This window comes from Streptomyces sp. NPDC107581 (assembly GCF_055657175.1).
On record NZ_JBVKBH010000001.1, the window covers coordinates 736,398 to 849,135 of the forward strand.

A 112,738-nucleotide genomic window follows, 5' to 3' on the forward strand; every position below is an offset into this window, starting at 1 on the left:
CGGGGTGTCCGAGACCTCGACGGCCCCGCCGGGACCGTCCAGCGGTTCGGGGCCCTCGGCCGCGTTGGCGTCCGGTGCTCCTATGGCGTACGAGCGTCCGGCACCCTCGGTGGCCGGTACCAGCCGGGACTGTCCCGCGAGCGAGGGCTGCGCGGGCGGCTGTTCGGCCGGCGGATGCGGACGGCCCGACTGCTCCGGCTGTGGCTCCGGGCGCGCGGCCGGCTCGGGAGGCGTGCCCAGCTTGCGGCGGCGACCGGAGCCGCCCGGCGCGTGCGGAGGCGGGGTCGCCGTCGGCTGCTGCACCTGCGCGGCCTGGCGCGAGAACGGCACGCCCTGCCCGAGCGTGCGCACGCTGATGGCCCGCCCCTGAGTGGAGTTCGGGTCGGCCGCGGCGGCCGCGGACTCGGCGGGCAGGGGCTGGGCCGCCCGCGGCGGCCGGCCACCCGCGTGCTCCGGGGGGAGCGGGGTGCCGGGGGCGGGAGTGCCGGGACCGGCCTGCGGTGCGTGCGGGACGGGGGGTGCCTGCGGGGTGGGGACGCCGGCGCCGGAGGTGTCGTCGGTGCCGGGCCACTGCTGCGGGATCGTTGCCGCGGGGGTGCCGGCGGCCGGGACCGCGGCGGCCTGCTCCGCCGGTACCTGGCCGGGGGCCGCCTCCGCCGGAAGCGGCTGGGCGGGCGCGGCGGTCGGGGTACCGGCGTCGGGGGTGGGCTGCGCCCCTGCGGCGGGCACCGGCTGCCCGGGTGCCGGCCGGCCGGGAACGGGCTGGTCGACCGCCGGTTGCGCGGCCACCGGCCGGCCGGGAGCGGCCTGCGCCGGAACCGCCTGCCCGGGCGGCACCGGTACGCCCTGACCGGCGGTGCCCTGCGCGGGCAAGGCGGTGCCGGGCACGGACGCGGGGGGCACGGCCGCCTGCCGACCGGGCGCGGCCTGGGCCGCGACGCCGGGCTGAGCGATGGCACCGGGCTGAGCGATGGTGCCGGGCTGGGCCGCGACGGGGGCTTGAGCCGTGGTGCCGGGCTGGGCCGCGGCGCCGGGCCGGGCGACGGCACCCGCCGCAGCAGCGACGCCGGGCCCGCCTGCCGGACCCGCCGGTACGGCCGTCCGGCCGGGACCCTGAGCGGGTGCCGGTGCCGACGCGGGGGCAGCCGGGGCGGGGATGCCCTGTCCGGCCGTGCCCTGCGCCGGAAGGGGAGTGGCCGGTGCCGGAGTCGTCTGCGCCGGCTGGGCCACGGCCCGCCGACGGCGACCGGTCGGTGCGGTCGTGGGGTGCGGCTGGGGCGGGGTGTGGTCCTCGGCCTGGTCGAGCGGTACGGCGTCATGCCGCCCGTCGTCGCCCGGAACCCCCTCGACGGGCACGGGCAGCGGACCGGGCAGGGCCACCTGACCAGGGAGCTGCGCGCCGGGAGCCGTAGCACCAGGAGCCGTAGCACCAGGAGTCATCGCGCCCGGAGTCATCGCGTCAGGGGCCGCACCGCGCATGGCCGGACCTGCCGGAGCCGGACCCGTCGGAGGACCTGCCGGAGCCGGACCGACACCCGGCCCCATGGCCGTTCCGGTGCCTGCACCCGTCCCTGTGCCTGCACCCGTCCCTGTGCCTGCACCCGTCCCTGCGCCTGTACCCGTACCTGTGCCCGTGTCCCGACCCGCGTCCACGCCCATGCCCGTTGCCGAGTCCGTGGATTCGGGGGAGCGGTCGGCCTCGGCCGGTGGCAGGGCGAAGACCGTACGGGCCCCCGCCTCCTGCGCCGCGGCACGCTCCGCCGCGGCGGCCAGCGCACGCCGGCGCCGTCCGGTCGGCTGCGCACCCTCGTCGGCAGCAGGCCGTGCCGGCTCGGCACCGGCCGCCGGCAGCGCGGGCGGCAGGGCTGCCTGCGGCTCGCCGGAACCGCGCCGGGCGCGGCGTCCGGCGGCAGGCGCGGGTACGCCCTGCGGCGGTACGGCGGCGCCGAGCCCGTTGCCGGCCGCGGCGGTTCCCGCGGCATGCTCGGCCGCGGTCATCACGGCGCCCTCGGCCACGCCTTCACCGTCACCTGTGTCGGCGCCGCCGCTGTCGGCGGGACGTCCGCGTCGCCGCCCGGTGCCGCCGGACGCCGTGTCCGCGCCCTCGCCCGGGACCGGGACCGGGACCGGTGCCGCCGCCTCGACGGCGGCCGCCCCTCGCCTGCGGCGCCGGCCGGTCGGCACGGGCGCATCCGTCTCGCCGCCACCGGGCTCACCGGACTCGCCGGCGTCACCGGCGACATCGCTCTCCAGGAAGGCGTCCGTGGAGGACCGCCGGGCGCGCCGCCGCCCGCCGCCGGAGCCCTGCTCGGCGGGACCGGCACCTGTGGCACCTTCGGCGGAGGAGTCCTCGGCGTCCGGCACCCGCTCGGCAACCGCGCCGGCTCCGCCGCCCAGCGGCACCTCGAGCACATACGCGCTGCCGCTCATGCCCGGCACCTCGTGCGTCTGCAGCACACCGCCGTGCGCCCGTACGATCCCGCGCACGATCGGCTCGTGCACCGGGTCTCCCCCGGCGTAGGGCCCGCGCACCTCGATCCGTGCGACCTCACCGCGCTGCGCGGCCGCGACCACGACGGTGTTGTCCAGGTAGCCGCCCGCGGAGACGGGCGCGTTGCCGGTGGCGTCCACGCCCGCCACGTCCGCCACGAGATGGGCGAGCGCGGTCGCGAGCCGCTGCGGGTCGACCTCGGCCTCGATGGGCGGCGCGTGCACGGCGAACTGGACGCGGCCCGGCCCGATCAGCTCGACGGCGCCGTCCACACCGGCGGCGACGACGGCGTCGAGCATCACCTTCGTACGGGTGATGTCCTCGCTGCCGGCGTCCAGGCTCTGATAGCCGAGGACGTTGTCGATGAGCGTGGTGATCCGGGCGTAGCCGGCCGACAGGTGGTGAAGGACCTGGTTGGCCTCGGGCCACAGCTGTCCGGCGTCGTCCGAGGCCAGGGCGGCCAGCTCGCGCCGCAGCTCGTCCAGCGGCCCGCGCAACGACCCCGCGAGCAGCGTGAGCAGCTGCTCGTGCCGCCCGGTCAGGGCCTCGTGCCGGTCCTTCTCCCGCTCGGCGAGTGCGGCGTACCGCTCCTCGCCGGCCGTCAGCTCCTCCTGGTGCTGCTCGTGCAGTTCCTCGAGTTCGCCGACGTGCTGCTGGCGCAGCGCGGTCAGGTCGGAGGCGTGCTTCTCGGTGAGCCGCTCCAGCTCGTCGGTGTGCGTCTGCTGCAGCGCGGCCTTCTCCTCGGCGAGGGCGTCGTAGGGCCGCCGGTCGGTGAAGGTCATGACGGCGCCGACGAGCTGGTCGCCGTCGCGCACGGGCGCGGTGGTCAGATCGACCGCCACCTTCTTCTCGCCCTTGGACCACAGCACCTGCCCGCGCACCCGGTGCTTGCGCCCGGAGCGCAGGGTGTCGGCGAGCGGGGACTCCTCGTACGGGAAGGGGGAGCCGTCGGCGCGGGAGTGCAGCACGAGGGTGTGCAGCTCCTTGCCGCCCAGCTCACCGGCCCGGTATCCCAGTATCTGGGCGGCGGCCGGGTTGACGAGCACGATCCGTCCGTCGGTGTCGGTCCCCACGACACCTTCCGCCGCCGCGCGCAGGATCATCTCGGTCTGCCGCTGCGAACGGGCCAGCTCGGCCTCGGTGTCCACGGTCCCGGACAGGTCACGGACGACGAGCATCAGCAGCTCGTCGCCGGTGTAGCCGTAACCGTCGTACGCCTGCTGCCCGTTCTCCAGGTTCGCGCTCGTGACCTCGACCGGGAACTCGGTCCCGTCCGTCCGGCGCGCGATCATCCGCGTCGGCTTGGTCCTGCCGCCCGGGTCCATGTGGTCGGGTCGCCGCATGGAGCCGGGGATGAGCCGGGAGTCGAACTGCGGCAGCAGATCGAGCAGCCCGCGCCCGACGAGCGCGGTCCCCGGTGCCTCGAAGGCCTCCAGGGCGATGGTGTTGGCGTTGACGACGGTTCCATTGGCGTTGACCAGGACCAACGCGTCAGGCAGCGCGTCGAGTATGGCTGCGAGGCGAGCAGCGCCTCGGGATGGCCTGCTGCTCACGAGACGCTTCCTCCCTGTTACCGCACCTTGCCGACCGCTCGGGCCATCTTGCCAAGCGGCCCGCAGCGTGTCACGCGAGGGAGTCTAAGGGCTCGGGTTGCGCTCGCGACGCCGGATGAGAGGGAGGTCGCACGACGAAGTGACGGCGAACATGTGACCGCATACGTCTGTTCCGCGGTCGACGGCGCTCCGGCACCGCGAGACCTTCGCCGGACCTTCGCGGGACCTGTACGAGACCGGCGATTCCGTCAGGAAACGTCCACGACCGGAAAACGCCCACGGCAGGGCGGTGTCTCCGGCCGGTCGGCGCCTCGGACCGGGCGGGATCTCCACCTGGGCGGAGTCTGCGACCGGGCGAAGATCTCGCCCGGAGGAGCCTGTGACCGAACCGGGTTTCCGGCCGGTGGAGTCCGCGACCGGGCCGGCTCTACGCCGGCGAACCGAGCTTCGGCAGGTACGGCACCATCCGGTCCCACCGCCCGATCTCGCATCCGTTGCTGCGGTCGTACGAGGCGTCGACCGGCCGGCCGGCCCAGGTGCCCGTGACATGGGCGGTGGCCGGGCCGCCGTAGAGCATGGTGCAGACGCTGTCGGGGGCCACCGGCGCGAAGGTGTCCTGCCCCCACCGCGTGTTCTCGTCGAGCACTCGGCAGGCACCCGCCACGTCCGGGTGATTCCCGGCCGCGGGGTGACAGGACACCTCGTACGTCCCGTCCAGCCCGGAGCCGGCGTGCCGCACGACGACGGTGAGGTGATCACCGGCCCGGTCCTCGGGCCGCACGGGCGGCGGTACGGCGGGCGCGGCCACGGCGGGCGCGGCGGCCAGGGCGGCCAGGGCGGCCAGGGACGAGACCGAGACGGCGGCGAGGGAGGGCACCAGGACGCCGCGCGCGACGGCCGACATGACAGAGACCATGACCTGCCCAACGTCCACGGGCCCCGGACGTTGCGCCCCTCCCGCCGTCCGCCGCCTCGCCGGGCGGAGCCCTTTGCCCTGCGGGCCTCGCTCCTAGTACCGTGGGGGGCGATTGGTGACACCGCGCTCGACTGTGTCATCATCTGCACGCACCATTCGCGCGCTCGCGGGAGTGGTTGTGCTGGAGGCGTCGCCTAGTCCGGTCTATGGCGCCGCACTGCTAATGCGGTTTGGGCCTTACAGCCCATCGAGGGTTCAAATCCCTCCGCCTCCGCACTTGATCCCGAAGCCCCGGTCCCCAGGACCGGGGCTTCGGCGTTGTCCCGGCACTCGGATCCAGCGGCGCCGACGCCGCCCCATCGCCGCTCCATCCGCGTTTTCGCAGGTCACAAGGGGTATGCGAATCGGATTTCACATGACGGCGGCAGTCATGTAATGTTCTTCCTGTCGCCGCGAGCGGGCCGGAAGGGCCGGGAGCGGAAAGACAAAAACAAAAGAACAAGCACTCGTAGCTTAACGGATAGAGCATCTGACTACGGATCAGAAGGTTGCAGGTTCGAATCCTGCCGAGTGCACATCGGACCAGAGGCCCTGTGGAGAAATCCACAGGGCCTCTGGCTTTTGCCTCGACGGGGGTGTGCGACGGCGACCGCCCGGCCGCGCACCGGCTATGGCACCGACGGCGTCACCCGTGCTCGACGGCCGGTCTGCCGGTCGGCGCGACGGGCGTAGCGGTAGCGGGCCGCCGTCTTCTTGCGCGAGGCGTACCCGGGACTCGGCGAGATCTTGAAGGGGCGAGCGGCCGAGGGCCGCGCAGTCCGTACCGCACTCGGCGACGCGGACAGTCCAAACGTCCAGCAGCGTGGCGAGGAAGAGGAGTTCGGCCACGGGATCCAGTCCCGTTGCCGCCTCGCGCTGATGCGCCACCGCCCTCTTGCCGGGGTCCTTACCGCCTGCCGTCCGTCGGTGGAGGCTGCGTCCCGGGCTGCTCCGTCCCCGGCCGCGTCCACTCTGCTCCGGTTCGCAGGCGGAACGCGGCGACGGCGGCCTCCACGGTCGGAAAGAAGTGGCCCGGGTCGATGGTGCGGGTCAGCCCATAACGCTCGATCTTGCGTCGCACGGGATCCTTTAGCTCGGCGAAGACCAGATGGACCTGTTCGGCGTTGAGGGCCTCGTCCAACTCCTCCAGCATGTCGGCGGCGGTGGTGTCCACGTCGGTCATCGGCTCGGCGGCGATGACGATCCACTCGGGGCGCGGCTCGGTGGCGGCCAGCCGCCGCACCTCGTCGCGGAAGGTCCTGGCGTTGGCGAAGAACAGCGGCGCGTCGAACCGGTGGATCACGAGCCCGGGCAGCCGCCGGGCCTGCGGGTAGGACCGTACGTCGTGGTACCCCTCCAGCCCGTCGACTTTTCCGAGCGCGGTGTTGTACGGCCACCAGGCCCGCCGGAAAACGTTGAGCACGGACAGGGCGACGGCGATGGCGATGCCCTGAAGGACGCCGAGCAGGGCCACCCCGAGGAAGGCGGCGGCCGACAGCAGGAACTCGGTCCGGCGCTGCCGCCACAGCCGTGCGCTTCCCGCTATGTCGGCCAGGGACAGCGAGGCGGTGATGACGATGGCGGCGAGGGCGGGTTGGGGGAGATTGCGGAACATCCCCGGGGCGAGCAGGAGCATGAGGACGATCAGCGTCGCTCCGACGACACCGGTCAGCTGGCTCCTGGCCCCGGCACGCTCCGCCACGGCCGTCCGGGAGCCGCTGGTGCTGACGGGGAAGCCCTGAAAGAGACCGGCGGCCAGATTCGCGGCCCCGACCCCGGCCATCTCCTGGTTACCGCGCACCTCCTGCCCGGTGCGGGCGGCGAAGGCCGACGCGTTGGAGATCGTGTCCGCCAGCGACACGAGGGCGATGCCCAAAGCGCCGCCGAACAGCGGGACCAGGTCGGACGCACGGACGTGGGGGACCGTGAACGGCGGGAAGCCCCGGGGAAGCTCACCGACCAGGCTGACGCCGTGCTCGCCCAGGCCGAACACGGCGACCGAGGCGATCGCCAGGACCACCATCACCAGCACCGCGGGGATCTTCGGCACCATGCGCTGCAGCACCAGAATCAGAGCGATGCCGCCGACTCCGATCGCTGCCGAGGCCGGTACCACCGCCCCGTCGCCGATTTTCCGCACCAGCCCGACGCACTCGCCGGCCAGGTTGTCGGCCTCGACCTTGAACCCGAGCAGTTTGGGCAACTGCCCGATGAGGATCGTGAGCGCGAGGCCGTTCATGTAGCCGATCATCGTCGGCTTGGAGATCAGGTCGGCGATGAAGCCGAACTTCGCCACCGAGGCCAGGATCATGATCCCGGCCACCATGATGGCGAGCATCGAGGCCAATGCCACGGCCCGGTCGGGTTCCCCGCCCGAGGCCACCAAGGGCAGCACGACGGCGGCGATCATCGGCCCCAGCGAGGAGTCAGGGCCCAGGACCAGGATCCGGGACGGTCCGCACACCGCGTATCCGAGCAGGCAGAGGATGGTCGTGTACAGGCCGGTGATGGAGGGCAGGCCCGCCAGCTCGGCGTACGCCATACCCTGCGGCACCAGCAGGGTGGTGAGCACGACGCCTGCGACCACGTCCTTGGCCAGCCATGCGCGCCGGTAGGACGCCACGGCGCGGACGCCGGGAACGGCATGCAGCCGGGACCGGACCCCGTGGCCGCTGCGGCGGGCCATCACGCAGGCCTGCCCGCGCCCTTCGGCCGGCGGGCCGCGGGCTTGCCCGGCTCCCGGACGAACAGAAGCCCGAGGGCGCGCGGCGGGACCTGGCCGGACTGCCTGGCGTTGATGGCGGACGCACCGTTCAGGGGTTGCTGTGCTGGGCCTCTGCCTCGGCTATGGCCTGGGCCTCGGCATCGGCAAGTGCGATGGCGACACCGAACGCCTGTGCGATGTGGGTTGACGCCGACATGACGCGTGCCGTCCCCACGACGGGGGCGATCGCAACGAGAAGATCCTGCAGCTGCTCGACGGTGAAGTCGGCCTTGACCGCAGGGTCGATGTGGGCCAGATAGGAGATTGCCGGTGCGTCCATGGCCACGAGTGCGGCGATGCGGGCCTGGATCAGCGACCGCTTGTCCATGTGGCAATGTTCGATGGAGTCGATGGTCATGGCAGCGATCGTGTCGAGGACGGGAGTCTCAGGCGCGGTGGCCATGTTCGGACCGCCTTCCAGTGCTGTGGGAAGCCGGACGCGAAACCCGCTGATCCTGGGAATCCCCCTGCGCGCCGGGCAGTTTGCCCCTCAAGCGTAGGCAGCCCCGACCGGTGCCGCGCGTCGAGCTGGACGTCCGGACCGAGCATGCCGACTTTGCACAGGTGACAGGCCTGCGGCCCACGTCTTTTCAGCCGATCGCGGAAGCGGCCGCTCCGAAGCGGGTCCGCTCACCCGGCACACCGACGGCGGCCCAGACGCACCGGACGTCACCGTGACGCTCCTGTGCACTCCATGGACACTTTCACTTCTATGGAAGCAGGCACTCTTGAGGCACACCCTGAGCCTCCTGGTCCTGATCGCGCAACTTGCGTACCTGCCCTGCACCGTGCCGTTCCCGCGAGTGAAGCCCGGCGGTGTCGACTGACGGGTCGCCCGAGAGGGGAGCCTGCCAGGACGGCGTCCCCCGGGCGACACCAGCGACTGGCACCAACGAGCGCGAACAGCAACGGCCGAGGCCGACCCCCCTCGGCACTCAGAAGGCCGCAGGTTCGAATCCTGCCGAGTGCACATCGGACCAGAGGCCCCGTGGAGAAATCCACAGGGCCTCTGGCTTTTGCCTCGACAGGGGTGTGCGACGGCGACCGCCTCAGGCCGGTGGGGCGTCCGCCGGCCGTCGGGGCGATATCCGGCTGACTGCCGGCCGCCGCCCCCGCCAGGGTCCGGCCATGGCCGACGATGGGCCCGATCCTTACCGGGAAGTCATGACGCGGGAGTCCCTCGCCGCCATGATCTGCGCTCTCCGCGACGACTTCCGCAGACAGGGCGTGGAGTGGGAGAACCGCACCGTGGAGCACTACCTCGATGCGCTTGCCGCGTGGATCACGGACTCGCCCGGCTCGTACCGGAACCTCGGCGAGGAGATGCCGCCGGACGGCGACTGGACGTTCTTCGCCCGGGCGCTCAGGGCCGCTCGGCACTACGAATGACCGGCCGGGCCGAAGCGGCTCGCGAGCTGTGCGGGCCTTCGGTGTTCCGGGCTCAGCACTCCTCTTCCGGGTCGTTCCGGTTCAGCTTCTCCAGGTACTCGTGGGCCAGGGTCGTGGCCCGCGTGAACCAGTCGGTGATGACGGCCAGTTCCTCGGGGCCGTAGTCGGCGAACAGGGCCGTGAGGCGCTTGTAGTGGCCCGCGTACACCGTCTCGACCCGGGTCACGGCGGCCGGTACGGCGGCCACGCGGACCCGGCGGCGGTCGGTGGGATCGGGGCGGCGGGTGACGTAGCCGGCGCGTTCGAGGCGGTTGAGGATGCCGGTCACGGCGCCCGTGGTGACGTGCGCGCGGGCCGCGAGGTCGCCGGCCGTGAGCAGGTTCTCCCCCGCCTCCAGGACGAAGGCGAAACAGGTGAGGTCGGTGACGTTCAGTCCCAGCCGCCGGGCCAGCTCCTGCTGTCCGATCACGTGGGCGGCGATGAGGTGGTCCATCGCCGACAGCGCCTGTGCCGGGGTGGCGGGCGGTCGGGGCGTGCCGTCCATCTGTTCAGATCCCTTAGCTCGTGAGATATTCGGTTGGTGAATTGCTTAGTCCGTGAGGGAAGCTCGTCCCTGGAGGCGGCTGCATGAGTCTGTACGACGAGGGTCACACGATCGCCGGCTGGACCGGCGCCGGTATCGCGACCGTCGGAAGCGGTGTGGTGGGTCTGGGCGTGTGCACGGTCTCCGTACCGGCCCTCGTGGCAGGGCTGGCGATCGTGGGTGTGGGCGTCCTGGCCACCTGGACCCTTCATCTGTCCGGCTGGGGGAAGCCGCCGGGAGTGCGGCCGCGGGGGGAGTGGGGGATGCGCGTCCGCGACACCCGGGCCCGGCAGGGGCACCCCGGGTGCGTCAGCTGCCGGCTGGCGGGGCGGGGGCGGCCCGCGGCGGGCGCGGCGCGGGTTCCGGCGGTCCAGGGGGAGACGCGCGCCGAATCGGTGCCTCTGTCATCCATCGAGTGAAGGTACTGCCGACCGGTGGCCGTGCCGACGCCCGCCGACGGAGCGGACATCCGCTGACCGTGCAAGTGCCTGCCGTCAGCCCCGACGTCCGTCGTCCGCCCCGCCGTCCGCCGTCCGTGCCGGCATTCGCCGGCCGGTGACTGGTAGCTGGTGACTGGTGGCCGGTGGCTGGTGGCCGGTGACCGCAGCACGGTCGGCGCCCGGCCGCGTCCTGCCCGCGCCCGCCCGATCGCCCGTCCTGGCCGCGCCCGCACGTTCACCCGTCCCGTTGTCAGACCCGCCTTCTAATCTCGACGGTGATGGCACAGGTGTGGAGATGCTCGGGACTGCGCTGGACGCCGGACGGCCCCGTGCTGGTGTGGGACGGCGGGCGGCGCAGCGCGCTGCCGTGGGGGAAGCGGGTCGCGTTCGCCGTTGCGGAGGGCTCGGCGCGGTGTTGCGTGGGGGCGCGGGGGCATGCCTGTCCGCTGCGGGCCGCCGTGCCGGGGCGGAGCACGGGGGCCCGGTGCGAGGAGTGCGCGCGGCTGGACCGGGCGCACTCCGTGGCCGCCGACACCCTCGCCGACGATCCGCGGCCGTACCGCGTCTATCTGGCCTGGTTCGGACCCGGCATGGTCAAGGTCGGCATCACTGCCGTGGAGCGCGGGTCGGCGCGGCTGCTGGAGCAGGGTGCCGTCTGCTTCAGCTGGCTGGGCACCGGTCCGCTGATGGCGGCTCGCCGGACGGAGGAACTGCTGCGGGCGGCCCTCCGGGTCCCGGACCGGATTGCGTACGCCGAGAAGCGGGCGGTGCGGGCGGCGCTGCCGCGGACGGAGGCCGAGCGAGCCGCCGAGGTGCGGGAGTTGCACGCACGGGCCGTCGTACTCGGCGGATGGCCCGAGTCGTTGGGCCGCGAGCCCTGTCGACCCGTCGACCACATGGCGGCGTTCGGGCTGTCGGACGCACCGGCGGCGGTCGGTGACGTCGTCGAGCTGGTCGCCGGCGGCACCGTCAGCGGTGAACTGGTCGCGGCCGCCGGACCCGATCTGCATCTGGCCGTCGCCGGACGCGGGGCCGTCGTGCTCGACACCCGGCTGATGACCGGCTGGGAGCTGGCCCCGCCGCAGTCGGCCGTCGGCACGTTCACCGTCCCGGTGAGGGAGTTCAGGAGGGAGCAGGACGGGCTGTTCTGACCTGCGGCCGGAAGGACAGGCCGAAGGGCAGGCCTGTAATGCAGCCATCACGACAGGCCCGTACGGCAGACCCGTGCAGCAGGTCCGTACGACAGGCCCCAGGGGGAGAAGGTCAAGACTTGGATCCCCTGCGGATCCCTTTGGGCAAGGTCCATGGACCCGGGGCCCCGCCCGCGGTCATCGTGACCGACATGAGCGATCAGCCCGTTGCCCCTGTCAGCCCCATAGCCACTCCCGCTCCCGTCTCCGCCTCGACGCCCACTCCTTCCGCCACTCCCGCTCCCGTCTCCGCCCCGACACCCACTCCCTCCTCCGCCCCCTCCCCCACACCCGCCTGCGAACCTCCGTACTACGCCGTCGTGTTCGTCTCCACCCGCACCGACCAGGACCCCGACGCATACACCCGCACCGCCCACCGCCTCTCCGACCTCGTGCGGCAGATCCCGGGATTTCTCGGCGAGGACTTCGCCCACACTCCCGGCGGACTCGCCGTCTCCGTCGCCTACTTCCGGGACCTCGCCGGGATCGAGGCGTGGCGCCGGGATCCCGAGCACCTCGCGGCCAAGCAGCGCGGGCGCGAGCGGTGGTACGAGCAGTACGTGATCCACATCGCCCGGGTCGAGCACAGCCACGGGTTCGCGCGTGCGTGAGCCGTTCCCCCGCGCGTGCGTGAGCCGTTCCCAGGTGTTCCCTGAGAACCGCCTGTGCGTTTCTCAGAGAAATCACAGACGGGTGAAAGTGTGCTCTCAGAGGGCCCCGACAGGGTGTCCATCATGACCACGACCTCGCCCCAGGGGCGCACCGAACTGCTGAGGCCGGACGGGAGCCCCGTCCGAGTGCTTGTGGTGGACGACGAAATGTCGATCACCGAACTGCTGAGCATGGCCCTTCGTTACGAGGGCTGGCAGATCAGGAGTGCGGGGGACGGGCAGGGCGCCATGCAGACCGCCCGCGAGTTCCGGCCCGACGCCGTCGTCCTGGACATGATGCTGCCCGACATGGACGGGCTGACCGTCCTCGGCCGGCTGCGCCGCGAACTGCCGGACGTGCCCGTCCTCTTCCTGACCGCCAAGGACGCCGTCGAGGACCGTATAGCCGGCCTCACCGCCGGCGGCGACGACTACGTCACCAAGCCGTTCAGCCTGGAAGAGGTCGTGGCACGGCTGCGGGGACTGATCCGCCGTTCCGGGGCCGCCGACCGCCGCTCCGAATCCGTGCTCGTCGTCGGTGACCTCACCCTGGACGAGGACAGCCACGAGGTCTCGCGGGCCGGGGACTCCATTCATCTCACCGCGACCGAGTTCGAGCTGCTGCGCTTCCTGATGCGCAATCCGCGGCGCGTGCTCAGCAAGGCGCAGATCCTGGACCGGGTCTGGTCGTACGACTTCGGCGGGCAGGCCAACGTGGTCGAGCTGTACATCTCGTACCTGCGGCGGAAGATCGACGCCGGGCGTGAACCGATGATCCACACCCGGCGTGGGGCCGGTTACCTGATCAAGCCCGCCGTGTCATGAGCGGTCGACGGCGGCCGCGTCCGCAGCGGCGACGGGCGGGACAGCCGCGCACCCTGCGGACCCGGCTCGTCGTCGCGTCCGTCGTCCTGATCGCCGTGGTGTGTGCGGTGATCGGCACGGTGACCACGCTCGCGCTGCGGACCCATCTGTACGACCAGCTCGACGGCAAGGTGTCCGAGATCGGCGGGCGCGCGGTCGGTCACATGCGGCCCCCCGGCGGCGACCCCGGGGCGGACCGGGACAGGCCGAACGCCTCCTCCGTGGACACCGCCACGCCGAGCCAGAAGGTCGACAGCCTGCTGACCATCGGCCCGACACCGCCCCGGACCATCGCCGCGTACGTGAACGCGAAGGACGGATCGATCGCCTCCGCCGGCGTCTCGCATCAGCTGACCGACGGCTACGGCTTCTTCAAGAAGATGCGCGCCGATGACCTCACCGCGGGGCAGAAGACGGCGATCGCCCAGGTACCGAAGGACCGCAAGGCGCACAGCACGGAGATCCCGGGGCTCGGCAGCTATCTCGTCAAGTACGTGGACAGCAAGGAGAGCAGCGACGCCTACTACGTGGCGCTGCCGACGAAGGACGTCGACGACAACGTCGACACCCTCATCCTGGTCGAGATCAGCGTCACCGCCGCGGGCCTCGTCGCCGCCGTCATCGCCGGCTGCGTCCTCGTCGGCGTCGCCACCCGCCCCCTCCGCAGGGTCGCCAACACCGCCACCCGGGTCTCCGAACTCCCCCTGCACACCGGTGAGGTGAACCTCAGCGAGCGGGTCCCGGAGTCGGAGTGCGATCCGCACACCGAGGTCGGCCAGGTGGGCGCCGCCCTCAACCGCATGCTCGACCATGTGCACGGCGCCCTGCACGCCCGGCAGCAGAGCGAGACACGGGTACGGCAGTTCGTCGCCGACGCCAGTCATGAGCTGCGGACCCCGCTCGCCTCCATCCGCGGTTACGCCGAGCTGACCCGGCGCGGGCGGGAGCAGGTCGGGCCCGACACCCGGCACGCCCTCGGGCGGATCGAGTCCGAGGCCGGCCGGATGACCCTGCTGGTCGAGGATCTGCTGCTGCTCGCCCGGCTGGACGCGGGGCGGCCGCTGCAGTTCGAGCAGACCGACCTCGTTCCGCTCGTGGTGGACACCGTCAGCGACGCCCGCGCGGCCGGCATGGACCACAACTGGCGGCTCGATCTGCCCGATGAGCCCGCCCTGGTGTCCGCGGACGCTGCACGCCTGCAGCAGGTGCTCGTCAACCTCCTCGGCAACGCCCGCAACCACACCCCGCCGGGTACGACGGTCACCGCACGCCTCCAGCGGCGCGGGCCCTGGATGTGCGTGGACGTCGAGGACAACGGGCAGGGGATCCCGCCGGACCTGCTGCCGCACGTCTTCGAGCGGTTCGCGCGCGGGGACTCGGCACGCTCGCGCGTCACCGGCTCCACGGGTCTGGGCCTCGCCATCGTGCAGGCCGTCGCGGCCGCGCACGGCGGTGCCGTGACCGTGGACAGCGTTCCGGGACGCACGGTGTTCACCGTGCATCTGCCCGCGCTCGCCCCGGCCGTGCCGCAGCCCGTGCCCGGAGCAGGCCGGCCGCCGCACTCACAGGCACAGCACAGTGCCACCACATGGGTGCAACAGGGCGTCTGACGAGAGTCGGTGCATGCGAACCGACTCTTCTCCCGGCACCCTGCCGGCGCGGGAGCACCTCCCGGCCGGAGACGCCGGTACGCCTGTCCTGGACGTAGTGATCCCCGTCTACAACGAGGAGAAGGACCTCCGGCCGTGCGTCCTCAGACTGCACGAGCACCTCACGCGCACCTTCCCGTACGCCTTCCGCATCACGATCGCGGACAACGCGTCGACGGACACCACCCCGCTGGTGGCGGCGCGGCTGGAGGCGGAGATCCCCGAGGTCGCCCACTTCCGTCTGGAGCAGAAGGGCCGCGGCCGGGCCCTGCGGACGGTGTGGTCGGCGTCGGAGGTGCCGGTCCTCGCCTACATGGACGTGGACCTGTCCACCGACCTCAACGCCCTGCTGCCGCTGGTGGCGCCGCTGATCTCGGGCCACTCGGACCTGGCGATCGGCTCCCGGCTCGCCCGCGCCTCCCGGGTGGTCCGCGGCCCCAAGCGGGAGTTCATCAGCCGGGCCTACAACCTGATCCTGCGCGGCTCGCTGCAGGCCCGCTTCTCGGACGCACAGTGCGGTTTCAAGGCCATACGACGTGATGTCGCCCAGGTGCTGCTGCCGCTGGTGGAGGACACCGGCTGGTTCTTCGACACCGAGATGCTGGTGCTCGCCGAACGGGCGGGGCTCAGGATCCACGAGGTGCCGGTCGACTGGGTCGACGACCCGGAATCCACCGTGCACATCGTGCGGACCGCGACCGACGACCTCAGGGGCGTGTGGCGCATCGGCAGGGCCCTGGCCACCGGTTCGCTGCCGCTGGACCGGCTCACCCGGCCCTTCGGCGACGACCCGCGCGACCGCGAGATCCAGGACGTGCCCAGGGGACTGGCCCGGCAGCTCGTCGGGTTCTGCGTGGTCGGCGGCCTGTCGACCCTCTTCTACCTTCTCCTCTACGGCGTCTTCCGGCAGTTCTCCGGCTCGCAGATCGCCAACGCGCTCGCCCTGCTCGTCTCGGCGGTCGCCAACACGGCCGCGAACCGCCGGCTGACCTTCGGGGTGCGCGGCCGGGGCGGTGCCGTACGCCACCAGGCGCAGGGCCTGGTCGTCTTCGGCATCGGACTGGTCCTGACCAGCGGCTCCCTGGCCGCCCTGAACACGGCCACCGGCCATCCGGCGCACTCCACCGAGCTGGCGGTCCTCGTCGCCGCCAACCTCGCGGCGACCGTCCTGCGCTTCCTCCTCTTCCGTGCCTGGGTGTTCTCGGACCACCGGGAGCCCGGACGCGAGCCCGGACGCGAGCCCGGACAGGAACTCGGACAGGAGCTCGGACAGGAGCTCGGACGTGAGCCCGGACGGGGCTCGAACGTGGTCGAGGCGCACCACCCGGCCTCGCCCGCCCACCGCACGACGGCTCCCTACGCACCGTTCCCGCAGCGCCCGGTGCCGTACCAGCAGCCGTACCAGACCACCCAGGTCCGCGCCGGTGAAGCCGCGGACGACACCTGGAGGGACGCCACCATGCGGCTGCAGCCGGTGCGCCCTCACGACACCGACCCGGGGGACCCCCGATGACCACCCACTACGACCGGTCGGCCCAGCAGGGCGGCCCCGCCGCCTGGACCCCGCCTCCCACGCCTCCCACGGCTCCCCCGCGGGACCCGGAGACCGCCGGGTCCGGACGCCACCCCGGCCACTCCGCCGGCTCCGGCCGCTCCGGTCACCCGGGCCGCGTCAACCGCTTCGCCCGCGGAGTGTGGCGCGGCCGCCCCGAGGACCCCCGCTGGGCGCGCCCGGCCTTCCTCGGCCTGCTGGCCGCCACCCTCCTCACCTACCTGTACAACCTGAGCGCCTCCGGCTACGCCAACTCCTTCTACTCGGCGGCCGTCCAGGCGGGCAGCAGGTCCTGGAAGGCGTTCTTCTTCGGCTCGCTGGACGCGGGCAACGCCATCACCGTCGACAAGCCGTCGGCCTTCATGTGGCCGATGGAGCTGTCGGTCAGGATCTTCGGCCTGAACTCCTGGGCGATCCTCGCCCCCGAGGTCCTCATGGGCGTGGGCACGGTGGCGGTCGTGTACGCGGGGGTACGGCGCCGGTCCGGCCCGGCGGCCGGTCTGGTCGCCGGCGCGGTGCTTGCGCTCACCCCCGTCGCCGCGCTGATGTTCCGGTTCAACAACCCGGACGCGCTGCTGGCCCTGCTGATGGCGCTGGCCTGCTACTTCGTCGTGCGCGCGGTGGAGGACGGGCGGACGAGGTGGCTGGTGTGGGCGGGGGCCGCGATCGGCTTCGCGTTCCTCGCCAAGACGCTGCAGGCGTTCCTGATCCTGCCGCCGCTGGCGATCGTCTACGCCGTGTGCGGTCCGGTCAGGCTGCGCAAGCGGCTGGTGCAGCTGGGCCTGGCGACCGTCGCGCTCGTGGTGGCCGGCGGCTGGTGGGTCGCGATCGTCGAGCTGTGGCCGGCCTCCTCCCGCCCCTACATCGGCGGTTCGCAGAACAACAGCTTCCTGGAGCTGACCTTCGGCTACAACGGCCTCGGCCGGATCAGCGGCGACGAGACCGGCAGCGTCGGCGGCGGGGGTGGCGGGGGCGGCAACGGCTCCGGCCGCTGGGGCGCCACCGGCTGGGACCGGATGTTCAACTCCGAGATCGGCAGCCAGATCTCCTGGCTGCTCCCGGCCGCGCTGATCCTGCTGGCGGCGGGCCTGTGGGCGACCAGGAAGGCACGGCGTACGTCCGTCACGCGCGCCTCGTTCCTGGTGTGGGGCGGCTCGCTGCTGATCACCATGGTCGTCTTCAGCTACATGGCGGGCATCTTCCACCAGTACTACACGGTGGCCCTCGCCCCCTACATCGCGGCCGTCACCGGCATGGGCGCCGGGCTGCTGTGGGAGAAGCGGAAGGAGACCTGGGCGTCGATCACGCTCGCCGCCGCCGTGGTGGCCGCGGCCGCCTGGGGCTACGTCCTGCTCAACCGCACCTCCGGCTATCTGCCCTGGCTGAAGTGGCTGGTCCTGATCGGCGGTCTGGCGGCCGCGTTCGGCCTGGTCTTCGCCGGCCGCATCGCGCGCCGGCTCGCCCTCGGCGCGGCGGCGGTGGGTCTGCTGGCCGCGCTGGCCGGCCCGACGGCCTACACCCTCAGCACGGTGGACTCCGCGCACACCGGCTCCATCCCGACGGCCGGCCCGGCGGGGGCGAGCATGATGGGCTTCGGCGGCGGCCGGCCGGGCGGCGGCACGGGCGGCGCCATGCGCGGCGGCCCCGGCGGCCAGATGCCGGGGCAGGGCCGGGGCCAGGGCGGGCCGAACGGCAACGGGAACATGCCGGGCGGCCAGGGCCAGGGCTTCCCCGGCGGCGGCATGCCGGGCCAGAACGGCAACACCCAGGGCCAAGGTCAGGGTCAGGGCCAGGGTCAGGGTCAGGGCCAGGGCCAGGGCCAGGGCCAGGGCCAGGGGCGGAGTCAGCAGAACGGCAACGGGTTCCCGGGCGGCGGTGCCACGGGCGAAGGCGGCCGCATGGGCGGCGGCGGTGCCGGCGGTCTGCTGAACGGCGCGGACGTCGGCTCCGCGGCCAGGAAACTGCTGGAGAAGGACGCGGGGAAGTACACCTGGGCCGCCGCCTCCATCGGCTCCCAGAACGCCGCGAGCTACCAGCTGGCCACCGGCGACCCCGTGATGGCGATCGGCGGCTTCAACGGCACCGACCCCTCTCCGACACTGGCCCAGTTCAAGAAGTACGTGGCGGAAGGAAAGATCCACTACTTCATTGCCGGCGGCGGTATGGGCGGCGGTATGGGCGGTGGCGCGGCAGGCGGCAACAGCGGTTCGGCGTCCCGGATCACCTCGTGGGTCGAGAGCAACTTCAAGAAGGTGACGGTCGGTTCGGCCACCTTCTACGACCTGACGAAGAGCAGCTGACGAAGAGCACCTGACGAAGAGCAGCCGACGAAGAGCAGCCGGCGTGTGACGCCCGGCGTCCGATTCCCGCCGCCCGCCGCCCGCCGCCCGCCGCCCGCCGCCCGCCGCCCGCTGCCTGACGCCTGACGCCTGACGAATGACCTGCTGTACACCGTATAGTGATCGCTATACGGTGTACAGCATGTCCACTTCGCAAGGCCATCCGCAGCGCTGGCTGATCCTCGGCGTCATCTGTCTCGCCCAGCTCACCGTGCTGCTCGACAACACCGTCCTGAACGTGGCGATCCCCTCGCTCACCCGCGAGCTGCACGCGGCCACCTCCGACATCCAGTGGATGATCAACGCCTACTCCCTGGTGCAGTCCGGCCTGCTGCTCACCGCGGGCAGCGCCGCCGACCGCTACGGCCGCAAGAAGATGCTGATCGCGGGGCTCGCCCTGTTCGGCGCCGGCTCGCTGGTGGCCGGACTGGCGCACTCCACCGGCCAGTTGATCGCCGCCCGGGCCGGCATGGGCGTGGGCGGTGCCCTGCTGATCACCACCACGCTCGCCGTGGCGATGCAGATCTTCGCGCCCGAGGAGCAGCCGAAGGCGATCGGCATCTGGAGTGCGGTCAACGCGCTGGGCTTCGCGATCGGCCCGCTCATCGGCGGCTTCATGCTGAACCACTTCTGGTGGGGCGCGATCTTCCTGGTCAACATCCCGGTCGCGGTGCTGGGGCTGGTCGCGGCGGTGGTCCTCGTACCCGAGTCCAAGGCCGTGCCCTCCGCGGGAGCGGCCCCCGGATCCCCGGGGCGCGGCGGCCGCCCGGACCTGCTGGGTGCCCTGCTGTCGACCGTCGGGATGGCCTCACTCGTCTTCGCGATCATCTCCGGTCCCCGCCATGGCTGGTCCTCGCCGCGCGTGCTCGGTACGGCGGCCGTGGCGGTCGTGGTGCTCGCGCTGTTCGCGTACTGGGAGAGCCGGGTCGACGCGCCGATGCTCGATCTCCACTTCTTCCGGGACCGCAGGTTCACCGGAGCGGTCGCCGGGGCCGTGCTCATCACCTTCGGGATGGGCGGGGCGCTGTTCCTGCTGACCCAGCATCTGCAGTTCGTGCTCGGGTACGGGCCGCTGGAGGCGGGGCTGCGGACCGCTCCGCTGGCGCTGTCGGTCGTACTGCTCAACTTCACCGGGCTGTCGGCGAAGTGGTCCCGGCGGCTGGGCACACCGGTGTCGGTCGCGCTCGGGATGGTCCTGATGGCGGCGGGGCTGGTGTCCATGGCCGAGGTCGACTCCGGCGGTTACGCGGGGACCCTGGTCGGGCTGCTGCTGATCGGGGCGGGCTGCGCCGTCGCCAATCCGGCCATGGCGCACGCGATCATGAGCGCGATCCCTCCGGAGAAGGCCGGGGTCGGAGCCGGTGTCAACGGCACGCTCGCCGAGTTCGGCAACGGGCTGGGGGTGGCCGTCCTGGGCGCTGTGCTCAGCTCTTCCGTGGCCTCCGGGAAGTCGTTGTCGGCCGGGCTGGGGGCCGGGCAGCTGGTGGGGGCCGTCGCCGTGCTGCTGGGCGGGTTCGTCGCGGCGGGACTCTTGCGGCGGGCCGAGCGGAAGGCCGTCTGACGGCCCGGGACGGGCTGTCGTGCGGCTCGGGACGGGCACGCGTCCGGCCCGGGTCGGGCCGTCGTGCGGCCCGGCTTCGTCGTGGATGGTCGCGCCCACACGGTGGAGCCGCACAGGGGCACGGCCCCATGCCCCTGTGATGCCTGGCATCTTTGGACAGTGGCCGTGGATTTCGAGGAAGGTGCGTTCATGCCGAAGGGTGATGCGCAGTCGGTGCGGGCCAGTGTGTGGCTGGCGGGGGAGCCGCGGCGCGGTGGGCGCAGTGCGCAGCCCTCGGGGCTCGACCGGGAGCGGATCACCGCCGTGAGCGTGCGGCTGCTGGACGCCGAGGGGCTGGCGAAGCTGTCCATGCGGCGGCTGGCCGGCGAGCTGAACGTCACCGCGATGTCCCTGTACTGGTACGTGGACACCAAGGACGACCTGCTCGAACTCGCCCTGGACGCGGCCTACGGCGAGCTGCGGCTGCCCGCCGCCGAGGACGAGGCCGACTGGCGGGAGCAGCTGCGGACGCTGGCCGCCGAGTACCGGGCGCTGCTGATGCGCCACCCGTGGCTGTCGCCGCTGGCCGGCCAGTACCTCAACATCGGGCCGAACGCGCTGGCCTTCTCCCGCAGTGTGCAGCGCGTCATCCGCCGCACCGGGCTGCCCGCGCACCGCATGACGAGCGCGATCTCGGCCGTGTTCCAGTTCGTGTACGGCTACGGCACGCTGGAAGGCCAGTTCATGTCCCGGATCGCGGACTCCGGTCTGGCCCCGGACGACTATTTCCAGCAGGCCATGAGGGCGGCGCGGGAGGACCCCGAGGCCGCGGACTATCTCCAGGAGTCCCAGGAGATCATGGACGCCCGCGGCGGGGACACGGTCACCGAGATCCTGGACCGTGACTTCGTCTTCGCCCTGGACCTGCTGGTCGCCGGGATCGAGGCGATGGTCGAGCGCGGCTGACTACTCCGCGGCCAGCCGTGCCGGGAAGCCGCCGGTCGCCACCGGTCCCCAGCGCTCCGGTGTCACGCGGATGACGGACTTGCCCTGCTTGACCATGGCCTCCCGGTATTCGTCCCAGTCGGGGTGCTCACCGGCGATGTTGCGGTAGTACTCCACCAGGGGCTCGACGGAGTCGGGGGTGTCGACGACCTCGGCGGTGCCGTCGATCTGGACCCAGGGGCCGTTCCACTCGTCGCTCAGGACGATCAGGCTGACCCGGGGGTCCCGCTGGGCGTTGCGGGTCTTGGCGCGTTCGGGGTAGGTCGAGACCACGATCCGGCCCGAGTCGTCGACCCCGCAGGTCAGCGGGGAGCCCTGGGGGCTGCCGTCGGCGCGGCGGGTGAGCAGGATGGCGCGGTGGCGGGGGCGTACGAAGTCCAGCAGGTCGTCCAGCGATACACGGGTGTTCGTCGCGATGTTCGGTGCCATGGACGCAGCCTAGGGCGCGGACGGCCCGGTCGGCCTGACCCTGCCGGGGACAGGCTCAGCGGGGCAGTGCCTCGGCCGGGGCCGTCGTGCACCCGGATCGGGCACAGGCCCGGACGGGCGGCGCCTCGGCCGGGGCCGTCGTGCACCGGGGCGTCCCGGCGCACTCCGGTCAGGGCGGCCCCACGGTCCGTCCGGCGCCTCAGGGGTGTCAGGCCGCGGGCAGGGAGTCGCCCTGGACCGCCTGGATGTCCAGCTCGACCCGGAGGGTCGTACCGATGGCGGCGATGCCCGCCTGGAGGACCTGGTTGTAGTTCATCGCGAAGTCCTCGCGGTGCAGTTCGGCGGTGGCGCGGAACGCGGCGCGGGTGCCGCCCCACGGGTCGGCGCCGGTGCCGAGGTAGGCCAGATCCAGGTCGACCGGCCGGAGGACGCCGTGCATCGCCAGCTCGCCGTGGACCGTCCAGCGGTCCGGGCCGCCCTGGGAGAGGCCGGTCGAGCGGAAGGTGATCTCCGGGTGCCGCTCGACGTCCAGGAAGTCCGCCGAGCGCAGGTGCGTGTCGCGCATCCCGTTGCCGGTGTCGACCGACGCGGCCCGGATCACCGCCTCCACACGGGACTTGGTGACGTCGTCCGGGGCGATCTCGATGGTGCCGGTGAACTCCGTGAACCGGCCGTGCACGCTGGAGATCCCCAGGTGCTGGGCGACGGCGGCGACGGAGGAGTGCACCGGGTCGATGGTCCAGGGCCCGGGCGGCGGCAGTTCGGTGCCGCCCTGCCGGGTCAGGGTCACCGTGCCGACCTCGGCCCGTCCGCTCGCGGTGACGATCGCGCTGGAGGCGGTGGGCGCGTACCCGACGGCCGTCACGATCACCGTGTACGCCCCCGGCGCCAGCTCGGTGGTGTCCCGTACGGCCCCCTCGGCGTCGGTCTCGGCGCGCAGCACCTGGCTGCCGGTCATGTCGGTCACCGTGACGACCGCATGCGACACGGCCCATCCGTCCCGGGTGCGGATCTTCGCGGTCAGTCCCATCCCGTTTCTCCCTGCAACAAAAAGCTCGGTGGTCGTAAAGAATCCGGCCCGTGGCACGCGCGGCGGTGCGCGTGCCACGGGCCGGGGGTGAACTACTCGCCGGGGTGGGCGAGTTCGATGTCGTGGCCGTCGGCGCCGGGGCCGGAGACGGTCAGCGCGGTGGCCACCGGCGGGTAGCCGGTCGCGATGACGGTGTAGTCGCCGCCGTCCAGGTCGGTGAAGGCGTACGCCCCGTCGACACCGGTGGTGGCCGTGCCGAGCACGTTGCCCGCCTGGTCCACCAGCGTCACGCGGGCGTCGGCCAGCGGACCGTGCGGGGCCCGTACGACACCCTGCAGGCGGGCGCCGGAGTCCAGGTCGACCTCGACCCGGCTGACCCCGGTGGCGGCGACCTCGACGGGCAGTGCGCGCGGCCGGAACCCGCTCGCGTTGACCGCGACGGTCACCGCGCCCGGTACCAGCTCGGTGAAGGCGAACTCGCCCTGCTCACCGGTGGCGGCGGTGGCCAGCAGGTCCCCGCGCACATCGGTGACGATCACCATGGCGTCCTTGACCGGCAGTGCGCTGCCGGCCGCCCGGACCACACCGGTCAGCCCGCTGGTGCCGTTGAGCAGGATGTCGTACGACAGCGGCTCCTCGCCGACCACGATCGTGGAGGCCTGCGGCTGGTAGCCGTCGGCGGAGGCGATCAGCACGTAGGAACCCGTGCCCGGGGCGTCCAGCCTGTAGGCGCCGTCGAACTGGGCGACCGAGCGGCCCAGCTGGCGGCCGGCCAGGGAGATCAGGGTGACCGCTGCCTGCGGGACCGGGGCGCTCTCGGCGCCGCGGACGAAGCCGTGCACCGGGGTGCCGCCGGCCGGGGCGGGCTCGGCGATCGTGGCGACGGCGGTCAGCGGCTGGGTGGCGGTCGCCGTGGCCGTGGCCGGGCCGGTGGCCGCGGGGGCGGCCTCGGTGGCGGCGACGGCGGCCGGGACCTGCGCCTCGACGGCGGGGACCGGTGCCTCGACGGCGGCCGGGGCCGTGGCCGGGGTCGTGCCCGCGGCGGCCTGCGCCAGGGCTCCCTTGGTCTTCAGCGGAACCTCCTTTATGAACAGCGTGATCAGGAAGGCGAGGGCGGCGAGGCAGCCGGCGATGAAGAAGACATCGGCGATGCCGTGGCCGTAGGCGCTCTCCAGGAGCGTGCGGATGGGCGCCGGCAGCTTGTCCATGTCCGGGATGCTGTCGGTGGAGCCGGAGCCGGCGGCCAGGGCGGCCTGGTACTTGGGGCTCAGGGCGGCGACGCCGTCCTGGACGTAGTGCGTGATCCGGTGGGACATCACCGCGCCCAGCGCGGAGACGCCGACCGCACCGCCGAGGGAACGGAAGAAGGTGACCGTGGAGCTGGCCGCGCCGAGGTCGGCGGGCGTCACCTGGTTCTGCGTGGCGAGGACCAGGTTCTGCATCATCATGCCGATGCCGAGACCCAGCAGGGCCATGAAGATGGCCATCTTCCAGTAGTCGGTGTCGTACCGGATGCTGCCGAGCATCAGCAGCCCGGCCGTCACCAGCACGCCACCGCTGACCAGCCACGCCTTCCAGCGGCCGGTGCGGGTGATGAACTGGCCCGAGACGGTCGAGGAGATGAACAGACCGCCGATCATCGGGATGGTCATGACGCCGGACATCGTCGGGGACTTGTCGCGGGCGAGCTGGAAGTACTGGCTGAAGAACACCGTGCCGGTGAACATCGCGACGCCGACGAACAGCGAGGCGAGGGACGCCAGGGTGATGGTGCGGTTGCGGAACAGGCGCAGCGGGATGATCGGCTCGCTGACCTTGGACTCGACGAGGACGAACAGCGCGCCGAGGACGACCGCGCCGGCGACCATGGCGTAGGTCTGCCAGGACAGCCAGTCGAACTTGTCACCGGCGAAGGTGACCCAGATCAGCAGCAGCGAGACGGCGGCGGAGATGAGGAAGGCGCCGCCCCAGTCGACCTTCACGTCCCGCTTCACGACCGGCAGGTGCAGGGTCTTCTGCAGCACGATCAGCGCGATGACGGCGAAGGGGACACCGACGTAGAAGCACCAGCGCCAGCCCAGCCACGAGGTGTCGGTGATGACACCGCCGAGCAGCGGGCCGCCGACGGTGGCGACGGCGAAGGTGGCGCCCAGGTAGCCGGAGTAACGGCCGCGCTCGCGCGGGGAGATCATCGCCGCCATGACGATCTGGGCCAGGGCGGACAGACCGCCGACGCCGATGCCCTGCACCACGCGGCAGGCGATGAGCATGCCGGCGTTCTGCGACAGGCCGGCGGCGGCCGAGCCCAGGACGTATATGACCAGGGCTATCTGGACGAGGGCCTTCTTGCTGTACAGGTCGGCGAGCTTGCCCCACAGGGGAGTGGCCGCGGTCATCGACAGCAGGGCGGAGGTGACCACCCAGGTGTAGGCGGACTGGCCGCCGCCGAGGTCACCGATGATGTGCGGCAGGGCGTTGGAGACGATCGTGGACGACAGGATCGCCACGAACATGCCGAGCAGGAGCCCGGACAGGGCCTCCATGATCTGCCGGTGCGTCATCGGGGCGTGGCCTGCGGCGCCGCCTCCCCCATGCTTGGCGTGAGCCCGCACACCGGCTGGTGTGGTCGTTGCCATGAGCTTCCTTTTCTTACGTGTTCGCGGGTGTACGGGTGGTCTCTTCGACTACGGGGGCGGGCGGCCGCGGCGGGATGGACCGGCAGTCGCCGAACGACGCGCGCAGGCGCGTCATCAGCCGGATGAGCTGGCCGACCTCGTCGTCGGTCCAGTCGCTCAGCCGCTCGGCGAGCAGATGCGTGGTCCGCCGGGACAGCTCGTCGAGCTGCGCGAGGCCCGCGGGCGTCAGGCGCAGGATGCGCGAGCGCTTGTCCGCGGGGTCCGGCGACCGCTCGATCCAGCCGCGTGCGGCGACGTGCGCGACATGCCGGCTGGTGACCGACATGTCCACGGCCAGCAGCTCGGCGAGCTTGCTCATGCGCATGTCGCCATGGCGGCCGAGCAGCGTCAGCACGGCGGCCGAGCCGGCCGGGCAGTCGGGCGGCAGGATCCGCCCCATGTCCCGTTTCACGGCGCCGACGGCACTGAGCTGACGCGCCAACTCTTCGAACTGCGCCTGCTCGGCCATCACACCTCCCGTATTCGTTGCTTGGGGCAACCATAGATCTGTTGGTTGCTGCAGGCAAACAAATAGGGGCCGGGCGGCGCAAAAACTTGGCAAAGGCAAGTATTGCGAATGTAAATACCCAGGTGAGCGCGGGTGAGGTGCCCCCGTCTGTCCCGGTGGCCCCGCACTTGGGCAGGTCACCTGGATTCGCTAGTGTCTCGGGCCATGGCTAACACCCAGGGCCCCCAGGGCAACCACGACCCCGCAGGCAGCACCCAGATGTTCCGCGCGTTCGTCGACGAGGCTCCTCAGGGAAGCCGGCAGCAGGCGGCCGCCTCCTCCTCTTCCTCCTCCGGGCCGCGCATCGGCCTGATCGTCGGCATCGTCGTCGCCGTGGCCGTCGTCGCCGCGGTGGCCTGGCTGGCGCTCAAGTAGGACGCGGCCCCCTGGAGGGGGTCACCGGCTCCACCGGACGGAGACGTCCCGCGTCTCGATGTGCATGCCGAGCGGTACGCGCCAGGCGTCGACGCACACCGTCCAGGTGGGGCTCTTGCGCGCGCCCGGAGCGATCGGCACCGGAAGGTCCACGGTCGAATCGACCGTCCCCCAGTCGATGCCGAGCGCGCCGATGATGTGCGTCCCGAACGTCACGGTGCCCGAACGCACGGCGGTGCCGCCGGAGTTGTGGAACGCGACGGTCACCTTCTCGCACCAGCGCCGGTCCGTGTCCTTGCGCGCCGGGTCGCCCCAGCCGAGGTCGGCGGGCGTGGCGGGCGTCGTGTGCGAGGGGTCCGGCGTCGGCGAGGGAGCCGGCGGGGGCGGCTGCCGTGTGGCGGTCGTGCCGCCGCCGTCGGCGTCGCCGCCGGCGCTCGGTGCGGTGCCGGTGCTCGGCGTGGTGCCGGCGGACCCGGCCGGGCCCGGGGTGCCGCCGCCGCCCGCCGCCGGGGCCGGTGCCGTGGGTGAGCCCGAAGGGGTTTGGGCGGACCGGGACTTGGTGCCGTCGTGCGGTCCGTCCAGCGGGACCATCCGTACCGCGCCCGTGGGCCCGCCGCCCGTGTCCGCGGGCCGCGGCACACCGCCCACCGCCACGTACCCGTCCCGGCTCCCGCTCCCGCACGCGGCCAGGGCCACGCCCAGACACACGACGGCCGCCGACGCTGCCGCAACGGCGCCTCGGCGGCCCTGTGTCCACGGTGTCGTGCGAAGTGCCCGACTGCGCAGTGCCCGAGTGTGAGGTGTCGGGTTGCGAAGTGTCCGGGTGCGAAGTGTCCGGGTGTGCTGCGTCCGGGTACGAGGCATCCGGCCATGGTGGCTGACGCTACGTCAGATGGGAAGTCTCAGTCGGAGATGAGCCCTTCGCGCAGCTGCGCCAGGGTGCGGGTCAGCAGCCGGGAGACGTGCATCTGGGAGATGCCGACCTCCTCGCCGATCTGCGACTGGGTCATGTTGGCGAAGAAGCGCAGCATGATGATCCGGCGCTCGCGGGGCGGCAGTTTGGCCAGCAGCGGCTTGAGGGACTCGCGGTACTCCACGCCCTCCAGCGCGCTGTCCTCGTAGCCGAGGCGGTCGGCCAGGGAGCCCTCGCCGCCGTCGTCCTCGGGGGCCGGGGAGTCGAGCGAGGAGGCCGTGTAGGCGTTGCCGACGGCGAGGCCGTCGACCACGTCCTCCTCGGAGACGCCGAGGACCGCGGCCAGTTCCGTCACTGTCGGGGAGCGGTCCAGCTTCTGGGACAGCTCGTCGCTGGCCTTGGTGAGGGCCAGACGCAGCTCCTGCAGGCGGCGCGGGACGCGGACCGACCACGAGGTGTCGCGGAAGAAGCGCTTGATCTCACCGACCACCGTCGGCATCGCGAACGTCGGGAACTCCACGCCCCGTTCGCAGTCGAAGCGGTCGATCGCCTTGATCAGGCCGATGGTGCCGACCTGGACGATGTCCTCCATCGGCTCGTTGCGCGAGCGGAAGCGGGCCGCCGCGTAACGCACGAGGGGGAGGTTCAGCTCGATCAGGGTGTCCCGTACGTAAGCGCGCTCGGGGCTCTCCTCGTCGAGTGCGGCGAGCCGCAGGAACAGGGAGCGGGACAGGGTTCGGGTGTCGATGTCCGCCGAGGCCGGCGGAGCCGGGACCGGGGCGGCGGCCTCGGCGGCCTGGGTCGGCACGGCTTCGAGGGCCGTGACGTCATTGAGCACGTCGAGAGCGTCGAGCTGCTTGGGCGCTGCCTCGCTCGTGGGCGTGAGCACCTTCGAGCTGCCCTGGTCTGCGGACATGCCACCCCCTTTGGGTCGCGGACGGTCGCGGCGGCGCTGCTTTGAGCAACGCAGCCTTCACCTGAATACCGGAGCCGGGGCCCCGGCAAACGCGCTTCCCGCAGAATGTCACATGTCGGCAACACGCTGTAGTGACATGTCGACATGTCAGAAGTGAATCGGCCCTGGAAAGAAGGGGTCTGACGGTCTTTCGGCGCACAACTGTCGGGAAGAGCGCAGGTGAGCGATTCGCTCGCGCCGGTTACGAATCGATACTGCTTGCGATCCGGTGCGATCTGGTGTGTTCCGGGCCGTGCATCTGTGCGCCGGTTATGCCTCGATCCGATTCGCGGACCGCAGCCGCTGGAAGCTACGCGCGAGTAGCCGCGATACGTGCATCTGCGAGACACCGAGTTCCGCGCTGATCTGTGACTGGGTGAGATTGCTGTAGTAGCGCAGCAGAAGGATTCTCTGTTCGCGCTCGGGGAGTTGGACGAGGAGATGGCGGACCAGATCGCGGTGTTCCACGCCGTCCAGCGCCGGGTCCTCGTAGCCGATCCGGTCCAGCAGGCCCGGCAGCCCGTCGCCCTCCTGCGCGGCCTCCAGCGAGGTGGCGTGGTACGACCGCCCCGCCTCGATGCAGGAGAGCACCTCCTCCTCGCTGATCCGCAGCCGGTCGGCGATCTCGGCGGTCGACGGCGAGCGCCCGAAGGCCGTGGTGAGATCCTCGGTCGCGCTGTTGACCTGCACCCACAGCTCGTGCAGCCGGCGTGGCACATGGACGGTGCGGACGTTGTCCCGGAAGTACCGCTTGATCTCGCCGACCACGGTCGGCATGGCGAAGGTCGGGAACTGCACGCCCCGGTCCGGGTCGAACCGGTCGATGGCGTTGATCAGGCCGATGGTGCCGACCTGGACCACGTCCTCCATCGGCTCGTTGCGGGAGCGGAAGCGGGCGGCCGCGTAGCGTACGAGCGGGAGATTGGCCTCGATGAGCGCCCCCCGTACCCGGTGGTGCTCCGGCGTGCCCGGCTGGAGCTCCTTGAGCTCGCCGAAGAGCACCTGGGTCAGCGCACGGGTGTCGGCGCCACGGCGCTTCTCGGGGGCCGGAGGGGCCGAGGCCGCGGGGGCGGGGGCCTCCTCCTGGGGTGGCGCAGTACTGGCCGACACGGTCAACGCCACCTCTTCATCGGTCAATCATCCGTCAAAAGCGGTCATAGCATCACAAGACATGTGCACTGTGTGCAAGCACCTGATAACGTCGTGTTGTGGCTAAACGACGGCAAGTTGGGTCATAAGACGCAAGAAAGCCCCCCGCCTTTCCGGCGGGGGGCTGGTGCCGCGCGGGCTCAGAATTCGTAGTCGGCGATCACCCACGTGGCGAACTCCCGCCACAGGGCGACGCCCGCCTGGTGGGCCGGGTGGGCCAGGTAGCGCCCCAGCGCGTCGGTGTCCTCGACCGCCGAGTTGATCGCGAAGTCGTAGGCGATCGGCCGGTCGCTGATGTTCCAGGCGCACTCCCAGAACCGCAGCTCCTCGATCTGGCCGCCGAGCGCCTCGAAGGCCTCCACGCCCGCGACGACCCGCGGATCGTTGCGCTCGACGCCCTCGTTGAGCTTGAAGAGGACCAGATGGCGGATCATGGGTTGTACCTCAGCTCTTTGCTCCGTTGGCGACCCAGGTCATGAAGTCGCCTATGGCCTTGGCCGCGTCCGAAATGCCCTCGAAGCCTATCTGGACGTAGTCGGCGGCCTTGGCCGGGTCTGTGATGATCACGTACAGCGCGAAGACCACGAGCACGTACACGGCGATCTTCTTGGCGTTCACCGCCACCGCGGCCTCCCTGTGCTGTGCCCTGTGGATCCCTGCTGACGGCGGCGAGTGTAACCTTCACGCCTTCCGCCGGCGCCAACGGCCCGCCCGTCGAAGTCCCTTGCCTCCTGCTCACCGGAAAGCGGAGCGGACGCACAAAGGGCCCCGTCTCACGACGGGGCCCTTCTCAAGCGGTAGCGGAGGGATTTGAACCCTCGGTGACGGGTTACGCCACACTCGCTTTCGAGGCGAGCTCCTTCGGCCGCTCGGACACGCTACCGAGGGAGACCCTACAGCAAGGTCGTGCATGGATCGAAATCGGTATTCACCGATCCCGGAAAAACTCCGTGAGCAGCCGTGCGCAGTCCTCGGCCAGGACGCCCTCGACGACCTCGGGGCGGTGGTTGAGCCGGCGGTCGCGTATGACGTCCCAGAGGGAGCCGGCCGCGCCCGCCTTCTCGTCCCGGGCGCCGTAGACCACCCGGTCCACCCGTGACTGGACGATCGCCCCCGCACACATCGTGCAGGGTTCGAGCGTGACGACCAGCGTGCATCCGGTCAGCCGCCACTGCCCGAGCAGCGCGGCGGCCCGCCGGATCGCCAGCACCTCCGCGTGGGCCGTGGGGTCGCCGGTGGCCTCGCGCTCGTTGTGCCCGGTGGCGAGCACCGTCGTGCCGTCCGGGGACAGCAGGACGGCGCCTACGGGAACGTCACCGCCCTGGACGGCCAGGGCGGCCTCGTCCAGGGCGAGCCGCATCGCGGGCCGCCAGCGGTCGCGTACCGGGTCCGGGACCACCCGGTCGGGACCCACTGGGCCGGGGCCCCGGTGCGGGTCCTCGGGCATGGCGGGCGGAGGGGTGTGGCGCGGGGTCAGCGGACGGTCTCCAGCACCTCCGAGGCGCCCAGGGCCTCGGCGATGGCACCCAACGCGTCGTCGGCGTCCAGCGCGCGCAGCTCCTTCTCGCTGACGCCCAGGTCGTCGAGGATCTGGCTGTCGCCCACCGGGCTGTGCGGCACCGCGTCGGCTGCCTGGCCGTCCTCGTCCTCGGACTCGTCCTCGGACTCACCGTCCTCCGTGCCGTCGAGGTCCAAGGAGTCCAGGTCGGACCCGTCGTCGGCGCCCGGCTCCCGGCCCAGCAGTTCGTCGGTGAGCAGCAGCTCGCCGTACGCACTGCGGGCGGCGGCGGCCGCGTCCGAGACGTAGATGCGAGGGTCGTCCTCGCCGTCCACCCGGACGACGCCGAACCAGGCGTCCTCCTGCTCGATCAGGACGAGCACCGTGTCCTCTTCGGGACAGGCTTCCCGGGCCAGGTCGGCCAGATCCGACAGGGTCTCCACATCGTCGAGCTCTGTGTCGCTCGCTTCCCACCCGTCTTCGGTGCGCGCGAGCAGTGCGGCGAAGTACACCGTGACTCTCCCACTGGTCATAGGCGTGCCGGTTGGGGGTCCCCCCGGCGGAGGTTCTGGGCGGGGAGAGCTGTGCTCCGAGCCCCACCCACTCGGAATCGTGGCAGAAACAAGGCGCTCAGGGGACGTCTTCGGCTCCCTGTGTCTGGCTGTTTTGATCGTGCGTCCGGTCTGAAGGACAAACGACCCACCAGCGCGCTTGTTGCCGCCACCTGCGGATCGTACGCGGCTTTTCCAGGCGCTCACGCACCCCCACCGGCTGAACGCCGGAGCGGGTGTCGATCTTCCTTACCGGGTTCTTTCCGGGAGGCCACGCGAATCCGACCGTACGCCGGTCCCCCCTACCAGCGGAACGTCCGCATCCGCATGGCGTGGCGCAGCCGGGCCGCCTTGGCGCGCCGGGGCTGGACACGGGCGCGCAGCGCGCGGGCCTCGGAGAGGTCACGCAGGAACTGGGCGCGGCGGCGCCGGCGCTCGGCGTCGGTCTCGGGTTGTTCCCGGTCGGGCTGCTCCGGTCCGGTGACGTTCTTCGTGGTGTCGGTTTCGCGGTCAGGCAGGTCAGGCACAGTCACACCACCCCCGGTCCGTCCCTCCCACTTTCCCTCGGACGGGCGGTTTGATGCCAGAGCGAGGGGCGGTCCAGCGCGGTTACTGTTATGGGCATGCGTCTCCACGTCGTCGACCACCCCCTGGTCGCCCACAAGCTCACCACGCTGCGCGACCAGCGCACCGACTCCGCGACCTTCCGGCGGCTCGCCGACGAACTGGTCACCCTGCTCGCCTACGAGGCCACGCGGGACGTGCGCACCGAGGCCGTCGACATCCAGACACCGGTCGCGCGGACCACCGGCGTCAAGCTGGCCCGCCCCCGCCCGCTGGTCGTCCCGATCCTGCGCGCCGGTCTCGGCATGCTGGACGGCATGGTCCGGCTGCTGCCGACCGCCGAGGTGGGCTTCCTGGGCATGATCCGCAACGAGGAGACGCTGCAGGCGTCGACCTACGCCTCGCGCATGCCGGAGGACCTCTCGGGGCGCCAGGTGTACGTGCTGGACCCGATGCTGGCCACGGGCGGCACGCTGGTGGCGGCGATCCAGGAGCTGATCAGGCGGGGTGCCGACGATGTGACCGCCGTGGTTCTGCTCGCCGCGCCCGAGGGGGTCGCGGTCATGGAGCGCGAGCTGGCGGGCACTCCGGTGACGGTCGTCACGGCGGCGGTCGACGACCACCTCAACGAGCACGGGTACATCATTCCCGGGCTCGGGGATGCGGGGGATCGGCTGTACGGGGCGGCGGAGTAGCTCGCGGCGGTGTTTGTAGTGCCGTAGCGCCATGGCGCCGTTGGGGTGCTGGTGCGCGGGCGGCTGCGGGTTCGTCGTGGCTGGTCGCGCAGTTCCCCGCGCCCCTTTGGGGGCGCTTGGGCCGGTGGTGTTTCGGTGTGGCCGTGGGGGAGCTGTGTGTGCCGGCGGCTGCGGGTTCGTCGTGGCTGGTCGCGCAGTTCCCCGCGCCTCTTTGGGGGTGCTTGGGCCGGTGGTGTTTCGGTGTGGCCGGTGCCGCGCCTCTTTGGGGGCGGCCGGGTCAGCAGGATTTCTTGGTGGCGGGGGGCTGGGGGGCCGTCAGCTTGGTCAGGGCCTGGTCGGCCGTGGTGCGCTGGGTGAGGGTCTTGAAGGCGTCGCCGAGGATCAGATCGAGGTCGGCGCCCTTGCGGCCGGCCTCGGTGCGGCGCTCCGCGCCGGCCAGCTGGGTGGCGAGCACCGGCAGCGAGGTGTTCAGCGCGGACGTGGGGCCGAGGAGCAGCCCGGTGCCCTTGACCTTCTTGTCGAAGTCCTTGCTCGCGTTGCCCACCGCACCGATCTTGAAGCCGCGTTTCTTCAGCTCGTCCGCGGTGCTCTTGGCGAGCCCGGTGCGCGCGGTGGCGTTGTAGACGTTCACGGTGATCCCGCCCGGCTCGGGCAGCGCCCTGACCTGTGCGGCGGGGTTGGCCCTGGTGCGGCAGTCCGCCTTGGTGCCGACCGCCGAGGATTTCTTGGTGCCGCCGGTGAAGACGTCGATGAGCTGCAGCGTGCCCCAGCCCATCAGGCCGAGCGCGGCGACGGACGCCACCGCGGCGAACGCGAGCCTGCCGCGCCGCCGACGAGGGCGCATACGAGGGTATTTGTCCCCCGTGATCCGGTACTGGCCGCCCATGCCCGGAGGAGTCAGCATGCTCATGGGCGCAGCGTAGTGCGCCCGGGCGGTGATGCCTATTAGATGATCAGTCGACGTCGCTCGGCGAACCCAAAAGGGTCAACGGCCCGAGCGCGTCCGATCAGTCGAGTTCGAGCACGCGCGCGTGCAGCACCTGGCGCTGCTGGAGGGCGGCACGGACCGCACGGTGGAGGCCGTCCTCCAGGTACAGGTCGCCCTGCCACTTCACGACGTGCGCGAAGAGGTCGCCGTAGAACGTCGAGTCCTCGGCCAGCAGGGTCTCCAGGTCGAGCTGCCCCTTGGTCGTCACGAGCTGATCGAGGCGGACCGGGCGCGGCGCGACGTCCGCCCACTGCCGGGTGCTTTCCCGGCCGTGGTCGGGGTACGGCCGGCCGTTTCCGATGCGCTTGAAGATCACACGGAAAGCCTACCGGTCAAGACGTTCCGGGCGCAGCCATGGCGACGCAGTGCGACGCTGGAAAAGCCGTAGCCAAACGGGCATACGGGGGATTATCGGGAACAGGGGCCGGAGATGAGTGACAGCGAGACGCTCCCTGACGAGGCTCAGGAGATCGCCGCCGGGTACGCCTTCACCGGTCCCGCCCTCGACCTCGGCGCCCTGCTGTGGGACGGGCGGTGCCGCCCGGACGCACCGGTCCGCATCCCCCTCGCCATGCTCAACCGGCACGGACTGGTCGCGGGCGCGACCGGCACCGGCAAGACCAAGACCCTCCAGCTGATCGCCGAGCAGCTCTCGGCGCAGGGCGTGCCGGTCTTCCTCGCGGACGTCAAGGGCGACCTGTCCGGCATCGCGCGGCCCGGGCAGGCGGACGACCGGGTCCTGGGCCGCGCCGCCGAGGTGGGCCGGCCGTGGACGCCGACGGGCTTCCCGGCCGAGTTCCTCGCGCTCGGCGGGCTCGGCCACGGCATCCCGGTGCGGGCCACCGTCACCAGTTTCGGCCCGGTCCTGCTCTCCAAGGTGCTCCAGCTCAACCAGACCCAGGAACAGTCCCTCGGCCTGATCTTCCACTACGCCGACACCAAGGGCCTGGAGCTGATCGACCTCAAGGACCTCAGGGCGGTCGTCGCCTTCCTGACCTCCGACGAGGGCAAGGCCGAACTGAAAAACATCGGCGGCCTGTCCACCGCCACGGCCGGGGTGATCCTGCGCTCGCTGACCGCCTTCGAGGCGCAGGGCATGACCGGCTTCTTCGGCGAGCCGGAGTTCGACACGGCCGATCTGCTGCGCACGGCGCCCGACGGGCGGGGCATCGTCTCGGTACTGGAGCTGCCCGCCGTCCAGGACAAGCCGCTGCTCTTCTCGACGTTCCTGATGTGGCTGCTGGCCGACCTCTTCCACGACCTGCCCGAGATCGGCGACGCCGGCAAGCCCGGGCTGGTGTTCTTCTTCGACGAGGCGCACCTGCTGTTCAGCGACGCCTCCAAGGCGTTCCTGGACTCGATCACCCAGACGGTGCGTCTGATTCGCTCGAAAGGGGTGGGCGTCTTCTTCGTCACGCAGACCCCGAAGGACGTGCCGTCCGACGTCCTCGCCCAGCTCGGCAACCGGGTCCAGCACGCGCTCAGGGCCTTCACCCCGGACGACCAGAAGGCCCTGAAGGCCACGGTGAAGACCTTCCCGGACTCCGCCTACGACCTGGAGGAACTCCTCACCGGGCTCGGCACCGGCGAGGCCGTGGTGACCGTGCTCAGCGAGAAGGGCGCCCCGACCCCGGTCGCCGCCACCCGGCTGCGCGCCCCGGAGTCCCTGATGGGCCCGGTGGACGGCGCCGGACTGGACCGGGTGGTGCAGGAGTCCGCGCTCCACGGACGTTATGCACAGGCTGTGGATCGCGAGTCGGTGTACGAGAAGCTGTCGGCCGCGCCGCAGCAGGAGCCCGAGCGGCCACGGGCCCGTCCGCAGGGCGCCCCGAGGGCGAAGGCGCCCGAGGAGGAGCCGTCGCTCGTCGAACAGGTGGTGAGCAGCGGGATGTTCAAGTCCCTGGCCCGTTCGGTCGGCACCCAGCTCGGCCGTGAGATCACCCGGTCGCTGTTCGGTACGGCCCGGCGGAGGCGGTAGACCGCCTCCGCCGGCGCGTCAGCGGCCGTCCTCCTTCGCCGGCGGCTGCGGTTGCGGCTTCTTCTGTTCCCTCGGGGGCAGCGCGCTGCGCCTGGCCTCCGCGCGCAGCAGGGCGCGCAGGACCGCGTACGGGTCGGTGGGCATGGCTGTGTTCCTTGCGTCGGGCTGACAGGCCTGCGGAAGCGGGCGTCCGTCAGCAGCGCAGGACCACGGTGCGCAGCAGCGGCAGGGCGTACGGCGGCCGCGGCACGGCGGGGCACGGGCGTGCCGCCGGGCGGGCGGGCGCCGGGCCGGGGAGGGGCGCGGGGCGCTCGGGTACGTCGGCCCGGTGGACGGCACAGGCGGGTGGCCGTACGAGGGTGTCGAGGGCGTCGTGCCCGGCGGTCTCCGCGGTCTCGGCGGCGGCGGGCGGCGCGGGGGCCGCCTGGGCCTGCACCGGGGCGCCGGGCAGCAGCAGGACGAGCAGCAGCACGAGCAGCCGCAGCCGGGCGTGGGGGCGCGGCGTGCGATGGCGTGCGGTGCTCACACCGGTCACCTGCCCGAGGGAGGCACCGCGTACAGCGCACGGCCGCCGAGATACGCCCGCTCGGCGTACCCGCGGGGCGTGGTGTTGACGCCGGCGCTCACAGGGTCCGCGGAACCTGGTGGGCACGCCCGCGGATGCGGATCGCGGTGATGATCTCGATGACGCCCACGGCCACCAGCCAGCAGCCGCCGACGACGGTCAGTACGGCGACCGACTGGAGCGGCGAGTCGATCAGCACGATGCCGGCGATGAAGGTGACGATCCCGAGGAAGATCTGCCAGCCGCGGGCGGGCATGCTGCTGTCGGAGGCGGCGGCCAGGGTCTGGGTGATCCCGCGGATCAGCCAGCCGATGCCGATCCACAGGGCGAGCAGCAGGGTCGACTGCATGGGACCGCGGAAGCAGAACAGGCCCAGCAGGATCGACAGCGCGCCGCTGATGAAGGCGAGCACCCGCAGCGAGGTCGTCCTGTGGGTACCGAAGGCGGCGACCAGCTGGAAGACGCCGCTGATCAGCAGGTACACACCGAACAGGACGCCGGCGGCGAGCAGGGAGGGGCCCGGCCAGATCAGCACCAGCACACCGAGGATCAGCGAGGCGATGCCGGTGCCCAGGACGACCTGCCAGGCGGCCCGGGACAGGGCGTGCAGCGGGCCTTCGAGCGGCGGCTCGGGCTCGTGGTGCCGGTGCGCTCCCTGGGCCGCGTGGACGTTGCGGTCGTCGTACTCCCGGCCCCCGGTGGGGCCGCCACTGGGTGTCTCGGTCATGCTCCATGCTCGGCCCGCCCGCACGGGCCCCGCCAGCGGGGTGGGCCACTTGGCTGAGCCGTCCGGCCGGGCCGTTTCGGCCGACTCGGCGCCCTGGTTGTCCTACTCCGGTCCTGTTTGCCGCCCTGCGCGGCCTACTTGGCCGTTCCGGCGGTCTTGGCGGCCTTGGCGGCCGCCTTCAGCTCCTGCTTGTGGGCGCGCACCTTGGCCAGCGACTCGGGCCCGGTGATGTCGGCGACGGACCGGTAGGACCTCGCCTCGCCGTACGCCCCGGCGGCCTCGCGCCAGCCCTGCGGCTGCACGCCCAGCTGCTTGCCCAGCAGGGCGAGGAAGATCTGCGCCTTCTGTGTGCCGAACCCCGGCAGCTCCCGGAGCCGCTCGAGCAGTTCGGTTCCGCTGCCCACGCCCCGCCACAGGGCCTCCGCGTCCCCGTCGTAGTGCTCGACGAGGTACTGGCACAGCTGCTGGATCCGCTTGGCCATCGAGCCGGGGTAGCGGTGCACGGCCGGCTTCTCGGAGAGCAGCGCGGCGAAGGCCTCCGGGTCCATGGCCGCGATCTCGTGCGCGTCCAGGTCCTCGGCGCCCGTCCGCCGGGCGATGGTCGCCGGCCCCTTGAACGCCCACTCCATCGGAACCTGTTGGTCCAGCAGCATCCCGGTGAGCGCGGCGAGCGGACTGCGCCCGAGCAGCGCGTCGGCCTCGGGGTCCTGGGCGAGGTGCAGGGTGACGTCCATGGGTCGATGATCCCGCCTGCGGCGTCAGGACGCGCGCCAGTACCCCAGGGCGTGCACCCGGGTCTTCGGCACGCCCAGGTCCCTGCGCACGTACGAGGCGAGCGTGCGGGTGGTGGCCGTGTCGCAGGCGATCCAGACGTACGGGTCGGGGGTGCCGTCGAGCACGGCGGGCAGCTCGGCGCGGACGCGTTCGGCGAGGTGGGCGCCCGCGTCGCGCCGAGGCACCTCGCGGATCTCGTGGCGGGACGGATCGGCGTGGCAGGGCAGGCCGTCCAGGGAGCCTTCGAACCAGATCGTCGCCGGGGCCGGACCCAGGGTGCGGAGGAGGGAGTTGATCGCGGGCAGCGAGGCCGGGTCGCCGACGGCGACCAGATGCGAGGGCGCGGGATCCGGGTCCAGGAATCCGGTGCCCTGGACGGTCGCCTCGATGGTGTCGCCGGGCCGCGCCGTCCGCGCCCAGTCGGCGGCGCACCCGTCATGGAGGGCGAACTCAAGGCCGAAGGTGCCGGTCGCCGGGTCCGGGTCGACCAGGGTGTAGGCCCGCTGGTGCGGGCGGCCGGCGTCGGAGAACCACAGCCGTATCCACATCGTGGGGTGGACGCCGGTGGCGGCGAGCAGTCCGCCGTCGCTCAGCCGCAGCCGCCGGTAGTGCGGGGTGACGTCCTCGGCCCCGGTGACCGTGCACACGAAGTCCTTCGCGCGCAGCAGCCGTAGGACCGCACCCTCCCAGCCCCGCCCCTGCCCCATGGCACGTCACCCCTCGCGTACGATTCCCTCACCAATGACTTAGGCAAGGCTAACCTAAAACAAAGGGGTGTCCAGGGTGACCACCGAGACCTACCGCGATGCCTGGGGCATCCCCCATCTGCGCGCCGCCGACGCCCGCGCCCTGGCCCGGGCCCAGGGACGCGTCACCGCCCTGGACCGCGCCTGGCAGATCGAGGTCGAACGGCACCGCTGCCAGGGCACCTCGGCCTCCTTCCTCGGCGCCGACGCCCTTGCCTGGGACGTCTTCGCCCGCCGCGCCCGCCTCGACGACACCGCGAGACGCTGCTTCGCCGCACTGGAGAGACGGGACCCGGAGACGGCGGACTGGGTCCGGGCGTACGTGGACGGCGTGAACGAGGGCCTCGCGGAGGGCGCCCGGCGCGCCCCCGAGTTCGCCCGGACCGGTCTCGCCCCCACTCCCTGGCAGCCCTGGACCCCCCTCGGCATCTGGCTCGGCACGCACATCCTCTTCGCCGGCTTCCCCGCCAAGCTCTGGCGCGAGGAGGCGATACGGCACCTGGGCCGCGAGGCGGTCGGCCTGTTCGCCACGGACGGCCCCGGCACCGCGGGCAGCAACGGCTGGCTGATCTCGGGCGCCCGCACCGACACCGGCCACGCCCTGCTCGCCGGCGACCCGCACCGCTTCATCGAGGACCCGGGCGTCTACCAGCAGATCCGGCTCTCCTGCCCCGAGTTCGACGTCATCGGCCTGGCTGTCCCGGGTGTCCCCGGCATCGCCCACTTCGGCCACACCGGCACGGTCGCCTGGTCCATCACCAACGCGATGGCCGACTACCAGGACGTCTACCGCGAACACCTCCGCCGCACCGGCGCGGGCGTGGAGGCCCTCGGCCCGGACGGCCACTGGCACCGCGCCCGACGCCACACGGAGACGGTGCGGATCGCCGGCGGGAACCCCGTGGAGATCGAGGTGATCGAAACGGACCGGGGCCCGGTCATCGCCGGAGGACCGGAGGGGCTGGAGCCGCAGACCACTGTTCACGGGGAGCCCGCGCAGGTTCCGCAGGCCGCCGTTCACGGGGAGCCCGGGCGGGCTTCGCAGGGCGCCGTTCACGGTGGCCCCACGCTCGTCCCGCAGGCCGCCGGCGGCGCGGTTGTCCCGCAGGGGGCGTCCCCACTCGGCGACGAGAGCCGCACCGGTGGTGCGGGCGGGGACGAGGGCGATGGCGAAGGCGGAGCCGAGGCGGGCCGCATCCCCACCGCCCTCGCCCTCCGCTACCCACCCCGCGTCACGGAGGACCTCGGCTTCAGCGCCCTCCTCCCCCTCCTCCGCGCCCGCCGGGTCGAGGACATCGACACCGCCTTCGACACGTGGACCGAGCCGGTGAACGTCGTACAGGCGGCCGACACCACCGGCGGCCTCCTGCACCGCGTCGCCGGCAAGGTCCCCCGGCGCGCGGAGGCCAACCGCCTCCGCCTGGTCCCCGCCTGGCACCCCGGCCACGCGTGGCACGGCTGGCACGACACCCCGTACGCCACTCTGACCGACGGCATCGCCGTGATGGCCAACCAGCGCGGCCCCGCGGCCCCCCTCGGCGTCGAGTTCGCCCCGCCCCACCGCGCCGACCGCATCCACGCCCTCCTCCAGGAACGCCGCACCTGGTCCGCCGACGGCCTCCCCGCGATCCACACCGACACCCGTCTCGCCTCCGCCGCACCCCTCCTCGACCGCCTCGCCGCACTCGACGGCCTCACCCCCGGGGCGGCCCGCCTCCGCGACCGCCTGCTGTCCTGGAACCGCCACATGGACGCCGACAGCGCCGAAGCCGCCCTCTACGCGGCGGTGCGCACGGCGGTCGTACGCCGGCTCGCCGCGGACCCGGCGTTCGCCGCCCTCACCGCGTCCCCCGCCTACCCCGAGGTCCTGCTCCCCTGGCTGGCCCTCGCGCCCCGCATCGGATACGCCCTCGAACACCTGCTGCGCGCCGAGGAGTTGTACGGCATCGACCGCGCCGCCGCCGTCCGCGCCGCCGTGGAGGAGGTCGCCGCCGCACCGCCGGCCGGCACCTGGGCCGACACCCACCGCCTCGCCCCCTGGAAGGCGCTGCCGGGGGAGCCGTACGACGAACCGGGGCTGGCCGGCGACCACGACTGCGTGCTGTGCACCTCGGCCGTCCCCGGCCTCACCGACCGCTCGGCCCGCGGCCCGGCCGCCCGGTACGTCTGGGACCTGGCCCGCCGCGAGAACAGCCGTTGGGTGGTCCCCTTCGGCGCCGACGGCGTTCCCGGCGCCCCGCACCACCGCGACCAGCTCCCCCTGTGGCTCAAGGGAGAACTGGCCCCGGTCGTCACCGACTGGGCCCTGCTGACACTCGAACACACCGAGGTGACACCGATGACCGACCCGTCCACCCCCGCCACTGCCTCCGCCGCACCCCCCGCCTCCTCCGCCGCCACCCCCGTCCACGAGCAGCACATCGACGGCTACGGCACCGTCCGTATCCGCCCCCTCGACCCGGTGGCCGACGCGGAGGTGGTGCACGCCTGGGTGAGCGACGAACGTGCCGTGTTCTGGGGCATGACCGGCCTCACCCAGGACCAAGTGGCCGACGTCTACGCCCATATGGCCACGCTCGACACCCACCACGCCCACCTCGTCCTCAAGGACGGCGAACCGGCCGCCCTGCTCCAGACCTACGAGCCCGGGGCCGACCGGGTCGGCGAGTGCTACGAGGTCCGCCCCGGTGACATCGGCGTCCACCTCCTCCTCGCCCCGGCCCCGGCGGCCGGCCCGCGCCCCGGCTGGACCTCGGCCCTGCTGAGCGCGATGGCGACGTACGTCCTGCTGGTCCTGGGCCGCCACCGGGTCGTGGTGGACCCCGACGTGCGCAACACCAAGGCGTTGGCCCGCTTCGCCCGACAGGGATTCCGGCAGGGGCCCGAGGTGGTCCTCCCGGAGATCGACCTCCCGGATGTGTACCTGCCCGAGAAGCGCGCCCAACTGGCCTTCCTGGAGCGGGAGGTAGCCTTCCCGGGTGACCACGCCTGACGAGCTGATCGCCCATTACGGCCTGGAGCCGATCCCGCGCGAGGGCGGCCTCTTCCGGAGCACCTGGGCAGGACCCGAGTGCCCGGACGGCCGCCCCGTGGGCTCCGCCATGGTGGCCCTGCTCACCGCGGGCGACTTCTGCGCCCTGCACCGGCTCCCCAGCGACGAGATCTGGCACTTCTACCTGGGCGATCCGCTCCGGCTCCTGCTCCTCGCCCCCGACGGCACCGCCCGTACCGCCGTCCTGGGCCCCGAGCTGCGCGCCGGGCAGCACGTCCAGCTCACCGTGCCGGCCGGCACCTGGATGGGCGCCCGGGTGGCACCCGGCAGCGCCTGGACCTTCTTCGGCTGCACGATGGCCCCCGGATTCACCTACGAGGGGTACGAACACGGCGACGCGCGCGACCTCACGGCGCGTTACCCGGCCGAAGCCGCCCGGATCGCGGAACTCTGCCGCCCATGACCCTGCTCGACGGACAGACCGCCCTGGTGACCGGCGCGGGCGGCGGCATCGGCCGCGCCATCGCCCTGCGCTTCGCCGAAGAGGGCGCCGCGGTGGCCCTGCACTGCCGCACGGCCGTGCGGGCGGCCGGTGAAGTCGCCGCCCGGATCCGCGACTCGGGCGGCGAGGCGGTCGTCCTGCAGGCGGACCTGACGGACGACGAGGCATGCCGGCGGCTGGTCGGCGAGACCACCGACTGGTCCGGCGGCCGCCTCACCGCCGTCGTCAACAACGCGGCCGTCCAGCCGGTCCAGCCGCTGCCCGGCATGACGGCAGCCGAGTGGCGCACGGTCGTCGACACCGACCTCACCAGCGTCTTCGCCTGCACCCAGGCCGCGGCCCGGCACATGGGCGGGCACGGCGGCGGCACCGTCACCCACATCGCCTCCATCGAGGCCGCCCACCCCGCCCCGGGCCACGCCCACTACAGCGCCGCCAAGGCCGCCGTCGTCGTGCACGCCCGCGCGGCCGCCCTGGAGTACGGCTCCCACGGCATCCGCGTCAACTCGGTCTCGCCCGGCCTGATCGACCGCGAGGGTCTCGCCGAGGCCTGGCCGGACGGCGTACGCCGCTGGCTCGCCGCCGCCCCCGCCGGCCGCCTGGGCCGGGCCCGGGACGTGGCCGACGCCTGTGTGTTCCTCGCCTCGCCGCTCGCCTCCTGGATCACCGGCCACGACCTGGTGGTGGACGGCGGGGTGTCGGCCCGGCCGACATGGTGAGCACGGAAGGCGATCTCTCCGTATCCCTGGGGAGGACATGCGGACCCGGATCCCCGGGGAAGGCATGCGGACCCGGCGGACGGAGGGATCAGGTGCGCGAGGAACACCGGTGGCTGCGACGGCTGACCGTCCTGGCCGCGGGCCTGCTCCTGCTCCTCCTCGGCGCGGCGGCGCCCGCCTCGGCCCACGCGGGCCTGCGCGGGACCGACCCCGCCGACGGCACCGTCCTGCGGTCGGCCCCCCGCCAGGTCACGCTGACCTTCACGGAATCGGTGGGCCTGCTGACCGACTCGTTCCGTGTCTACGACCCCGAGAACCACCGGGTGCGCACCGGCGCGGCCGGCCATGCCCCCGGCCGCTCCGACACGGCCCGTGTGCCCCTGCCCGCCCGGCTGGGCACCGGCACCTACACGGTGGCCTGGCGGGTGGTGTCCGCGGACAGCCACCCGGTGTCCGGCGCGCTGACGTTCTCGGTGGGCAAGCGCACGGCGACGGTCACGAGCGTGCTCCCGGACCGCACGGGGAACCGGGCGACGACGAGCCTCTACAACATCGCGCGCTACCTCGCCTACCTGGCGGTGGCGCTGCTCCTGGGCGCGGGCGCGTTCGTGGCGTACTGCCGCCCGCCGGGGCGGGCCCGCCTGCGCGTCCCGGTGCTGGCCGCCTGGGGAACCCTGTTCGCCTCGACGATCGCCCTCTTCCTCCTGCGGTCCCCCTACGAGGAGGGCACGTCCCCGGCGGGGGCGCTCGGCCTCTCCTCCCTCACCCGCACGGCCACGACCCGCCCCGGCGAACTCCTCCTGGCCCGCCTGGCCCTGCTGCTGCTCGCAGGTGTCTTCGCCCTGTCCCTGCGGACGTGGCGGCGACGGATCCCCCGACGGGCCGCCCTGGCCGCCGCCGTGGTCCTCGCCGTCGCCCTCTCCCTGACCTGGGCGGCCGCCGAACACGCCTCGGCGGGCCTCCAGGTCCCCCTGGCGATCACCTCCGCCGTGCTCCACCTGCTGGCCATGGCGGCCTGGCTGGGCGGCCTGACGGCCCTGCTGCTGACGCTGCGGCGCACCTCGCCGGAGCCGGCCGCGCTGCCGGCCCGGACCGTCACCCGCTTCTCCCGCCTCGCCTTCGCCTCGGTGACGGTCCTGGTGGCGACCGGTGTCTACCAGTCCTGGCGGGGCCTGGGGTCCTGGCAGGCGCTCACCGACACCTCGTACGGCCGCATCCTGCTGGCGAAACTGGCGGCGGTCGCCCTCATGCTCGCCGCCGCCTCCCGCTCCCGGCGCTGGACGGCCCGGCTGGCCCGCCCGTCCACGGCACCGCAGCGGGAGCGCGTCCCGGAGCCCGCCGGCGGCCCCCCGCTGCCGCCGGTCCCCGAGCCGCCCGCCCCGCCCCACCACCCGCTGCCGGAGCGTCTGCGCCGCACGGTGCTGGCCGAGGTGGCGGTGGGTGTCCTGGTGCTCGTCCTGACGACGCTCCTGACCAGCACGCTGCCGGGCCGGGCGGCTACCGAGGCGGCGCGGTCCGCGGCGCCGGCGGGCGGTGTCCAGACGGCCTCGGTCACCACCGTCCCCTTCGACGTCGGCACCCCCGGCGGCCACGGCAAGGTGCAGATCACCCTCGATCCCGGCCGGGTCGGCCCGAACTCCGTCCAGGCGGTGGTCTACGGCCCCGACGGCGGCCTGTCCGCGGTCCCCGAACTGCGCCTCACCTTCACCCTCGCCGCCCAGCAGATCGGCCCCCTGGACAGCAAGGTCACCGACCGCGGCGGCTACTGGGCCGCCGACTCCTTCAGCCTGCCGATCCCGGGCACGTGGACGATGAGGATGACGGTGCGGGTGTCGGAGGTGGACCAGGTGACCGTGTCGAGGACCGTGCGGGTGGTGCGGTAGCCGTGGCGAGCGAGAGCGTGCTGATCGAGGAGGTGGAGTTCGCCGCGTCGCTCACCGTCCGGTCGGCCGTCGGACTGCTCGCCCTGCACGGCAGCACGGAGGGCGGCACTGCGGAGCTGGCCCACGAGGTGGCCGCCCGCACGGGTGCCAGCTGCCTGGTCTTCACCCAGCCCTCCGGTGACCCGGTCCACATCCCGTCGCACCGGATGGCCGTGCCCCACTGCGCGGCCCTGCGGGAGTTCCTCGCCTCCGTGACGGTGGTGGTCTCCCTGCACGGCCACCTGAGACCCGAGTCCCCCCGCTCGATCTTCCTCGGCGGCACCAACCGCACCGCGGCCGCCACCCTGGCCCACAGCCTCACCGCCCTCGCCCCGGACTTCGAGACCATCGACGACCTGAGCCGCATCCCGGACGGCCTGCGCGGTCTCCGCCCCGGCAACCCGGTGAACCTGAGCCGGTCCGGGGGAGTCCAGATCGAACTCCCGCTGAGCGCCCGGACCCGACGCGCCGAGAAGCCCCAGGGCGCCCCGGAGACGCCTCCGCGGCCGGTGGCGGCGGCACTGACCGCCGGGGTCGGACAGCTGAGTGCGCAATGCCGGGGCTGACCGTGCCTCAGTCACGCCTCCCCCGGGAGGAGGGTGCCGTTCGTGGCGCGGCCGTGGCTCGGGGCGGAGCATGAGAACAGGGGGAGACCCCTCACCACCCTCCGGCGTTCCGGCGGTCGCCGGACGCCTCACCGAGCGGAGCGGGACATGCGAGAGTTCCTGGTCGAGATCACCACCACCGTCCCCGAGGGCATCGGGCAGGACGAGGTCGGCAGGCGGCGGGCCGCCGAGGCGCTCCGTGCGAAGGAACTGGCCGCGACCGGCAATCTGGCGCGGCTGTGGCGCCCCGTCGGCGAGCTGCGCAGCCTCGGGATCTGGCGGGCCGCGGACGAGGAGGAACTCCACGAGAAGGTACTCGGCACGCTGCCCCTGCGCCCGTGGATGACCCTCAAGGTCACCCCGCTCGAATCCCACCCCAACGACCCGGGACGACCCGACGCCACGCATTGAGGGCACGGCCGCAGCGGCACGCGCTTGAGGGTAGGGACGTAGCGGCACGTGCTTGAGGGCACGGATGCAGCGCCCCGCGCTGAGGGTAGGGACGTAGCGGCACGTGTTTGGGGGCACGGATGCAGCGCCCCGCGCTGAGGGTAGGGACGTAGCGGCACGTGTTTGGGGGCACGGACCCCAACGGCACGCGCCGAGGGCAGGGACGTGGCGACGTGTCGCCGCAGTGCGTGGGGCGAGCGGGTTCGCCGCAGGGCGGAGGGAGAGCGGGTGGAGGACCAGCACACCGTGGGAACAGGCGAGTCCCGAGGTGCGGAAACGCATCCGGCCGGAGGCGTACGGCGTCCGGGGCGGGCGGCGTGTGCTCGTCGCCGGCGGCCGGCGGACGCCGATCCGTGCCGGCGGGCCCGAGCAGTGCCCCGTCCACCGGGCCGCGGTGCCCCGGCCGCGGCCCCGGGAAGAGGACGCTGATGGGCAACGCCGCCGAAGTGCTGCCGGACTGGGTGACCTGGCGGCAGCGGCCCTTCCCCGACGCCAACCTGCTCCTGCTGTCCGGGCGGCAACCGGCCATGGTCGACAGCGGCTTCGGCGGCCACGCCGAGCAGACGGCGGCCTGGGCGCACGCCCGCACCGGGCACATCGATCTGGTCGTCAACACCCACTGGCACTCGGACCACGTCGGCGGCAACGCCCTGCTGCAGGCCAAGGGCGCAGGCATCGCGGCCGGAGCGCCGGAGGCCGAGGCCGTCACGCGCCGGGACCCGGGCTGCTGCGCCGCGGAGTACCTCGACCAGCCGGTACCCGCGTACACCGTCGACCTGCCGCTGGACGACGGACAGGTCCTGCGGCTCGGCGACGCCGACTGGGAAGTCGTCCGCACCCCCGGGCACACCCCCGGCCATCTCGCCCTGTGGCAGCCGGACGAGCGCATCCTCGTGGTCGGGGACGCGCTCTCGGACTACGACGTCGGCTGGGTGAACCTGGCCCTCGACGGACCCGGCGCCGCCGCCACCGCCCTCGCCTCCCTGCACCGGCTGGCCGGCCTCGCGCCGCGCGTGCTGCTTCCCTCGCACGGTCCCGTCCCCGCCGACACCGGCGCCGCGCTCGACACCGCCCTGCGCCGCGCCCGGCGCCTCGTCGACGACCCGGACGGAGCCGTCTGGTACGGAGCCCGCCGGATCTTCGCCTTCGCCCTGATGATCCGCGACGGCATCCCGGTCGACGCGGTCGAGCCGTACCTGCGGGCGCGGGCATGGCTGAACGACGCGGCACGTCTGCTGCGCCTGGCTCCCGAGGCACTCGCCGCCGAGCTGACCGGCACGATGCTCCGCAGCGGCGCCGTCGTCGTGCGCGACGGACGCCTCCACGCGGCCGCCGGGCACACCCCCGTCCCGGCGGAAGCGCTGCGCGTGCCCTACCCCCGAGCGTGGCCGCCGACGGAGCCGGTGCCCTCCCCGTGCGACGGCCGCGGACCGCGCTGAGGACAGCGGGTCACAGGCGCGAGACGTGGTAGTGCCGGATGCGCCAGGCTCCGTTCCTGCGGACGGCGATGACGGAGAGCCGTACCGGGATGGCGCCGTCGGGGTCCTGGAAGACGACGTGGGCGAGGCCGCCGATCCAGTCGTCGCCGCCCCGGTACGCGGTCAGGACGCGGACCTCGGCCCGGGTGCCCGCGGGCACCCGGCGGTAGTAGCCGAGGATCCGCTCGGGCCCGGTGACCGGGTCGGGGAACAGGCCCTGGAAGACGGCGTCGTCGGTGAACAACGCGGCCGCCGCCTCGGGATCGGGCGCGTTGAAGTGGGTCCGCCACCTCTGGAGCAGCGTGCTGAGGGTGCGTTCGGCGGCGCTCAACGGATGCCTCCGTCCGTGTCGAGGGTGATGCCCGCGGTGAAGGTGTTCTCCATCAGGAACAGGGCCGCGTGGGCGAGTTCGTCCGCCTCGCCGGGCCGGTCGAGGACGGCCACGGCGGCGGCACCGCCGCCGATGAGGGCGAGCCCGGACGACACCTGCGCTCGCGGCGGCGCCGTCCGCTCATGACGCTCACGTTGCTCATGCTGCTCATGCATGCGAATGCTTCGGTTTCTCTCGTTAGGCGTTCTGGAGCACACGGGAGTCCTCCGGGCGCCTGCCGCGCTGCCGGACGACGGCGAAGGACAGCAGGGCCAGGGCGAGTACGGCCCACACGGCGAGGACCGTGAGCGGCGTACCGCCGCCGGCGCCGTCGAAGGCCCCCTCGGCGCGGATGAACGAGGCGGCGGCGCCCGGCGGCAGGAGCTGGCCGACGGCGCCGAGGCCGTCGGGCAGCACGTCGGGCCCGCCGGCGACGCCGGACAGGGGGTTGCCGACGAGGAACATGACGACGGCGCCCACGGCGATGCCGCCCGGTCCCAGCAGGGCGCCGAGGCCGGTGATGAATCCGGCCATGCCCAGCTCCAGCAGGAAGATCGCGGCCGCGTTGGTGAGGTACGAGCCCGGCAGGACGCCGGAGAGCACGGTCAGCATCAGCGAGCCGAGCAGTCCGGAGGCGGCGGCGAAGGCGACGGCGCCGACGAGCCGGAGCCGTGCGTCGGGGACCTTGAGCACCAGCAGCAGGGAGATGATGACGGCGGTGACGATCAGCGGGAGGAAGCCCATGGTCATGCCGGAGCCGTGGGGGTCGCCGTCGGCTGCCGGGACGACCTCCTGGACGAGGTGGGAGGTGCCGGTGAGGTCGGCCAGCCGGCCCACCAGGGCGGCCGACACGGCCGGGGAGGCGGCGGAGGCCACCTTCAGCTTCCAGCCGTGCCCGGCGGAACGATCCTGCACGAAGGCGCCGTAGACCTCGCGGTGCCGCAGCATCGACTCGGCCTCGGCCTGGCTGTCGGCGCGCACCGTGCGCAGGCCGTCGCCGTCGGCCTCCGAGAGGCTGGTCAGCTGCTTGTTCCGTTCGGCGTCGGCGACGATCGCGACGGTCACATGGGAGGGCTCCGAGCGGGAGGCGGTCCATGAGAACCAGCCACCGACGAGGAACTGCACCAGGGCGACGATGACGACGGCCTTGGTCATCTCGTGCCGGGCGGAGGCGCGGTCTGCGCTCATGGCGGGGTCCCGGCTCACTTCTCGTCGAGCAGATCAGGCTGCTCGGCGGTGATCTCGTCCCACATGACCTGGAAGCTGAACCGCCCGAGCTGGTCGTCGCCGAACCCGTCGCGGGCGGCCAGCGCCTGCTCGTGGGTCATGGGCTTCGGCGTGCCCGCGGCCAGGGCGAGCAGCTGGACCCGGGCACACGACTCGTAGGTGAAGAACCAGTGCACCGCCTCCTCCAGGCTGCCGCCGACGGTCAGCAGACCGTGGTGGCGCAGGAGCAGGGCCCGCTTGTCGCCGAGCCTGCGGGCGATGTCGACGCCGTGTTCGATGCCGATGGCGGGGCCGTCGTAGTCGCCGTAGAAGACCTGGTTCTCGTAGAAAGCACAGGACTCCTGGTCGAGCGGCTCCAGCAGGCGTTCCAGGGAGCCGAGGGCCCGGGCGTGGACGGTGTGCCCATGGGCGACCGCCTCGGCCCGGGGCCCCTCGTGGATCTTGGAGTGGATGGTGAAGGCGGACGGGTTGACCCGGCCGTCCCCCTCGACCACACGGCCGGTGGCGTCCACGCAGATCAGGTCCTTGACCTTGACCAGGCTGAAGGAGACGCCGAAGGGGTTCACCCAGAACCGGTCGTGGTGTTCGGGGTCGCGGACGGAGATGTGGCCGGAGATGCCTTCGGCGTATCCCGCCTTTCCGAACAGGCGCATCGCGGCGGCCAGGCGCTGTTTGCGGTGGCGCCGCTCGTCGGCGACGGACGCGAAGACGGCGTCGTCGGGAATGGGCAGGCCGGTCGCGGTGTCGGCCAGGTAGGTGGGCGTGAGGGTTTCGGTCACCGGTACCTCTCGTGATCCGGAGGGGCGGAAGGCGCCGGCCCTCGTCCACGACGGGGCCCGGCACTGGGTGATCTTGACCGGATCTCGCCCCACGAGAAGGGGCAATCTGCCCATACAGGACTTCACGAAGATGCACTGCCGAAATGTGCAGCTCTTCGGACACGTGGGGAACTGTCCCGAGAGGAGTCACCCCGTACGAGTTGCCTGGTTGGGCCGGAAGATCATGTTCCGCTCGTGGGCGGCTCTCCGGCCGGCTCGACCACCCGTGGTTCTAGAGCCGGCCTCGCCACCACGGCGCGTCCGGGCTTTCGGCCGGGATGACCTCGGCTCTCGTCAGGATCCTCTCGTCGAGGGCCCGTACGAGGGCGCGCAGCTCTCGTGCGCTCTTCCCGGGCAATGCGTGGAGCACGGCTTCGAGGTGATCCCGGAAGACGGCCGCGTGACACCCGCACTCGGGGATGCCGCAGTCGGGACCCGCCAGGGGATCCATGAGCCGCTTGAGGGGCAGCCGGGACGTGGCCTCCCAGTGCCAGAACGCTTCTTCCGTGGCTTCGGGCCAGAAGCGGGTCCGTTCCAGCCGGCGGAGGTCGGCCGTGCAGGAACCTGAGAGGCGGTCGATGACCGGGTAGCGTCGCCGCCTCGGCGGGCGGACGCGGAATTCACCCCGAAGGGCCGACGGGCGCCTACGCGGCATTGCCCCTTTGCTTGTCGCTCATGAGGGCAAGGTACAGCCCCGCGCCTCGGCCGGCCATCGCGAAAGCGGCCGTCAACCCGCCGGGGCCGGCGAACAGTTCGAGGCCGGGCCAGGAGCCGCGCGGCCTGCTGCATTGGCATCACCGATGTCACCGGGTCGAGGGAATGCGCCGTCGGCCGGCGAGCCGGACATCCAAGACAGGTGTGACTATCGCACCACAGTGACGTGGCGACTCCAGGCCGTCACTCCATCCGGCAGGAGGACCGAACGATGAACCGCACTCCGAAACGCCTGCTCGGCGCCGCCGTGGCGGTGGCCGCGGGCGCCACGGCCCTGCTCGGCGTCTGCGCAGGCACCGCCGACGCCGCCGGCAGAGCCCACTGCGACCGAGCCGAACGGCCCATATGGGCGGGTGACCCCAGCCGCAACATGACCGCCCACGGCTGCAGCCTGCCGGACAGCAACCGCCGCTGGTACACCGTCGAGATCGACACCCTCGTGGAGCCCCACCACACGACGGACTACCTGAACGGAAAGGTCGACCGCACCGAGACCCTGCACGACAGGACCATCAGGTGCATGGGCTACACGTCCGAGAACGGCACGGTGAACTGGTTCGGCTGCATTCCCCACTGACACACCCACCGACACACCCGCACTGACGCGCCTACCGACACACCCACCGACACACCCACCGACACACCCACCGACACACCCGCCGAGAACTCCCGAACGGGTCCCCCGGCCTCTCCCGGTCCGTGACGGGAAACCGTGACGGGAATCCGGTCCGGACAATGTCGAAGGGCCCCACTGCTCGCAGTGGGGCCCTTCGACATCGTGCCCGGTGAGGCACTGGCGGAGGATACGAGATTCGAACTCGTGAGGGGTTGCCCCCAACACGCTTTCCAACTGTCCGCATGACCGTACGGGGGCGTCCGTGGGGGTTCACGCGGCAGGTCAGACGCGGTGCGCGTATGGCGGTGAACGGTGGCGACCGTCCGTGCACTGGACAAAGACCGGGACAACGAACGATGCGACATCCACTGCTGTTGCCGTCAAAGACTGCTGTCAGCGCACGGCCCACGTCCTGGGATCAGCCCAGCCCGGCACGGCCCCACGGCGGCTTTGAAGACCGCCAACAGTAGGCGGCCGGGCCGGTTGGTTCCTCGACCGATCTATGCGCCTGGAGGGCACTGGAATGCCTTGTGGTCAAGGCTCGTACTCAGTCGGCAGGTGGGACCGCGTACGCCACCGTTGCTCTCACGGAAGGTGAGGACCCAGGTGTTGTCGGTGGAGCTGTAGCCGAGGTCTGCGTACCCGAAGACGCCCGGGCCTGCCGTGAAGGCCACGGTCTGGGTGATTGACGTATTGACGGGCTGCGTCGGGTTGCCGACCGGTTGGTTGAGGACCAGGAGGTCGTCCGGGCCGTCGTCCAGTGGTCCGCCCGAGGAACCCACGGCCGGGCCGAGGTTCGGCCCGCCTGCGCATATGAGAGCAGAACCAAGACTCCCGCATCTGCCGCCTCCGCCTGGCCGTTAGCGGTTGGGTCTCCGACTGTCCCGCCTGTGCGACTGGCTCACGCGGGAGCCCGGGTCGGCCCGGGACAAGGCGTATGACCGAGCCCTGCCTTCGACAAGCGAGATCAGGGTCAAGGTCGAGGCCGCGAAGCGGATGGTGGCCCGGGCGGAGGAGCGGCTGGCCGCGGCTCACCATGTGGACGCGCCGTTCCCCGATCACGCGGGGCCAGTGTCCTGGCAAGGGCATCCCTGCCAGGACACTGGCCCCGCATTTGACCGGCGCGTTGCGCCGATGGCGGGGTGGCGCCGAGGGCTACCGCTGCGTCCAGTACTCGCTGGCACTGCCGTTGCAGGTGTAGACGTCGATGCTGGTTCCGTTGGCGGTGCCGGCGCCCAGGGCGCTCATGCAGTAGCCGGTCTGGCCGTTGGCGATGGTGCCGTCGGAGTTCAGGGTCCACTGCTGGTTCGCGGCGCCGTCGCAGGTCTCATAGTCGACGAGTGCCTTGAGTGCGGTGGACGAGCCGGCGACGCCCACGCACAGGCCGCCGTTGCTGCCGACCAGAGCCCGTGTCGTCGCGTTGTAGGCAAAGTGCTGGTTCACCGCGTCGCTGTAGCAGTCCCAGAGTTCCATCTGGGTGCCCGGCGTGGTCGAGGAGCCCGTGTCGTCCAGGCAGCGGCTCGAAAGCTGGCCGACGAACATGCTCGCCGTCCCGCCTCCTCCTCCGCCACCGGTGCCGCCGCCGGTGATCTTGTTGAAGATCTTCGAGTAGGCGTAGCCGAGCGGCTTGTCGTAGCCGTCGACTTCCCAGAAGGCCAGCTCCTGTACCCCCTTGGAGGCGGCGAAGCTCTCCAGGGTGGCCGCGTTGGACTGGGTGAAGTTCTCGTTGTCGTCGTTGTGTCCGGCGATCGGGGTCAGGCCGAGCGTGCCCCATGCCTGGGTGGCGGAGATGCCGTAGAGACTGGCGAGTTGGCGCTCGGTGCCGTTGGCGGCCGATTCGGCGTCGGCGAGGGCGTTCTCCCCGTCGCCGAAGTCCATCGTCATGATGTTGACGAGGTTGACCTTCACGCCCTTGCTCTTGGCGTCTTTGAGTACGCCGAGTTCGGCTGACGGCAGGCCGCTGGGGTCCACGGCGAGGGTGTAGTCGACCTGTACGGCGGGGTTCTGCGCCTGCAGGGCCGCCAGGGCCTGGTTGCGGCGGGTGTTCGCCGCGGTGTCGCCGAGGGTGTCACCTTCGATGTCGAAGTCGAGCCTGGTCACGCCGTAGGTGCTGACGATATTGGCGTAGGCGCTGGTGAGACTGGAGACCGAGGTGCAGGTCTGGGCGAGTTCGCCGCCGGATTCGCCGCCGGAGGAGATGATCACGTTCCCGCCGGCGGACTTGAGTGACGACACCTGGGAGGTGAACGTGCCCAGGGAACTGTTGCCGTTCTCCCACATGGGTGTGCAGCCGGACTTGGGGATCAGGAATGCCAGGGTGTAGTAGCTGCCGCCCCCGGCGTTCATGTCCGCGGACATGTCTTTGGCGTCGGATGTGTTGATCTCGAGGTACGGCGCCGAGTAGTGGGCCGGGAAGGTGGACGCGGCGTTGGCGGCGGGTGCTGTGGCCACGAAGGCCGCCGCGCCGAGCGCTGCTGTCGTGGCGAGCGCGGCGAGCGCGGCGAGTGGGCGAATCTTGCGCATGGCTGCCTTTCAGATCATTCGCCCCGGCGTGGAGGTAGGCGGCCGGGTGAAGGCGGGGCCGACGGGCGGCTGGTGTGAAACGGGGTTGGGCGGGGAGCGGTGGTGGCGCCCGGCGTAGCCGCTTGCCCGCGTTTCCGGCCGGGTTCGGCGCCGCGCGGGTTTGCCTGACGATCGGAGACGGCCTTGTCGCCAGGGTGTGGCGCGGGTCCGTCGTCCTGCGTGGCCACGACCTCGGGGCTACAAGTTAGTAAACTTTATTACCAGTTAGCGGAGTGGCTGGATCGTGCCCGTCCAGTCGCGGCCCTGTCAAGACCTGGCGCACGGATGGGTCTTGGAAGTGCGTACCGGTAGCGGGTGGTGACGTCGGGCATGCCGCTGCGGGTCGCACCAAAGGGGGACGGGCGGAGCCGAGACGAGCATCGTCCGACAGCTTGCGCGCAGGTACGCCCACGTGCGCGGGACGCCAACTGAGGCCAGGCACGTCGAAGGGCCCCGCTGCGAGCAGCGGGGCCCTTCGACATCGTGCCCGGTGAGGCACTGGCGGAGGATACGAGATTCGAACTCGTGAGGGGTTGCCCCCAACACGCTTCCAACTGTCCGCATGGCCGTTCACAGCTGTCCAAGCTTGTACGCGGGGCAGCTCAGGACAGCCGAGTGAACGGCCCTGAACCGCGACGTCTGTCAGCGAACTGGACAAGGACCAGGACAACGACAACGAACGGCACTCTTGGAGGAACGGCAGTGGAGGCGATCGTGACCTGACGACGCCAGCGTTCGCGATGGTGGCGCACGCATTCCACGTCGATCACCGTGAGGTCGTCTTCGATGACGAGGGCGCCGACGCGTAGGGGACATCACCCTGGTAGCCGCGCAGGACGCGTACGGGCAGCCCTTCGAGGTAGCTGGTCACGAGCGCCGCGTTGCCGGAGTCGCCCAAAGACCGGTTGCCCACCCGCTCGCCGACGCCATCCTGGCCACCGTCTGGGGGCTGCGGGCGGCGCTCCGGCGCTTTCTACTACATCCCAAAAGGAGCCCACACGTGACAGAGGACAAGAAGCGCACCCGCCGCGCCAATGGTGAATCCGCTATCTACCTCGGGCAGGACGGTCGTTGGCATGGTCGTGTGCCGATGGGCTACAAGGACGACGGAGCGCCGTACCGCCGACACCTGACGCGCCCGACGAAAGGAGTTGGTCGAGGAAGTCCGGCGGCTTGAGAAGCAGCGCGACGAGGGCTCGGAGCGACAGCCCGGAAAGCCGTGGACCGTCGAGAAGTGGCTTCAGCACTGGGTCGAGAACATTGCCAAGCCGGTCGTCAGCGAGAACACCTACGCCGGCTACGAGGTGGCGGTCCGAGTCCACCTTGTGCCCGGGATCGGCAAACACCGCATCGACCGCTTGGAACCGGAGCACCTGGAGAGCCTGTACCGCCGAATGCAGAAGGGCTGGAGTAAGGCCGGCACCGCACACCAGGCGCACCGGACGGCCCGCACCGCTCTCGGTGAGGCGGTGCGGCGCGGCCACGCGGCGAAGAACGCCGCGGCGCTGGCGAAGCCGCCACGAATGGAGGAAGACGAGAGTGAGGTCGAGCCGTACTCGGTCGATGAGGTGCAGAGCCTGCTGATCCAGATCAACAAGAAGCGGAACAGTGCCCGGTGGATGCTGGCACTCGCGCTCGGATTGCGTCAGGGGGAGACCCTCGGGCTGCGGTGGTGTGACGTCGACCTGGACAACGAGTACCTGAAGCTGCGCCGGAACCGGCTACGGCCGAAGTACGAGCACGGATGCCCGGAGGCGGCGCCTTGCGGCCGTAAAGCCGGCCGGCTACTGCCCCGACCGCTTACAGGTGCGTCGCGAGACCAAGAACACCAAGCCGCGTGCGGGTAGACGGGCGGTCCCTCTGCCTGGCCCGCTGGTCGTAATGCTGCGATCACACGAGGAGACGCAGGCTCGTGAGCGTAAGGCCGCCGGGAATCTGTGGGTCGAGTCGGAGTACGTGTTCACCAAGCCGTTGGGCGGCCCGCTCAGCCCGAACACCGACTACCACGACTGGAAGCGGCTGCTCGATGACGCTCAGGTCCGTGACGGTCGCCTGCACGACGCCCGCCACACGGCCGGCACGGTGCTGATGCTGCTCGGAGTCCCAGACCGGGTCATCGACCAGATCATGGGGTGGGAGCCGGGCGGTGCGGCGCGGATGCGGGCGCGGTATCTGCACGTGACCGATCCCATGCTCAAGGAAGCGGCCCGCAAGCTCGCCAAGGTGATCTGGGGAGACCCGGAAACACCCGCTGTGGACAAAGACCAGGACAACGAGGGCTGAGACACGTCGAAGGGCCCCACTGCGAGCAGTGGGGCCCTTCGACATCGTGCCCGGTGAGGCACTGGCGGAGGATACGAGATTCGAACTCGTGAGGGTGTGAACCCAACACGCTTTCCAAGCGTGCGCCCTAGGCCTCTAGGCGAATCCTCCGCTGGGAACATTACATGACCGAGGGGAGTGCTCGCGAACCCGTTCCCGCAGGCCGTCATCGGGTACGGCCCGCACGCCGCAATCGGGTACTGTTGGGCGCAGCCCCTCACGCGGCGCTATCTGACTGAACTCCCCCAGGGCCGGAAGGCAGCAAGGGTAGGTCGGCTCTGGCGGGTGCGTGGGGGGCGCTTGCGTTTCCCGGGCTCAGGGCTGGGGCGGGGCTGGTTGTCAGTGGGCGCCTATAACCTCGTATGCGTGTCGTCTCTCGCGCTGTACCGCCGCTATCGCCCGGAGACCTTTGCCGAGGTCATCGGGCAGGAGCATGTCACCGACCCGCTGCAGCAGGCGCTGCGGAACAACCGGGTCAATCACGCGTACCTGTTCAGCGGGCCGCGTGGGTGCGGGAAGACCACCAGCGCGCGCATCCTGGCCCGCTGTCTGAACTGTGAGCAAGGTCCCACGCCGACGCCGTGCGGCGAGTGCCAGTCCTGCCAGGACCTGGCCAGGAACGGCCCGGGCTCCATCGACGTCATCGAGATCGACGCGGCCTCCCACGGTGGTGTGGACGACGCCCGTGAGCTGCGCGAGAAGGCCTTCTTCGGCCCCGCCGGCAGCCGGTACAAGATCTACATCATCGACGAGGCCCACATGGTCACGTCGGCCGGTTTCAACGCTCTGCTGAAGGTGGTCGAGGAGCCCCCGGAGCATCTGAAGTTCATCTTCGCCACCACCGAGCCCGAAAAGGTCATCGGGACCATCCGGTCGCGGACCCACCACTACCCGTTCCGGCTCGTCCCGCCGGGCACGCTGCGCGACTACCTCGCCGAGGTGTGCGGGCGCGAGAACATCCCCGTCGAGGAGGGCGTGCTCCCGCTCGTCGTGCGGGCCGGCGCCGGATCCGTGCGTGACTCCATGTCCGTGATGGACCAGCTCCTCGCCGGCGCGCGCGAGGAGGGTGTGACCTATGCCATGGCCACCTCGCTGCTCGGCTACACCGACAGCTCCCTGCTCGACTCCGTCGTCGAGGCCTTCGCGACCGGCGACGGGGCGGCGGCCTTCGAGGTCGTCGACCGGATCATCGAGGGCGGCAATGATCCGCGGCGCTTCGTCGCCGACCTGCTGGAGCGCCTGCGGGACCTGGTGATCCTCGCCGCCGTTCCGGACGCGGTGGAGAAGGGGCTGTTCGACGCCCCGGCCGACGTCCTGGAGCGCATGCAGGCCCAGGCCGGCACCTTCGGCGCCGCCGAGCTGAGCCGGGCCGCCGACCTCGTCAACGAGGGCCTCACCGAGATGCGCGGCGCCACCTCGCCCCGCCTCCAGCTCGAACTCATCTGCGCACGCGTGCTGCTCCCCGCCGCCTACGGAGACGAGCGCTCCCTGATGGCCCGCCTCGACCGCCTCGAGCGCGGCGTCCACTTCGCGGGCGCGGGCGGTGCTCCTGCCATGGGGTACGTCCCCGGGCCCGAGGCCCATGCCGGGATGGCTCAGGCTCAGGGCGGCGCGCCGGTGCCGCCCGGCGGCGGACCCGCCGCCGCCCGCGCGGCCGTACGGACGGGCGGCCCTGGCGGCCAGGGGCAGGGCCAGGGCCAGGGGCAGGTTCAGGGACAGGGGCAAGCCGGTCCGGCTGCTGCGGCGCCTGCGGCTCCCGCGCCCACTCCTGCTCCCACTTCCGCGCCCGCACCGGCTGCGGCTGCTCCCGCACCGGCTGCGGCTGCTCCCGCACCGGCTGCGGCTGCTCCCGCACCGGCGCCCCAGGCGCCCGCCCCCGCTCCCACTCCCGATTCCGCTCCCACTCCCGATTCCGCTCCCACTCCCGATTCCGCGCCCGCCGCCTCAGCCGCACCCGCGGCTTCCGCCGCTCCAGCCAGTGCCTCTTCGGCCCCGGCCCCCGGCGCCTGGCCCACCGCCGCCCCCGCCGGCAGCGGCCGGCGGCCCGGTGGCTGGCCCACGGCCGCTCCGGCGGGCGCCCAGCAGAGCCCGGCCGCGGCCCAGTCCCAGCCGCAACCCCAGCACCAGGCACCCCCCGCCGCACCCTCGGCTCCGGCTCCGGCCTCGGCTCCGGCGGGCCCCGCCGGTGGCCTCGACCCCCGCATGCTCTGGCCGAACATCCTGGAAGCCGTCAAGAACCGCCGCCGCTTCACCTGGATCCTGCTCAGCCAGAACGCCCAGGTGGCCGGGTTCGACGGCACCACCCTCCAGCTCGGCTTCGTCAATGCCGGCGCCCGCGACAACTTCGCGAGCAGCGGCAGCGAGGACGTGCTGCGGCAGGCGCTCTCCGAGCAGTTCGGCGTCCAGTGGAAGATCGAGGCGGTCGTCGACCCGTCGGGCGGCTCCGCGTCCCCGCCCTCCGGCGGCTCCCCGGGCTTCGGCGGCGGCAGCGCGGGCGGCGGCGCGGGCTACGGCGGTCCTGCCTCCGGCGGCGGTGGCTACGGCGCCCCCGCGGCCCCTCGTCCGGCAGCACCCCAACCGGCCTCGCCCGCTCCCTCCGCACCCCAGGGAAGCGGCCCCGCGGCCCAGGCCGGCCCCGCCCCGCAGCCCGCGCCGGCACCCGAGCCGCCCCCGGTCGCCCCCGAGGACGACATCCCCGAGGACGACGACCCCGACCTCGACGAGTCGGCCCTGTCCGGCCACGAGCTGATCGTCCGGGAGCTGGGGGCGACGGTGGTGGAGGAGCTCTCCAACGAGTGACACCCCTCACCGAGGGGACTCACGCCAAGAGGGGCTCACGTCAACCTTCGCCCAGGGGATTCCGGCAACTGTCGCCGAGGGGATCACGCAACCCTCGCCGAGCGGATTCCAGCAACCTTCGCCGCGTCGAATCCCTCAACCTTCGCCGAGGGGGGATCACGCCCACGGTCGCCGAGGGGATTCCGGCAACCCTCGCTGAGGAGATCCCGGGCAACCCTTGCCCAGGGGATCCCGGCAACGGACGGCCCTTTTCCGGCCTGGTCCCCTCTCTGTCTCTTTGTCTCTTTCCGGCCGGTGAAGGCAGACCGCCCCCCCGTCCGATGCAGCACGCCGCCCTCCCCTTCGTAGGAACCCACAGGATCCCCGCCCCCGAAGGTTCGGCAACCTTGCCATTAGGCTGACCCCCGTGAAGGTCCTCGTCATCGGCAGCGGCGCCCGCGAACACGCCCTGTGCCGCTCCCTGTCCCTCGACCCCGACGTCACCGCGCTGTACTGCGCCCCCGGCAACGCCGGCATCGCGGAGGTGGCCGAGCTGCGCCAGGTCGACGCGCTCGACGGCAAGGCCGTGGCCGCGCTGGCCGTCGACCTCGGCGCCGGCCTCGTCGTCGTAGGCCCGGAGGCCCCGCTGGTCGCCGGTGTGGCCGACGCCGTGCGCGACGCGGGCATCCCGGTGTTCGGCCCCTCCCGGGAGGCCGCCGAGCTGGAGGGGTCCAAGGCCTTCGCCAAGGACGTCATGGCGGCGGCGGCGGTGCCGACCGCCCGGTCGTACGTCTGCAGCACGCCGGAGGAGGTCGCCGAGGCCCTCGACGCCTTCGGCGCCCCCTACGTCGTCAAGGACGACGGGCTGGCCGCCGGCAAGGGTGTCGTCGTCACCCAGGACGTCGAGGCCGCCACGGCGCATGCGGCCGGTTGCGAGCGGGTCGTCATCGAGGAGTTCCTCGACGGGCCCGAGGTGTCCCTCTTCGCCATCACCGACGGCCGGACCGTCGTACCGCTCCAGCCCGCCCAGGACTTCAAGCGCGCCCTGGACGGCGACGAGGGCCCGAACACGGGCGGCATGGGCGCCTACTCCCCTCTGCCGTGGGCGGATCCGAAGCTGGTCGAAGAGGTGCTGCAGACGGTGCTGCAGCCGACCGTGGACGAGATGCGCCGCCGTGGCACCCCCTTCTCCGGGCTGCTCTACGCCGGTCTCGCCATCACCTCGCGCGGCATCCGCGTCATCGAGTTCAACGCCCGTTTCGGCGACCCCGAGACCCAGGTCGTGCTGGCCCGTCTGAAGACCCCGCTGGCCGGTGTGCTGCTGGCCGCCGCGAACGGCACCCTCGACGACCTGGAGCCCCTGCGCTGGAGCGAGGACGCGGCCGTCACGGTGGTCGTCGCCTCCCACAACTACCCCGACACCCCGCGCACCGGCGACCCGATCGGCGGCCTGGACGAGGTGGCCGCCGAGGACGCCCCGCACGCCTACGTCCTGCACGCCGGGACCAAGCTGGACGGCGACGCCGTCGTCAGCGCCGGCGGGCGTGTGCTGTCCGTCACGGCGACCGGCCTGGACCTGGCCGAGGCCCGCGAGCGGGCGTACCGGGCGGTGGCCCGTATCCGCCTCGACGGTTCGCAGCACCGCTCGGACATCGCGGCGAAGGTTGCCGGAGCCTGACGGCACAGCCATCGCGGCGAGGGCCGCCGGAGCCTGACGGCACAGCCGTGGAGCCGGTGAAACCGCCGGTCGCGCGCACCCCCGCAGCCACCCGGGCCCCGGATGAGAATCCGGGGCCTGATCTTTGCTGTCTGTCACCCAGCTCTGACCAGAGCCATTCCATCGAGTGAGCAATCGCCCATCCGGCTGACGAGGGCCGGGGCCCCAACTAGGGTGCGGCGCAAGCGTTCCGGCACTTGGCCCACCGGCATTGCGATGTCGGTGGCGGGTGCCACAGTGGGGGAGTGAGCAACGCCAGGACAGCGCGGTACACGGCAGGGAGGGGGTGAGGTCGGCTCGTGACCGGAATCGGTGTGGAGGCGGGCGCGCAGGCGGCGCGCTCCCGGGCCCTGGCCGTGCTGCGCATCCGCGGCCGGGCTCTGGCGGTGGCACTGCTGCCCGCGGCCGCCGAGGTGATTCTGCTGGCCGGCGGTTCCACCGGCCATCTCGTCGGTCCGGGCTGGGACGCGGCCCGCTGGATCGTGGGCGCCCCGGCCGTGCTCGTGCTGCTGGCCGCCGCCGGCATCGCCCTGGTCGTGGCCCGCGCCCGCCCCGCCATGAGCCCGACGGTCCCGATCCCGGAGTCCTCCGCCCCGGATCTCTACCGGCTGGTGCGCGACCTGGCCGACCGTCTGGGCGTCCCGGCGCCCTCGGCCATAGCGCTCACCCCGGACTGCGACAGCTGGCTGGAGGACCGCACGCATCCGGCCCACGGCCCGCCTGCGCGGCCGGCGCGGGACGAGATAGCGGGCCCCGGCTCCGGATCGGGTTTCGGCGCCCAGCGCCGTGCCGTCACCGCACCGGTCCTGGTCATCGGCTCACCGTTCCTGTGGTGGATGCGGGTCGGCGAACTGCGCGCGGTCCTCGCTCCGGTCGTCGCCGGTACGGGACCCTCCGCGCACCCGGACATAGCCGCCGCCCGCCGCTATGTGCGCGGCCTGGACGCCGCGGTGGCCGTCGCCTCGACCTCCGGCCGCTGTCCGCTGACCCGTGGGGTGTGCGCGGCCCTCGGCTGGGCCGCGCGGCTGCTGCTGCGCGCCTGCCGCGAGCACGCGACGCTCATGGAGCGCGGGGTCGCCGCGGCGGCGGCCGAGCGTGCGCAGGCCGTGGACTACGGACTGCGGATCGTCGCCCAGGAGCAGGTCGGTCTCGCCTACGCGGGCTGGGACCGGCTGCTGACCAAGGTGGCGCTGCCCGCCTGGCGCATGGGCCGCTGGCCCTCCCGGCTGGACGCGGGCGTCGTGGCCGCGCTCACCGAGCTGTCCCGGCGCGACCGGCTGGCCGAGGGCTTCGCCTCCCGCCTGGGCGAGCGCCCGGCCTGCGACCTCCTGGAGGAGCCGGGCACGGTCGACGAAGCCGCCTCGCTGCTCGCCGCCCGGCTCTTCCACGGCGTCCCGGCCGAGTCCGGCCCGGACTGGGCCCCGGTGGACTGGCAGGCGTATCCGGAGGAGGTCGTCGACCGGACCTGGCGCGCGGACGCGGCCCGGCTGCACCGCGTCCTGGACTCCCTCGGCGTCCGCCCCGCACTCGTCTCCGCCGCCCCCGGCCCCGGCGGCCCCACCCTGGCCCGAGTCCTGGACCACCTGACCGAGCAGGCCGGGCACGAGCAAGCCGAGCCGGCCGTGCACGAGGAAGTCGCCTCCACCGGCCACGAGGCAGCCGACCCGATCGGGCGCCAGCCAGCTGACTCCACCGGGCACGAGCAAGCGGGTACGACCGGCCACGAGGCAGCCGACCCGATCGGGCACCAGTCAGCCGACTCCACCGGGCACGAGCAAGCCGGTACGACCGGCCACGAGGCAACCGACTCCACCGGGCACCAGGCAGCTGATACGACCGGCCACGAGGCGGCCGAGCCGGTAGGCCACGAAGCAGCCGACTCCACCGGCCACGAGGCAGCCGAGCCGGCCGATCGCGAGGCAGCCGATTTCGCCGGATACGAGGAAGCCGACATCGCCAGGTACCGGTACGGGTACGAGGACGAGGACGCCGATTCCGGCACCGAGCGCAGCGCCGCCCTCGCCGCGGGCCTGAGCGCGGAGCTGGCCCGCGAGGAGGCCTGCGTACCGCGTGGCGCGACCGCCGCCGGCCGGGTTCTCGACAGCGACGGCGTCCTGTGGGACGACGGCGCCCTGCCGCTGTTCCCGCTCCAGCCCCCGCGCACCGCCCGGGAACTGCTCGCCGACCACGTCACGGCGATGGTGTGCTGCGCCGCCGTGGACACGGCCGGTGCCGTCCCCGGCCTGGACTGGCTGGACGGCCCCTCCCTGCTGCTCGGCGGAGAGAGAGCGGCCGACCTGTCTCCGAAGGTGCTCAGTCTGATCGAGGAGGGAGATCCGGGCCCGCTGCGTGCCTGGCTGGCCGCGTCCGGCATACGCCCGGAGAAGCCGGTGCGGCTCGTCTGACCCGGCGGTTCGTCCGCCACGGCAGCCCCCCGGTGCCGTGGCCGATCCGGCCGCTTAACGGAGCACCGTCTTCCACTTCAGGTCAATTCGCAACGAATAGTGACCGAGCCCGTGCGTTATGTGATGTGCTGGGACCGACCACGCACATGGCAAGGGCATGCGACATACGACAGCGCGACCGAGCACGACCAACAGAGGGCACGGGGGCATGAGGGAGGGGAGCGACCATGGCCTCGGATCGCATCCGCCGCTGGGAGTCCGGAGCACTCGCGCACGCCGTCACGGATCCCTTCGGCCAGGGCCCGGTCCCCTGGCTGCGCGGCAGTGAGACCTACTTCGACGACACGGGACACGTCGTGCCCTGGTACGTCGACCCGAGCCCGCGGCAGCCGGCCGGCGAGCTGCCGCGCGTCCCCGCGCCGCGCGCGTCCGGGTCCGGACCACGCTCGGCGGACGACGTGCACCGCCAGATCAAGGGCTTCACCTCCACCGGAGCGGTCACGCCCGGGCAGGCGATCGACTTCCACGTCACGGTCGACCCGCCGCAGCAGTTCAGCGTGGACATCTACCGGATCGGCCACTACGGCGGCGACGGCGCCTCCAAGATCACCACGAGCCCCCGGCTGTCCGGCATCGTCCAGCCTCAGCCGCTGGCCGCCGACCGCACGGTCTCCTGCCACCACTGGTGGCTGTCCTGGCGCCTCCAGGTGCCGTCCTACTGGAGCATCGGCGCCTATGTGGCCGTCCTCACCACCGCCGACGGCTACCGCTCCCACGTGCCGTTCACGGTCCGCGACGACCATCCCGCCGACCTGCTCCTGCTGCTGCCCGACATCACCTGGCAGGCGTACAACCTCTACCCGGAGGACGGCCGTACCGGCGCCAGCCTGTACCACGCCTGGGACGAGAAGGGCCGGCTGCTCGGCGAGGCCGACGCGGCCACCACGGTCTCCTTCGACCGCCCCTACGCGGGCGCCGGCCTGCCCCTGCACGTCGGCCACGCCTACGACTTCATCCGCTGGGCCGAGCGCTACGGCTACGACCTCGCCTACGCCGACGCCCGCGATCTGCACGCCGGCCGTATCGACCCCACCCGCTACCGGGGCCTGGTCTTCCCGGGCCATGACGAGTACTGGTCGGTGCCGATGCGGCGGGCCGTCGAGGACGCCCGCGACCGGGGCACCTCGCTGGTCTTCCTCTCCGCCAACACCATGTACTGGCAGGTGGAGTTGGGGCCTTCTCCGTCGGGTGTCCCCGACCGGCTGCTGACCTGCCGCAAGCGCAAGGGCCCCGGGAAGCCGGTGCTGTGGCGCGAGATCGACCGGCCCGAGCAGCAGCTGGTCGGCATCCAGTACGCGGGCCGGGTCCCGGAGCCGTATCCGCTGGTCGTGCGCAACGCGGGCCACTGGCTGTGGGAGGCGACCGGCGCGCACGAGGGCGACGAGATCGAGGGCCTGGTCGCCGGCGAGGCCGACCGCTACTTCCCGCGCACCCCGCTGCCCGAGCACGAGGAGCGCATGCTGCTCGCCCACTCCCCCTACACCGACAACGACGGCATCCAGCGCCACCAGGAGACGTCCCTGTACCGCGCCCCGTCGGGCGCCTGGGTGTTCGCCGCGGGCACCTTCGCCTGGTCGCCGTCGCTGGACCGCCCCGGCCATGTGGACCCGCGGATCCAGCGGGCCACGGCGAACCTGCTGGACCGCATCTGCAAACGGGACTGACCCCCCTGGCCGAATCCGATCGCCCCGGTAAGGGAGAATCGAGGCACTTGGACAGAACCACGGGGAGGAACCGTGTCCGGATTCGTAGAAAAGCCCGAGCCGATCCAGGTTCCGGGCCTGGTGCACCTGCACACCGGCAAGGTGCGCGAGCTGTACCGGAACGAGGCGGGCGACCTCGTGATGGTCGCCAGCGACCGCATGTCCGCCTACGACTGGGTGCTGCCCACGGAGATCCCCGACAAGGGCCGCGTCCTGACCCGGCTCTCCCTGTGGTGGTTCGACCAGCTGCGCGACCTGGCCCCCCACCATGTGATCAGCACCGAGCTCCCCGAGGGCGCCCCGGCCGACTGGCAGGGCCGCACGCTGGTCTGCAAGTCCCTGAAGATGGTCCCGGTGGAGTGCGTGGCCCGCGGCTACCTCACCGGCTCGGGACTCGTCGAGTACAACGAGTCCCGCACCGTCTGCGGTCTCGCTCTCCCCGAAGGCCTCGTCGACGGCTCCGAACTGCCCGGCCCGATCTTCACCCCGGCCGCCAAGGCCGAGGTCGGCGAGCACGACGAGAACGTCACCTACGAGGAGGTCGCGCGTCAGGCCGGTGCGGAGACCGCCGCCCAGCTGCGCCAGCTCACGCTCGCGGTGTACTCCCGCGCCCGGGACATCGCGCGCGACCGGGGGATCATCCTGGCCGACACCAAGTTCGAGTTCGGCTTCGACGGCGACACGCTCGTCCTCGCCGACGAGGTCCTCACCCCGGACTCCTCCCGCTTCTGGCCGGCCGACCAGTGGCAGCCCGGCCGCACGCAGCCGTCGTACGACAAGCAGTTCGTGCGCAACTGGCTGACCTCGGCCGAGTCCGGCTGGGACCGCCGGAGCGAGCAGCCCCCGCCGCCGCTGCCGCAGCAGGTCGTGGAGGCGACCCGGGCGAAGTACGTGGAGGCGTACGAGCGGCTGACCGGCACCAGGTGGTCGTAGACATGCGAAAGGCCCCCGGTGGGAACCGGGGGCCTTTCGTCGTGGAGCGGACGACGAGGCTCGAACTCGCGACCTCAACCTTGGCAAGGTTGCGCTCTACCAACTGAGCTACGTCCGCATTGCGCCGTGGCGCGAGAGCAACTATACCCAACCTCGCTCCCGTGCGAGACGCACTGCCGTATGACGGTTCTCCGCACCGAGCTTCGTGACGGCCGAGGAGAGGTAGTTCCGGACGGTCCCCGGGGACAGCGCGGCCCGCTCGGCGATCTCCGTCACCGGTGCCCCGTCGGCGGCCAGCTCCAGCACCTCGGCCTCCCGCGCGGTCAGCGGGGAGTCCCCGGCGGAGATCGCGTCCGCGGCCAACTCGGGGTCGACGTAGCGGTTTCCCGCGTGCACGGTCCGGATGATCTCGGCGAGCCGCTGCGCGCTGACCGTCTTCGGGACGAACCCGCGCACACCGGCCGCGAGCGCCCGCTTCAGGTGTCCGGGCCGGCCGTGACCGGTGACGATCAGCACCCGGCAGCCGGGCAGTTCGGTGCGCAGGGATGTGGCGACCTTCACACCGTCGGCGCCCGGCATCTGCAGATCGAGCACGGCCACATCGGGCCGGTGGGCCCGCGCCATCGCCAGTGCCTCGGGCCCGCTCGCGGCCTGCGCGACGACCAGCAGGTCGTCCTCCAGGGAGAGCAGCGCGGCCAGCGCGCCCCTGATCAGGTGCTCGTCGTCGGCGAGCAACAGTCGTACCGTGCTGCTCATGAGGTGACTTCACTCACTTCCTGCCTCAAGGGCACCTCGGCCACCAGCCGGAACCGGTCCTTGCCGACGAGCCCCGCCTCCAGCGTCCCGTCCACGGCGGCCAGCCGCTCGCGCAGACCCGCGAGCCCCGAGCCCCCGCCGCCGCTCTCGCCCGCCGCACCGTCGTTCTCCACCGTCAGCACCACACGCTCCTCCCGGGTCCGCAGTCCCACGGCACACCGTCCCGCGTCCCCGTGCCGCAGCACATTGGTGGCCGCCTCGCGCACCACCCAGCCGAGCGCTGCCTGCACCGCGGCGGGCAGCTCCGCGGTCTCGGCGCGGACCTCGCACTCGATGCCGGCGGCCCGCAACACGCCTTGCGCACCGGCGAGTTCGACCACGAGATCGGCCTCCCGGTAGCCGCGTACGACGTCCCGCACCTCGCGCTGCGACTCCTGGGCGATGCGCTGCACCTCGATCATCTGCTCCACGGCCTCCGGCCGCCCCCGCCGGGCCAGTTGCACGGCCAGCTCGCTCTTCAGGGAGATCACGGAGAGGTTGCGGCCCAGCACGTCGTGCAGGTCCCGGCCGAACCGCAGCCGCTCCTCGGCGACGGCCAGGCGGGCCTCGATCTCGCGGGCGCGTTCCGCCTCCCAGAGGACGGAGAGGGTCCAGGCGCCGCAGCGCGCCGCCGTCAGGGAGAAGACGATGGCGAAGGCGGCCACCAGCACCATGGCGAACAGGCCGGGGCCGCTCGCGCGCACCGCCGCGAAGGCGGCCAGGACCAGTACCGTGACGGCGGCGGCCCGGCGCAGGAAGGTGCGGATGGACACGGTGAGCGCATACGGCATCCCGAAGGACATGAGCACCGCTCCGACCGCGAGCCGGATGGTGACCGGATCGGTTCCGCCGACCGCGGCGAGTGCCACGCTCGCCGCGAGCGCCAGGCCGAGCAGGACGGCGGGGGCGCGCATGGCGCGCGGGGGCAGTTCGGCGCGTCCGAGGTAGTGGTCGAGCGCGGGCCCCAGGACCCGGCTCGCCGCCGCGCACTGCAGGACCGCCACGGCGACGAGCAGTGCCCCGAGGGCCCTTGGCAGGGGGCGGTGGTCCAGCCCGCCCACCATCGGCAGCAGCAGCCAGCTGAGCGGGAACACCCAGATGCTCCCGTGCCAGGTGACCACGCTCTGCAGCTCGACCCGCTGCGCCTTGCTGAGCTCGCGCCAGTGGCGCTGCTGCCACCGCCGTATCCGCCCGACCATCTGTTCTCCCGTGCTCAGCGCCGCGGTTCCCACCGGAACCACCGCCGTACAGCAAACACCGCCACGACGATCCAGGCCAGCGCCGTCGCCGTGGTGCCCAGTGCCTCCGACACGCTCAACTGGCCGGTCCAGCCCGCGCGGACCAGCCGGATCGCGGGGGAGAGCGGGAGGAGGTCGCAGACGGAGGCGAGCCGGTCGGGCAGGGCCTCGATGGGGACCGTGATCCCTGAGCCGATCATCGAGACGAGCACCAGCGGCAGCGCGGTGACCTGTCCGCTCTCGGTACTGCGGGTGAAGGACGCGGTGAGCGCGCCCAGCGCGGCGCTCAGGACGAGCCCTGCCGCCAGCCCCAGCAGGGTCAGGTACGGCGCCTTGGGCGCCCCGGTGTGCAGCAGCGCCGTGCAGCCCGCGCACAGCAGCAGGGCCTGGCCGAGGCCGAGGCCGACGGCGGGCAGGGCGGTGCCGACGAGGATCTCGGCGTCGGAGAGTTCGCCGGTGCGCAGCCGTTTGAGGACGAGCTCCTCGCGGCGGGCGGTGTAGGCGTTGACCAGGGAGGTGTAGACGGCGTACAGGAAGGAGAAGCCGATCGCGGCCGTCATCATCACGGTGCCCGCGGTCAGCCCCTCCTTCTTCAGGTCCAGCTGGTCCAGCGCGGGCCGCACGCACAACGGCAGCGTGAGCGGCACGAGCAGCGCGGTGAACACCACGCTGCGGTTGCGGGCGAGGAGGGCGAGTTCGGCGCGGGCCAGTGCCTGCATACGGCGGCCCGCCGGTGCCCAGGTGATGCTGCTCATGCCATGACCTCCTGCTGTCGTGCGATCCCCAGGAACGCCTCCTCCAGGGAGGCCGAGCGCACATCGAGGCGGTGCAGCTCGACCCCGGTCCGCTCGGCCCAGGCCAGCACCCCGGTGGCGGTCCGCTGGAGTTCCCGGGTGCGCAGCCGTACGGTCCGTCCGTCGCTCTCGTGGCCGCAGACGCCGAGGTCGGCCAGGGGCGGCAGGTCGCCGAGGAAGTAGCCCTCGGGCAGCTCGAAGGACATCCGGGAGGGCCGGCCGGCGGTGACCTCGGCCGGGGTTCCGCAGGCGGCGATGCGGCCCTCGTGCAGGATGGCGAGCCGGTCGGCGAGGTCCTCCGCCTCCTCCAGGTAGTGCGTGGTGAGCAGCACGGTCGTGCCCGCGTCGCGCAGGCCGCGCACCAACTGCCAGGTGTCCCGGCGGCCTTCGGCGTCGAGCCCGGTGGTCGGCTCGTCGAGGAAGAGCACGTCGGGATCGCCGAGCAGTGCGAGCGCCAGGTCCAGGCGGCGCCGCTCGCCGCCGGAGAGCTGCTTGACGCGCACACCGGTCTTCCCGGCCAGCCCGACCAGTGCCAGTACCTCCGCTTCCGGCCGGGTCCCGCTGGTGCAGCCGGCCCACATGCGGGTGGTCTCGGCGACGGTCAGATCGGAGGGGAAGCCGCCCTCCTGGAGCATCACTCCGGTACGGGGGCGTACGGCGGCCCGCTCCCGGAAGGGATCGTGGCCTAGGACGCGTACCCGGCCGCCGGCCGGTGCCGCAAGTCCCTCCAGCAGCTCGACCGTCGATGTCTTGCCCGCGCCGTTGGTGCCCAGCAGCGCGAAGATCTCCCCGCGCGCCACGGAGAAGGTGATTCCGCGTACGGCCTCGAACCCGCCCCCGTAGACCCGCCTGAGGTCGGTGACCTCGATCACGTGCTCGTGTTCGTCGGTGTTCATGCTTTCAGCGTCCCGGCGGGACCGGCCGATCAGCAGTGCGCGGTGTCATCGCTCGGCATGACAAATGTCAGTGGGGGCGCGGGCATGCGAAAGGCCCCCGGAGAAAACCGGGGGCCTTTCGTCGTGGAGCGGACGACGAGGCTCGAACTCGCGACCTCAACCTTGGCAAGGTTGCGCTCTACCAACTGAGCTACGTCCGCACTGCTCCCGACCGGCTCCCACCGATCGGTGCGAGCACCAGCCTACCTGATCCACCGGAGTGGTCGTGACCGATGCCAGAGCGGGTGACAGGAATTGCACACTGCGCCTTCCCCCTGGAAGGGGGATGTTCTGCTACTGAACTACACCCGCACGGTCCGTGGGATCCGGCCTTCCGGCCTCGCCCCTCGGCGTGTTGCAGACATTAGCTGATCAGCAGGGGGGTTGCGCAAGTCGGAATCCCCCCGGGCCGGGCGAACGGCGCCCCGCGGGCCAAGTGAACGGCTCCCAGGGTCCGCTGACGGACCCTGAGGAGCTGCCCCTTCGCGGGCTTCACTGGGCGGCGCTGAACGCCTCGTAGACCTTCTTCGGGATGCGTCCGCGCGCGGGCACGTCCATCTTGTTCGCCTGGGCCCAGGCGCGCACGGCCGCCGGGTCGGGAGCGACCTCCGTCTGTTTGTACGCCTTGCCGGACCGCGACCGTTTGCGGCCGGCCTCCACGTAGGGCGCGAGCGCCTTGCGCAGTTTCTTGGCGTTGGTTTCGTTCAGGTCGATCTCGTACGACTTGCCGTCGAGTCCGAAGGCGATCGTTTCCGCCGCTTCCGAGCCGTCGATGTCGTCAAAGAGAGTGACCACGACCTTTTGCGCCACGAATATCGGTCCCTTCGTGCGGCACGTCGATACAGCTCACCGGCGATGACGTGCCGAGTATCGGCTATTGCCAATTCATTTGTACAGTGCTCGGCAATGCAAAGTGAAGCCCGACTAAAACCGTCCGCGTGTCCGAGCACAATAGATGTCGCGGGCGGACTCCCGAACTTTCCCAGAAGTTTTCACTAGCGCACGGCTTCGACACCCGATCGTGATGCGCCTCACGTAGTTTCCTACAACTCTACCCGCGTAGAAATTTTGTACGGGTAGTCTGAAGGAACCTGCTCAGCACCACACAACCGGGAGTGCCAGTGGCACGCGTCGTAGTCGACGTCATGCTCAAGCCGGAGATCCTCGACCCCCAGGGCCAGGCGGTCCAGCGTGCGCTGCCGCGCCTGGGTTTCGAAGGCATCTCCGACGTACGTCAGGGAAAGCGATTCGAACTGGAAGTTGACGGGCCGGTCGACGCGGCCGCACTCGCCCGCATCCACGATCTTGCGGAATCCTTCCTCGCCAACACGGTGATCGAGGACTTCACCGTCAAGGTGGAAGAAGTCGCGGAGGCGGCCAAGTGACCGCTCGTATTGGCGTCGTCACTTTCCCGGGAAGCCTCGACGACCGGGACACACAGCGTGCGATCCGCCTCGCGGGTGCCGAACCGGTCGCCCTCTGGCACAAGGACAAGGACCTGCATCAGGTCGACGCCGTGGTGCTGCCCGGCGGTTTCTCCTACGGCGACTATCTGCGCGCCGGGGCGATCTCCCGCTTCTCGCCGGTGATGGAGTCCGTCATCGAGCAGGCGAAGGCCGGACTTCCGGTGCTGGGCATCTGCAACGGCTTCCAGGTCCTCACCGAGGCGCACCTCCTCCCGGGCGCGATGCTCGGCAACGACCACCTCCACTTCATCTGCCGCGACCAGAAGCTGCGGGTGGAGAACGCGGAGACGTCCTGGACCGGCGACTACCGCCAGGGCCAGGAGATCCACATCCCGCTGAAGAACATGGACGGCCGGTACGTCGCCGACGCGTACACGCTCGACAAGCTGGAGGCCGAGGGCCGGGTCGTCTTCCGGTACGTCGACTTCAACCCCAACGGCAGCCTCCGCGACATCGCCGGCATCACCAACGAGGCCGGGAACGTCGTCGGCCTCATGCCGCACCCCGAGCACGCCGTCGAGCCGCTGATCGGTACGGGCCGTACCGACGGCCTCCCGTTCTTCACCTCGATCCTCAAGAAGCTGGTCAACGCATGAGCCGGACGCCTCTGGACACGGTCGAGCACGCGGCCGCGACCCCCGACGTCGAGCTGCCCTGGGCCGAACTCGGCCTGAAGAAGGACGAGTACGAGCGGGTGGTGGAGATCCTCGGCCGCCGCCCGACCGGCGCCGAACTCGCCATGTACTCGGTCATGTGGTCCGAGCACTGCTCGTACAAGTCCTCCAAGGTCCACCTGCGCCAGTTCGGCGAGAAGGCCCCGCAGTCCGACGCGCTGCTCGTCGGCATCGGCGAGAACGCGGGCGTCGTCGACGTCGGCCAGGGCTACGCGGTCACCTTCAAGGTCGAGTCGCACAACCACCCCTCCTACGTCGAGCCCTACCAGGGTGCGGCGACCGGCGTCGGCGGGATCGTCCGCGACATCATCGCGATGGGTGCGCGCCCGGTCGCGGTCGTGGACCCGCTGCGCTTCGGCGCGGCCGACCACCCCGACACCAAGCGCGTCCTGCCGGGCGTCGTCGCGGGCATCGGCGGCTACGGCAACTGCCTGGGCCTGCCCAACATCGGCGGCGAGGTCGTCTTCGACGCCTGCTACCAGGGCAACCCGCTGGTCAACGCCGGTGCCATCGGTGTGATGCGGCACGAGGACATCCACCTCGCCAAGGCCTCCGGTGCGGGCAACAAGGTCGTCCTCTACGGCGCCCGGACCGGCGGCGACGGCATCGGCGGCGCCTCGATCCTGGCCTCCGAGACCTTCGACGACGCCAAGCCGTCGAAGCGCCCGGCCGTCCAGGTCGGCGACCCCTTCCAGGAGAAGCTCCTCATCGAGTGCACCCTGGAGGCCTTCCGGGAGAAGCTGGTCGTCGGCATCCAGGACCTCGGTGCGGCGGGCCTGTCCTGCGCCACCTCCGAGCTGGCCTCCAACGGCTCCGGCGGCATGCGGGTGACCCTGGACGACGTTCCGCTGCGCGACTCGACGCTCTCGCCCGAGGAGATCCTCATGAGCGAGTCGCAGGAGCGCATGTGCGCGGTCGTGGAGCCGGGGAAGGTCGAGCGGTTCCTGGAGATCTGCGACAAGTGGGATGTCATCGCCACGGTGATCGGTGAGGTCACCGACGGCGACCGCCTGGAGATCTACTGGCACGGCGGCAAGATCGTCGACGTCGACCCGCGGACCGTGGCGCACGAGGGCCCGGTCTACGAGCGCCCGTACGCCCGCCCGTCCTGGCAGGACGCCCTCCAGGCCGACGACGCGAACAAGCTGCCGCGTCCGGCGACCGCCGAGGAGCTGAAGGCCCAGGTCCTGAAGCTGGTGGGCTCCCCCAACCAGGCCTCCAAGAAGTGGATCACGTCCCAGTACGACCACTTCGTGCAGGGCAACACCGTCCTCGCCCAGCCCGAGGACTCCGGCATGATCCGTATCGACGAGGAGACCGGCCTCGGCGTCGCGATCGCCACGGACGGCAACGGCCGCTACGCCAAGCTCGACCCGTACGCGGGCGCGCAGCTGGCCCTCTCCGAGGCCTACCGGAACGTGGCGACGACCGGTGCCAAGCCGCTCGCCGTCTCCGACTGCCTGAACTTCGGCTCGCCCGAGGACCCGGCGGTGATGTGGCAGTTCGCGGAGGCCATCCGCGGTCTGGCCGACGCCTGCCAGCAGCTGGGCACCCCGGTGACCGGCGGCAACGTCTCGCTCTACAACCAGACCGGCGAGGTGGCCATCCACCCGACCCCGGTGGTGGCGGTCCTCGGTGTCATCGACGACGTCGCCCGCCGCACGCCGGTCGCCTTCCAGGAGGAGGGCCAGCTGATCTACCTCCTCGGCGACACGCGCGAGGAGTTCGGCGGCTCGGCCTGGTCGCAGGTGGTCCACGACCACCTCGGCGGCCTGCCCCCGAAGGTCGACCTGGAGCGCGAGCGGCTGCTGGCCGAGATCCTGATCTCGGCCTCCCGCGACGGCATGATCGACTCCGCCCACGACCTGTCCGACGGCGGTCTGGTCCAGGCGGTCGTGGAGTCGGCGCTGCTCGGCGGCAAGGGCGCGCGTCTGGTCGTACCGGACGGGCTCGACGCCTTCACCTTCCTGTTCTCCGAGTCGGCCGGCCGCGCGGTCGTCGCGGTGCCGCGCTCCGAGGAGCTCCGCTTCAACGACATGTGCGGTGCGCGCGGCCTGCCGGTCACGCGGATCGGTGTCGTGGACGGCGACACGGTGGAGGTCCAGGGCGGGTTCGAGCTGACCCTGGCCGAGCTGCGGGAGGCGCACGAGGGCACGATCGAGGCGCTGCTGGCGTAGTCCGCCGCAGACCCCGTGCGGGCCCCGGCCGGGATTCCGGCCGGGGCCCGCACGTGTGCCGGCTCCACCCGGCCGATCGTGGGGTCCGTGTCCGCCTCCTCCTTCCGGACGGACCGGCCGCTCACACCGTCACCGTCTCCCGCGCGGTCTCCGCCTCTGCCACGGACCGCGCCTTCGGCAGACGCAGGGCGAGCAGCAGCGACAGCGCCATGACCCCGGCCCCGCACAGGAACACCGTGTCCAGCGCGGAGACGTATGCCGTCAGCCCCTGTACCCGGGCCGGGCCGTGCAGGGCCGCCAGGGAGCCGACGTCGCCCGGGCCGTCGTAGAGGCGGCTGAGCAGGGTGCCGAAGAGGGCGGCGCCGAGGGTCTGGAAGAAGCGGGTCCCGGTGGTGGCGACACCCGCCGACCTGCTCACCGAGGAGACCGGCGACGCCACCCTCGCGCTGATCGCCGCCGCCACGCTCACCGCCGCCCGCAACGCCCTGGTCGAGGAGCACCATCGCCGGCTCGATGCGGGCGAGAGCGTCGACCAGGTGGCCGCCGACGCCCTGGAGCGCGCGCGGCAGGCCTTCGGCCTGGTGGAAACGGGGCTGAAGGGCTTCGCGGTCAGGGCATAGGCTCGGCGCCATGCCCCCGGCCAGGAAACGCGCCCGCAGCTATGACCCCGCGAAGACCCGTGCCGCGGTCCTCGCCCAGTTCGGACATGTGCGTCGGACCGTGAGCGGCCTGACCCCGGATCAGCTAGCGCTGCCCACCCGGCTCGGCGACTGGACCGTGCGCCATCTGGTCGCCCACATCGGCATGGCGCTCACCGCGGTCCACCGTGCCCTGGACCTGCCGGCCCCGCCGAAACAGAGCGCGACGGTCGCCGAATGGCCCTTCGCCACCACCGCGCACTCCGCCGCGATCGACGACCTCACCCGCACGCTCGCCGCCGGACACCCCGATCTCGACGGCTACCTTGCCGGTATCGACCAGAGCCTGCGCGCCCTCCTCGACGCCCATCCCGGCACCCGGCTCCTGGAGACCAATGCGGGCGCGCTGCCCCTGGACGACTACCTCGTCACCCGCACCGTCGAGCTCGTCGTCCACACCGACGACCTCAACGCCGCGGTCCCCGGCCTGGAGGTGCCCTACGACCGCCAGGCCCTCGCCGCCGCCACCCGGCTGCTCGCCGACGCCCTCGCCGTGAAGGCGCCCGGCGGATCCACCGAGGTGCGCGTGCCGCCGTACGCCGTCGTGCAGTGCGTCGAGGGGCCCCGGCACACCCGCGGCACCCCGCCCAACGTCGTGGAGACCGACCCGCTGACCTGGATCCGGCTCGCCACCGGCCGGACGGCCTGGACGGACGCCGTGCGGGAGGCCAGGGTCAGCGCGAGCGGTGAGCGCGCGGACATCGGACATCTGCTGCCTGTCATGGCGTGACGGAACCGGCGGCCCGGGCCGGCCGTCGAATCCGTATGAACCGGCACAAGCAGCACATGATCCTGACAGCGGCCGCCGTGCTCGTCCCGCTCTCGATGGCCTGTGGCAGCGCGCGGCCGGACAGCGGCCCGGCGGACGCCCGGCAGCAGGTGACCGGCGTCGACTGGCGGGTCGACAGCCTCACCGCCGGCGGTACCACCCGGCATGCGCCCGCCGCCGCGCACCTGCGGATCGACACGGACGGAAAGGCGGCCGGCAACCTCGGCTGCAACCGGTTCGGGTCCCGGGCCACCGTGCACGGCGACCGGATCACGTTCGGCGACCTCCGCACGACCCGGATGGCCTGCGATCCGGTCCGTATGGACTTCGAGCGGGCCCTCGCCCGTACGCTCACCACCGGCACGCTCACGGCCAGGGCCGACGACGGGAAGCTGACGCTCACCGATGGCGACGGCGACCGCGTCCAGCTCAGCCGCCGTGCACCCGAATGATGTGCGACACCTCACTCATGCATACGGTGAGTGGGCCCCAAGTCCCTGCCCGCCGGGCCGGCGCCGACCCGCCCGATCACTGAGGCGCCCCGCTGACCAGCGGAAACGAAGAAACCACCAAGGTGATCGACAAGTGCCGTCCGTTGCGGGCGCGTATCCCCAATTCGGACCAGTGGTCGACCTCGCCTACACTCGATGGCGTGCCACGTGGTGACGGTCGACTCAATCACGATCTGCTCCCCGGCGAGAAAGGCCCCCAGGACGCTTGTGGCGTCTTCGGTGTCTGGGCTCCGGGCGAAGAGGTCGCAAAGCTCACGTACTTCGGGCTCTACGCCCTCCAGCACCGGGGTCAGGAATCCGCGGGAATCGCGGTCAGCAACGGCTCCCAGATCCTCGTCTTCAAGGACATGGGCCTGGTCTCCCAGGTCTTCGACGAGACTTCTCTCGGATCGCTCCAAGGTCACATCGCGGTCGGACACGCCCGCTACTCGACCACCGGCGCCTCCGTGTGGGAGAACGCCCAGCCGACCTTCCGTGCCACCGCGCACGGCTCGATCGCGCTCGGGCACAACGGCAACCTGGTCAACACGGCGCAGCTCGCCGCGATGGTGGCCGACCTGCCCAAGGACACCAACGGCCGCTCGACCCGGGTCGCGGCCACCAACGACACCGACCTGCTGACGGCCCTGCTGGCCGCCCAGGTCGACGAGGACGGCAAGCCGCTGACCATCGAGGAGGCCGCGCACGCGGTGCTCCCGAAGGTGCGGGGCGCCTTCTCCCTCGTCTTCATGGACGAGCACACCCTCTACGCCGCCCGCGACCCGCAGGGCATCCGCCCGCTGGTCCTCGGCCGGCTGGAGCGCGGCTGGGTGGTGGCCTCCGAGTCCGCCGCCCTCGACATCTGCGGCGCCAGCTACGTCCGCGAGATCGAGCCGGGCGAGTTCGTCGCCATCGACGAGAACGGCCTGCGCACCTCCCGCTTCGCGGAAGCGAAGCCCAAGGGCTGTGTCTTCGAATATGTGTACCTGGCCCGCCCGGACACCGACATCGCCGGCCGGAACGTGTACCTCTCCCGGGTGGAGATGGGCCGCCGCCTGGCGAAGGAGGCGCCCGCCGAGGCCGATCTGGTCATAGCGACCCCGGAGTCCGGCACCCCGGCCGCGATCGGCTACGCGGAGGCGTCCGGCATCCCCTTCGGCGCCGGCCTGGTGAAGAACGCCTACGTCGGCCGCACCTTCATCCAGCCCTCGCAGACCATCCGGCAGCTCGGCATCCGGCTGAAGCTGAACCCGCTGAAGGAAGTCATCAAGGGCAAGCGCCTGGTCGTCGTGGACGACTCGATCGTGCGCGGCAACACCCAGCGGGCGCTCGTGCGGATGCTGCGCGAGGCCGGGGCCGCCGAGGTCCACATCCGGATCTCCTCCCCGCCCGTGAAGTGGCCCTGCTTCTTCGGCATCGACTTCGCCACCCGCGCCGAGCTGATCGCCAACGGCATGAGCATCGAGGAGATCGGCACCTCCCTGGGCGCCGACTCCCTGGCGTACATCTCCATCGACGGCATGATCGACGCGACCACCATCGCCAAGCCGAACCTGTGCCGCGCCTGCTTCGACGGCGAGTACCCGATGGAGCTGCCGGACCCCGAGCTGCTCGGCAAGCAGCTGCTGGAGACCGAGCTGGCCGCAGGGCCGGCCGCCACGGCCGCGGCCGACGCGATCCGTCGTCCGTAAGCCCCGTACAAACCAACCCGAAAGATCCCAGGCAATGTCTGCTGCGTTTGATCAGTCACCGCCGGCGACGGGCACCCCTGCCGGTGCTTCCTACGCGGCTGCCGGAGTCGACATCGAGGCGGGCGACCGCGCCGTGGAGCTGATGAAGGAGTGGGTGAAGAAGACCCAGCGGCCCGAGGTCCTGGGCGGCCTCGGCGGCTTCGCCGGGCTCTTCGACGCCTCCGCCCTCAAGCGCTACGAGCGCCCGCTGCTCGCCTCCGCCACGGACGGCGTCGGCACGAAGGTCGACGTCGCGCGCCGCATGGGCGTCTACGACACCATCGGCCACGACCTGGTCGCCATGGTCATGGACGACATCGTGGTGTGCGGCGCCGAGCCGCTGTTCATGACGGACTACATCTGCGTCGGCAAGGTCCACCCCGAGCGGGTCGCCGCGATCGTCAAGGGCATCGCGGAGGGCTGTGTGCTGGCCGGCTGCGCCCTGGTGGGCGGCGAGACGGCCGAGCACCCGGGCCTGCTGGGCGCGGACGACTTCGACGTCGCCGGCGCCGGTACGGGCGTGGTGGAGGCCGACCGGCTGCTGGGCGCGGATCGTATCCGTACGGGTGACGCGGTGATCGCCATGGCGTCCTCCGGCCTTCACTCGAACGGGTACTCCCTGGTCCGCCACGTGCTGCTGGACCGCGCGGGCATGGCCCTGGAGACGGAGGTCGCGGAGCTCGGTCGCACCCTCGGCGAGGAGCTGCTGGAGCCCACCAAGATCTACTCGCTGGACTGCCTGGCGCTGACCCGCACCACCGAGGTGCACGCCTTCAGCCACATCACCGGCGGCGGACTCGCGGCCAACCTGGCCCGGGTCATCCCGGACGGGCTGCACGCGATCGTCGACCGTGCCACCTGGGCCCCGGGTGCGATCTTCGACCTGGTCGGCAGGACCGGCAGCGTCGAGCGCCTGGAGCTGGAGAAGACCCTCAACATGGGCGTCGGCATGATCGCGATCGTGCCGGAGGAGTCCACGGAGGCGGCCCTCGCGACCCTGGCCGACCGCGGGGTCGACGCATGGGTGGCGGGAGAGATCACCGACCGGGGCGGCAAGGAGACCGGCGCCGAGCTGGTGGGCGACTACGCCGGCTGAGACCGCAGACAGCACAGAAGCCGGTCGGTGGCTGTGCCACCGACCGGACTGGTGCTCAATGCAAGGTCAAGCGCCGCGACGGTGTTGTGAGGGACCTTGGTCCTCGTCCTCGTCGTCGTCCTCATAGAGGTCGGCGTACCGAGAGTAAAGATCGTCCTCGTCATCCTCATCGTCCTCGAAAGGCTCGCCGTTCGGCGGCTGGTTCGAAGTCGATGCGCCCAGTTCATCGGCCAGACGCGAGAGGTCAGTCCCACCGCTGTTGTACTTCAGCTGGCGGGCGACCTTCGTCTGCTTGGCCTTGGCCCGGCCGCGCCCCATGGCTCGACCCCCTCGGTGACGGGGCTCATTGGCCCCAGAGTCTGACACGCGTTCATGATCCGGAACGGACCCTCCGCGGAGAGGCCGGTCCGTAGGGCTTCCACGGTACCTGAGCCTGCGCCCATACGGTACGTCGCCCGCACCACGCGCGTGTGCACAGGACCCTCGAGGTGCCCTGTCCTCGCTGGTCAGTGGCGATTTTAACCACTTATCGGGGTGCGACCCGCCGGTTGAAGTGAGAGTTCTCTCTAAGTTCCCGCCGACGGGTACCGCTCATGCGTGCGATCGGACACCCGGTCGGGGTCCGATCGCACCCGTGTCAGCGTGCGGTGCGGGCGTCGGCCATGCGCTGCTCGGCGATCCGGTCGGCCGCGGCGGCCGGCGGAATGCCGTCTTCCTTCGCACGTGCGAATATGGCCAGCGTGGTGTCGAAGATCTTCGCCGCCTTCGCCTTGCACCGGTCGAAGTCGAACCCGTGCAGCTCGTCGGCCACCTGGATGACCCCGCCGGCGTTCACCACGTAGTCCGGCGCGTAGAGGATCCCGCGGTCGGCGAGGTCCTTCTCCACACCCGGGTGGGCGAGCTGGTTGTTGGCGGCACCGCACACCACCCGGGCGGTGAGTACCGGCACGGTGTCGTCGTTCAGGGCGCCGCCGAGGGCGCAGGGGGCGTAGATGTCGAGCTCCTCGACGCGGATCAGCGCGTCGGTGTCGGCGACGGCCGTCACACCCGCGGAGTACTGCCCGAGGATCCGCTGGACGGCGTCCGCGCGGACATCCGTGACGACGACCTCGGCGCCCTCGTCCCGCAGGTGGCGGACCAGGTGGTGGCCGACCTTGCCGACGCCCGCGACGCCGACCTTGCGGCCGCGCAGCGAGGGGTCGCCCCACAGGTGCTGGGCGGAGGCGCGCATGCCCTGGTAGACGCCGAAGGCGGTGAGCACGGAGGAGTCGCCGGCCCCGCCGCTCTCGGGGGAACGGCCGGTGGTCCAGCGGCACTCGCGGGCCACGACGTCCATGTCGGCGACGTAGGTGCCGACATCGCACGCGGTGACGTAGCGCCCGCCGAGCGAGGCGACCATGCGCCCGTAGGCGAGCAGCAGTTCCTCGGTCTTGTCGCGTTCCGGGTCGCCGATGATCACGGCCTTGCCACCGCCGTGGTCGAGACCGGCCATGGCGTTCTTGTACGACATCCCGCGCGCGAGGTTGAGGGCGTCGGCGACGGCCTCGGCCTCGGTCGCGTACGGGTAGAAGCGCGTGCCGCCGAGGGCGGGGCCCAGGGCGGTGGAGTGGATGGCGATCACGGCCTTGAGACCGCTGGCGCGGTCCTGGCAGAGCACGACCTGCTCATGGCCGCCCTGGTCCGAGTGGAACAGGGTGTGCAGGACATCAGCAGGTGCGCCGGTTACGTCGGTCACTGTGGTGACTCCTGTGTAAGTAGCGGCGAGTGGGGCTCGGCTCCCGTGCGGGTGGCGGGTGCTGTGGCATGAGCGTAGGCCCTGTGCCCACCAGCCATCCGCGCAGTGTTCAGGATCACTCTCCCGGACCGCTCATGCACGCATGACCGTGGGACGATTTGCAGGGGTTTCGAGCCGGGTCCGATGGGGAGGGAGCAGGCGTGCCCAAGGTGTCCTCCGTGGTGGTCCCCTACGCCGCGTACCTGCGTGTCTACGAGCCGCTGGCCGCCTTCCCGGAGCCGGAGCGCACCCACTGGGCGCGCTACGCCCGGCGCCCGGACCGTCCTTCCTACCAGGACGAACTGCGCCGCTCGCTCGCCGACTTGCTGCCCACCCCGCCGATCCCGGTGCCGGTGCACGAGAGCAGCGACGCCTTCGTGCTGGACGTCGACGGAGTGGTCTGCGTCTGCCCCTGGCGGACCCGGCTGCGCAGCTGGCAGGCCCTGGGCGACATCGCCGAGGAGCTGCCGCCGCCGGTGCTGGACGCGGTGCTGCCGCCGGTGGTGCGCCACCAGGCCGCGCAGGACTACGAGCGCTGGCTCGCCCGCAACCCGGACGCCCGGCCCTGGATCCGCACCGCGACCTGGCAGATCCCGCTGAACTGGTTCGTGCTGGTCTCCGACGAGGAGCGCCGGTACGAGAAGGCGTCCGGCGAGGTGCCGCCGATGCTGCGCTACCGCACCCCGATGGTGCAGGCCCGGCGCCGGGTGGCGCGGGCGCTGCGCACGCTGAAGGACACCATCGAGGAGGGGCCGCTGATCGACGGCCTGGTGGATGTCGGCCGCTGGCTGGAGGAGTTCCACCCGCGCTCGCTGGTGGAGCTGGACTACGGCGGCCTGGTGCACGCGGTGCCGGCCGGACGGCTGGCGGACGACCACTCGGCGGCGGACGTGGCCGACGGCATCGAGGCGCTGCGCCGGGGCGACGGGATGGCCGCCGGAGAGGCTTACGGGCGGCTGGTGGAGCGGTGGCGGACGGTACGTGACCGACGCTCCGCGAACTGAGTGACGCAGGTCACGGTCAAAAACCCGCTGAACGACGTACGGTCTACGGCACTTGACCACCTGACGGGACGTTGGTCCCGATCCGGGCTTTTGTCCAAAGGGTGACGGACGGCACTTACACGGCCCTTGCGCCTCTTGCCGCCCCTCATGCCAAAATAGGACAAGGAGTCCGGGGAGGGCTCTGTCCGTCCCGCTATGCTCCATCGTGGGTGGAATCTCTGCATTGCACGCTTTGGGGGGTCTGATGGCTCCTGATTGTCCTGTGACTGATCGTCACAGTGGCGTGACTGTCCGCTATGGCATGGTCCATCGGCTTCCGTCGCTGATGAACACCTGGGAGGGCAATTCCATCGGTTTGGCCGACGCGGCTGGACAGATGGTGTAGTTGTAGTGCCGAGGACAAGCCGTTCGTCCTATAACCGACTCGACTCGCGTCCGCCATTTCGGGCAACGCGGGTCAAGGTGCAGAATTTAGAGGAAAGAACCGAGAAGGTTCGGTTCTCCCGAGGAGGCCGCTCATGACCGCTCGCACCCCTGATGCCGAGCCGCTGCTGACCCCCGCTGAGGTCGCCACCATGTTCCGCGTCGACCCCAAGACGGTCACGCGGTGGGCGAAGGCCGGCAAGCTCACTTCGATCCGCACGCTCGGCGGGCACCGCCGCTACCGCGAGGCTGAGGTCCGTGCTCTGCTCGCGGGCATCCCGCAGCAGCGCAGCGAGGCCTGAACAACTGAATAACCGGGCAAACCGGCTGGTCCCCCAACCTGCCGTGGCGCCCGAAACCCAAGCTCCAAGCGACGCGGGACCTGCCCCAACAGGGCCCACGCCCAAGCCGAAGAGAACGTTGTAGGCATCGCCACAGGGTGCGTCGTAGATCGCGCTGGACTCCGCCGGGTCCAGCGCGATCTTTTTTGTGCGCTGGTCGGGGGTGTGATGGCGCCTCTGTGAGCGGCCTTGTCGGAGTCTGGGGAGGGTTGTCGGAACGGCTGTGTGCGACCCCTGGGAGGGGTGCAATTGCACATATTAAATTGACCAGTTGTAGGACGGGGGTAAATACCGCCGTTTCAGAAACTCATGCGGTGACACCCGTCACACGCCGCGATGCTTGTTGCCATCGGCGTGCGTGCGCTAATGGAACCGCTCGTTCCAGCGTGCCACGCCCGGGCGGGTGTTGGGCCCGGCGTTGGTCACGCGCTGCGGGGACTTTCGTCCTCCGCGCCCTCCACGGCCTCTGCAACCTCCACGACGCCGACCATGCCGACCGTCTCGTCGCCCGGTTCGGCGGGCCGTGGGCCGCCGGTCATCGCCAGCCGCAGCAGGTGATGACAGATCGGGCAGTGACGGGTGAGGTGCCGGTAGGACGAGGCGGCCGACAGATGCGCCCTCAGCAGCGCCCGCGTCTCGTGCCTGGCCGATGCCGCCATACGCCACCTCCGGGGGCCGCACAGGGGGACGGGCCCTGGTTTCTGGGTACCGGCGGAATGTGACGTCGTCAAGGGCGCGAGCGACCGCGCCGGGGCCGGCCGTCCGCAGCGACCACGAGGCAGGCTACGCCCAGCGGGCGGCCGCTCGGCATGAGTTCGTGAAACTCGATGGGGGCGCGACCTCGGTCGCGCTCCGCATCTCCTGGCAGGGGCCCGTCGGAAAGCGGTCGCCCGCCCTGCGGGCGGGCCCGTGGACGTCCTTCCGCGGCCGTTCTTCTCGGAGTGCCGGCAGGGACGCCCCGGCGGGCGATCGGGGCGGAAAGCGGAAGGCCCCCCGTCCCAGCGGGACGGGGGGCCTTCTCTACTGCGGTCCTGACGGGATTTGAACCCGCGGCCTCCACCTTGACAGGGTGGCGAGCACTCCAAGCTGCTCCACAGGACCAGGTTTCGCGGCGCCTATTGCTGCGTTGCGCTGCGAGAAGAGACTGTACAGGAGGGTGAGCCCGCTGGTCGAACTCACCCTCTGTACGTGCACGACTACGGGGCGGCGGCGTCGATCGCCTTCACGATCCGCTTGTCGGAGACCGGGTACGCCGTGCCCAGCGCATGCGCGAAGTAGCTGACCCGGAGCTCCTCGATCATCCAGCGGATGTCGAGCACCTGCTGCGGCACCGGCCGGCCCTGCGGCAGCTGTTCCAGCAGCCAGGCGTACTCGTCCCGCATCTCATGGACCTTCTCCATGCGGCTGGTGTCCCGCTGGACGCCGGTCGGCATCTGCTGCAGGCGCCGGTCGGCGGCCACCAGGTAGCGCATGAGGTCGGGCAGCCGCCGTATGCCCGCCCAGGTGACGAAACCGGGCTTCACGAGGGCGTCCAGCTGCTTGCGGACGTCCGTCAGGTTCGCCAGCAGGACGGGGCTGTTCGTGGCCTTCAGACGGCGCTCACAGGCCTGCCAGGCGGCCAGGACCTGCTGCACCTGCCCGACCGTGCGGACCGTCGTGTCCACGATCTCCGCGCGCACCTTGTCGTAGAGCTTCCGGTACGACTCCTCGTCCCACACCGGGCCGCCGAAGTCCGCGATCAGCTTGTCGGCCGCCGCCATCGCACAGTCGTCGAAGAGGGCCTGGATGGAGCCGTGCGGGTTGGCGGAGAGCGCCAGCTTCTGGGCGTTGGTCAGCTTCTCGGATGCGAACTTCGCCGGGTTCACCGGGATGTTCCGCAGGATCAGCCGGCGGGTGCCCTTCCACATCGCCTCGGTCTGCTCGGCCTCGGTGTCGAAGAGGCGGACCGAGACCGTGTCGCCGTCGTCCACCAGTGCCGGGTACGCCTTCACCGGCTGCCCGGCCCGGCGGGTCTCGAAGACCCGGGTGAGCGGGCCGATCGTCCAGTCGGTCAGCCCCTTGCGCTCCAGGGACTCCCCGCCCTGCCGGGAGGCGGTCGCGGCCGCGGCCTGGGAGAGGGCCTGGCGCGCCTTCGGCTTCAGCCGGAGCTTGAGCGCCTCCAGATCCTTGTCCTCGTCGAGCTTGCGCCGCCGCTCGTCCACGATCCTGAAGGTGATCTTCAGGTGGTCGGGGAGCTTCGCCCAGTCGAAGTCGTCCGCCTCGAAGGGGACGCCGACCATGCGCTTCAGCTCCCGGGCCATGGTGACCGGCAGCGGCTCCTGCAGCGGTACCGCCCGCTCCAGGAACGCCTTCGCGTAGTTCGGCGCGGGCACGTAGTTGCGGCGGACGGGCTTGGGCAGCGAACGGATCAGCTCCGTCACCACCTCCTCCCGCAGGCCCGGGATCTGCCAGTCGAAGCCCTCGTCGGTGACCTGGTTGAGCACCTGGAGCGGGATGTGCACGGTGACACCGTCGGCGTCCGCGCCCGGCTCGAACTGGTACGTCACCCGGAACTTGAGCGGACCCTGGCGCCAGGAGTCCGGGTAGTCGTCCTTGGTGACCGCCTCCGCCGACTCGCGGATGAGCATGGCGCGTTCGAAGTCGAGGAAGTCGGGCTGTTCGGTCCGCTTCCGCTTCCACCAGGAGTCGAAGTGGGCGCCGGAGACGACGTGTTCGGGCACCCGCTGGTCGTAGAAGTCGAACAGCGTGTCGTCGTCCACGACGATGTCCCGGCGCCGCGCCCGGTTCTCCAGCTCCTCGACCTCGCTGAGCAGCTTGCGGTTGTCCGCGAAGAACTTGTGGTGCGTACGCCAGTCGCCCTCGACCAGCGCGTTGCGGATGAACAGCTCCCGGGAGACCTCCGGGTCGATCCGGCCGTAGTTCACCTTCCGCTGGGCGACGATCGGGACGCCGTACAGCGTCACCTTCTCGTACGCCATCACGGCCGCCTGGTCCTTCTCCCAGTGCGGTTCGCTGTACGTCCGCTTGAGCAGGTGCCCGGCGAGCGGTTCGACCCACTCGGGCTCGATCTTCGCGTTGACCCGGGCCCACAGCCGGGAGGTCTCCACGAGTTCGGCCGACATCAGGAACCGGGGCTGCTTCCGGAACAGCGCCGAGCCCGGGAAGATCGCGAACTTGGCGCTGCGGGCGCCCAGGTACTCGTTCTTGTTGCCGTCCTTCACGTCCTTCATCCCGACGTGGGAGAGGAGGCCGGCGAGGAGGGAGACATGGACGCGGTCGGCCGGGGCGTCGGTGCCCGCCGAAGGCTCCTCGAGGTGCATGCCCATCTGCTTGGCGACCGTGCGCAGCTGGGTGTAGATGTCCTGCCATTCACGGATGCGCAGGAAGTTCAGGTACTCCTGCTTGCACATCCGCCGGAAGGAGCTGGATCCCCGCTCCTTCTGCTGCTCGCGGACGTACCGCCACAGGTTCAGATAGGCGAGGAAGTCGCTGGTCTCGTCCTTGAAGCGGGCGTGCTGCTGGTCGGCCTGGGCCTGCTTCTCGGCCGGCCGCTCGCGCGGGTCCTGGATGGACAGCGCGGCCGCGATCACCATGACCTCGCGGACACAGCCGTTCTTGTCGGCCTCCAGGACCATCCGGGCCAGCCGGGGGTCGACCGGCAGCTGGGCCAGCTTGCGGCCGGAGTCGGTGAGGCGCTTGCGCGGGTCCTTCTGCGCGGGGTCCAGCGCGTGCAGCTCCTGCAGCAGCTGTACGCCGTCGCGGATGTTGCGGTGGTCCGGCGGGTCGATGAACGGGAACTTCTCTATGTCGCCGAGGCCGGCCGCGGTCATCTGGAGGATGACGGAGGCGAGGTTCGTGCGGAGGATCTCGGCGTCGGTGAACTCCGGGCGGGCGAGGAAGTCCTCCTCGCTGTACAGCCGGATGCAGATGCCGTCGGACGTACGGCCGCAGCGGCCCTTGCGCTGGTTGGCGCTGGCCTGCGAGATCGCCTCGATGGGCAGCCGCTGGACCTTGGTGCGGTGGCTGTAGCGGCTGATCCGGGCGAAGCCGGGGTCGATGACGTACTTGATGCCCGGGACGGTCAGGGACGTCTCGGCGACGTTGGTCGCCAGAACGATCCTGCGTCCGGTGTGCGGCTGGAAGACGCGGTGCTGCTCGGCGTGCGAGAGCCGGGCGTAGAGCGGCAGTACCTCCGTGAACCGGTACTTCTTCTTCTCCAGCGCGTCGGCCGTGTCCCGGATCTCCCGTTCGCCGGAGAGGAAGACGAGGATGTCGCCCTTCCCCTCCGCCATCAGTTCCTCGACGGCGTCGGTGATGGCGGTGATCTGGTCCCGGTCGGCGTCCTCGGAGTCCTCTTCGAGGAGCGGCCGGTAGCGCACCTCGACGGGATAGGTGCGGCCGCTGACCTCGATGATCGGGGCGTCGCCGAAGTGCCGGGAGAAGCGCTCGGGGTCGATGGTCGCCGAGGTGATGACGACCTTCAGATCCGGCCGCTTCGGCAGCAGCTGGGCGAGGTAGCCGAGCAGGAAGTCGATGTTCAGGGACCGCTCGTGGGCCTCGTCGATGATGATCGTGTCGTAGGCGCGCAGCTCGCGGTCGGTCTGGATCTCGGCGAGCAGGATGCCGTCGGTCATCAGCTTGACGAAGGTGGCGTCCGGGTTCACCTGGTCGGTGAAGCGGACCTTCCAGCCGACGGCCTCGCCGAGGGGCGTGCTCAGCTCGTCGGCGACGCGCTCGGCAACGGTCCGGGCGGCGATCCGGCGGGGCTGGGTGTGCCCGATCATGCCGCGGACACCGCGCCCCAGCTCCATACAGATCTTGGGGATCTGCGTGGTCTTGCCGGACCCGGTCTCGCCGGCCACGATCACGACCTGGTGATCGCGGATGGCCTCGGCGATCAGGTCCTTCTTCTGGCTGACGGGCAGCTGCTCGGGGTAGGTGACGGCGGGCAGACGGGAGCGCCGCTCGTCCATTCGTGCCGCGGCCGTGCCGATCTCGCCCTCGATCTCGGCGAGGACGGCGGCGAGGGCCTCCGGCTTACGGATCTTGCGCGCGCCCTCGAGCCGCCTGCCGAGCCGGTGCGCGTCGCGCAGCGACAGCTCGGTCAGGCGGGGGGCGAGGGAGCCGAGGGCGGGGGCTGGATGCGTAGACATACGCGGTCCAGGATCTCACCTCGGGGAAATCGCTGGCGAACGATTTGCTTCGGGGGCGCTCAGGGCGTGCGCTGGGCGGGCGGGGCGGCCTGCGCACGCTGCCGGCCCGAGCCGTCGCCGAGCGCGATCGACTTCGCGGTGTTGGACACCGCCTTGATCCCCAGATAGGCGGTGGTCATGCTGCTCACCGCGGTGAACGCGGCCGTCAGCACCCCGACGATCACGGCCTTGTCGCCGTTGAGGCGCCACACCCCGATGATCGCGACCGCGGCTATGGCGACGTTGCTGATCACGACCGCGAGCAGCCCGTACCGCGCCCGGTCCTTCTCCAGCTCCACGTCCTCGGACGTTCCGGTCTCGCTACGGCTCACTGTCCCCGTCCCCCGCTCCGCGGCTGCTCCGAACGAGCGTCCACCTGTGCTCGCTCGTACCCGCGCCGGACGGTACCGAAAACGACCGGGACGACGTGGGCCCCCTTCGGCCGAGGGGGCCTGGGTGCACCGGTCACGCGGTGGATCCTCGGTCTCCCCCGCGCAGCAGCTCCGTGACGGCCTGTTCCGACCAGTGGCCGTACGCACCGGGGCACGCCGCCACGTATTCCGCGACCGCCTGCATGTCCCAGGCCCCGGCCGACAGGAGTCCTGCCGCGAGGACCCGTACGTAGGCGGACGAGGGGGCCACCCACGGAACGTCGTCCATTCCCCAGGGGGCCGTGAAGGTCAGCGCGGGAAGGCCGTCGATCCGGCCGGCGCACACCAGCGTTTCGTAGCGGCCCCCGCCCAGGACGGCTCGCCCCTGCGTCAGTACGTCTTCCAGGTCCACGCCTGCTCCGGGCTCCCTGTACATCTCCTGGGCGGCGATGTCGGAGAACTGGTCCGTGGTCACCAGGTGCGCCCTCGCCAGCACGCGTCCGATCGCCCGCGGATCGTAGAAGGCCCTGCCTCCTCCCCAGACCCGCGACTCGGTCGCGAAGTACAGGGCACCGGTCAGCTCGACGGGGATCGACCGCTCCGGCATGGCCGGGTTCCGGCACCCCGGACAGTCCCTCGCCGCGCCGGGTGCCCGACCGCCCCGGATGTAGGCGGCAAGCCGGTCCCTGTGCATGTTCGAGCCGTACGAGGTGTACCAGACCCGCTCCGGATACCGGTCGGTCGGCAACGTCGGATCGATGCTGTGCAGGGCCTTCACCATCGGTCGCTCCTGAGGGGCGCGCTCACTCGGCTGAACGTCGTGCCTGCTGACATGAGGGTCTCCCGGAGGGGTCGTGATCATTCCCCGTCCCGGCCAATGTGCTCGGATCCCCGGGATCGGCGGCCAGGGGTGCGGGTCCCGCCGGACGGCGCTGCCCATACAGGTGATCTTGTCGCGACATCCCCGGAATCCATGGCTGCGCGCCCCACCGTGGGTGTCGGAGTGACACGCATCTCGACATGAAGGAGAACGGTATGGAAGCCCGAAAAGGGGATCGGCTCATCGTCCGGGGGCGCGTGGTCGGACAGCAGAATCACGTCGTGGAGATCGTGGAGGTTCTCGGACCGAAAGGGACCCCGCCCTACCGGGTGAGGGCCGAGAACGGCCACGAGACGATCATGTCCCCGGGGCCCGACAGCGTCGTAGAGCATCGCAAGGTGGGCGAGACGGCCTAGCCGCGAGAGTCGTTGCCGCGAGAGCCGCCGGTGCACCCGCCGGCGTATCCGCTGGCGCACCCGACACGAAAACACCCCCTCCGAGGATCCCGGAGGGGGTGTTTGCCCTGATAGGGCCACTGTGGCTGGGGCCGGGGTCGAACCGGCGACCTATCGCTTTTCAGGCGATCGCTCGTACCAACTGAGCTACCCAGCCACGGGGTTTCACGTGAAACCCCAGCGGTCCTGACGGGATTTGAACCCGCGGCCTCCACCTTGACAGGGTGGCGAGCACTCCAAACTGCTCCACAGGACCAAGCTTGTGCGTGCAACAGTCTCGCACACGGTATTGCGTGCCCCCAACGGGATTCGAACCCGAAATCGTTACGTTGCTGACCTGCGGAGATGCGCGAGAACCGGTCGAGTGTCCCCGTTCGCGCCCTCCTGGGTCCTGCTCGCCCACGAGCTCGGACTCGGATCAGTGTGGGCGCGCTCGACGCTCCGGAACCGCAGCAGTCCGGTGCTGACATGTCAGCGCCGCGTCAGCACAGGATGCCTTTGCGGGCCGCTTGTCGTCAGGGGCGATTCTTTGCAGGGGAGCGCAACGAGAACGTCCCGGACGGCAAGCCGTCCGGGACGTTCTGAAGGTGGTGGCTGGGGCCGGGATCGAACCGGCGACCTATCGCTTTTCAGGCGATCGCTCGTACCAACTGAGCTACCCAGCCACGCAGTTCGCCGAGGCGATCTGCAAGCGGTCCTGACGGGATTTGAACCCGCGGCCTCCACCTTGACAGGGTGGCGAGCACTCCAAACTGCTCCACAGGACCATATGTACGTATGCGAACGAAACTACATACGTAACGTTGTGCGTGCCCCCAACGGGATTCGAACCCGTGCTACCGCCTTGAAAGGGCGGCGTCCTAGGCCGCTAGACGATGAGGGCTATCGGCCCGCCTGCGCGCTTCTCAACGCGTCGGGGACGTGAGAAGCATATGGGATGGCGGGGAGGATCGCCAAAACGGTTTACGGCGAGGAGGGCGGAGAGGTGGGTGAGGAGGGGGAAGGGGAGCGCGGGGGCGGTGTGGCGCCCGGCAGGTTCTCCGCCGGGAGGTGGCGGCTGACCTCCGCCGTCGTCAGCCCCAGGCCGCCCAGTTTGATCGCGTCCCAGGCCTGCAGACGGTGGTTGTCACGGTCGAAGTAGAGGATCGAGGCCTCGATGGGGGCGGGGTACGTGTGCTCCACCGCGCGCAGCCCGCTGCCGCCGGTCGAGCCCTCCATGCGCAGCCGGGTGCCGTACTTCAGCATCTCCGTCCCCTCGTGATGCAGATGGCCGCAGAGCACCAGCGGCACCTCGCCGTCCGTCTCCCGGGCCGCGGCCGGCTCGTGGGCGATCGCCACGTCCACCGGGGTGCCCGCCGCCTGCTGGTCGCGCAGGGCCGAGGCCAGCCGGTCGCCCGCCAGCTGCTCGGCCGCGTCCCCGCCGGGTGTCACCGAGCGATCGGGGGTGAACTGCGGGTCGCCGATGCCCGCGAAGCGCAGGCCCGCGATCGTCTGCGCCCGGCCGTCGTCCAGGACGTGGACGTTCTTCATGCGTTCCAGGTAGCGCTGGGTGAGGTGCGAGTCGTGGTTGCCGCGGACCCAGACGTAGGGCACGCCCAGGTCGGCGATCGGGTCCAGGAAGGCGTTCTCCGCCGCCGTGCCGTGATCCATCGTGTCGCCGGAGTCGACGATCACGTTCACCTTGTACTGCTCCACCAGCGAGGCGATGATCTTCCAGCTCGCCGGGTTGAGATGGATGTCCGAGACGTGCAGGACCCGCAGGGTGGAGGGGTCCGGCTGGTAGGCCGGGAGCGTGGACGTGACGTCGTACAGCTTCGTCACGTTCGTCACCAGGCGCGCCAACTCCTTCTGGTAGACGTCGAACTCGGTGACGATGCTGCGTGCGTTGCCGACCAGGGACGGGGCCGAGGACAGCAGGCCGGAGAACTTCGGCTCCAGGACCGACTTCGGGTTCCAGGTGGCGTACGCCGTCGCGCCCGAGGCCACGAGCAGGGTCAGGGCCAGGCCGCCGGCCGCCAGGGCCCGGCGCGGCCGGCGGTAGACCGCGAGGCCGAGGGCCGTGGCTCCGGAGACCACGGCGACCGAGGAGCGTACGGCCAGGTCGAGCGTGCCGTGCTCGACGTCCCGGGCGACCTCGTCCTGGAGTCCGGAGAGCCGCTCGGGATGGTTGACGAGGGCCTGGGAGCGCAGCTGGTCGAGCTGGTCGACGTTCACCTCCAGGCGGACCGGCGCGACATGGCTGTCCAGGGTCAGCGCGCCCAGCGGGGAGACATTGATCTTCGTGCCGCCGGTGAGGGACGGGCGCAGCGCCATCGTCGTGTTCATCGGGCCGACCGGCGCCCGCACGCTCCCGACGATCAGCAGGCCGAGCCAGGCACCGACGAGGACCACGGCGGTGAGGCCGAGGGCGCCGAGCCAGGGGCGGGGGCGGGCGGCGAGCGCGAGGTCGGGCGGGCGGCGGGGGATCCGGCGGGGGCGGCCGGGGCGGCGTAGGCGGTGCGAGGCGCGGTTCAGCATGCGGTTCAGGGCTGCGACGGGGACGCGGGCCATTGGTGCCGTATGCCCACGCTCCGGCGCGGATATGCGATGGTTCGCCGCACTCGTACGGCCGCCGCGTGCCGGACCATGACCGTGTGCCGGAGCCGAAGCGTTCTTCTCGGGCCGGCTTCAGCCACGGGCCCCGGCATCGGCCCGCCGCGGGTCCAGCGGCCCGGTCCCCGGGGCCGGCTCGTGGCAGGTCCATCGGCGCGGTCCTCGGGGCCGGCCCGTCGCTGATCCACTGGCGCGGTCCCCGGGGCCGGCTCGTCGCGGGTCCAGCGGCTCGGTCTGCGGTTCCGGCTCGTGGCAGGTCCATCGGCGCGGTCCTCGGGGCCGGCCCGTCGCTGATCCACTGGCGCGGTCCCCGGGGCCGGCTCGTCGCGGGTCCAGCGGCTCGGTCTGCGGTTCCGGCTCGTGGCAGGTCCATCGGCGCGGTCCTCGGGGCCGGCCCGTCGCTGATCCACCGGCTCGGTCCCCGGGGCCGGCTCGTGGCTGCCGGCCGTCAGCCCCAGCCCAGTTCGTGGAGCCGGGCGTCCTCGATGCCGAAGTGGTGGGCCACCTCGTGGATGACCGTCACGGCCACTTCGTGGACCACGTCCTCCGCCGTCCCGCAGTAGCGCAGGGTCGGACCCATGTAGATCGTGATGCGGTCCGGGAGGACTCCGGCGTACCACTCCCCGCGCTCCGTGAGCGGGGTTCCCTCGTACAGGCCCAGCAGCTCCGGATCGGCGGCGGGCGGCTCGTCCTCCACGAAGACGGCCACGTTGTCCATGACCCGCGTCAGCTCCGGCGGGATCCGGTCCAGGGCCTCACTCACCAGTTCTTCGAACCTGTCGCGTGTCATCTCCAGCACACGGCCATTGTCGGGGACGACCGCGCGGAGCGGGGGGTGCGCGGGCCCCGGCCGGTGGCCGGGGGAAGGTCCGGGTCCCGGCCCAAAGCCGGGGGCTCCGGGACGTGTCCTCTTGCGGGCGGCGGGAGTTGGGGAGGTTGACTCCCTTTCTCGCCTCCGGAGGTGGCCGCCGTGCGCCCCTTGTACGTATCCGTCCGTCTGGCCGTCGCGGTGCTGGCCGTCACCGCTGCCGCCGGCTGTGTGAGCGTGGGCGACGACGCCGGCCGGGCCAGGCCCTCCCACTCGGCGGGCCGGCACGGCGGCGCGGCGCCCGACGGCGGTCCGGTGGACGGCCCGGGCGGCCTGGGTTACGGCGGCTCGGCGGGCCGCGGCGACGGCAAGCACGGGCACGGCGGCAAGGCGAAGCCGGGGGAGTCGGCCTCTGCCTCGCCGACGACCTCCGGGGCGGCCAGCGCGACGGCGGCACCGCCGAAGCCGCGGAAGACCGCGGGGCCCGGGGAGCCGGTACCGACCAAGGCCGAGCCGACGCCCCCGGTGACCTCCGCCCCGCCCGAGCCCCCGGTGTCCACCCCGCCCGCGCCGACCTCGGAGCCCCCGTCCGCCGAGCCGTCGTCCTCGGCGCACGAGGAGACGGGGCCGCAGCTGGCCGCGCGCGAACCGGCGCCCGCGGCGGGTACGCCGGCATGAGGGCCCGGGTCCGGGGTACTGCCGGGGAGCGGGCCCGGGCCGTGACGGCAGGGGCTGTGCCTCTGCCCCGCTGACCTGTGGCGATGGGCTCGGTTTGCCTTCAGGGGTGGTAGGTGCGTATGGTGGTAGATCGTTTGATCCCATTTGCCCGGCGCCACAACAGAGCGCGCCGTGTGGCGCGTACTCTCCCTTGCCGTGGCGGACCGCATTGAGGCGGTCGTGTGCGAATCACGGAGTTGACGGGCGCGTGCCGAAGAGACTCCGGAAGGTTTCGCATTCGCATGTCCGTGTCCAGTACTGATCAGATCGTTATGTCCGAGAACGTCCAGGACGACGATCTGGTGACCGAGGTCACCGAGACCACTGACACCCCCCAGACCACCTTTGCCGACCTCGGCCTCCCCGAGGGCATCGTGCGCAAGCTCGCACAGAACGGCGTGACCACCCCCTTCCCGATCCAGGCCGCGACCATCCCGGACGCCCTGACCGGCAAGGACATCCTCGGCCGTGGCCGCACCGGCTCCGGCAAGACCCTCTCCTTCGGTCTGCCGACCCTGGCCACGCTGGCCGGCGGCCGCACCCAGAAGCACAAGCCCCGCGCCGTCATCCTCACCCCGACCCGTGAGCTGGCCATGCAGGTCGCGGACGCCCTCCAGCCGTACGGCGACGTCCTCGGCCTGAAGATGAAGGTCGTCTGCGGCGGTACGTCCATGGGCAACCAGATCTACGCCCTGGAGCGCGGTGTCGACATCCTCGTCGCCACCCCGGGCCGGCTGCGCGACATCATCAACCGCGGCGCCTGCTCCCTGGAGGACGTGCAGATCACCGTCCTGGACGAGGCCGACCAGATGTCGGACCTGGGCTTCCTGCCCGAGGTCACCGAGCTGCTCGACCAGGTCCCGGCCGGCGGCCAGCGGATGCTGTTCTCCGCGACCATGGAGAACGAGATCCAGACCCTCGTCGACCGCTACCTGAACGAGCCCGTCTCTCACGAGGTGGACGCGGCCCAGGGCGCGGTGACGACCATGTCGCACCACATCCTCATCGTGAAGCCCAAGGACAAGGCGCCGGTCACGGCCGCGATCGCCTCCCGCAAGGGCCGCACGATCATCTTCGTCCGCACCCAGCTGGGCGCCGACCGCGTCGCCGAGCAGCTGCGCGAGGCGGGCGCGAAGGCCGACGCGCTGCACGGCGGCATGACCCAGGGCGCCCGCACCCGCACGCTGGCCGACTTCAAGGACGGTTACGTCAACGTCCTCGTCGCGACCGACGTCGCCGCGCGCGGCATCCACGTCGACGGCATCGACCTGGTGCTGAACGTGGACCCGGCGGGCGACCACAAGGACTACCTGCACCGCGCCGGCCGCACGGCCCGCGCCGGCCGCACCGGTACCGTCGTCTCCCTCTCGCTGCCGCATCAGCGCCGCCAGATCTTCCGCCTGATGGAGGACGCCGGCGTCGACGCCGCGCGCCACATCATCCAGGGGGCCGGCGCCTTCGACCCGGAGGTCGCCGAGATCACCGGCGCCCGTTCCATGACCGAGGTGCAGGCCGAGTCCGCGGGCAACGCCGCGCAGCAGGCCGAGCGCGAGGTCGCCCAGCTCACCAAGCAGCTGGAGCGCGCCCAGCGCCGTGCGACCGAGCTGCGCGAGGACGCCGACCGACTGGTCGCCCGGGTCGCCCGCGAGCGCGGCGAGGACCCGGAGACGGCGGTGGCCGACGCCCAGGCGGCCGCGGCGGAGGCCGCGGTCGAGACCTCCGTGACGGAGGAGCCGGCCGCGCGCGAGACCGAGCGCGAGGAGCGTCCGGCGGCTTCGGCGTCGTACGACCGCCGGGAGCGGCGCGGCTTCGACCGGGACCGTGGCGAGCGGGGCTTCGAGCGCCGCGAGGACCGCGGTGACCGTGGTGGCCGTGGTTTCGAGCGTCGTGACGACCGCGGTGACCGTGGTGGCCGTGGTTTCGAGCGTCGTGACGACCGGGGCGACCGTGGTGGCCGTGGTTTCGAGCGTCGTGACGACCGCCGTCCCTTCGACCGCGACCGCGACCGTGGTTTCGAGCGCCGTGACGACCGCGGTGACCGCGGCGGCCGTACCTTCGAGCGCCGCGACGACCGGGGCGACCGTGGTTTCGAGCGCCGTGACGACCGCGGTGACCGTGGTGGCCGTGGTTTCGAGCGCCGTGACGACCGCCGTCCCTTCGACCGCGACCGCGACCGTGGTGGCCGTGGCTTCGAGCGCCGTGACGACCGTGGCGGCTTCCGCCGCGACGAGCGCGGTGGGCACCGGGGCAGCGACCGTCCGTTCAACCGCGAGCGCCGCGACGACCGCCCGGGCTTCCGCTCGGCCGGTCACGACCGCCCCAACGGCCGTCGTGACGACCACCGCGGCACCGGCTCCTTCGGCCGCCGCGACGACAAGCCGCGCTGGAAGCGCAACGGCTGACGGAGCCTCAGGCAACCGGCCGAGACGGCCTGGGAGACCGGCGACCGAGGCTGGGACGACCGGCTCAGGCAGCCCGGGACCGGCGGCTGAGGCCGTGACCACCGGCTGAGGCCGTGACCAGCGGCTGAGGCCGAGTGACCCGACAAGGGCCCGTACGACTTCGTTCGTACGGGCCCTTTGCCGTGTGCCGGCGATGCCACCGTCGCCGGGTGACGCATGTACCTTCCCCGCGAGGGAATTGCTGGGGACATGACAGATGATGCGAGAACGGCCGGGCTGTCGGACGAGGAACGGCTCGCCCAGCTCGGTTACACCCGGGTCCTCGCCCGCCGGATGTCGGCGTTCTCGAACTACGCCGTCTCCTTCACGATCATCTCGGTCCTGTCCGGCTGTCTGACCCTCTACCTCTTCGGCATGGTCACCGGCGGCCCGGCGGTGATCACCTGGGGCTGGGTGGCGGTCGGCCTGATGACGCTGTTCGTGGGGCTCTCCATGGCCGAGATCTGCTCCGCCTATCCGACCTCGGCAGGCCTGTACTTCTGGGCCCACCGGCTGGCCCCGCCCCGCTCGGCGGCGGCCTGGGCGTGGTTCACGGGCTGGTTCAACGTGCTGGGCCAGGTGGCGGTGACGGCGGGCATCGACTTCGGCGCGGCCTCCTTCTTCGGCGCCTACCTGAACCTCCAGTTCGGCTTCGAGGTGACCCCCGGCCGCACGGTCCTCCTCTTCGCCGCCATCCTCCTGCTCCACGGCCTGCTGAACACCTTCGGCGTCCGGATCGTCGCGTTCCTCAACAGCGTGAGCGTGTGGTGGCACGTGCTGGGCGTCGCGGTGATCGTCGGCGCGCTGGCCTTCGTACCCGACCACCACCGGTCGACGTCCTTCGTGTTCACCAGGTTCGTCAACGGGACGGGCTGGGGGAGCGGGCCGTACGTGGTGCTGCTGGGCCTCCTGATGGCGCAGTACACCTTCACCGGTTACGACGCCTCGGCCCATATGACGGAGGAGACCCACGACGCCTCCACGGCGGGCCCGAAGGGCATCGTCCGCTCCATCTGGACCTCCTGGACAGCGGGTTTCGTCCTGCTGCTGGGCTTCACGTACGCGATCCAGTCGTACGAGAAGGAACTGGCCTCCCCGACCGGCGCACCCCCCGCCCAGATCCTCCTGGACGCCCTCGGCGCGACGACCGGCAAGCTGCTCCTGCTGGTGGTGATCGGCGCCCAGCTCTTCTGCGGGATGGCCTCCGTGACCGCCAACAGCCGCATGATCTACGCCTTTTCCCGCGACGGCGCGCTGCCCTTCTCCCGCGTCTGGCACACCGTCAGCCCACGCACCCGCACCCCCGTGGCAGCGGTCTGGCTGGCCGCCCTCGCCGCCCTCGTCCTGGGCCTCCCCTACCTCATCAACTCCACGGCCTACGCGGCGGTGACGTCGATCGCGGTGATCGGCCTCTACATCGCCTACGTCATCCCGACCTTCCTGCGGGTCCGCAAGGGCGCCGCCTTCGAACGCGGGCCGTGGCATCTGGGCCGCTGGTCGGGGATCGTCGGCATCGTCGCCGTGACCTGGGTGGTCGTGATCACGGTCCTCTTCATGCTCCCCCAGGTGTCGCCGGTCACCTGGAAGACCTTCAACTACGCGCCGGTCGCCGTCCTGGTCGTGCTCGGGTTCGCGGCCACCTGGTGGCTGGCCTCGGCCCGCCACTGGTTCCTCGATCCGGCCCGCGTCCGGGCTCCCGAGCCGGTCGAAAAGTGACCACACCCACCCGCTCCGCCCACCCGACGCGGCCGAGTCGGCAATACCCGATCGGAGACTCGGCCGCGTCCGGCTATGCTCGGACAGGCAACATCGCCTGGGCCCTTAGCTCAATTGGCAGAGCAGTGGACTTTTAATCCATTGGTTGTGGGTTCGAGTCCCACAGGGCCTACAGGTGCAGGGGAGGGGAAAACCCCTCTGACCTGCTGCGCGGCGCCCGGGTCGGCTTCGGCTGACCCGGGCGCCGACTCGTTTTCGGGGACCTGCGGCGAGGTCAGGTCCGTGTCGGTCAGGCGCGGGTGGTGCTGGGCAGGGGGACCTCGGGGTCGTCCGGGCGGGCCACGCACCACGCAGTGCCGTCGAGTGTGATCGTGGGGCTGCCGTCGTGCCGGGGCGAGGCCGGGGCGAGCCGGACGCTCATCCATGTGTGCGGCGCCGGGACGGGCAGGCCGAGGCCGGCGGCCCACTCGACATGGCGGGGAAGAGTGCCGTTCAGAATCAGGACGCCCCGACGGGCGAGCCTGCGCCGTGCCTCCCGTGCCCGCTTGGCACTGTCGGCCTGCCTGGTGACGGCGGAGAGATCCGCCCCTGTGATCCGAGTGAGCTGGGCCCGCAGGAACAGCTCCTCGGCGCGGGCCTGTCCCGAGGACTTGGCGAAGACCGCGCGCAGCACGTCGGGAGAGAGCCGGCGCAGGGCGTGTTCGGGCAGCGGGAGGTCGCGGTGGATCCATGTGATCGCACGGCGGCCCTCCGCGCTCAGCCCGCGCTTCCCGTCGCGGTTGGATCCCGTGCGCATCAGTTCGGGCTCCACCCGCAGCAGGCCGATGCTCCACCGGCCGTCGGCGTCATCGGCGCCCACGACCAGGCACAACTCACCCTGAAGCTCCGGCGGGAACATCCAGTTGTGCCTGCCCAGCGAGAACCTCACGTCCAGGTCGTGTCCCGCCACCGTGAAGTCCAGGTGCACTCCACCGGCCAGGCCCAACTCGCTCTGCATCCGTTGCTGCACGGTGGTGCCGAAGACCGTCCGCTCGGACCGGGTGAGTTCGGACCACAGGTAACGGCCGGTGTGCACCGGGTCGAGCAGATGCCGGCCCGCGCTGTCGATCACGGAGCCCATGCGGCTGCCGTCCGGGTCCAGCCGCACCATCTGCGCGAGCACCTCGTCCCGTGCGGAGTCCGGCCGTCGTGTCAGGGGACGCCCACGCCCCCGCTCCGCCGACAAGGACACAGCTCCCTGCCGCGACTCCGGCTCGATCGGCGGGGCGCCGGCGTCCGGCGCGGTCCTGCCGTCCGCGCGCTCGGCGCCGGGCGGGGCAGTGCGGTCGACGGGATCGGTACGAGTCGTCGGCCATTCCAGAGGACCGCGGACAGGGGCAGGGCCCGCGAACCCCGTTGGGCCTGCCGGGTCCGTGACGCGCGTGCCGAGCGGCTCGTCCGCCGTGGCCGGACGGTGGTGTGCCACGTCCGAGGCGCGAACGTCCGAGGCGCGAACGTCCGAGGCGCGAACGTCCGAGGCTCGGTCGCTCCGGTCGGTCGTGCTCCGCCCGGTCCCGGCGTACATGATGCGGGTCGGCGGATCGTCCGGTCCGGCACCGGAGGGGGCGGAAGGGCCGGCGGGGACGGAGGCCGCCGCGCCCCCGGCCGCTTCCCGTCCCAGGGTTGCGAACATCAGCAGCGCGGTCACCAACGCCCGTGAGCGTGCGGCTTCCCGCTCGGCCTCGGTGGCGGTCTGGAGCGCGGCGGTGAGCTGGGCCCGGACGTCGATCAACTCCCGCTGGACCCGTACCAGCTCGGCGGTCGGACCGCTGTCGCCCGACGCCGCCACGGGGGGCGACGGCACCGGCTCGGCATCCGTCGACCAGGCTTGGTGCAACAGAGAGACGGCCTGTTCCCTGAGCGCGTCGGCACGCTGCTCCTCGGCGACGCAGACCCCGATGACGGCCTCGACGAGACGACGTTCACTCTTCAGTCCGACACCGCGAAGCTTGCGGTAGAACGTCGACCGGCCCGGCAGCGGACCCTTCAGCCGGCCGCTGTTCTTGAGCAGTTCGTGCACATCCTCGACAGAGAGCTGTGCCTGGGTGCGTACCCCCTGCAGGAGCAGCACCAGCGCGTCCAGGGACTCGGAGCCCGTCGACGGAGGTGCGGCGGGCCGGCCGCGACCTCGGGATGTGGACGCCATGCCCCTCTCATTTCTCTCAAGAAGGGGACGATTTTCTCCGATAGAAAGGAGAAAAGCTAGTGCGGAAGACGCCAGAAAGGAAACCTGATCACTTAGCCCGAACCGAGAGGACTCCCGTGCCCATGCGCCCCACTTCGCTCCGTCGCTCGCCCGCCCTGGACCTGGTTGCCTTCGTCATGGTGCTCGCGACCGGCGTCACGCTCGTGGCCCTCGGGCTGTCGCCAGAGTCTCTGGCCGCAGTGACCATCTCGCTGACGGGTCTGTACTCGGCATGGCGCGCCGGCCGGCCGCCGGTCGCTCCGCTCGCCGAGTCGGATGTGCGCCAGGAGATGCCCCGGTCCGTCGAGAGAGGGGCGGAGGAGCGGCCGGACAGGTAGTCGCCGGGCAGGGGGGAGAGAGGCGGCGGTGCTCTCGGTGTCGCCGGGTACGGCGGGCCGGGATCCGGCCGGTCGCTTCGGCGTCACGCACGTCACTCTCGGCCCTGCGCCGTCCCGGTACCTGCGCCGTCCCGGTACCTGCACCGTCCCGGCCCCTGAGCCGTCCCTGGCCCTGCGCCGTCCTGGCTCCCGCGCCGTCCCTGGCCCTGCGCCGTCCCGGCCCCCCGCGCTGTCCCGGCCCCGCGCTGTCCCGGCCCCCGCGCCGTCCCGTTCCCCGCGGGTCCGACGTCAGCCCGCGTTCAGTTCGGTCAACTCCGCGAGCGGCAGCGTGTGCTGGGTCTGCAGGACCTTCGCGCGGAGGTAACGGACGTTGTGCGCCGTGGTGAAGACGCCGGTCGGCACCCGGTCGCGGACGACCACCCCGAGCGAGCGCAACTGCTCGGCCTTGTCGGGGTTGTTGGACAGCAGGTCCAGCTCGCCGATGCCGAGGGCCCGCAGCATCTGTGCGGCTGCCGTGTAGTCGCGGGCGTCCTCCGGGAGGCCGAGCGCGGCGTTCGCCTCGTAGGTGTCGAGGCCCTGGTCCTGGAGGGCGTAGGCGTCGAGCTTGTTGTACAGGCCGATGCCGCGCCCTTCCTGACGCAGGTAGAGCAGGACGCCCCCGCGGTCGGCGATGCGCTCGACCGCCTCGCGCAGCTGGGGACCGCAGTCGCAGCGTGCCGAGCCGAAGACGTCCCCGGTCAGGCACTCGGAGTGCAGGCGCACCAGGGGTGTGGGGCCGGGGTCGCCGAGGACGACGGCGATGTGCTCCTGGCCGTCGGCGAGGCCGTGGAAGGTGACGAGTTCGGCGTCGACGCGGTAGCCGTCGGCGAAGCGCAGCGGTACCCGGACGCGGGCGCGCTGCGTGGCGGCGGGGGTGTCGGGCATGCGGGTCCCTCCGGGACGGTTGCTTCAGATTTGAAACAGTGGATCGCGAGCGACCCTACCCCATGCTTAAAAGTTAAAGCAACGGGTTTCCCGTGTGACCCCGTGTGACCCCGTGCGCCTCGGGAGCTCTCCGTAGGGACTGTGCCGCAGAGGCTGTCGGCCCGGCCGGGACCGCGCCTCAGGGGTTCTCGGCCCGGGACTGTGCCGCAGAGGCTGTGGACCCGGGGCTGCGCCACAGAGGCTGTGCCGGCCCGGGGCTGTGCCTCAGGGGTTCTCGGGCCGGGACGACGAACAGGACGAACGGCGTCGCCAGGGGACGTCGCCCGCCCCGGCCTCGGCGCCGTCCCCCTGCAGCCCGTGGGTGATCCCCGTGCAGATCTCCTCCAGCTGCCGCACCTGCTCCGGCGTGAGCCGGTCGAAGAGGGTCGCGCGGACCGTCTCCACGTGCCCGGGTGCCGTGCGCTCCAGCACGGCCGTCCCCGCGTCGGTCAGCACCGCGAGGCTGCTGCGCTTGTCCCAGGGGCAGTTCTCGCGCCGGACCATCCCGTCCCTCTCCAGCCTGGTCACCGCGTACGTCAGCCTGCTGCGGGTGATCTTCAGCTTCTCGGCGAGGTCGGTCATGCGCAGCCGCCGGTCGGGCGCCTCGGAGAGGTTGGCCAGCACGGAGTAGAACAGGTGGGGCATGCCGGCCTCCTGCTGGAGCTGCCGGTCGATCGCGTCCTCCAGGAGCTGGGAGGCGGCGATGTAGGCGCGCCAGGCGCGCTGCTCCTCGGGGGTGAGCCAGCGGGTCGTCATGCCGCCAGTGTAAGTTTGTTTCAAACTTGAACCAAGACCGACAGTCCTCCGCCTTCGCCAGGGAGACCGCGCCGATGCCGTACCCGTACGTCCTGCTGTCCGCCGCCGTCTCCCTCGACGGCTACCTGGACGACACCGGTCCCGAACGGCTCCTGCTGTCCAGCCCGGCCGACTTCGACCGGGTCGACGAGGTGCGGGCCTCGGTCGACGCCATCCTGATCGGCGCCGGCACCATCCGCGCCGACAACCCGCGCCTGCTGGTGAACTCCCCCGAGCGCCGCGCGGCCCGGGTGGCCGACGGCAGGGCCGCGTACCCGCTGAAGGTCACCGTCACCGCCACCGGCGACCTCGACCCGGCCGCGAACTTCTGGCACACGGGCGGCGAGAAGCTCGTGTACACGACCGACCGGGGCGCCGAGCGGGCCTCCCGCGCCCTCGGCCGGACCGCCGAGGTGGTCTCCCTCGGCCCCGCCCTCGACTGGCGCGCGCTGCTGGAGCACCTGCACGACGTGCGCGGCGTGCGGCGCCTGATGGTCGAGGGCGGCGGAACCGTCCACACCCAGCTGCTCCACCAGGGCCTCGCCGACGAACTCCAGCTGGTCCTCGCCCCGCTGTTCGTCGGCGACCCGGCGGCACCGCGCCTGTTCGGCCCGGGGGCGTACCAGGGCGGCCGGCTCCGGCTCACCGGGACCCGCCGCATCGAGGACGTCGTCCTCATGCACTACGAGCCCACCGCCCCCGGCACCGGCCCCCTGCCCGTCGCCGCCGACCGCCACTGGCTGCGCACCGCCTGCGACCTGGCCGCCCTGTGCCCGCCCTCCGGGACGGCCTTCAGCGTCGGCGCGGTGGTGGTCGCCGCCGACGGCACCGAGCTGGCGCGCGGCCACTCGCGCGAGGGCGGCGACCCCGTGGTCCACGCGGAGGAGGCGGCCCTCGCCAAGCTCGACCCCGCGGACCCGCGCCTGGCCGGCGCCACGGTCTACAGCAGCCTCGAACCCTGCTCCCGCCGCGCCTCCCGCCCCGCACCCTGCGCCGAGCTGATCCTGCGGGCGGGGGTGCGCCGGGTGGTCACGGCCTGGCGGGAGCCGGACACGTTCGTGACGGCGGCCGACGGGACCGGGGTGCTGACGAGTGCGGGCGTGGAGGTCGTACTGCTGCCGGAGCAGGAGGGACGGGCCAAGGCGCCGAACGCGCATTTGCTGTCCTGAGCGCGGCGGATGCCGTCCTGGGCGCGGCGAACGGGCCGGGGCGCCGAAGGCGTATGTGCTGCCCTGGGCGGCGCCGCGGATCAACCCGTGTGCTCGGCACCCTGAACATGGAGTACAGTAGAGACACAACGACGCGGGGTGGAGCAGCTCGGTAGCTCGCTGGGCTCATAACCCAGAGGTCGCAGGTTCAAATCCTGTCCCCGCTACTGAAGGCTCAGGGCCGGAATCCAGCAATGGATTCCGGCCCTGAGTGTTTTCCCGAGCTTTCCGGTGTGGCCCCGTGTTTCCCCCGGCCGTTCCCGCAGCGCGGCCTTCCCGGATTACCAAGTGGTGTACATCACAGTCGGTCATCCGCTCGGTCCACAGCAGTCGCCCGCCGTTTTTCCTCCCGCCACGCTGGGCGTACGTCAAGAACACGGGAGACGAGCAGTGCGCCCTGGTGAGGTGGAGGAGGAGAGCCCGTATGCCAGGGCAGGCGGCAGGCTCCCCGGAGACCCCGTCCCGGACCCCGGTCCGGGCGGACGTCCCGCGCCCCGCCCGCCGGCACGGCGCCGCGGCCGCCGCCCGACCCCGCGCACCCTGGCCCGCGCCCTGCCCGCACTGCTGATCGGCGGCGGGATCCTGTACGACTTCCTCACCCCGCGCGCCTTCACCGCAGTCCCCTTCTTCACCGCCGCCCCGCTGATCGCCGCGCCGCTGTCCTCGCTGCGCACCACGGTGCTCACGGGCCTCGCCGCCCTGGCCGCCACCGTCGCCGTACACGCCCGGTACGGCCTGCACCCGGACGCGAGCACCTTCACCGAGGTGTTCACGGTGGCCACGGTCGCCGTGCTGGCCGCCGCCATCAACCAGGTCGTGCGCCTGGGCGACCAGCGGCTGGCCTCCGCCCGGGAGATCGCCGAGGCCGCCCAGCGGGCCGTGCTGCCCGAACCTGCCGCCCGCATCGCCGGCTTCGACATCGCGGCCCGCTACGAGGCCGCCCAGCAGGACGCCTTCATCGGCGGCGACCTGTACGCGGTGCAGGACAGCCCCTACGGCGTACGGCTGGTCGTCGGGGACGTGCGCGGCAAGGGCATCGGGGCGGTCGCCGCCGTCGCCGTGGTGATCGGGGCGTTCCGGGAGGCCGCCGAGCAGGAGGCCACGCTGGAGGCGGTGGCCGAGCGGCTGGAGCGGGCCCTGGCCCGTGAGGGCACGCGGCGGGAGGGGCTCGACGCCTTCGAGGGCTTCACGACCGCCGTCCTCGCCGAACTCCCGCACGGCGAAGGGGTCGTACGGATCGTCAACCGCGGCCATCCGCCGCCGCTCCTGCTGCACGACGACGGCACCCTGCGCGTCCTGGACGGGTATGAGCCCGCGCTGCCGCTCGGCATGAGCGACCTGGGCCGGTGGCCCGACCGTGCGATCGAGTACGGCTTCCCGGAGGGCGCCGTCCTGCTGCTCCACACCGACGGTCTGTCCGAGGCCCGCGACGCCCACGGCCGCTTCTACGATCCCGCCCGGCGGCTCGCCGGGCGCCGCTGCCTCGACCCGGGTGCCCTGCTGGGGCGGCTGGCCGTGGAGGTGCGCCGGCACTCCGGGGGCGGGATGACGGACGACATGGCGCTGCTGGCCGTACGAAGGCCCTGAGCGCAGTCACCGACGGTGAGCGGACGGAAGCCCTCCGCATAACATCTGAGTCACCATCAAAACGTCTGTCACTCCTGAACATCGGTCAACTAGTCCGTTTTCCACCGGTCGTAGCCCGTACGTCCTGGTCGAAGAACGTTAATGATCAAGCCGAACGGCTTGGAATCTCACAGGTGGGTCTATTAACGTTCGATAACGCAGCGCGGTCGTCCCAGCCGTCACCCGAGACGGCTCCGTGCGCACGCGCCGAATCCTGCAAGGGAACCGGGGAACCACCACCTTGGGGTGAATCACGCGGATGCCGTCGTGAACTGCTTGAGTCCACGACCGGTATACGCGCGTAGGAGACCTTCCTGCTCCGAACCCGTCAGCTAACCCGGTAGGCGGAGGAAGGAAAGGAGTACGCCCGCGTGGCGTCCAACCGGCCTGCCCCAGAAGCCCCGTTCGTCCCGGCTCAGCGCGAGACCGAGTCCTTCGGCTACGGCGACCACCGCACCGAAGAGGGCCCCTGGGAGGAGTGGAATCCCACCGAGGACTCCATCCGCCCCGTACGCGGCCGGCACCGCGTCGCCAAGCAGCGCGGCGGCGGACTCGCCCGCAGCTCCACCGTGCTCGGCGTCGGCGTCATAGCCGCCGTCGGCGCGGGCGGCATGGCCAGCGCCCACACCGGCAAGCCGCCGGTGTCCCTCTCCATGCCCGACCTGCCCTCCGTCGGCTCGCTGTTCGACGACTCCTCCGCCTCCGACGCACACAAGGCCACCACGGCCTCGCTCAGCCACGTCGGCACGGCCTCCGCCGACAGCGACGAGGACGGCAACGCGGGCGAGGCCCTGCGCAACCGGATCATGGCGCAGGCCGAGCAGCAGCAGAGCAAGGCCGACAGCAAGGCCACCGCGGCCGTCCTCGCCGCCGCCGAGAAGCAGACCGCCGACGCGGCCGCCAAGGCGGAGAAGGCAGCCGCCGCCAAGGCCGCCGACGCCAAGGAGAAGGCGCAGGCCGACGCCAAGAAGAAGGCCGAGGAGGAGCGCCTGGCCGAGCTGGCCAAGCAGTACACCCTGCCGGTCGTCTCGTACACGATCACCGGCACCTTCGGCCAGCCCGGCTCGATGTGGTCCTCCGGCTACCACACCGGCCTGGACTTCGCCGCACCCACGGGCACCCTCATCAAGGCCATCCACGGCGGCACCATCACCGAGGCGGGCTGGGCCGGCGCCTACGGCTACCGCACCATCCTCACCCTGGACGACGGCACCGAGCTGTGGTTCTGCCACCAGTCCTCGATCAACGTCAAGGTCGGCCAGAAGGTCGGCACCGGCGATGTGATCGGCCGCGTCGGCGCCACCGGCAACGTCACCGGCCCGCACGTCCACCTGGAGGTCCACCCGGGCGGCCAGCCCACCGGCATCGACCCGATGGCGTGGCTGCACGGCAAGGGCCTCACCCCCTGACCGACGGCGCCCCGCGCCCCACCGTCCCCTCATCCGGTCCCCGGCAGCCCTGACGTCAAGGCTGCCGGTCGCGCGCCCACACGTCGTCCGCAGCGACCGCTCACACGCCGTTCGCAGCGATCGCTCACACGTCGTCCGCAGCGATCGCTCACACGTCGTCCGCAGTGACCGCTCATACATCGTTCGCGGCAGTCGAGGAATGTGCGGGGCGGACGTGATCGTTGATCGGGGCATGACCCGCTCCCATGCCTCTCTGCGCCCACTGGGCTCCTCCGACCTCCAGGTCTTCCCGCTGGCCCTCGGCGGCAACGTCTTCGGCTGGACCGCGGACGAGGAGGCCTCCTTCGCCGTCCTCGACGCCTACACCGCCGCCGGCGGCAACTTCATCGACACCGCCGACACCTACTCGGCGTGGGCCGAGGGCAACAAGGGCGGCGAGTCCGAGACGATCATCGGCAAGTGGATCAAGGCCCGCGGCAACCGCTCCGACGTCGTCGTCGCCACCAAGGTCAGCCAGCACCCGGAGTACCGGGGCCTGTCCGCGGCGAACATCAAGGCCGCCGCCGACGCCTCCCTGCGCCGCCTGGGCACCGACCACATCGACCTCTACTACACCCACTACGACAAGCCCGAGGTCCCGGTCGAGGAGATCATCGGAGCCCTCGACGAGCTGGTGAAGGCGGGCAAGGTCCGGCACATCGCCGCCTCCAACATCACCCCCGAGCGGCTCCAGGCCTCCCTGGACTTCTCCGAGCGCGAGGGCCTGGCCCGGTACGTCGCCCTCCAGCCGCACTACAACCTGGTCTCCCGCGAGACCTACGAGGGCCCGCTCCAGGACCTCGCCGCCCGAGAGGGCCTCGCGGCCGTCCCCTACTACGCCCTCGCCTCCGGCTTCCTCACCGGCAAGTACCGCCCCGGTGCGACGGTCGACAGCGCCCGCGCCGGCTCGGCCGCCAGGCACCTCGGATCCGAACGAGGCCGGCGGGTCCTCGCGGTGCTGGACGAGATCGCCGCCGCCCACGGGGCCCCCGTGGCCACGGTCGCCCTCGCCTGGCTGGCCGCCCGGCCCACGGTGGCGGCACCGATCGCCTCGGCACGGACACCGGAACAGCTTCCGGCCCTGCTGGGCGTGGCCGAGCTGCGGCTGACCGAGGAAGAAGAGAAGAGGCTGACCGAGGCATCGGCCTGACCGCAGCCCCCTCAGCACGGGTGCGGGCCCGCCCCGCTCCTCACCGCCCCCGGTCGCTTGCGGCAGCCGCTGGTCCAGCCCGCTGGTCCAGCCGCAACGGCGATCGGCCACCGCGGAGCGTTCCGGCGGTGCCGTGCTGGCTGTCCGTAGCCGATCCGGTTACGACCGATACGGGTTGTACGCGGGATGGGGCGCCGCCGGACAGCCGTACCAGTAGGCCGCCGGTGCCCCGTACGGCGGCTGGGCCGGCGCGGTGGCCCGTGCCGCGTGATCGAGCGCCGGCCGGGCCACCTCCCGGCGCCTCCACAGCTCGCCGAGCAGTTCCCGTTCCCGTACGGCGAAGTCGGCTCCGGCCCGCCCGCGCCGCGCCCGCTGCCGCAGGAACGCCAGCGAGGTGGCGTACGCCTCGTACTGCGCCACCGTCCGCGCCGCGGGCCGCCCCCCGAAGTGCCGGCGCGCATGGTTCCGGGCCATCCGCCGCGCCCGCATCGACCCGAGCACGAACGGCTCGGCCGGCCCCAGCCACCCGGCGTACACATACGCGGGCAGCTCCTCCCGCACGGTCCGCAGCTCGCGTTGCCGGGTCCAGACCGCCAGCCAGGTCAGCAGCCCGAACGCGGGCACCATGAAGCCGCCGTAGACGGCGAAGAAGCCGTACTCGCCGAAGCTCGAGGAACCGTTCCAGAACGCGTGCGTGCCCATCGCGAGCAGCAGCCCGCCGAGCGGGATCAGCACGCGGCGGGTGTGCTGCCTCTCCGCCGAGAGCGCGGACAGGCCGAAGCCGATGCCGGTGAGCACGGTGAACAGGGGGTGCGCGAACGGCGACATCACGATGCGCACGAAGAAGGTGGCGGCGGTGACGGAGGCGATGCCGCGGTCACCGCTGAGCTGATCGGTCCCGAAGGCCGTGCCCAGATAGAGGATGTTCTCGGTGAAGGCGAACCCGGTCGCGGTGATCCCGGCTATCACGACACCGTCGACGATCCCGGTGAAGTCCCGCCGGCGGAACAGGAAGACGAGCAGCACCGCCGCGGCCTTGGCGGACTCCTCCACGACCGGCGCTATCACGGTCGCGCCGAGCGTGTCGGCACCGGCGGGGTCGGCGGTCGCCGTGGCGATCCACTTCGTCGCGAAGCTGTTGGCCACGATGGCGATCAGCGCCGCCGCGCAGGCACCCCAGGCGAACGCGAAGACCAGGTTGCGCCAGGGGCCCGGCTCGACCCGGTCCAGCCAACGGAAGGCGGCTATCAGCCATGGCACGGGCAGGACGGCCAGTCCGAGCCCGACCAGGAAACCCTCCGTGCCGGTCTGCCGGCGCACCAGCGCGAGGATCACCAGACCCGACAGCGCCAGCAGCGTGATCAGTGCTCCGTAACGCACCCACCGGCGCTGCCACCAGTGCGGATGCGCTCCGCGTCCGGGGCCGGGGCCGGGGGAAAAGGTCGGGTACGGAGGGCTGGTGGCCAAGGCATCGACCTCTGGTCGCTACTGGTCGCTACTGCTCGCTACTGGTCCTGTGGTCCTGATGCGGTACGCGGCGAAAGAGCAGATCGTTCACCACATGTCCCTTGTCCAGTCCCTGTCCCTCGAAACGGGTCAGCGGCCGGAACTCGGGACGCGGCGCGAAACCGCCGTCGGCCTGGGTGTTCTCGAAGTCCGGGTGCGCGGTGAGCACCTCCAGCATCTGCTCGGCATACGGCTCCCAGTCCGTCGCGCAGTGCACGATCGCCCCCGGCTTCAGCCGGGTCGCGGCCAGTGACAGGAACTCGGGCTGGATCAGCCGCCGCTTGTGGTGCCGCTTCTTGGGCCAGGGGTCCGGGAAGTACACGCGCAGGCCGTCGAGCGAGTCGGGCCGGAGCATCTCCCTGAGCAGGATGATGGCGTCCCCGTTGCCCACCCGGATGTTGGACAGCCCGTTCTGGTGGGCGAGATTGAGCAGATTCCCTTGCCCCGGCGTGTGCACGTCGACGGCGAGGAGGTTGGTGTCCGGGTCCCCGGCGGCCATCTGCGCGGTGGCCTCGCCCATCCCGAAGCCGATCTCGAGCACGACGGGATTGCCGTTCCCGAACATCTCTTCGAGATCGATGACGTCCTGCCCGTCGATGTCCAGCCCCCACGTGGGCCACAGCCGCTGCAGCGCATCGGCCTGCCCGGCCGTCACCCGGCTCCGGCGCGGCTGAAAACTCCGGATCCGCCGTTCGAAGTGCGACCCGGCGGGATCGGCCTTGGGCCCGTCCGGGAACCGCGGCTCCCCTTTGCCCCGGGTGTGCCGAACGGACTCACCGGGGACATGCACGGACGCCGACTCGCCGGTGGCGGACGGCAGGGCTCTGGAGGCATTCAGGGAGTCAGACACAGTGACACCGATTTTACGGCGCCCTCTCGCCCTGCCGAGCCGGGCAAGCCGGCGATCTTCCGGCCCAGGGAGCCGGGCGGGCACCCGCCCTTTCGGCCCGCGCGGGCCGGGTGGACCGGTGGTCTTCCTGCTCACCGCGTCCGGCGGGCCGGTGATCTTCCTGCCCACAGTGTCGGGTGCCCCGGTGATCTTCCTGCCCACAGTGTCGGGTGCCCCGGTGACTTTCCTGCCCACAGTGTCGGGTGGACCGGTGACCTTCCTGCTCACCGGGACGGGCGGCCCGGTGATCTTCCTGCCCTCCGGGACGGGCGGGCAGGTGACTTTCCTGCCCACAGAGTCGGGTGGTGGGTGGGCAAGGGCCGGGGGGCCAGGGGGCGGAGCCCACTGGGGCGGTGCCCGGAGCACAGGGCGACCTCACGCCGGCGTCACATCGGCGTCACACCGACCCGAGCATCTCCAGCGCCCGCCGCCCGACCTCCCGCCCGATCGGCAGGGACGCGGTGGCCGCAGGAGACGGCGCGTTCAGCACATGGACGGCCCGGGCCCCCTCCCGGATCAGGAAGTCGTCCACCAGCGTCCCGTCCCGCAACACCGCCTGCGCCCGCACCCCGGCAGGGGCCCGCACCAGATCCCCCTCCTCCACCGCGGGCAGCAGCCTCCGCACGGCTCCGAGGAAAGCCCCCTTCGACACCGACCGCCGCAGCTCCCCCGCCCCGTACCGCCAGTGCCGCCTGGCGATCACCCACGACCCCGGCCAGGCCACCGTCCCGGCCAGCTCCCGGGGCCGTACGACCCCCCACCCGTACCCCTCCCGGGCCAGCGCCGGCACCGCGTTGGGTCCGATGTGCACCCCTCCGTCGATGCCCCGGGTCAGATGCACCCCGAGGAACGGGAACGCCGGATCCGGCACCGGATACACCAGTCCCCGCACCAGCTCGGGCCGTGCCAGCTCGTAGTACTCCCCGCGGAACGGCACGATCCGCACCCCGGGCTCGTCCCCGGTCAGCCGCGCCACCTCGTCGCAGTACAGCCCGGCGCAGTTCACCAGCACCCGCCCGCGCACGACGTCCCCGCCCGCGGTCAGCACGGCCACGCCCCGCTCCGGCCGCCGGTCCACCCGTACGACCCGCGCGCCGTACCGGATCTCCGCCCCCGAGGCCCGCGCCAGCTGCCGTGCGACACCCACGAAGTCGCACACACCCGTCGTCCCGACGTGTATGGCCGCCAGTCCGCGCACCTCCGGTTCGTAGTCGCCGATCTGTGCGGCGCCCAGCTCCCGGACGGGGATCCCGTTCTCCCGCCCGCGCTGCACGAGGGCGTGCAGCCGGGGCAGCTCCTCGCGCCCGGTGGCGACGATCAGCTTTCCGGTGACGGCGTGCGCGATGCCGTACTCGGCGCAGAACTTCACCATCTCGGCGGCGCCCCGCACCGCGTAGCGCGCCTTGAGCGAGCCCGGCCGGTAGTAGATCCCGCTGTGGATGACCCCGCTGTTGCGCCCCGTCTGGTGCCGGGCCGGGCCCGGTTCCTTCTCCAGCACGGTCACCCGCGTACCCGGCGCGCCCCGCGTGATCGCATACGCCGTGGACAGCCCGACGATTCCGCCCCCGACCACGAGCACATCACAGTCGTACGCACCCACCCGCACCTGCACCACCTCCCGACTCGATAGTGCACTGCGCCACTGACACAGCCTTCAAACACCGGAAGGCACGGCGCGCCCCGGGGCCGCGGGGACCTGCGCGGGCAGCCGCAGAACGGCCCGCGGCCCGAGAGCACGGCGGCCGGGCGGACACATCGGAAGCCGGCCCGCGGCGCTGCGCCTACGCCGGGGCCATCATCAAAAGAGGCCGGGCCCGCTCCCGCAGTTCCACCACCCGAGGCTCATCCCCATAAGGCTCCAGCCGGTGCAGAAGGTCCTTCACGTACTCCGTGGTCCGGGCCGAGGAGATCCGCCCGGCCACTTCCACGGCCCGCACCCCTTGCTCACAGGCCGCATCGAGGTTCCCGGACTCCAGCTCGGCGACGGCGGAGACCACCAGCCGCAGCCCGTGCGAGCGCACGAATTCCTCGGTCGGCTTGGACAGTGCCTGCTCGGTGAACCGCCGCACCTGCCGCGGCGCCTTCAGATCGCGGTAGCACTCCGCCGCATCGGCGGCAAACCGGTCGTATCCATAAAAACCAAGCCAAGTAGGATCGTTGTCACCTTCCCTGGACCGCTCGAGCCAGCCCTCGGCCGCCTTCAGTGCCGCGCCGGCGGCCTGCGCGTCTCCCGCGCGCGCGTGCGCCCGCGCCTCGATCAGCCGGAAGAAGCTCATGGTGCGTGAGGTCGCCAGCCCCCGGTTGCGCTCCAGGGCGGCCTGCGCGAGATCCACCCCCTCGTCGCCGAAGCCCCGGTAGGTCGCCTGCAGCGACATGGAGGCCAGCACGTATCCCCCGAGGGGGACGTCCGCGGCCGCGCGCGCGAGCCGCAGTGCCTGGATGTAGTACCGCTGCGCGGCCTCCTGCTGGCCGGTGTCGAAGGCCATCCAGCCGGCCAGCCGGGTGAGTTCCGCCGCGGCCCCGAACAGGGCGCGGCCCACTTCGTCGGAGTACGAGCCGAGCAGCAGCGGCGCCGCCTCCACCCGCAGACACTCCGGCACCATGGACGAACGCCAGTCGCCGCCTCCGTATTTGGAGTCCCAGCGCCTGGCGTCCTCGGCGGCCTCCCGCAGCTTCTGCACATCGCTGTGGCCGACTTTGATCGGTGCGCCGGAGCCCTCGGCAGAGTTCGCCTCCCGCGCGACCGAGCTGTCGGCGGGGGTTATCAGCCAACGTGAGGCGGGCGTTGCGTATGCGCTCACTGCGAACGACCCGGCGAGCGACTGCCAGATGCCGCCGGAGCCGGCCCGGCGTCCGGCGAGGTCGAGCCGGTACAGCTCGGTGGCCGATTTCACCGCCTGTCCTACGTCTCTGGGGAAGGCGAGGCCCACCTCCGGGGCGGGATCCGCATCCGCCAGGCCGATCTCGTGGAGCGGTACCGGGCGGCCGAGCTTCTGGCCGATGGCGGCCGCGATGAGGTGCGGCGCCGCACCCTGCGGCACCATCCCCTTCGACACCCAGCGCGCCACCGAGGTCTTGTCGTAGCGAAGAGTCAACCCGCGTTGTGCGCCAAGATCGTTGACGCGTCGCGCGAGTCCTGCGTTGCTGATTCCCGCGAGGGCGAGAACGGTGCCGAGTTTGTCGTTCGGCCCGCGTTGCTCCCTGGACATGCGTCACCCCTCGACACAGACGGCTGCCGCGCTGGCATAACCGTGCGGCATTCGTAAACCCAGCGTAGTTCGCCGCATCCCAAGCGTTAAGGGGCATTGTTCCGGATGGCGGGATTGTGGTCCGTACGGGAGTACGGCCCTGTACGCACCGTGCACACGCTGTCGCGGCGTGCCCCCGCCCGTGTGGCCGTGCGCCCGTCCGTGCGCTCTTCTCCGGCCACCGGGGGAGCGGTTCCATGGCTCTTGCGTGGGTCGGCCCGCTGTACTGGATCCAGCGGGCTGGGGGACACCGCCACCTTCATCCCCGCGGGTGGCGGACCGGTCCGGGAGGCGATGCCCGCCTCCCGGACTGTGCGCGTGTTCGCACTGCTGTGCGCACCGAAGGCCTGTACGGAGCGTGCTCATTTTTGCGCGGCCGTCACGGATTTGGCCGAAAATCGACCCCGCCCTTCATGGATGATTTCCGCTGCTACCAAGGGACTTGAGGGCGCGAAGGGCGTTCTTGGGGAGCGTATCGGGGGCGCATTCGCGTCGCACCCGTCGTTACGGTCCCGGCCCTCCCGGCTCCCGCCCGCCCTCACCCGCCGTTCACCGTACGGGGGTTCGCCAGGGCCTCCGGCGCCGGCTTCCCCCGCCGTTCCGGCGGCTTCCCCGCGGCTTTCCCTCGACCGAAGGCCGCGTCACCGTCCCTCCACGGCGCGTTCTTCATGGCAGCATGGGGATCCGGTTCGTACCGTGCACTGGTTGTCCACAGCCTGTGGAGGCGTCGATGCGGTGGTTGGTGGGTTGGAGCAGCACCGCCGCGGGCGCCGCGATCGGCTCCGCGGGTGCCACCGGATACGACGGCGAGGCCCTGCACCCCGTCGGCTCCCAGCTCCTGTGGGGCGA

General features: G+C 71.7%; 97 protein-coding genes, 15 tRNA genes, 1 other RNA gene, 2 pseudogenes and 1 riboswitch (2 of these 116 only partly in view). Of the genes and pseudogenes, 53 read left to right on the top strand and 62 right to left on the bottom strand.

Going from position 1 to position 112,738, the window contains the following annotated elements:
- Together ACZ7P3_RS03385 and ACZ7P3_RS03390 are read right to left on the bottom strand one after the other, a co-directional pair.
- Positions 1–4,044, bottom strand: the 5' portion of a protein-coding gene (locus ACZ7P3_RS03385; protein ID WP_472078676.1) for a PAS domain-containing protein. Its footprint begins 756 nt before the window's first position; only the first 4,044 of its 4,800 coding nucleotides appear in the window; it begins with the start codon at positions 4,042–4,044; its stop codon lies beyond the left edge, outside the window.
- A gap of 427 nt (positions 4,045–4,471) precedes the next feature.
- Positions 4,472–4,948 carry an SSI family serine proteinase inhibitor gene (locus ACZ7P3_RS03390; RefSeq protein ID WP_472078677.1) on the bottom strand — a complete coding sequence of 159 codons (477 nt, stop codon included), beginning with the start codon at positions 4,946–4,948 and terminating at the stop codon, positions 4,472–4,474.
- Positions 4,949–5,143: 195 nt separating this feature from the next.
- On the opposite strand from ACZ7P3_RS03390, the gene ACZ7P3_RS03395 reads away from it, so the two are divergent.
- The 3 genes and pseudogenes from ACZ7P3_RS03395 to ACZ7P3_RS03405 form a co-directional block, all read left to right on the top strand.
- A tRNA-Ser gene (locus tag ACZ7P3_RS03395) sits at positions 5,144–5,234 on the top strand.
- 228 nt (positions 5,235–5,462) lie between these two features.
- A tRNA-Arg gene (locus ACZ7P3_RS03400) sits at positions 5,463–5,535 on the top strand.
- Between the two features lie 166 nt (positions 5,536–5,701).
- Positions 5,702–5,902 (top strand): annotated as a pseudogene (locus tag ACZ7P3_RS03405) (XRE family transcriptional regulator); the annotation flags it as partial.
- A gap of 4 nt (positions 5,903–5,906) precedes the next feature.
- Here the strand turns inward: ACZ7P3_RS03405 and ACZ7P3_RS03410 are convergent.
- Positions 5,907–7,685, bottom strand: coding sequence for a SulP family inorganic anion transporter (locus ACZ7P3_RS03410; RefSeq protein WP_472078678.1), 1,779 nt, complete (start codon positions 7,683–7,685; stop codon positions 5,907–5,909).
- Between the two features lie 127 nt (positions 7,686–7,812).
- Positions 7,813–8,166 carry a carboxymuconolactone decarboxylase gene (locus ACZ7P3_RS03415; RefSeq protein ID WP_472078679.1) on the bottom strand — a complete coding sequence of 118 codons (354 nt, stop codon included), beginning with the start codon at positions 8,164–8,166 and terminating at the stop codon, positions 7,813–7,815.
- Positions 8,167–8,927: 761 nt separating this feature from the next.
- On the opposite strand from ACZ7P3_RS03415, the gene ACZ7P3_RS03420 reads away from it, so the two are divergent.
- The gene (locus ACZ7P3_RS03420; RefSeq protein ID WP_472078680.1) at positions 8,928–9,152 is read left to right on the top strand and encodes a DUF7660 family protein; all 225 of its coding nucleotides are present in this window, start codon (positions 8,928–8,930) and stop codon (positions 9,150–9,152) included.
- Between the two features lie 52 nt (positions 9,153–9,204).
- Here ACZ7P3_RS03420 and ACZ7P3_RS03425 read toward each other — a convergent pair whose 3' ends face one another.
- Positions 9,205–9,696 (bottom strand): MarR family transcriptional regulator, encoded by a 492-nt coding sequence (locus ACZ7P3_RS03425; RefSeq protein ID WP_472078681.1) that lies wholly within the window; start codon positions 9,694–9,696, stop codon positions 9,205–9,207.
- Positions 9,697–9,779: 83 nt separating this feature from the next.
- Here ACZ7P3_RS03425 and ACZ7P3_RS03430 point away from each other — a divergent pair, with 83 nt between their 5' ends.
- The 9 genes from ACZ7P3_RS03430 (at position 9,780) to ACZ7P3_RS03470 (ending at position 20,925) form a co-directional block, all read left to right on the top strand.
- The gene (locus ACZ7P3_RS03430) at positions 9,780–10,154 is read left to right on the top strand and encodes an HGxxPAAW family protein (protein WP_472078682.1); all 375 of its coding nucleotides are present in this window, start codon (positions 9,780–9,782) and stop codon (positions 10,152–10,154) included.
- Between the two features lie 299 nt (positions 10,155–10,453).
- Positions 10,454–11,326, top strand: coding sequence for a DUF2797 domain-containing protein (locus ACZ7P3_RS03435; protein WP_472078683.1), 873 nt, complete (start codon positions 10,454–10,456; stop codon positions 11,324–11,326).
- Positions 11,327–11,517: 191 nt separating this feature from the next.
- Positions 11,518–11,976 carry an antibiotic biosynthesis monooxygenase family protein gene (locus tag ACZ7P3_RS03440; RefSeq protein ID WP_472078684.1) on the top strand — a complete coding sequence of 153 codons (459 nt, stop codon included), beginning with the start codon at positions 11,518–11,520 and terminating at the stop codon, positions 11,974–11,976.
- A 123-nt stretch (positions 11,977–12,099) separates the two neighbouring features.
- Entirely contained in the window at positions 12,100–12,840 is a 741-nt protein-coding gene (locus tag ACZ7P3_RS03445) for a response regulator transcription factor (protein ID WP_472078686.1), read from the top strand.
- The gene (locus ACZ7P3_RS03450; protein WP_472078687.1) at positions 12,837–14,489 is read left to right on the top strand and encodes an ATP-binding protein; all 1,653 of its coding nucleotides are present in this window, start codon (positions 12,837–12,839) and stop codon (positions 14,487–14,489) included. The genes ACZ7P3_RS03445 and ACZ7P3_RS03450 overlap by 4 nt, the downstream gene beginning before the upstream one ends.
- A 13-nt stretch (positions 14,490–14,502) precedes the next feature.
- Positions 14,503–16,041 (top strand): bifunctional glycosyltransferase family 2/GtrA family protein, encoded by a 1,539-nt coding sequence (locus ACZ7P3_RS03455; RefSeq protein WP_472078688.1) that lies wholly within the window; start codon positions 14,503–14,505, stop codon positions 16,039–16,041.
- A complete protein-coding gene (locus ACZ7P3_RS03460; protein ID WP_472078689.1) occupies positions 16,038–18,380 on the top strand; it encodes an ArnT family glycosyltransferase in 2,343 nt (780 codons plus the stop codon). Before ACZ7P3_RS03455 ends, ACZ7P3_RS03460 begins: the two co-directional genes overlap by 4 nt.
- A 181-nt stretch (positions 18,381–18,561) precedes the next feature.
- Positions 18,562–19,980 carry an MFS transporter gene (locus ACZ7P3_RS03465; RefSeq protein WP_472078690.1) on the top strand — a complete coding sequence of 473 codons (1,419 nt, stop codon included), beginning with the start codon at positions 18,562–18,564 and terminating at the stop codon, positions 19,978–19,980.
- 189 nt (positions 19,981–20,169) lie between these two features.
- Complete coding sequence (locus ACZ7P3_RS03470) at positions 20,170–20,925, top strand: TetR/AcrR family transcriptional regulator (protein ID WP_472078691.1); 756 nt, start codon at positions 20,170–20,172, stop codon at positions 20,923–20,925.
- Here the strand turns inward: ACZ7P3_RS03470 and ACZ7P3_RS03475 are convergent, their stop codons facing one another.
- The 4 genes from ACZ7P3_RS03475 to ACZ7P3_RS03490 form a co-directional block, all read right to left on the bottom strand.
- Complete coding sequence (locus tag ACZ7P3_RS03475) at positions 20,926–21,393, bottom strand: PPOX class F420-dependent oxidoreductase (RefSeq protein WP_472078692.1); 468 nt, start codon at positions 21,391–21,393, stop codon at positions 20,926–20,928.
- A gap of 208 nt (positions 21,394–21,601) precedes the next feature.
- The gene (locus ACZ7P3_RS03480; protein WP_472078693.1) at positions 21,602–22,423 is read right to left on the bottom strand and encodes a YceI family protein; all 822 of its coding nucleotides are present in this window, start codon (positions 22,421–22,423) and stop codon (positions 21,602–21,604) included.
- Between the two features lie 92 nt (positions 22,424–22,515).
- Positions 22,516–24,984, bottom strand: a complete 2,469-nt coding sequence (locus tag ACZ7P3_RS03485) for an MFS transporter (RefSeq protein ID WP_472078816.1) — start codon at positions 24,982–24,984, stop codon at positions 22,516–22,518.
- Between the two features lie 88 nt (positions 24,985–25,072).
- Positions 25,073–25,567 carry a MarR family winged helix-turn-helix transcriptional regulator gene (locus ACZ7P3_RS03490; protein WP_472078694.1) on the bottom strand — a complete coding sequence of 165 codons (495 nt, stop codon included), beginning with the start codon at positions 25,565–25,567 and terminating at the stop codon, positions 25,073–25,075.
- 204 nt (positions 25,568–25,771) lie between these two features.
- On the opposite strand from ACZ7P3_RS03490, the gene ACZ7P3_RS03495 reads away from it, so the two are divergent.
- Positions 25,772–25,981, top strand: coding sequence for a hypothetical protein (locus tag ACZ7P3_RS03495; protein ID WP_472078695.1), 210 nt, complete (start codon positions 25,772–25,774; stop codon positions 25,979–25,981).
- 21 nt (positions 25,982–26,002) lie between these two features.
- On the opposite strand, the gene ACZ7P3_RS03500 is transcribed toward ACZ7P3_RS03495, so the two are convergent.
- The 9 genes from ACZ7P3_RS03500 to ACZ7P3_RS03540 form a co-directional block, all read right to left on the bottom strand.
- On the bottom strand, positions 26,003–26,620 hold the full coding sequence (locus tag ACZ7P3_RS03500; RefSeq protein ID WP_472078696.1) for a hypothetical protein: 618 nt from the start codon (positions 26,618–26,620) through the stop codon (positions 26,003–26,005).
- A 263-nt stretch (positions 26,621–26,883) separates the two neighbouring features.
- On the bottom strand, positions 26,884–27,810 hold the full coding sequence (locus ACZ7P3_RS03505; protein ID WP_472078698.1) for an RNA polymerase sigma factor SigF: 927 nt from the start codon (positions 27,808–27,810) through the stop codon (positions 26,884–26,886).
- A gap of 309 nt (positions 27,811–28,119) precedes the next feature.
- Complete coding sequence (locus ACZ7P3_RS03510; protein WP_472078817.1) at positions 28,120–28,965, bottom strand: RNA polymerase sigma factor SigF; 846 nt, start codon at positions 28,963–28,965, stop codon at positions 28,120–28,122.
- Between the two features lie 173 nt (positions 28,966–29,138).
- Complete coding sequence (locus ACZ7P3_RS03515) at positions 29,139–29,432, bottom strand: Dabb family protein (RefSeq protein ID WP_472078699.1); 294 nt, start codon at positions 29,430–29,432, stop codon at positions 29,139–29,141.
- Positions 29,433–29,442: 10 nt separating this feature from the next.
- Positions 29,443–29,622, bottom strand: a complete 180-nt coding sequence (locus ACZ7P3_RS03520; RefSeq protein WP_472078700.1) for a hypothetical protein — start codon at positions 29,620–29,622, stop codon at positions 29,443–29,445.
- A 171-nt stretch (positions 29,623–29,793) separates the two neighbouring features.
- Positions 29,794–29,881 (bottom strand) — tRNA-Ser (locus tag ACZ7P3_RS03525).
- A 45-nt stretch (positions 29,882–29,926) separates the two neighbouring features.
- Positions 29,927–30,445, bottom strand: a complete 519-nt coding sequence (gene tadA, locus ACZ7P3_RS03530; protein ID WP_472078702.1) for a tRNA adenosine(34) deaminase TadA — start codon at positions 30,443–30,445, stop codon at positions 29,927–29,929.
- Between the two features lie 26 nt (positions 30,446–30,471).
- The gene (locus tag ACZ7P3_RS03535) at positions 30,472–31,008 is read right to left on the bottom strand and encodes a tRNA adenosine deaminase-associated protein (RefSeq protein WP_472078818.1); all 537 of its coding nucleotides are present in this window, start codon (positions 31,006–31,008) and stop codon (positions 30,472–30,474) included.
- Positions 31,009–31,349: 341 nt separating this feature from the next.
- On the bottom strand, positions 31,350–31,565 hold the full coding sequence (locus tag ACZ7P3_RS03540) for a hypothetical protein (protein WP_472078819.1): 216 nt from the start codon (positions 31,563–31,565) through the stop codon (positions 31,350–31,352).
- Positions 31,566–31,670: 105 nt separating this feature from the next.
- Here ACZ7P3_RS03540 and upp point away from each other — a divergent pair, with 105 nt between their 5' ends.
- Positions 31,671–32,306 carry a uracil phosphoribosyltransferase gene (upp, locus tag ACZ7P3_RS03545; protein ID WP_472078703.1) on the top strand — a complete coding sequence of 212 codons (636 nt, stop codon included), beginning with the start codon at positions 31,671–31,673 and terminating at the stop codon, positions 32,304–32,306.
- 277 nt (positions 32,307–32,583) lie between these two features.
- Here the strand turns inward: upp and ACZ7P3_RS03550 are convergent, their stop codons facing one another.
- Positions 32,584–33,216 (bottom strand): LytR C-terminal domain-containing protein, encoded by a 633-nt coding sequence (locus ACZ7P3_RS03550; RefSeq protein WP_472078704.1) that lies wholly within the window; start codon positions 33,214–33,216, stop codon positions 32,584–32,586.
- Between the two features lie 97 nt (positions 33,217–33,313).
- Positions 33,314–33,610 carry a type II toxin-antitoxin system VapB family antitoxin gene (locus ACZ7P3_RS03555; protein ID WP_003999914.1) on the bottom strand — a complete coding sequence of 99 codons (297 nt, stop codon included), beginning with the start codon at positions 33,608–33,610 and terminating at the stop codon, positions 33,314–33,316.
- A 114-nt stretch (positions 33,611–33,724) separates the two neighbouring features.
- Between ACZ7P3_RS03555 and ACZ7P3_RS03560 the strand changes: the two genes are divergently transcribed.
- Complete coding sequence (locus tag ACZ7P3_RS03560; protein WP_472078705.1) at positions 33,725–35,272, top strand: helicase HerA-like domain-containing protein; 1,548 nt, start codon at positions 33,725–33,727, stop codon at positions 35,270–35,272.
- An 18-nt stretch (positions 35,273–35,290) separates the two neighbouring features.
- Here ACZ7P3_RS03560 and ACZ7P3_RS03565 read toward each other — a convergent pair whose 3' ends face one another.
- The 5 genes from ACZ7P3_RS03565 to ACZ7P3_RS03585 all read right to left on the bottom strand — a co-directional run bounded on the left by ACZ7P3_RS03565 (position 35,291) and on the right by ACZ7P3_RS03585 (position 38,045).
- Positions 35,291–35,416: a hypothetical protein gene (locus ACZ7P3_RS03565; RefSeq protein ID WP_472078706.1), complete on the bottom strand. Its 126-nt coding sequence runs from the start codon at positions 35,414–35,416 to the stop codon at positions 35,291–35,293.
- A 49-nt stretch (positions 35,417–35,465) separates the two neighbouring features.
- Complete coding sequence (locus tag ACZ7P3_RS03570) at positions 35,466–35,798, bottom strand: hypothetical protein (protein ID WP_472078707.1); 333 nt, start codon at positions 35,796–35,798, stop codon at positions 35,466–35,468.
- A gap of 97 nt (positions 35,799–35,895) precedes the next feature.
- Positions 35,896–36,564 (bottom strand): HdeD family acid-resistance protein, encoded by a 669-nt coding sequence (locus ACZ7P3_RS03575; RefSeq protein WP_472078708.1) that lies wholly within the window; start codon positions 36,562–36,564, stop codon positions 35,896–35,898.
- Positions 36,565–36,698: 134 nt separating this feature from the next.
- On the bottom strand, positions 36,699–37,298 hold the full coding sequence (locus tag ACZ7P3_RS03580) for an HhH-GPD-type base excision DNA repair protein (protein ID WP_472078709.1): 600 nt from the start codon (positions 37,296–37,298) through the stop codon (positions 36,699–36,701).
- 24 nt (positions 37,299–37,322) lie between these two features.
- A complete protein-coding gene (locus ACZ7P3_RS03585) occupies positions 37,323–38,045 on the bottom strand; it encodes a siderophore-interacting protein (RefSeq protein WP_472078710.1) in 723 nt (240 codons plus the stop codon).
- Positions 38,046–38,121: 76 nt separating this feature from the next.
- Here ACZ7P3_RS03585 and ACZ7P3_RS03590 point away from each other — a divergent pair, with 76 nt between their 5' ends.
- The 7 genes from ACZ7P3_RS03590 (at position 38,122) to ACZ7P3_RS03620 (ending at position 46,713) form a co-directional block, all read left to right on the top strand.
- A complete protein-coding gene (locus ACZ7P3_RS03590; protein ID WP_472078711.1) occupies positions 38,122–41,076 on the top strand; it encodes a GNAT family N-acetyltransferase in 2,955 nt (984 codons plus the stop codon).
- Positions 41,063–41,539 (top strand): cupin domain-containing protein, encoded by a 477-nt coding sequence (locus ACZ7P3_RS03595; RefSeq protein WP_472078712.1) that lies wholly within the window; start codon positions 41,063–41,065, stop codon positions 41,537–41,539. Before ACZ7P3_RS03590 ends, ACZ7P3_RS03595 begins: the two co-directional genes overlap by 14 nt.
- Positions 41,536–42,297, top strand: coding sequence for an SDR family NAD(P)-dependent oxidoreductase (locus tag ACZ7P3_RS03600; RefSeq protein ID WP_472078713.1), 762 nt, complete (start codon positions 41,536–41,538; stop codon positions 42,295–42,297). The genes ACZ7P3_RS03595 and ACZ7P3_RS03600 overlap by 4 nt, the downstream gene beginning before the upstream one ends.
- Positions 42,291–44,180 (top strand): copper resistance CopC/CopD family protein, encoded by a 1,890-nt coding sequence (locus tag ACZ7P3_RS03605; RefSeq protein ID WP_472078714.1) that lies wholly within the window; start codon positions 42,291–42,293, stop codon positions 44,178–44,180. The genes ACZ7P3_RS03600 and ACZ7P3_RS03605 overlap by 7 nt, the downstream gene beginning before the upstream one ends.
- 2 nt (positions 44,181–44,182) lie before the next feature.
- Positions 44,183–44,785, top strand: coding sequence for a poly-gamma-glutamate hydrolase family protein (locus ACZ7P3_RS03610; RefSeq protein WP_472078715.1), 603 nt, complete (start codon positions 44,183–44,185; stop codon positions 44,783–44,785).
- 147 nt (positions 44,786–44,932) lie between these two features.
- Positions 44,933–45,235 (top strand): muconolactone Delta-isomerase family protein, encoded by a 303-nt coding sequence (locus ACZ7P3_RS03615; protein ID WP_472078716.1) that lies wholly within the window; start codon positions 44,933–44,935, stop codon positions 45,233–45,235.
- A gap of 467 nt (positions 45,236–45,702) precedes the next feature.
- A complete protein-coding gene (locus ACZ7P3_RS03620) occupies positions 45,703–46,713 on the top strand; it encodes an MBL fold metallo-hydrolase (protein WP_472078717.1) in 1,011 nt (336 codons plus the stop codon).
- 10 nt (positions 46,714–46,723) lie between these two features.
- Here ACZ7P3_RS03620 and ACZ7P3_RS03625 read toward each other — a convergent pair whose 3' ends face one another.
- The 5 genes from ACZ7P3_RS03625 to ACZ7P3_RS03645 all read right to left on the bottom strand — a co-directional run bounded on the left by ACZ7P3_RS03625 (position 46,724) and on the right by ACZ7P3_RS03645 (position 49,822).
- The gene (locus ACZ7P3_RS03625; protein WP_472078718.1) at positions 46,724–47,083 is read right to left on the bottom strand and encodes an SgcJ/EcaC family oxidoreductase; all 360 of its coding nucleotides are present in this window, start codon (positions 47,081–47,083) and stop codon (positions 46,724–46,726) included.
- On the bottom strand, positions 47,080–47,298 hold the full coding sequence (locus tag ACZ7P3_RS03630; protein WP_472078719.1) for a hypothetical protein: 219 nt from the start codon (positions 47,296–47,298) through the stop codon (positions 47,080–47,082). The genes ACZ7P3_RS03625 and ACZ7P3_RS03630 overlap by 4 nt, the downstream gene beginning before the upstream one ends.
- 22 nt (positions 47,299–47,320) lie before the next feature.
- Complete coding sequence (locus tag ACZ7P3_RS03635; RefSeq protein WP_472078720.1) at positions 47,321–48,310, bottom strand: hypothetical protein; 990 nt, start codon at positions 48,308–48,310, stop codon at positions 47,321–47,323.
- A 14-nt stretch (positions 48,311–48,324) separates the two neighbouring features.
- The gene (locus ACZ7P3_RS03640) at positions 48,325–49,128 is read right to left on the bottom strand and encodes a class II aldolase/adducin family protein (protein WP_472078721.1); all 804 of its coding nucleotides are present in this window, start codon (positions 49,126–49,128) and stop codon (positions 48,325–48,327) included.
- A gap of 271 nt (positions 49,129–49,399) precedes the next feature.
- On the bottom strand, positions 49,400–49,822 hold the full coding sequence (locus ACZ7P3_RS03645) for a hypothetical protein (RefSeq protein ID WP_472078722.1): 423 nt from the start codon (positions 49,820–49,822) through the stop codon (positions 49,400–49,402).
- Between the two features lie 270 nt (positions 49,823–50,092).
- Here ACZ7P3_RS03645 and ACZ7P3_RS03650 point away from each other — a divergent pair, with 270 nt between their 5' ends.
- On the top strand, positions 50,093–50,458 hold the full coding sequence (locus tag ACZ7P3_RS03650; protein WP_472078723.1) for a hypothetical protein: 366 nt from the start codon (positions 50,093–50,095) through the stop codon (positions 50,456–50,458).
- Positions 50,459–51,652: 1,194 nt separating this feature from the next.
- Here the strand turns inward: ACZ7P3_RS03650 and ACZ7P3_RS03655 are convergent.
- Positions 51,653–53,020, bottom strand: coding sequence for a ricin-type beta-trefoil lectin domain protein (locus ACZ7P3_RS03655; RefSeq protein ID WP_472078724.1), 1,368 nt, complete (start codon positions 53,018–53,020; stop codon positions 51,653–51,655).
- Between the two features lie 1,039 nt (positions 53,021–54,059).
- On the opposite strand from ACZ7P3_RS03655, the pseudogene ACZ7P3_RS03660 reads away from it, so the two are divergent.
- Positions 54,060–55,342: pseudogene (locus ACZ7P3_RS03660) on the top strand (tyrosine-type recombinase/integrase).
- Between the two features lie 62 nt (positions 55,343–55,404).
- Here ACZ7P3_RS03660 and ACZ7P3_RS03665 read toward each other — a convergent pair.
- Positions 55,405–55,492, bottom strand: a tRNA-Ser gene (locus tag ACZ7P3_RS03665).
- 97 nt (positions 55,493–55,589) lie between these two features.
- On the opposite strand from ACZ7P3_RS03665, the gene ffs reads away from it, so the two are divergent.
- The 6 genes from ffs (at position 55,590) to ACZ7P3_RS03695 (ending at position 64,977) form a co-directional block, all read left to right on the top strand.
- An RNA gene (gene ffs / locus ACZ7P3_RS03670) (signal recognition particle sRNA small type) lies at positions 55,590–55,688 on the top strand.
- Positions 55,689–55,747: 59 nt separating this feature from the next.
- Entirely contained in the window at positions 55,748–58,180 is a 2,433-nt protein-coding gene (locus ACZ7P3_RS03675) for a DNA polymerase III subunit gamma and tau (RefSeq protein ID WP_472078725.1), read from the top strand.
- Between the two features lie 406 nt (positions 58,181–58,586).
- Positions 58,587–59,837, top strand: a complete 1,251-nt coding sequence (purD, locus tag ACZ7P3_RS03680; protein WP_472078726.1) for a phosphoribosylamine--glycine ligase — start codon at positions 58,587–58,589, stop codon at positions 59,835–59,837.
- Positions 59,838–60,175: 338 nt separating this feature from the next.
- Positions 60,176–62,281: a M48 family metalloprotease gene (locus ACZ7P3_RS03685; protein WP_472078727.1), complete on the top strand. Its 2,106-nt coding sequence runs from the start codon at positions 60,176–60,178 to the stop codon at positions 62,279–62,281.
- 227 nt (positions 62,282–62,508) lie between these two features.
- Positions 62,509–64,005 carry a N,N-dimethylformamidase beta subunit family domain-containing protein gene (locus ACZ7P3_RS03690; RefSeq protein ID WP_472078728.1) on the top strand — a complete coding sequence of 499 codons (1,497 nt, stop codon included), beginning with the start codon at positions 62,509–62,511 and terminating at the stop codon, positions 64,003–64,005.
- Positions 64,006–64,077: 72 nt separating this feature from the next.
- The gene (locus ACZ7P3_RS03695; protein WP_472078729.1) at positions 64,078–64,977 is read left to right on the top strand and encodes a phosphoribosylaminoimidazolesuccinocarboxamide synthase; all 900 of its coding nucleotides are present in this window, start codon (positions 64,078–64,080) and stop codon (positions 64,975–64,977) included.
- A 42-nt stretch (positions 64,978–65,019) separates the two neighbouring features.
- Here ACZ7P3_RS03695 and ACZ7P3_RS03700 read toward each other — a convergent pair.
- From ACZ7P3_RS03700 to ACZ7P3_RS03735, 8 genes are all read right to left on the bottom strand, one after another.
- Positions 65,020–65,095 (bottom strand) — tRNA-Gly (locus tag ACZ7P3_RS03700).
- Positions 65,096–65,118: 23 nt separating this feature from the next.
- The gene (locus tag ACZ7P3_RS03705; protein ID WP_472078730.1) at positions 65,119–65,733 is read right to left on the bottom strand and encodes a response regulator; all 615 of its coding nucleotides are present in this window, start codon (positions 65,731–65,733) and stop codon (positions 65,119–65,121) included.
- Complete coding sequence (locus ACZ7P3_RS03710) at positions 65,730–66,971, bottom strand: sensor histidine kinase (RefSeq protein ID WP_472078731.1); 1,242 nt, start codon at positions 66,969–66,971, stop codon at positions 65,730–65,732. Before ACZ7P3_RS03710 ends, ACZ7P3_RS03705 begins: the two co-directional genes overlap by 4 nt.
- A 14-nt stretch (positions 66,972–66,985) precedes the next feature.
- Positions 66,986–67,765: an ABC transporter permease gene (locus ACZ7P3_RS03715; protein ID WP_472078732.1), complete on the bottom strand. Its 780-nt coding sequence runs from the start codon at positions 67,763–67,765 to the stop codon at positions 66,986–66,988.
- Complete coding sequence (locus ACZ7P3_RS03720; RefSeq protein ID WP_472078733.1) at positions 67,762–68,700, bottom strand: ABC transporter ATP-binding protein; 939 nt, start codon at positions 68,698–68,700, stop codon at positions 67,762–67,764. Before ACZ7P3_RS03720 ends, ACZ7P3_RS03715 begins: the two co-directional genes overlap by 4 nt.
- Positions 68,701–68,824: 124 nt before the next feature.
- Positions 68,825–68,900 (bottom strand) — tRNA-Gly (locus ACZ7P3_RS03725).
- Positions 68,901–68,979: 79 nt separating this feature from the next.
- Positions 68,980–69,051: transfer RNA gene (locus ACZ7P3_RS03730), tRNA-Gly, on the bottom strand.
- Between the two features lie 180 nt (positions 69,052–69,231).
- Positions 69,232–69,549, bottom strand: a complete 318-nt coding sequence (locus ACZ7P3_RS03735; protein ID WP_031164632.1) for a histone-like nucleoid-structuring protein Lsr2 — start codon at positions 69,547–69,549, stop codon at positions 69,232–69,234.
- Between the two features lie 311 nt (positions 69,550–69,860).
- Here ACZ7P3_RS03735 and purS point away from each other — a divergent pair, with 311 nt between their 5' ends.
- From purS to purL, 3 genes are read left to right on the top strand one after another with little or no spacing between them, the layout of a single operon-like run.
- Complete coding sequence (purS, locus tag ACZ7P3_RS03740; protein WP_472078734.1) at positions 69,861–70,124, top strand: phosphoribosylformylglycinamidine synthase subunit PurS; 264 nt, start codon at positions 69,861–69,863, stop codon at positions 70,122–70,124.
- Entirely contained in the window at positions 70,121–70,801 is a 681-nt protein-coding gene (purQ, locus tag ACZ7P3_RS03745) for a phosphoribosylformylglycinamidine synthase subunit PurQ (RefSeq protein ID WP_472078735.1), read from the top strand. The genes purS and purQ overlap by 4 nt, the downstream gene beginning before the upstream one ends.
- Positions 70,798–73,056, top strand: coding sequence for a phosphoribosylformylglycinamidine synthase subunit PurL (gene purL / locus ACZ7P3_RS03750; protein ID WP_472078736.1), 2,259 nt, complete (start codon positions 70,798–70,800; stop codon positions 73,054–73,056). Before purQ ends, purL begins: the two co-directional genes overlap by 4 nt.
- A 121-nt stretch (positions 73,057–73,177) precedes the next feature.
- On the opposite strand, the gene ACZ7P3_RS03755 is transcribed toward purL, so the two are convergent.
- On the bottom strand, positions 73,178–73,474 hold the full coding sequence (locus ACZ7P3_RS03755; RefSeq protein WP_472078737.1) for a hypothetical protein: 297 nt from the start codon (positions 73,472–73,474) through the stop codon (positions 73,178–73,180).
- Here ACZ7P3_RS03755 and ACZ7P3_RS03760 point away from each other — a divergent pair.
- From ACZ7P3_RS03760 to purM, 5 genes are all read left to right on the top strand, one after another.
- The gene (locus ACZ7P3_RS03760; protein WP_472078738.1) at positions 73,449–73,676 is read left to right on the top strand and encodes a hypothetical protein; all 228 of its coding nucleotides are present in this window, start codon (positions 73,449–73,451) and stop codon (positions 73,674–73,676) included. The genes ACZ7P3_RS03755 and ACZ7P3_RS03760 overlap by 26 nt on opposite strands.
- A 10-nt stretch (positions 73,677–73,686) precedes the next feature.
- Positions 73,687–74,484, top strand: a complete 798-nt coding sequence (locus ACZ7P3_RS03765; protein ID WP_472078739.1) for a maleylpyruvate isomerase family mycothiol-dependent enzyme — start codon at positions 73,687–73,689, stop codon at positions 74,482–74,484.
- Positions 74,485–74,540: 56 nt separating this feature from the next.
- On the top strand, positions 74,541–74,975 hold the full coding sequence (locus tag ACZ7P3_RS03770; RefSeq protein WP_472078740.1) for an META domain-containing protein: 435 nt from the start codon (positions 74,541–74,543) through the stop codon (positions 74,973–74,975).
- Positions 74,976–75,175: 200 nt separating this feature from the next.
- Positions 75,176–76,705, top strand: coding sequence for an amidophosphoribosyltransferase (gene purF, locus ACZ7P3_RS03775; protein ID WP_472078741.1), 1,530 nt, complete (start codon positions 75,176–75,178; stop codon positions 76,703–76,705).
- A 34-nt stretch (positions 76,706–76,739) separates the two neighbouring features.
- Complete coding sequence (purM, locus tag ACZ7P3_RS03780; protein ID WP_472078742.1) at positions 76,740–77,840, top strand: phosphoribosylformylglycinamidine cyclo-ligase; 1,101 nt, start codon at positions 76,740–76,742, stop codon at positions 77,838–77,840.
- Between the two features lie 66 nt (positions 77,841–77,906).
- On the opposite strand, the gene ACZ7P3_RS03785 is transcribed toward purM, so the two are convergent.
- Both ACZ7P3_RS03785 and ACZ7P3_RS03790 read right to left on the bottom strand, forming a co-directional pair.
- The gene (locus tag ACZ7P3_RS03785; RefSeq protein WP_472078743.1) at positions 77,907–78,158 is read right to left on the bottom strand and encodes a DUF3073 domain-containing protein; all 252 of its coding nucleotides are present in this window, start codon (positions 78,156–78,158) and stop codon (positions 77,907–77,909) included.
- 319 nt (positions 78,159–78,477) lie between these two features.
- The gene (locus ACZ7P3_RS03790; RefSeq protein WP_472078744.1) at positions 78,478–79,575 is read right to left on the bottom strand and encodes a Leu/Phe/Val dehydrogenase; all 1,098 of its coding nucleotides are present in this window, start codon (positions 79,573–79,575) and stop codon (positions 78,478–78,480) included.
- Between the two features lie 200 nt (positions 79,576–79,775).
- Between ACZ7P3_RS03790 and ACZ7P3_RS03795 the strand changes: the two genes are divergently transcribed.
- Both ACZ7P3_RS03795 and bldC read left to right on the top strand, forming a co-directional pair.
- Positions 79,776–80,618, top strand: coding sequence for a DUF8083 family protein (locus tag ACZ7P3_RS03795; RefSeq protein WP_472078745.1), 843 nt, complete (start codon positions 79,776–79,778; stop codon positions 80,616–80,618).
- 518 nt (positions 80,619–81,136) lie between these two features.
- Entirely contained in the window at positions 81,137–81,343 is a 207-nt protein-coding gene (bldC, locus tag ACZ7P3_RS03800; protein ID WP_003949541.1) for a developmental transcriptional regulator BldC, read from the top strand.
- A gap of 461 nt (positions 81,344–81,804) precedes the next feature.
- Here the strand turns inward: bldC and ACZ7P3_RS03805 are convergent, their stop codons facing one another.
- The 5 genes from ACZ7P3_RS03805 to ACZ7P3_RS03825 all read right to left on the bottom strand — a co-directional run bounded on the left by ACZ7P3_RS03805 (position 81,805) and on the right by ACZ7P3_RS03825 (position 87,723).
- Positions 81,805–82,041: a DUF6274 family protein gene (locus ACZ7P3_RS03805; protein ID WP_472078747.1), complete on the bottom strand. Its 237-nt coding sequence runs from the start codon at positions 82,039–82,041 to the stop codon at positions 81,805–81,807.
- A gap of 367 nt (positions 82,042–82,408) precedes the next feature.
- A tRNA-Asp gene (locus tag ACZ7P3_RS03810) sits at positions 82,409–82,483 on the bottom strand.
- Between the two features lie 95 nt (positions 82,484–82,578).
- Entirely contained in the window at positions 82,579–86,535 is a 3,957-nt protein-coding gene (gene hrpA, locus ACZ7P3_RS03815) for an ATP-dependent RNA helicase HrpA (RefSeq protein ID WP_472078748.1), read from the bottom strand.
- Between the two features lie 59 nt (positions 86,536–86,594).
- On the bottom strand, positions 86,595–86,906 hold the full coding sequence (locus tag ACZ7P3_RS03820; RefSeq protein WP_472078749.1) for a hypothetical protein: 312 nt from the start codon (positions 86,904–86,906) through the stop codon (positions 86,595–86,597).
- Between the two features lie 133 nt (positions 86,907–87,039).
- Entirely contained in the window at positions 87,040–87,723 is a 684-nt protein-coding gene (locus tag ACZ7P3_RS03825) for a histone deacetylase (RefSeq protein ID WP_472078820.1), read from the bottom strand.
- Between the two features lie 257 nt (positions 87,724–87,980).
- Here ACZ7P3_RS03825 and ACZ7P3_RS03830 point away from each other — a divergent pair, with 257 nt between their 5' ends.
- Positions 87,981–88,181, top strand: coding sequence for a DUF1918 domain-containing protein (locus ACZ7P3_RS03830; protein ID WP_472078750.1), 201 nt, complete (start codon positions 87,981–87,983; stop codon positions 88,179–88,181).
- 122 nt (positions 88,182–88,303) lie between these two features.
- On the opposite strand, the gene ACZ7P3_RS03835 is transcribed toward ACZ7P3_RS03830, so the two are convergent.
- The 7 genes from ACZ7P3_RS03835 to ACZ7P3_RS03865 form a co-directional block, all read right to left on the bottom strand.
- Positions 88,304–88,377 (bottom strand) — tRNA-Phe (locus tag ACZ7P3_RS03835).
- A 24-nt stretch (positions 88,378–88,401) separates the two neighbouring features.
- Positions 88,402–88,476 (bottom strand) — tRNA-Asp (locus tag ACZ7P3_RS03840).
- 332 nt (positions 88,477–88,808) lie between these two features.
- Positions 88,809–88,885 (bottom strand) — tRNA-Phe (locus ACZ7P3_RS03845).
- Between the two features lie 27 nt (positions 88,886–88,912).
- Positions 88,913–88,987: transfer RNA gene (locus ACZ7P3_RS03850), tRNA-Asp, on the bottom strand.
- Positions 88,988–89,030: 43 nt separating this feature from the next.
- A tRNA-Glu gene (locus ACZ7P3_RS03855) sits at positions 89,031–89,103 on the bottom strand.
- Between the two features lie 80 nt (positions 89,104–89,183).
- On the bottom strand, positions 89,184–90,770 hold the full coding sequence (locus ACZ7P3_RS03860) for a metallophosphoesterase family protein (RefSeq protein ID WP_472078751.1): 1,587 nt from the start codon (positions 90,768–90,770) through the stop codon (positions 89,184–89,186).
- A 490-nt stretch (positions 90,771–91,260) separates the two neighbouring features.
- Complete coding sequence (locus ACZ7P3_RS03865; protein WP_472078752.1) at positions 91,261–91,611, bottom strand: metallopeptidase family protein; 351 nt, start codon at positions 91,609–91,611, stop codon at positions 91,261–91,263.
- A gap of 171 nt (positions 91,612–91,782) precedes the next feature.
- Here ACZ7P3_RS03865 and ACZ7P3_RS03870 point away from each other — a divergent pair, with 171 nt between their 5' ends.
- From ACZ7P3_RS03870 to ACZ7P3_RS03885, 4 genes are all read left to right on the top strand, one after another.
- Positions 91,783–92,298: a hypothetical protein gene (locus tag ACZ7P3_RS03870; protein ID WP_472078753.1), complete on the top strand. Its 516-nt coding sequence runs from the start codon at positions 91,783–91,785 to the stop codon at positions 92,296–92,298.
- A 281-nt stretch (positions 92,299–92,579) separates the two neighbouring features.
- Positions 92,580–94,739: a DEAD/DEAH box helicase gene (locus ACZ7P3_RS03875; protein ID WP_472078754.1), complete on the top strand. Its 2,160-nt coding sequence runs from the start codon at positions 92,580–92,582 to the stop codon at positions 94,737–94,739.
- Positions 94,740–94,988: 249 nt separating this feature from the next.
- A complete protein-coding gene (locus ACZ7P3_RS03880) occupies positions 94,989–96,494 on the top strand; it encodes an amino acid permease (RefSeq protein WP_472078755.1) in 1,506 nt (501 codons plus the stop codon).
- A 99-nt stretch (positions 96,495–96,593) separates the two neighbouring features.
- A tRNA-Lys gene (locus ACZ7P3_RS03885) sits at positions 96,594–96,666 on the top strand.
- Between the two features lie 117 nt (positions 96,667–96,783).
- Here the strand turns inward: ACZ7P3_RS03885 and ACZ7P3_RS03890 are convergent.
- Positions 96,784–98,679, bottom strand: a complete 1,896-nt coding sequence (locus tag ACZ7P3_RS03890) for a NaeI family type II restriction endonuclease (protein WP_472078756.1) — start codon at positions 98,677–98,679, stop codon at positions 96,784–96,786.
- A gap of 122 nt (positions 98,680–98,801) precedes the next feature.
- Here ACZ7P3_RS03890 and ACZ7P3_RS03895 point away from each other — a divergent pair, with 122 nt between their 5' ends.
- Complete coding sequence (locus tag ACZ7P3_RS03895) at positions 98,802–99,056, top strand: hypothetical protein (protein WP_472078757.1); 255 nt, start codon at positions 98,802–98,804, stop codon at positions 99,054–99,056.
- Positions 99,057–99,344: 288 nt separating this feature from the next.
- On the opposite strand, the gene ACZ7P3_RS03900 is transcribed toward ACZ7P3_RS03895, so the two are convergent.
- Positions 99,345–99,980, bottom strand: a complete 636-nt coding sequence (locus ACZ7P3_RS03900; protein ID WP_472078758.1) for a GTP cyclohydrolase II — start codon at positions 99,978–99,980, stop codon at positions 99,345–99,347.
- A 264-nt stretch (positions 99,981–100,244) separates the two neighbouring features.
- Positions 100,245–100,775, bottom strand: coding sequence for a MarR family winged helix-turn-helix transcriptional regulator (locus ACZ7P3_RS03905; protein WP_472078759.1), 531 nt, complete (start codon positions 100,773–100,775; stop codon positions 100,245–100,247).
- A 74-nt stretch (positions 100,776–100,849) separates the two neighbouring features.
- Between ACZ7P3_RS03905 and ACZ7P3_RS03910 the strand changes: the two genes are divergently transcribed.
- The 5 genes from ACZ7P3_RS03910 (at position 100,850) to ACZ7P3_RS03930 (ending at position 106,246) form a co-directional block, all read left to right on the top strand.
- Entirely contained in the window at positions 100,850–101,983 is a 1,134-nt protein-coding gene (locus ACZ7P3_RS03910; RefSeq protein WP_472078821.1) for a dihydrofolate reductase family protein, read from the top strand.
- 132 nt (positions 101,984–102,115) lie between these two features.
- A tRNA-Met gene (locus tag ACZ7P3_RS03915) sits at positions 102,116–102,189 on the top strand.
- Between the two features lie 223 nt (positions 102,190–102,412).
- Entirely contained in the window at positions 102,413–103,609 is a 1,197-nt protein-coding gene (locus tag ACZ7P3_RS03920) for a PP2C family protein-serine/threonine phosphatase (RefSeq protein WP_472078761.1), read from the top strand.
- A gap of 234 nt (positions 103,610–103,843) precedes the next feature.
- Positions 103,844–104,010: riboswitch (cyclic di-AMP (ydaO/yuaA leader) on the top strand.
- Between the two features lie 9 nt (positions 104,011–104,019).
- Positions 104,020–105,057: a M23 family metallopeptidase gene (locus ACZ7P3_RS03925; protein ID WP_472078762.1), complete on the top strand. Its 1,038-nt coding sequence runs from the start codon at positions 104,020–104,022 to the stop codon at positions 105,055–105,057.
- A 232-nt stretch (positions 105,058–105,289) separates the two neighbouring features.
- Complete coding sequence (locus ACZ7P3_RS03930; RefSeq protein ID WP_472078763.1) at positions 105,290–106,246, top strand: aldo/keto reductase; 957 nt, start codon at positions 105,290–105,292, stop codon at positions 106,244–106,246.
- Between the two features lie 159 nt (positions 106,247–106,405).
- On the opposite strand, the gene ACZ7P3_RS03935 is transcribed toward ACZ7P3_RS03930, so the two are convergent.
- The 4 genes from ACZ7P3_RS03935 to ACZ7P3_RS03950 form a co-directional block, all read right to left on the bottom strand.
- Positions 106,406–107,713, bottom strand: a complete 1,308-nt coding sequence (locus ACZ7P3_RS03935) for a PrsW family intramembrane metalloprotease (RefSeq protein WP_472078764.1) — start codon at positions 107,711–107,713, stop codon at positions 106,406–106,408.
- 28 nt (positions 107,714–107,741) lie between these two features.
- Positions 107,742–108,602, bottom strand: coding sequence for a tRNA (guanosine(46)-N7)-methyltransferase TrmB (gene trmB, locus ACZ7P3_RS03940; RefSeq protein ID WP_472078765.1), 861 nt, complete (start codon positions 108,600–108,602; stop codon positions 107,742–107,744).
- Between the two features lie 436 nt (positions 108,603–109,038).
- The gene (gene lhgO, locus ACZ7P3_RS03945; protein ID WP_472078766.1) at positions 109,039–110,256 is read right to left on the bottom strand and encodes an L-2-hydroxyglutarate oxidase; all 1,218 of its coding nucleotides are present in this window, start codon (positions 110,254–110,256) and stop codon (positions 109,039–109,041) included.
- A 166-nt stretch (positions 110,257–110,422) separates the two neighbouring features.
- Entirely contained in the window at positions 110,423–111,850 is a 1,428-nt protein-coding gene (locus tag ACZ7P3_RS03950) for an MFS transporter (protein ID WP_472078767.1), read from the bottom strand.
- Between the two features lie 769 nt (positions 111,851–112,619).
- Here ACZ7P3_RS03950 and ACZ7P3_RS03955 point away from each other — a divergent pair.
- Positions 112,620–112,738, top strand: partial view of an asparagine synthase-related protein gene (locus ACZ7P3_RS03955; protein ID WP_472078768.1) — the beginning only. It continues 1,990 nt past the right edge of the window; only the first 119 of its 2,109 coding nucleotides appear in the window; it begins with the start codon at positions 112,620–112,622; its stop codon lies off the right edge, out of view.

Bases quoted from the DNA above. Each gene is read 5' to 3' on its own strand.
- ACZ7P3_RS03390 (WP_472078677.1), bottom strand. From the start codon at position 4,948: ATGTCGGCCGTCGCGCGCGGCGTCCTGGTGCCCTCCCTCGCCGCCGTC.
- ACZ7P3_RS03410 (WP_472078678.1), bottom strand. From the start codon at position 7,685: ATGGCCCGCCGCAGCGGCCACGGGGTCCGGTCCCGGCTGCATGCCGTT.
- ACZ7P3_RS03415 (WP_472078679.1), bottom strand. From the start codon at position 8,166: ATGGCCACCGCGCCTGAGACTCCCGTCCTCGACACGATCGCTGCCATG.
- ACZ7P3_RS03420 (WP_472078680.1), top strand. From the start codon at position 8,928: ATGACGCGGGAGTCCCTCGCCGCCATGATCTGCGCTCTCCGCGACGAC.
- ACZ7P3_RS03425 (WP_472078681.1), bottom strand. From the start codon at position 9,696: ATGGACGGCACGCCCCGACCGCCCGCCACCCCGGCACAGGCGCTGTCG.
- ACZ7P3_RS03430 (WP_472078682.1), top strand. From the start codon at position 9,780: ATGAGTCTGTACGACGAGGGTCACACGATCGCCGGCTGGACCGGCGCC.
- ACZ7P3_RS03435 (WP_472078683.1), top strand. From the start codon at position 10,454: ATGGCACAGGTGTGGAGATGCTCGGGACTGCGCTGGACGCCGGACGGC.
- ACZ7P3_RS03440 (WP_472078684.1), top strand. From the start codon at position 11,518: ATGAGCGATCAGCCCGTTGCCCCTGTCAGCCCCATAGCCACTCCCGCT.
- ACZ7P3_RS03445 (WP_472078686.1), top strand. From the start codon at position 12,100: ATGACCACGACCTCGCCCCAGGGGCGCACCGAACTGCTGAGGCCGGAC.
- ACZ7P3_RS03450 (WP_472078687.1), top strand. From the start codon at position 12,837: ATGAGCGGTCGACGGCGGCCGCGTCCGCAGCGGCGACGGGCGGGACAG.
- ACZ7P3_RS03455 (WP_472078688.1), top strand. From the start codon at position 14,503: ATGCGAACCGACTCTTCTCCCGGCACCCTGCCGGCGCGGGAGCACCTC.
- ACZ7P3_RS03460 (WP_472078689.1), top strand. From the start codon at position 16,038: ATGACCACCCACTACGACCGGTCGGCCCAGCAGGGCGGCCCCGCCGCC.
- ACZ7P3_RS03465 (WP_472078690.1), top strand. From the start codon at position 18,562: ATGTCCACTTCGCAAGGCCATCCGCAGCGCTGGCTGATCCTCGGCGTC.
- ACZ7P3_RS03470 (WP_472078691.1), top strand. From the start codon at position 20,170: ATGCCGAAGGGTGATGCGCAGTCGGTGCGGGCCAGTGTGTGGCTGGCG.
- ACZ7P3_RS03475 (WP_472078692.1), bottom strand. From the start codon at position 21,393: ATGGCACCGAACATCGCGACGAACACCCGTGTATCGCTGGACGACCTG.
- ACZ7P3_RS03480 (WP_472078693.1), bottom strand. From the start codon at position 22,423: ATGGGACTGACCGCGAAGATCCGCACCCGGGACGGATGGGCCGTGTCG.
- ACZ7P3_RS03485 (WP_472078816.1), bottom strand. From the start codon at position 24,984: ATGACGCACCGGCAGATCATGGAGGCCCTGTCCGGGCTCCTGCTCGGC.
- ACZ7P3_RS03490 (WP_472078694.1), bottom strand. From the start codon at position 25,567: ATGGCCGAGCAGGCGCAGTTCGAAGAGTTGGCGCGTCAGCTCAGTGCC.
- ACZ7P3_RS03495 (WP_472078695.1), top strand. From the start codon at position 25,772: ATGGCTAACACCCAGGGCCCCCAGGGCAACCACGACCCCGCAGGCAGC.
- ACZ7P3_RS03505 (WP_472078698.1), bottom strand. From the start codon at position 27,810: ATGTCCGCAGACCAGGGCAGCTCGAAGGTGCTCACGCCCACGAGCGAG.
- ACZ7P3_RS03515 (WP_472078699.1), bottom strand. From the start codon at position 29,432: ATGATCCGCCATCTGGTCCTCTTCAAGCTCAACGAGGGCGTCGAGCGC.
- tadA (WP_472078702.1), bottom strand. From the start codon at position 30,445: ATGCCCGAGGACCCGCACCGGGGCCCCGGCCCAGTGGGTCCCGACCGG.
- upp (WP_472078703.1), top strand. From the start codon at position 31,671: ATGCGTCTCCACGTCGTCGACCACCCCCTGGTCGCCCACAAGCTCACC.
- ACZ7P3_RS03550 (WP_472078704.1), bottom strand. From the start codon at position 33,216: ATGAGCATGCTGACTCCTCCGGGCATGGGCGGCCAGTACCGGATCACG.
- ACZ7P3_RS03560 (WP_472078705.1), top strand. From the start codon at position 33,725: ATGAGTGACAGCGAGACGCTCCCTGACGAGGCTCAGGAGATCGCCGCC.
- ACZ7P3_RS03565 (WP_472078706.1), bottom strand. From the start codon at position 35,416: ATGCCCACCGACCCGTACGCGGTCCTGCGCGCCCTGCTGCGCGCGGAG.
- ACZ7P3_RS03575 (WP_472078708.1), bottom strand. From the start codon at position 36,564: ATGACCGAGACACCCAGTGGCGGCCCCACCGGGGGCCGGGAGTACGAC.
- ACZ7P3_RS03580 (WP_472078709.1), bottom strand. From the start codon at position 37,298: ATGGACGTCACCCTGCACCTCGCCCAGGACCCCGAGGCCGACGCGCTG.
- ACZ7P3_RS03585 (WP_472078710.1), bottom strand. From the start codon at position 38,045: ATGGGGCAGGGGCGGGGCTGGGAGGGTGCGGTCCTACGGCTGCTGCGC.
- ACZ7P3_RS03600 (WP_472078713.1), top strand. From the start codon at position 41,536: ATGACCCTGCTCGACGGACAGACCGCCCTGGTGACCGGCGCGGGCGGC.
- ACZ7P3_RS03605 (WP_472078714.1), top strand. From the start codon at position 42,291: ATGGTGAGCACGGAAGGCGATCTCTCCGTATCCCTGGGGAGGACATGC.
- ACZ7P3_RS03615 (WP_472078716.1), top strand. From the start codon at position 44,933: ATGCGAGAGTTCCTGGTCGAGATCACCACCACCGTCCCCGAGGGCATC.
- ACZ7P3_RS03620 (WP_472078717.1), top strand. From the start codon at position 45,703: ATGGGCAACGCCGCCGAAGTGCTGCCGGACTGGGTGACCTGGCGGCAG.
- ACZ7P3_RS03630 (WP_472078719.1), bottom strand. From the start codon at position 47,298: ATGCATGAGCAGCATGAGCAACGTGAGCGTCATGAGCGGACGGCGCCG.
- ACZ7P3_RS03635 (WP_472078720.1), bottom strand. From the start codon at position 48,310: ATGAGCGCAGACCGCGCCTCCGCCCGGCACGAGATGACCAAGGCCGTC.
- ACZ7P3_RS03645 (WP_472078722.1), bottom strand. From the start codon at position 49,822: ATGCCGCGTAGGCGCCCGTCGGCCCTTCGGGGTGAATTCCGCGTCCGC.
- ACZ7P3_RS03650 (WP_472078723.1), top strand. From the start codon at position 50,093: ATGAACCGCACTCCGAAACGCCTGCTCGGCGCCGCCGTGGCGGTGGCC.
- ACZ7P3_RS03655 (WP_472078724.1), bottom strand. From the start codon at position 53,020: ATGCGCAAGATTCGCCCACTCGCCGCGCTCGCCGCGCTCGCCACGACA.
- ACZ7P3_RS03690 (WP_472078728.1), top strand. From the start codon at position 62,509: ATGGCCTCGGATCGCATCCGCCGCTGGGAGTCCGGAGCACTCGCGCAC.
- ACZ7P3_RS03705 (WP_472078730.1), bottom strand. From the start codon at position 65,733: ATGAGCAGCACGGTACGACTGTTGCTCGCCGACGACGAGCACCTGATC.
- ACZ7P3_RS03710 (WP_472078731.1), bottom strand. From the start codon at position 66,971: ATGGTCGGGCGGATACGGCGGTGGCAGCAGCGCCACTGGCGCGAGCTC.
- ACZ7P3_RS03715 (WP_472078732.1), bottom strand. From the start codon at position 67,765: ATGAGCAGCATCACCTGGGCACCGGCGGGCCGCCGTATGCAGGCACTG.
- ACZ7P3_RS03720 (WP_472078733.1), bottom strand. From the start codon at position 68,700: ATGAACACCGACGAACACGAGCACGTGATCGAGGTCACCGACCTCAGG.
- purL (WP_472078736.1), top strand. From the start codon at position 70,798: ATGAGCCGGACGCCTCTGGACACGGTCGAGCACGCGGCCGCGACCCCC.
- ACZ7P3_RS03765 (WP_472078739.1), top strand. From the start codon at position 73,687: ATGCCCCCGGCCAGGAAACGCGCCCGCAGCTATGACCCCGCGAAGACC.
- ACZ7P3_RS03770 (WP_472078740.1), top strand. From the start codon at position 74,541: ATGATCCTGACAGCGGCCGCCGTGCTCGTCCCGCTCTCGATGGCCTGT.
- purM (WP_472078742.1), top strand. From the start codon at position 76,740: ATGTCTGCTGCGTTTGATCAGTCACCGCCGGCGACGGGCACCCCTGCC.
- ACZ7P3_RS03785 (WP_472078743.1), bottom strand. From the start codon at position 78,158: ATGGGGCGCGGCCGGGCCAAGGCCAAGCAGACGAAGGTCGCCCGCCAG.
- bldC (WP_003949541.1), top strand. From the start codon at position 81,137: ATGACCGCTCGCACCCCTGATGCCGAGCCGCTGCTGACCCCCGCTGAG.
- ACZ7P3_RS03805 (WP_472078747.1), bottom strand. From the start codon at position 82,041: ATGGCGGCATCGGCCAGGCACGAGACGCGGGCGCTGCTGAGGGCGCAT.
- hrpA (WP_472078748.1), bottom strand. From the start codon at position 86,535: ATGTCTACGCATCCAGCCCCCGCCCTCGGCTCCCTCGCCCCCCGCCTG.
- ACZ7P3_RS03830 (WP_472078750.1), top strand. From the start codon at position 87,981: ATGGAAGCCCGAAAAGGGGATCGGCTCATCGTCCGGGGGCGCGTGGTC.
- ACZ7P3_RS03860 (WP_472078751.1), bottom strand. From the start codon at position 90,770: ATGGCCCGCGTCCCCGTCGCAGCCCTGAACCGCATGCTGAACCGCGCC.
- ACZ7P3_RS03875 (WP_472078754.1), top strand. From the start codon at position 92,580: ATGTCCGTGTCCAGTACTGATCAGATCGTTATGTCCGAGAACGTCCAG.
- ACZ7P3_RS03880 (WP_472078755.1), top strand. From the start codon at position 94,989: ATGACAGATGATGCGAGAACGGCCGGGCTGTCGGACGAGGAACGGCTC.
- ACZ7P3_RS03890 (WP_472078756.1), bottom strand. From the start codon at position 98,679: ATGGCGTCCACATCCCGAGGTCGCGGCCGGCCCGCCGCACCTCCGTCG.
- ACZ7P3_RS03895 (WP_472078757.1), top strand. From the start codon at position 98,802: ATGCGCCCCACTTCGCTCCGTCGCTCGCCCGCCCTGGACCTGGTTGCC.
- ACZ7P3_RS03900 (WP_472078758.1), bottom strand. From the start codon at position 99,980: ATGCCCGACACCCCCGCCGCCACGCAGCGCGCCCGCGTCCGGGTACCG.
- ACZ7P3_RS03905 (WP_472078759.1), bottom strand. From the start codon at position 100,775: ATGACGACCCGCTGGCTCACCCCCGAGGAGCAGCGCGCCTGGCGCGCC.
- ACZ7P3_RS03910 (WP_472078821.1), top strand. From the start codon at position 100,850: ATGCCGTACCCGTACGTCCTGCTGTCCGCCGCCGTCTCCCTCGACGGC.
- ACZ7P3_RS03930 (WP_472078763.1), top strand. From the start codon at position 105,290: ATGACCCGCTCCCATGCCTCTCTGCGCCCACTGGGCTCCTCCGACCTC.
- ACZ7P3_RS03950 (WP_472078767.1), bottom strand. From the start codon at position 111,850: ATGTCCAGGGAGCAACGCGGGCCGAACGACAAACTCGGCACCGTTCTC.